This window comes from Streptomyces sp. NPDC050617 (assembly GCF_040654795.1).
Lineage (GTDB): Bacteria > Actinomycetota > Actinomycetes > Streptomycetales > Streptomycetaceae > Streptomyces.
In genome coordinates this window covers 1-114,117 of sequence record NZ_JBFAIS010000009.1, presented here as the reverse complement: position 1 = coordinate 114,117, position 114,117 = coordinate 1, and the positions used below count along the sequence as shown (strand labels likewise).

General features: G+C 72.2%; 97 protein-coding genes and 3 pseudogenes (1 of these 100 only partly in view). 58 read left to right on the top strand and 42 right to left on the bottom strand.

What is annotated here, in order from left to right; translation table 11 throughout:
• The 6 genes from AB0I49_RS14760 to AB0I49_RS14735 all read left to right on the top strand — a co-directional run.
• A protein-coding gene (locus tag AB0I49_RS14760) for an extracellular solute-binding protein (protein WP_363227319.1) crosses the window boundary here: on the top strand, positions 1–177 show its final stretch. 1,095 nt of this gene lie to the left of the window's left edge; the window shows 177 of its 1,272 coding nt (coding positions 1,096–1,272); its start codon lies beyond the left edge, outside the window; the stop codon is at positions 175–177.
• A 224-nt stretch (positions 178–401) separates the two neighbouring features.
• Entirely contained in the window at positions 402–1,394 is a 993-nt protein-coding gene (locus AB0I49_RS14755) for a sugar ABC transporter permease (RefSeq protein WP_363227318.1), read from the top strand.
• Entirely contained in the window at positions 1,391–2,221 is an 831-nt protein-coding gene (locus tag AB0I49_RS14750) for a carbohydrate ABC transporter permease (protein ID WP_363227317.1), read from the top strand. The genes AB0I49_RS14755 and AB0I49_RS14750 overlap by 4 nt, the downstream gene beginning before the upstream one ends.
• Before the next feature lie 9 nt (positions 2,222–2,230).
• Positions 2,231–3,766, top strand: a complete 1,536-nt coding sequence (locus AB0I49_RS14745) for a glycoside hydrolase family 3 protein (RefSeq protein ID WP_363227316.1) — start codon at positions 2,231–2,233, stop codon at positions 3,764–3,766.
• A 44-nt stretch (positions 3,767–3,810) separates the two neighbouring features.
• A complete protein-coding gene (locus AB0I49_RS14740; protein ID WP_363227315.1) occupies positions 3,811–4,881 on the top strand; it encodes an SIS domain-containing protein in 1,071 nt (356 codons plus the stop codon).
• 507 nt (positions 4,882–5,388) lie between these two features.
• On the top strand, positions 5,389–6,858 hold the full coding sequence (locus AB0I49_RS14735) for a PAS domain-containing sensor histidine kinase (protein WP_363227465.1): 1,470 nt from the start codon (positions 5,389–5,391) through the stop codon (positions 6,856–6,858).
• Positions 6,859–6,986: 128 nt separating this feature from the next.
• On the opposite strand, the gene AB0I49_RS14730 is transcribed toward AB0I49_RS14735, so the two are convergent.
• Together AB0I49_RS14730 and AB0I49_RS14725 are read right to left on the bottom strand one after the other, a co-directional pair.
• Complete coding sequence (locus AB0I49_RS14730; protein WP_004937597.1) at positions 6,987–7,244, bottom strand: WhiB family transcriptional regulator; 258 nt, start codon at positions 7,242–7,244, stop codon at positions 6,987–6,989.
• 322 nt (positions 7,245–7,566) lie between these two features.
• Entirely contained in the window at positions 7,567–8,535 is a 969-nt protein-coding gene (locus tag AB0I49_RS14725; protein ID WP_363227314.1) for a diacylglycerol kinase family protein, read from the bottom strand.
• Between the two features lie 232 nt (positions 8,536–8,767).
• Here AB0I49_RS14725 and AB0I49_RS14720 point away from each other — a divergent pair, with 232 nt between their 5' ends.
• Complete coding sequence (locus tag AB0I49_RS14720; protein WP_363227313.1) at positions 8,768–9,208, top strand: hypothetical protein; 441 nt, start codon at positions 8,768–8,770, stop codon at positions 9,206–9,208.
• A gap of 21 nt (positions 9,209–9,229) precedes the next feature.
• Here AB0I49_RS14720 and AB0I49_RS14715 read toward each other — a convergent pair whose 3' ends face one another.
• The 4 genes from AB0I49_RS14715 to AB0I49_RS14700 all read right to left on the bottom strand — a co-directional run bounded on the left by AB0I49_RS14715 (position 9,230) and on the right by AB0I49_RS14700 (position 11,670).
• Entirely contained in the window at positions 9,230–10,147 is a 918-nt protein-coding gene (locus tag AB0I49_RS14715) for an RNA polymerase sigma factor SigF (RefSeq protein ID WP_363227312.1), read from the bottom strand.
• Positions 10,148–10,163: 16 nt separating this feature from the next.
• Positions 10,164–10,577, bottom strand: a complete 414-nt coding sequence (locus AB0I49_RS14710) for an anti-sigma regulatory factor (RefSeq protein ID WP_116213824.1) — start codon at positions 10,575–10,577, stop codon at positions 10,164–10,166.
• 199 nt (positions 10,578–10,776) lie between these two features.
• Positions 10,777–11,322, bottom strand: a complete 546-nt coding sequence (locus tag AB0I49_RS14705; RefSeq protein ID WP_363227311.1) for a GNAT family N-acetyltransferase — start codon at positions 11,320–11,322, stop codon at positions 10,777–10,779.
• 87 nt (positions 11,323–11,409) lie between these two features.
• The gene (locus AB0I49_RS14700; RefSeq protein WP_363227310.1) at positions 11,410–11,670 is read right to left on the bottom strand and encodes a UBP-type zinc finger domain-containing protein; all 261 of its coding nucleotides are present in this window, start codon (positions 11,668–11,670) and stop codon (positions 11,410–11,412) included.
• Between the two features lie 102 nt (positions 11,671–11,772).
• Here AB0I49_RS14700 and AB0I49_RS14695 point away from each other — a divergent pair, with 102 nt between their 5' ends.
• Positions 11,773–13,374 carry a Na+/H+ antiporter gene (locus AB0I49_RS14695; protein WP_363227309.1) on the top strand — a complete coding sequence of 534 codons (1,602 nt, stop codon included), beginning with the start codon at positions 11,773–11,775 and terminating at the stop codon, positions 13,372–13,374.
• Positions 13,375–13,636: 262 nt separating this feature from the next.
• Here AB0I49_RS14695 and AB0I49_RS14690 read toward each other — a convergent pair whose 3' ends face one another.
• Complete coding sequence (locus tag AB0I49_RS14690) at positions 13,637–14,569, bottom strand: pyridoxal-phosphate dependent enzyme (RefSeq protein WP_363227308.1); 933 nt, start codon at positions 14,567–14,569, stop codon at positions 13,637–13,639.
• 116 nt (positions 14,570–14,685) lie between these two features.
• Positions 14,686–15,276 (bottom strand): N-acetylmuramoyl-L-alanine amidase, encoded by a 591-nt coding sequence (locus tag AB0I49_RS14685; protein WP_363227307.1) that lies wholly within the window; start codon positions 15,274–15,276, stop codon positions 14,686–14,688.
• Between the two features lie 163 nt (positions 15,277–15,439).
• On the opposite strand from AB0I49_RS14685, the gene AB0I49_RS14680 reads away from it, so the two are divergent.
• The 3 genes and pseudogenes from AB0I49_RS14680 to AB0I49_RS14670 all read left to right on the top strand — a co-directional run bounded on the left by AB0I49_RS14680 (position 15,440) and on the right by AB0I49_RS14670 (position 17,442).
• Positions 15,440–16,351 carry a glutaminase gene (locus tag AB0I49_RS14680; protein WP_363227306.1) on the top strand — a complete coding sequence of 304 codons (912 nt, stop codon included), beginning with the start codon at positions 15,440–15,442 and terminating at the stop codon, positions 16,349–16,351.
• 82 nt (positions 16,352–16,433) lie between these two features.
• Positions 16,434–16,646: a hypothetical protein gene (locus tag AB0I49_RS14675; RefSeq protein WP_363227305.1), complete on the top strand. Its 213-nt coding sequence runs from the start codon at positions 16,434–16,436 to the stop codon at positions 16,644–16,646.
• Positions 16,643–17,442, top strand: a pseudogene (locus AB0I49_RS14670) (helix-turn-helix domain-containing protein). Before AB0I49_RS14675 ends, AB0I49_RS14670 begins: the two are co-directional and overlap by 4 nt.
• Here the strand turns inward: AB0I49_RS14670 and AB0I49_RS14665 are convergent.
• The 3 genes and pseudogenes from AB0I49_RS14665 to tatA form a co-directional block, all read right to left on the bottom strand.
• Positions 17,376–17,774: a VOC family protein gene (locus AB0I49_RS14665; RefSeq protein WP_363227304.1), complete on the bottom strand. Its 399-nt coding sequence runs from the start codon at positions 17,772–17,774 to the stop codon at positions 17,376–17,378. The pseudogene AB0I49_RS14670 and the gene AB0I49_RS14665 overlap by 67 nt on opposite strands.
• Before the next feature lie 70 nt (positions 17,775–17,844).
• On the bottom strand, positions 17,845–18,783 hold the full coding sequence (locus AB0I49_RS14660) for a beta-ketoacyl-ACP synthase III (protein ID WP_363227303.1): 939 nt from the start codon (positions 18,781–18,783) through the stop codon (positions 17,845–17,847).
• A gap of 259 nt (positions 18,784–19,042) precedes the next feature.
• A pseudogene (gene tatA, locus AB0I49_RS14655) lies at positions 19,043–19,195 on the bottom strand (Sec-independent protein translocase subunit TatA); the annotation flags it as partial.
• Positions 19,196–19,348: 153 nt separating this feature from the next.
• Between tatA and AB0I49_RS14650 the strand changes: the two are divergent.
• A complete protein-coding gene (locus AB0I49_RS14650; RefSeq protein ID WP_363227302.1) occupies positions 19,349–20,893 on the top strand; it encodes an LCP family protein in 1,545 nt (514 codons plus the stop codon).
• 118 nt (positions 20,894–21,011) lie between these two features.
• Positions 21,012–22,394 carry a hypothetical protein gene (locus AB0I49_RS14645; RefSeq protein ID WP_363227301.1) on the top strand — a complete coding sequence of 461 codons (1,383 nt, stop codon included), beginning with the start codon at positions 21,012–21,014 and terminating at the stop codon, positions 22,392–22,394.
• Positions 22,395–22,654: 260 nt separating this feature from the next.
• Here AB0I49_RS14645 and AB0I49_RS14640 read toward each other — a convergent pair whose 3' ends face one another.
• Both AB0I49_RS14640 and AB0I49_RS14635 read right to left on the bottom strand, forming a co-directional pair.
• A complete protein-coding gene (locus AB0I49_RS14640) occupies positions 22,655–25,552 on the bottom strand; it encodes an HAD-IC family P-type ATPase (protein WP_363227464.1) in 2,898 nt (965 codons plus the stop codon).
• Between the two features lie 49 nt (positions 25,553–25,601).
• Positions 25,602–25,988, bottom strand: coding sequence for a metalloregulator ArsR/SmtB family transcription factor (locus AB0I49_RS14635; RefSeq protein WP_363227300.1), 387 nt, complete (start codon positions 25,986–25,988; stop codon positions 25,602–25,604).
• Between the two features lie 422 nt (positions 25,989–26,410).
• Between AB0I49_RS14635 and AB0I49_RS14630 the strand changes: the two genes are divergently transcribed.
• Positions 26,411–27,229 (top strand): RNA polymerase sigma factor SigF, encoded by an 819-nt coding sequence (locus AB0I49_RS14630; RefSeq protein WP_363227463.1) that lies wholly within the window; start codon positions 26,411–26,413, stop codon positions 27,227–27,229.
• Between the two features lie 145 nt (positions 27,230–27,374).
• On the opposite strand, the gene AB0I49_RS14625 is transcribed toward AB0I49_RS14630, so the two are convergent.
• Positions 27,375–27,767: a hypothetical protein gene (locus AB0I49_RS14625; RefSeq protein ID WP_363227299.1), complete on the bottom strand. Its 393-nt coding sequence runs from the start codon at positions 27,765–27,767 to the stop codon at positions 27,375–27,377.
• A gap of 172 nt (positions 27,768–27,939) precedes the next feature.
• Positions 27,940–28,857, bottom strand: a complete 918-nt coding sequence (locus AB0I49_RS14620; RefSeq protein WP_363227298.1) for a LysR family transcriptional regulator — start codon at positions 28,855–28,857, stop codon at positions 27,940–27,942.
• Between the two features lie 96 nt (positions 28,858–28,953).
• Between AB0I49_RS14620 and AB0I49_RS14615 the strand changes: the two genes are divergently transcribed.
• Positions 28,954–30,342, top strand: coding sequence for an aspartate aminotransferase family protein (locus tag AB0I49_RS14615; RefSeq protein WP_363227297.1), 1,389 nt, complete (start codon positions 28,954–28,956; stop codon positions 30,340–30,342).
• Positions 30,343–30,385: 43 nt separating this feature from the next.
• Here AB0I49_RS14615 and AB0I49_RS14610 read toward each other — a convergent pair whose 3' ends face one another.
• A complete protein-coding gene (locus AB0I49_RS14610; RefSeq protein ID WP_363227296.1) occupies positions 30,386–31,417 on the bottom strand; it encodes a medium chain dehydrogenase/reductase family protein in 1,032 nt (343 codons plus the stop codon).
• 194 nt (positions 31,418–31,611) lie between these two features.
• On the opposite strand from AB0I49_RS14610, the gene AB0I49_RS14605 reads away from it, so the two are divergent.
• Entirely contained in the window at positions 31,612–32,274 is a 663-nt protein-coding gene (locus AB0I49_RS14605) for a TetR/AcrR family transcriptional regulator (RefSeq protein ID WP_363227295.1), read from the top strand.
• A gap of 61 nt (positions 32,275–32,335) precedes the next feature.
• Here AB0I49_RS14605 and AB0I49_RS14600 read toward each other — a convergent pair whose 3' ends face one another.
• Complete coding sequence (locus AB0I49_RS14600) at positions 32,336–32,857, bottom strand: ATP-binding protein (RefSeq protein ID WP_363227294.1); 522 nt, start codon at positions 32,855–32,857, stop codon at positions 32,336–32,338.
• A gap of 190 nt (positions 32,858–33,047) precedes the next feature.
• On the opposite strand from AB0I49_RS14600, the gene AB0I49_RS14595 reads away from it, so the two are divergent.
• Together AB0I49_RS14595 and AB0I49_RS14590 are read left to right on the top strand one after the other, a co-directional pair.
• Positions 33,048–34,457: a carotenoid oxygenase family protein gene (locus tag AB0I49_RS14595; protein WP_363227293.1), complete on the top strand. Its 1,410-nt coding sequence runs from the start codon at positions 33,048–33,050 to the stop codon at positions 34,455–34,457.
• A 93-nt stretch (positions 34,458–34,550) separates the two neighbouring features.
• A complete protein-coding gene (locus AB0I49_RS14590; RefSeq protein ID WP_363227292.1) occupies positions 34,551–35,093 on the top strand; it encodes a GNAT family N-acetyltransferase in 543 nt (180 codons plus the stop codon).
• Here AB0I49_RS14590 and AB0I49_RS14585 read toward each other — a convergent pair.
• A complete protein-coding gene (locus AB0I49_RS14585; protein ID WP_363227462.1) occupies positions 35,000–36,601 on the bottom strand; it encodes an MFS transporter in 1,602 nt (533 codons plus the stop codon). The two genes, AB0I49_RS14590 and AB0I49_RS14585, sit on opposite strands and share 94 nt — an antisense overlap.
• 260 nt (positions 36,602–36,861) lie before the next feature.
• Here AB0I49_RS14585 and AB0I49_RS14580 point away from each other — a divergent pair, with 260 nt between their 5' ends.
• From AB0I49_RS14580 to AB0I49_RS14565, 4 genes are all read left to right on the top strand, one after another.
• Positions 36,862–37,437: a helix-turn-helix domain-containing protein gene (locus AB0I49_RS14580; protein WP_363227291.1), complete on the top strand. Its 576-nt coding sequence runs from the start codon at positions 36,862–36,864 to the stop codon at positions 37,435–37,437.
• 155 nt (positions 37,438–37,592) lie between these two features.
• Positions 37,593–38,294, top strand: coding sequence for an amino acid transporter (locus AB0I49_RS14575; protein WP_363227290.1), 702 nt, complete (start codon positions 37,593–37,595; stop codon positions 38,292–38,294).
• A 147-nt stretch (positions 38,295–38,441) separates the two neighbouring features.
• Positions 38,442–38,858, top strand: coding sequence for a YciI family protein (locus AB0I49_RS14570; RefSeq protein WP_363227289.1), 417 nt, complete (start codon positions 38,442–38,444; stop codon positions 38,856–38,858).
• Positions 38,859–38,903: 45 nt separating this feature from the next.
• The gene (locus AB0I49_RS14565; protein WP_363227461.1) at positions 38,904–40,151 is read left to right on the top strand and encodes a sigma-70 family RNA polymerase sigma factor; all 1,248 of its coding nucleotides are present in this window, start codon (positions 38,904–38,906) and stop codon (positions 40,149–40,151) included.
• On the opposite strand, the gene AB0I49_RS14560 is transcribed toward AB0I49_RS14565, so the two are convergent.
• Positions 40,120–41,130, bottom strand: coding sequence for an AsnC family transcriptional regulator (locus AB0I49_RS14560; protein WP_363227288.1), 1,011 nt, complete (start codon positions 41,128–41,130; stop codon positions 40,120–40,122). The two genes, AB0I49_RS14565 and AB0I49_RS14560, sit on opposite strands and share 32 nt — an antisense overlap.
• Before the next feature lie 112 nt (positions 41,131–41,242).
• On the opposite strand from AB0I49_RS14560, the gene AB0I49_RS14555 reads away from it, so the two are divergent.
• Positions 41,243–42,619, top strand: coding sequence for a carboxylesterase family protein (locus AB0I49_RS14555; RefSeq protein WP_363227287.1), 1,377 nt, complete (start codon positions 41,243–41,245; stop codon positions 42,617–42,619).
• 480 nt (positions 42,620–43,099) lie between these two features.
• Here AB0I49_RS14555 and AB0I49_RS14550 read toward each other — a convergent pair whose 3' ends face one another.
• Both AB0I49_RS14550 and AB0I49_RS14545 read right to left on the bottom strand, forming a co-directional pair.
• Positions 43,100–46,339, bottom strand: coding sequence for a BTAD domain-containing putative transcriptional regulator (locus AB0I49_RS14550; RefSeq protein ID WP_363227286.1), 3,240 nt, complete (start codon positions 46,337–46,339; stop codon positions 43,100–43,102).
• Between the two features lie 143 nt (positions 46,340–46,482).
• On the bottom strand, positions 46,483–46,854 hold the full coding sequence (locus AB0I49_RS14545; RefSeq protein ID WP_363227285.1) for a hypothetical protein: 372 nt from the start codon (positions 46,852–46,854) through the stop codon (positions 46,483–46,485).
• An 82-nt stretch (positions 46,855–46,936) separates the two neighbouring features.
• On the opposite strand from AB0I49_RS14545, the gene AB0I49_RS14540 reads away from it, so the two are divergent.
• Together AB0I49_RS14540 and AB0I49_RS14535 are read left to right on the top strand one after the other, a co-directional pair.
• Positions 46,937–47,083 (top strand): lasso RiPP family leader peptide-containing protein, encoded by a 147-nt coding sequence (locus AB0I49_RS14540; protein WP_363227284.1) that lies wholly within the window; start codon positions 46,937–46,939, stop codon positions 47,081–47,083.
• A gap of 347 nt (positions 47,084–47,430) precedes the next feature.
• Entirely contained in the window at positions 47,431–49,305 is a 1,875-nt protein-coding gene (locus AB0I49_RS14535; RefSeq protein WP_363227283.1) for an asparagine synthase-related protein, read from the top strand.
• Between the two features lie 9 nt (positions 49,306–49,314).
• Here the strand turns inward: AB0I49_RS14535 and AB0I49_RS14530 are convergent, their stop codons facing one another.
• From AB0I49_RS14530 to AB0I49_RS14520, 3 genes are all read right to left on the bottom strand, one after another.
• Positions 49,315–50,190 (bottom strand): GNAT family N-acetyltransferase, encoded by an 876-nt coding sequence (locus tag AB0I49_RS14530; protein WP_363227460.1) that lies wholly within the window; start codon positions 50,188–50,190, stop codon positions 49,315–49,317.
• 194 nt (positions 50,191–50,384) lie between these two features.
• Positions 50,385–51,836, bottom strand: a complete 1,452-nt coding sequence (locus AB0I49_RS14525) for an amino acid permease (protein ID WP_363227282.1) — start codon at positions 51,834–51,836, stop codon at positions 50,385–50,387.
• A gap of 266 nt (positions 51,837–52,102) precedes the next feature.
• Complete coding sequence (locus AB0I49_RS14520; protein ID WP_363227281.1) at positions 52,103–53,059, bottom strand: hypothetical protein; 957 nt, start codon at positions 53,057–53,059, stop codon at positions 52,103–52,105.
• Between the two features lie 316 nt (positions 53,060–53,375).
• Between AB0I49_RS14520 and AB0I49_RS14515 the strand changes: the two genes are divergently transcribed.
• Positions 53,376–54,146: a MerR family transcriptional regulator gene (locus AB0I49_RS14515; RefSeq protein ID WP_363227280.1), complete on the top strand. Its 771-nt coding sequence runs from the start codon at positions 53,376–53,378 to the stop codon at positions 54,144–54,146.
• 107 nt (positions 54,147–54,253) lie between these two features.
• Here the strand turns inward: AB0I49_RS14515 and AB0I49_RS14510 are convergent, their stop codons facing one another.
• Both AB0I49_RS14510 and AB0I49_RS14505 read right to left on the bottom strand, forming a co-directional pair.
• Positions 54,254–54,835 carry an HD domain-containing protein gene (locus tag AB0I49_RS14510; RefSeq protein WP_363227279.1) on the bottom strand — a complete coding sequence of 194 codons (582 nt, stop codon included), beginning with the start codon at positions 54,833–54,835 and terminating at the stop codon, positions 54,254–54,256.
• Positions 54,836–54,848: 13 nt separating this feature from the next.
• Positions 54,849–55,964, bottom strand: coding sequence for a helix-turn-helix transcriptional regulator (locus AB0I49_RS14505; RefSeq protein ID WP_363227278.1), 1,116 nt, complete (start codon positions 55,962–55,964; stop codon positions 54,849–54,851).
• Positions 55,965–56,229: 265 nt separating this feature from the next.
• Here AB0I49_RS14505 and tgmA point away from each other — a divergent pair, with 265 nt between their 5' ends.
• From tgmA to AB0I49_RS14490, 3 genes are read left to right on the top strand one after another with little or no spacing between them, the layout of a single operon-like run.
• Positions 56,230–56,469, top strand: a complete 240-nt coding sequence (gene tgmA / locus AB0I49_RS14500) for a putative ATP-grasp-modified RiPP (protein WP_363227277.1) — start codon at positions 56,230–56,232, stop codon at positions 56,467–56,469.
• Positions 56,466–57,443, top strand: a complete 978-nt coding sequence (gene tgmB / locus AB0I49_RS14495) for an ATP-grasp ribosomal peptide maturase (RefSeq protein WP_363227276.1) — start codon at positions 56,466–56,468, stop codon at positions 57,441–57,443. The genes tgmA and tgmB overlap by 4 nt, the downstream gene beginning before the upstream one ends.
• A complete protein-coding gene (locus tag AB0I49_RS14490; RefSeq protein WP_363227275.1) occupies positions 57,440–58,546 on the top strand; it encodes a protein-L-isoaspartate(D-aspartate) O-methyltransferase in 1,107 nt (368 codons plus the stop codon). Before tgmB ends, AB0I49_RS14490 begins: the two co-directional genes overlap by 4 nt.
• Positions 58,547–58,684: 138 nt before the next feature.
• Here AB0I49_RS14490 and sodN read toward each other — a convergent pair whose 3' ends face one another.
• Positions 58,685–59,080, bottom strand: a complete 396-nt coding sequence (gene sodN, locus AB0I49_RS14485; protein WP_363227274.1) for a superoxide dismutase, Ni — start codon at positions 59,078–59,080, stop codon at positions 58,685–58,687.
• Positions 59,081–59,315: 235 nt separating this feature from the next.
• Here sodN and sodX point away from each other — a divergent pair, with 235 nt between their 5' ends.
• Entirely contained in the window at positions 59,316–59,663 is a 348-nt protein-coding gene (gene sodX / locus AB0I49_RS14480) for a nickel-type superoxide dismutase maturation protease (RefSeq protein ID WP_363227459.1), read from the top strand.
• 113 nt (positions 59,664–59,776) lie between these two features.
• Here sodX and AB0I49_RS14475 read toward each other — a convergent pair.
• Positions 59,777–60,343: pseudogene (locus tag AB0I49_RS14475) on the bottom strand (CGNR zinc finger domain-containing protein); the annotation flags it as partial.
• A gap of 92 nt (positions 60,344–60,435) precedes the next feature.
• Between AB0I49_RS14475 and AB0I49_RS14470 the strand changes: the two are divergent.
• Positions 60,436–61,218 (top strand): class I SAM-dependent methyltransferase, encoded by a 783-nt coding sequence (locus AB0I49_RS14470; protein WP_363227273.1) that lies wholly within the window; start codon positions 60,436–60,438, stop codon positions 61,216–61,218.
• 73 nt (positions 61,219–61,291) lie between these two features.
• Here AB0I49_RS14470 and AB0I49_RS14465 read toward each other — a convergent pair whose 3' ends face one another.
• Genes AB0I49_RS14465 through AB0I49_RS14455 form a run of 3 tightly spaced genes read right to left on the bottom strand, consistent with a single transcriptional unit; the run spans position 61,292 to position 63,995 of the window.
• Positions 61,292–62,044 (bottom strand): amino acid ABC transporter ATP-binding protein, encoded by a 753-nt coding sequence (locus AB0I49_RS14465; protein ID WP_363227458.1) that lies wholly within the window; start codon positions 62,042–62,044, stop codon positions 61,292–61,294.
• A 5-nt stretch (positions 62,045–62,049) separates the two neighbouring features.
• Positions 62,050–62,997: an amino acid ABC transporter permease gene (locus AB0I49_RS14460; RefSeq protein ID WP_363227272.1), complete on the bottom strand. Its 948-nt coding sequence runs from the start codon at positions 62,995–62,997 to the stop codon at positions 62,050–62,052.
• A gap of 44 nt (positions 62,998–63,041) precedes the next feature.
• Positions 63,042–63,995 carry an ABC transporter substrate-binding protein gene (locus AB0I49_RS14455; RefSeq protein ID WP_363227271.1) on the bottom strand — a complete coding sequence of 318 codons (954 nt, stop codon included), beginning with the start codon at positions 63,993–63,995 and terminating at the stop codon, positions 63,042–63,044.
• A gap of 558 nt (positions 63,996–64,553) precedes the next feature.
• Here AB0I49_RS14455 and AB0I49_RS14450 point away from each other — a divergent pair.
• The 3 genes from AB0I49_RS14450 to proP all read left to right on the top strand — a co-directional run bounded on the left by AB0I49_RS14450 (position 64,554) and on the right by proP (position 68,921).
• A complete protein-coding gene (locus AB0I49_RS14450) occupies positions 64,554–65,804 on the top strand; it encodes an NADP-dependent malic enzyme (protein WP_363227270.1) in 1,251 nt (416 codons plus the stop codon).
• A 440-nt stretch (positions 65,805–66,244) separates the two neighbouring features.
• Entirely contained in the window at positions 66,245–67,210 is a 966-nt protein-coding gene (locus AB0I49_RS14445; protein ID WP_363227269.1) for a zinc-binding dehydrogenase, read from the top strand.
• A 259-nt stretch (positions 67,211–67,469) separates the two neighbouring features.
• Positions 67,470–68,921 (top strand): glycine betaine/L-proline transporter ProP, encoded by a 1,452-nt coding sequence (gene proP / locus AB0I49_RS14440; RefSeq protein ID WP_363227268.1) that lies wholly within the window; start codon positions 67,470–67,472, stop codon positions 68,919–68,921.
• A gap of 84 nt (positions 68,922–69,005) precedes the next feature.
• Here proP and AB0I49_RS14435 read toward each other — a convergent pair whose 3' ends face one another.
• From AB0I49_RS14435 to AB0I49_RS14425, 3 genes are all read right to left on the bottom strand, one after another.
• Complete coding sequence (locus AB0I49_RS14435) at positions 69,006–70,082, bottom strand: helix-turn-helix transcriptional regulator (RefSeq protein ID WP_363227267.1); 1,077 nt, start codon at positions 70,080–70,082, stop codon at positions 69,006–69,008.
• On the bottom strand, positions 70,082–70,978 hold the full coding sequence (locus tag AB0I49_RS14430) for a DUF4097 family beta strand repeat-containing protein (RefSeq protein WP_363227266.1): 897 nt from the start codon (positions 70,976–70,978) through the stop codon (positions 70,082–70,084). Before AB0I49_RS14430 ends, AB0I49_RS14435 begins: the two co-directional genes overlap by 1 nt.
• A 228-nt stretch (positions 70,979–71,206) precedes the next feature.
• The gene (locus AB0I49_RS14425) at positions 71,207–71,386 is read right to left on the bottom strand and encodes a DUF6104 family protein (RefSeq protein ID WP_251409023.1); all 180 of its coding nucleotides are present in this window, start codon (positions 71,384–71,386) and stop codon (positions 71,207–71,209) included.
• 228 nt (positions 71,387–71,614) lie between these two features.
• On the opposite strand from AB0I49_RS14425, the gene AB0I49_RS14420 reads away from it, so the two are divergent.
• The 8 genes from AB0I49_RS14420 to fxsT all read left to right on the top strand — a co-directional run bounded on the left by AB0I49_RS14420 (position 71,615) and on the right by fxsT (position 84,285).
• Entirely contained in the window at positions 71,615–71,980 is a 366-nt protein-coding gene (locus AB0I49_RS14420; RefSeq protein ID WP_363227265.1) for a CU044_2847 family protein, read from the top strand.
• 44 nt (positions 71,981–72,024) lie between these two features.
• Positions 72,025–74,040: a trypsin-like peptidase domain-containing protein gene (locus AB0I49_RS14415; RefSeq protein WP_363227264.1), complete on the top strand. Its 2,016-nt coding sequence runs from the start codon at positions 72,025–72,027 to the stop codon at positions 74,038–74,040.
• A 13-nt stretch (positions 74,041–74,053) separates the two neighbouring features.
• Positions 74,054–75,055: a MoxR family ATPase gene (locus AB0I49_RS14410; protein WP_363227263.1), complete on the top strand. Its 1,002-nt coding sequence runs from the start codon at positions 74,054–74,056 to the stop codon at positions 75,053–75,055.
• A gap of 14 nt (positions 75,056–75,069) precedes the next feature.
• Complete coding sequence (locus AB0I49_RS14405) at positions 75,070–78,321, top strand: SAV_2336 N-terminal domain-related protein (protein WP_363227262.1); 3,252 nt, start codon at positions 75,070–75,072, stop codon at positions 78,319–78,321.
• 65 nt (positions 78,322–78,386) lie between these two features.
• The gene (locus tag AB0I49_RS14400; RefSeq protein WP_363227261.1) at positions 78,387–78,590 is read left to right on the top strand and encodes an FXSXX-COOH protein; all 204 of its coding nucleotides are present in this window, start codon (positions 78,387–78,389) and stop codon (positions 78,588–78,590) included.
• Positions 78,591–78,673: 83 nt separating this feature from the next.
• The gene (locus AB0I49_RS14395) at positions 78,674–79,888 is read left to right on the top strand and encodes an FxsB family cyclophane-forming radical SAM/SPASM peptide maturase (protein WP_363227260.1); all 1,215 of its coding nucleotides are present in this window, start codon (positions 78,674–78,676) and stop codon (positions 79,886–79,888) included.
• Positions 79,888–81,177, top strand: coding sequence for an HEXXH motif-containing putative peptide modification protein (locus AB0I49_RS14390; RefSeq protein WP_363227259.1), 1,290 nt, complete (start codon positions 79,888–79,890; stop codon positions 81,175–81,177). Before AB0I49_RS14395 ends, AB0I49_RS14390 begins: the two co-directional genes overlap by 1 nt.
• 96 nt (positions 81,178–81,273) lie before the next feature.
• Positions 81,274–84,285 carry an FxSxx-COOH system tetratricopeptide repeat protein gene (gene fxsT / locus AB0I49_RS14385; protein WP_363227258.1) on the top strand — a complete coding sequence of 1,004 codons (3,012 nt, stop codon included), beginning with the start codon at positions 81,274–81,276 and terminating at the stop codon, positions 84,283–84,285.
• An 87-nt stretch (positions 84,286–84,372) separates the two neighbouring features.
• Here the strand turns inward: fxsT and AB0I49_RS14380 are convergent, their stop codons facing one another.
• Positions 84,373–84,741 (bottom strand): MerR family transcriptional regulator, encoded by a 369-nt coding sequence (locus tag AB0I49_RS14380; RefSeq protein ID WP_363227457.1) that lies wholly within the window; start codon positions 84,739–84,741, stop codon positions 84,373–84,375.
• Between the two features lie 161 nt (positions 84,742–84,902).
• Here AB0I49_RS14380 and AB0I49_RS14375 point away from each other — a divergent pair, with 161 nt between their 5' ends.
• Positions 84,903–85,844: a chlorophyllase gene (locus AB0I49_RS14375; protein ID WP_363227257.1), complete on the top strand. Its 942-nt coding sequence runs from the start codon at positions 84,903–84,905 to the stop codon at positions 85,842–85,844.
• Positions 85,845–85,932: 88 nt separating this feature from the next.
• Here AB0I49_RS14375 and AB0I49_RS14370 read toward each other — a convergent pair whose 3' ends face one another.
• The 4 genes from AB0I49_RS14370 to AB0I49_RS14355 form a co-directional block, all read right to left on the bottom strand.
• Positions 85,933–89,706 (bottom strand): multifunctional oxoglutarate decarboxylase/oxoglutarate dehydrogenase thiamine pyrophosphate-binding subunit/dihydrolipoyllysine-residue succinyltransferase subunit, encoded by a 3,774-nt coding sequence (locus AB0I49_RS14370; protein ID WP_363227256.1) that lies wholly within the window; start codon positions 89,704–89,706, stop codon positions 85,933–85,935.
• 249 nt (positions 89,707–89,955) lie between these two features.
• Positions 89,956–91,059: a HAMP domain-containing sensor histidine kinase gene (locus tag AB0I49_RS14365; RefSeq protein WP_363227255.1), complete on the bottom strand. Its 1,104-nt coding sequence runs from the start codon at positions 91,057–91,059 to the stop codon at positions 89,956–89,958.
• An 88-nt stretch (positions 91,060–91,147) separates the two neighbouring features.
• Complete coding sequence (locus AB0I49_RS14360; protein WP_363227254.1) at positions 91,148–91,885, bottom strand: response regulator transcription factor; 738 nt, start codon at positions 91,883–91,885, stop codon at positions 91,148–91,150.
• Positions 91,886–91,996: 111 nt separating this feature from the next.
• A complete protein-coding gene (locus AB0I49_RS14355; RefSeq protein ID WP_363227253.1) occupies positions 91,997–92,728 on the bottom strand; it encodes a spermidine synthase in 732 nt (243 codons plus the stop codon).
• Between the two features lie 234 nt (positions 92,729–92,962).
• Here AB0I49_RS14355 and AB0I49_RS14350 point away from each other — a divergent pair, with 234 nt between their 5' ends.
• The 6 genes from AB0I49_RS14350 (at position 92,963) to AB0I49_RS14325 (ending at position 97,715) form a co-directional block, all read left to right on the top strand.
• On the top strand, positions 92,963–93,694 hold the full coding sequence (locus tag AB0I49_RS14350) for a rhomboid-like protein (RefSeq protein ID WP_363227252.1): 732 nt from the start codon (positions 92,963–92,965) through the stop codon (positions 93,692–93,694).
• Between the two features lie 108 nt (positions 93,695–93,802).
• Entirely contained in the window at positions 93,803–94,684 is an 882-nt protein-coding gene (locus AB0I49_RS14345; protein ID WP_363227251.1) for a pentapeptide repeat-containing protein, read from the top strand.
• A gap of 168 nt (positions 94,685–94,852) precedes the next feature.
• Positions 94,853–95,167 (top strand): metalloregulator ArsR/SmtB family transcription factor, encoded by a 315-nt coding sequence (locus AB0I49_RS14340; RefSeq protein ID WP_363227250.1) that lies wholly within the window; start codon positions 94,853–94,855, stop codon positions 95,165–95,167.
• Positions 95,158–96,270 (top strand): ACR3 family arsenite efflux transporter, encoded by a 1,113-nt coding sequence (gene arsB / locus AB0I49_RS14335; protein WP_363227249.1) that lies wholly within the window; start codon positions 95,158–95,160, stop codon positions 96,268–96,270. The genes AB0I49_RS14340 and arsB overlap by 10 nt, the downstream gene beginning before the upstream one ends.
• Positions 96,271–96,407: 137 nt before the next feature.
• Positions 96,408–96,683, top strand: coding sequence for a hypothetical protein (locus AB0I49_RS14330; RefSeq protein WP_363227248.1), 276 nt, complete (start codon positions 96,408–96,410; stop codon positions 96,681–96,683).
• A 168-nt stretch (positions 96,684–96,851) separates the two neighbouring features.
• Positions 96,852–97,715, top strand: coding sequence for a maleylpyruvate isomerase family mycothiol-dependent enzyme (locus AB0I49_RS14325; protein ID WP_363227247.1), 864 nt, complete (start codon positions 96,852–96,854; stop codon positions 97,713–97,715).
• Between the two features lie 21 nt (positions 97,716–97,736).
• Here AB0I49_RS14325 and AB0I49_RS14320 read toward each other — a convergent pair whose 3' ends face one another.
• The gene (locus AB0I49_RS14320; protein ID WP_363227246.1) at positions 97,737–98,726 is read right to left on the bottom strand and encodes an NAD(P)-dependent alcohol dehydrogenase; all 990 of its coding nucleotides are present in this window, start codon (positions 98,724–98,726) and stop codon (positions 97,737–97,739) included.
• Positions 98,727–98,846: 120 nt separating this feature from the next.
• On the opposite strand from AB0I49_RS14320, the gene AB0I49_RS14315 reads away from it, so the two are divergent.
• From AB0I49_RS14315 to AB0I49_RS14305, 3 genes are all read left to right on the top strand, one after another.
• The gene (locus tag AB0I49_RS14315) at positions 98,847–99,782 is read left to right on the top strand and encodes an AraC family transcriptional regulator (protein ID WP_363227245.1); all 936 of its coding nucleotides are present in this window, start codon (positions 98,847–98,849) and stop codon (positions 99,780–99,782) included.
• Positions 99,783–99,906: 124 nt separating this feature from the next.
• Positions 99,907–102,342: an endopeptidase La gene (gene lon / locus AB0I49_RS14310; protein WP_363227244.1), complete on the top strand. Its 2,436-nt coding sequence runs from the start codon at positions 99,907–99,909 to the stop codon at positions 102,340–102,342.
• 278 nt (positions 102,343–102,620) lie between these two features.
• Positions 102,621–105,416, top strand: a complete 2,796-nt coding sequence (locus tag AB0I49_RS14305; RefSeq protein WP_363227243.1) for a M4 family metallopeptidase — start codon at positions 102,621–102,623, stop codon at positions 105,414–105,416.
• A gap of 135 nt (positions 105,417–105,551) precedes the next feature.
• On the opposite strand, the gene AB0I49_RS14300 is transcribed toward AB0I49_RS14305, so the two are convergent.
• Entirely contained in the window at positions 105,552–106,457 is a 906-nt protein-coding gene (locus AB0I49_RS14300; protein ID WP_363227242.1) for a lysozyme, read from the bottom strand.
• Positions 106,458–106,752: 295 nt separating this feature from the next.
• Here AB0I49_RS14300 and AB0I49_RS14295 point away from each other — a divergent pair, with 295 nt between their 5' ends.
• The gene (locus AB0I49_RS14295) at positions 106,753–107,208 is read left to right on the top strand and encodes a MarR family transcriptional regulator (protein ID WP_363227456.1); all 456 of its coding nucleotides are present in this window, start codon (positions 106,753–106,755) and stop codon (positions 107,206–107,208) included.
• Positions 107,209–107,251: 43 nt separating this feature from the next.
• Here the strand turns inward: AB0I49_RS14295 and AB0I49_RS14290 are convergent, their stop codons facing one another.
• Entirely contained in the window at positions 107,252–108,022 is a 771-nt protein-coding gene (locus AB0I49_RS14290) for a hypothetical protein (protein WP_363227241.1), read from the bottom strand.
• A gap of 524 nt (positions 108,023–108,546) precedes the next feature.
• Between AB0I49_RS14290 and AB0I49_RS14285 the strand changes: the two genes are divergently transcribed.
• From AB0I49_RS14285 to AB0I49_RS14265, 5 genes are read left to right on the top strand one after another with little or no spacing between them, the layout of a single operon-like run.
• Positions 108,547–111,336 (top strand): nitrate- and nitrite sensing domain-containing protein, encoded by a 2,790-nt coding sequence (locus AB0I49_RS14285; protein ID WP_363227240.1) that lies wholly within the window; start codon positions 108,547–108,549, stop codon positions 111,334–111,336.
• Positions 111,333–111,824: a roadblock/LC7 domain-containing protein gene (locus tag AB0I49_RS14280; RefSeq protein ID WP_363227239.1), complete on the top strand. Its 492-nt coding sequence runs from the start codon at positions 111,333–111,335 to the stop codon at positions 111,822–111,824. The genes AB0I49_RS14285 and AB0I49_RS14280 overlap by 4 nt, the downstream gene beginning before the upstream one ends.
• Positions 111,821–112,222, top strand: coding sequence for a DUF742 domain-containing protein (locus AB0I49_RS14275; protein ID WP_363227238.1), 402 nt, complete (start codon positions 111,821–111,823; stop codon positions 112,220–112,222). The genes AB0I49_RS14280 and AB0I49_RS14275 overlap by 4 nt, the downstream gene beginning before the upstream one ends.
• A gap of 7 nt (positions 112,223–112,229) precedes the next feature.
• Positions 112,230–112,832: an ATP/GTP-binding protein gene (locus AB0I49_RS14270; protein ID WP_363227455.1), complete on the top strand. Its 603-nt coding sequence runs from the start codon at positions 112,230–112,232 to the stop codon at positions 112,830–112,832.
• A gap of 13 nt (positions 112,833–112,845) precedes the next feature.
• Positions 112,846–114,084: a styrene monooxygenase/indole monooxygenase family protein gene (locus AB0I49_RS14265; protein ID WP_363227237.1), complete on the top strand. Its 1,239-nt coding sequence runs from the start codon at positions 112,846–112,848 to the stop codon at positions 114,082–114,084.
• Positions 114,085–114,117 lie beyond the last annotated feature (33 nt).

Below are 114,117 nucleotides of genomic sequence, written 5' to 3'. Positions count from 1 at the left end.
ACCCCCGCCGTCGCGGGCGGCGGCACCACCCCGCTGGTCCCCGAGTGGGCCGCGGTGGAGAACGAGCCGAACCCGATCAAGGCGTACATGACCGCCGTACTGAACGGCAAGTCCGCCGACGAGGCCGCCAAGCAGGTCGAGTCCGACATGAACAAGCGGCTCAGCCAGAAGCAGTGAGCCCGGCGGGCCCCGCGCCCGCACGTGAGATCCGTACGGACCGGCGCAGCCTCCCGGTCCGTACGGACTTCCGTCCGTAAGCACCCCTCTCCGGCCCCCGGCCGACGGCTCGCGCCCTCGGCCCCGGCCCTCCGGCCCCGGGTTTCGGCTTCCGGCTCCGGCCGGGTCCGTACGGGCCCCTGGTACGACCACGCACGGCGCGCTCGGCGCAGGAAGAAGAACCCATGTCCATCGAGTCGAAAGAGGTCCCCGCGGACCTCGTCGCCCCAGGGGCCGGGAGCGCCGGGCCACCACCGGGCAAGCGCGCCCGCGGCGCCGGACGGGGCGCGAGGGGCGGCGCGGCGCCGTACCTCCTGATCCTCCCCGCGGCGATCGTCACGGTGCTGCTGCTCGGCTGGCCGCTGATCAACAACGGCCTCATCTCGTTCCAGAACCTCAATCCGCGCCAGCTGATCCAGCACGTCACCGAGTGGACCGGGTTCGACAACTACGCCGACCAGCTGGGCAGTTCCGACTTCTGGGGCGTCACGCTCCGGACGGTCCTGTTCACCGCCGCCAACGTCTTCCTGATCATGGTGATCGGCTCGCTGATCGGGCTGCTCCTCGCCAAGCTCGGCAAGCGGATGCGCCTCCTGCTGATGCTCGGCCTCGCGCTCGCCTGGGCGATGCCCGTCATCGCCGCGACCACCGTCTTCCAGTGGCTCTTCGACGAGCGCTTCGGCGTCGTCAACTACGTCCTGGACCAGCTGGGCTGGCACTCGATGGCCCACTACAACTGGATCGGCGACCAGCTCTCGACGTTCTTCGTCATCATCGTGCTGATCGTCTGGCAGTCGGTGCCCTTCGTCGCCTTCAACCTCTACGCGGCGACGACCACCATCTCCAAGGAGCTGTACGAGGCCGCCTCGCTCGACGGCGCCGGCGCCTGGAAGAGCTTCACCTCGGTGACGTTCCCGATGCTGCGGCCCTTCTTCCTGGCCACGACGTTCCTGGAGATCATCTGGGTCTTCAAGGCGTTCCCGCAGGTCTACGCCATCAACCAGGGCGGCCCCGACCACCTCACCGAGACCCTGCCCGTCCACGCGTTCGTGGAGGGCATGGGCAGCCAGCACTTCGGGATGGGCGCCGCGATCTCCATCCTCACCATCCTGATCCTGCTGGCGCTGATGGCGTACTACTTCCGCATCGTCTTGAGGCAAGAGGAGGACGAGCTGTGAGGCGCTCACTTCTGGGCCGCGTCTGGCCGGGAGCGACCGCGGTCGTTCTCTTCATCGGGCTCGTGTTCCCCGTCTACTGGATGTTCGCCACTGCCTTCAAGCAGAACAACGACGTCATCAGCGAGGTCCCGGTCTGGTTCCCGACCAACCCGACCTTCGAGCACTTCTCCAAGGCCATGAACGCCGACGGCTTCTGGACGCTCGTCGGCAACTCCTTCACCGTCACCGTGCTCGCGGTCGTCTTCTCGCTGGTGATCGGCGTCTCCGCGTCCTTCGCGATCGCCCGGATGCGCTTCAAGGGGCGCAAGAGCACCATCCTGATCATGATGATGGCGCAGATGGCCCCCTGGGAGGTCATGGTCATCGCCGTCTACCTGGTCGTACGCGACGCGGACCTGCTCAACAGCCTGGTGCCGCTCACCGCCTTCTACACGATCATGGTGCTGCCCTTCACCATCCTGACGCTGCGCGGCTTCATCGCCGCCGTGCCCAAGGAGCTGGAGGAGTCCGCGATGGTCGACGGCTGCACCCGCCGGCAGGCGTTCGTGAAGGTCGTCTTCCCGCTGCTGGCCCCCGGCCTGATGTCCACCTCGCTGTTCGGCTTCATCACCGCCTGGAACGAGTTCCCGCTCGTCCTGATCCTCAGCAAGGACCCGTCGGCGCAGACCCTCCCGGTCTGGCTCACCGGATTCCGCACCACCTTCGGCGACGACTGGGGCGCCACCATGGCCGCCTCCTCGCTCTTCGCCGTCCCCATCCTCCTCGTCTTCCTGATCCTTCAGCGCAAGGCAGTCAGCGGACTCACCTCCGGTGCAGTGAAGGGATAACGCCCGCCCATGACGACGCTCGCCCGCGACACCGACACCCTGACCCGAGACGCGCTCACCGTTCTGCAACCCGGTTTCACCGGCACCGAGGCCCCCGAGTGGCTGCTGCGCAGAATCGGCGAGGGACTCGCCTCCGTCGCCCTGTTCGGCCGCAACGTCGCCACGCCCGAGCAGCTCGCCGCCCTCACCGCGCAGCTCCGCGCCGAGCGCCCCGACATCCTCGTCGCCATCGACGAGGAGGGCGGGGACGTCACCCGGCTGGAGGTCCGCACCGGCTCCTCGTTCCCCGGCAACTTCGCCCTCGGCGCCGTCGACGACCCGCAGCTCACCCGGGCCGTCGCCCGCGAGCTGGGCCGCCGGCTGGCCGAGTGCGGGGTCAACCTCAACTGGGCGCCGTCCGCCGACGTCAACTCCAATCCGGGCAATCCGGTCATCGGCGTACGGTCCTTCGGCGCCGACCCGCACCTCGTCGCCCGGCACACCGCCGCCTACGTCGAGGGCATGCAGTCCGCCGGCGTCGCCGCCTGCACCAAGCACTTCCCCGGCCATGGCGACACCGCCGTCGACTCGCACCACGACATGCCGCGCATCGGCGCCGACCTCGGCACCCTGTACGCCCGCGAGCTGACGCCCTTCCGGGCCGCCATCGCGGCCGGCACCAAGTCCGTGATGAGCGCCCACATCCTGCTGCCCGCGCTCGACCCCAGCCTGCCCGCCACCCTCAGCCCGACCACGCTGCACGGGCTGCTGCGCGCCCCCGAGAACGAGGGCGGCCTCGGCTTCGACGGGCTGATCGTCACCGACGGCATGGAGATGCACGCCATCGCCGGCACCTACGGCATCGAGCACGGCAGCGTGCTCGCCGTCGCCGCGGGCGCCGACGCCATCTGCGTCGGCGGCAACACGGCCGACGCGGAGACCGTGCTGCGGCTGCGCGACGCGCTGGTCGCGGCCGTACGCGCGGGCGAACTGTCCGAGGAGCGGCTCGCCGACGCCGCGGCGCGGGTGCGCGCCCTGGCGCACTGGACTTCGGAGGCGGGCGCGGTGGGGCAGGAGGGGACCGCGCCCGCCCCCGAGGTGGGACTCGTCGCCGCCCGCCGCGCGCTGCGGGTGACCGGCTCGTACGAACCGCTGACCGAGTCCGCGTACGTCGCCGCCTTCACCCCCGTCGCGAACATCGCCGTCGGCGACGAGACCCCCTGGGGCCCCGGCGCCGAGCTCGCGAAGCTCCTCCCGGGCACCGGGACCGGCACGTACGACGCCGAACTCGCCGCCGCGCAGGGGACGCCCGCAATGATCGCAAATGTGCTCGGCGCCGCCGCGGAACGTAGGATCGTCGCAGTGGTACGCGACGTCCACCGGCACCCCTGGATGGCCGACGCACTGGAAGCCCTGCTCGCCGCCCGGCCGGACACGGCCGTCGTCGAGATGGGCGTGCCCCAGGCGCCGCCGGCCGGAGCGCCGCACATCGCGACTCATGGGGCCGCCCGCGTCTGCGGACGGGCCGCCGCGGAGGTCATCACCGGCAAGGGCGCCGGGCGCTGAGCCCCGTGGTTCGTACGCAACACAGCCATTTGGAGGCACCCAGCATGTCCGCCACGACTCCCGGCGAACGCAGCGAGCAGCCGGGCCGGATCATGTCCGGTGAAATCGTCGAGCAGCCCGCCGTGCTGCGCCGCATCCTCGACGAGGGCGGGCCGAAGATCCGGGAGATCGCCGAGGCCGTCGCGGCGAAGAAGCCGCGGTTCGTGCTCCTCACGGCGCGCGGCACGTCCGACAACGCGGCGCTGTACGCCAAGTACCTGCTGGAGGTGCGGCTCGGCATTCCGTGCGGCCTCACCTCGATGTCCACCACGACGGCGTACGGGGCCCAGCCGGACCTCACGGACGTGCTGGTCATCACGGTCAGCCAGTCCGGCGGCTCGCCGGACCTGGTGGCCTCCACCAAGGCGGCCCGCGAGGCCGGCGCGATCACGCTGGCGGTCACCAACAACGCCGACTCGGCGCTGGCCGCGGTCTCCGAGTTCCACATCGATGTGCTGGCCGGCCCGGAGAAGGCGCTCCCCGCCACCAAGACGTACACCGCCGAGCTGCTGTCCCTCTACCTCTTCGTCGAGGGGCTGCGCGGCGGCGACGGCGCCGCCGCCGAGGCGCTGCCCGAGCTGGCCCGGCAGATCCTGGCGCGCGGCGCGGAGGTCAAGCAGCTCGCCGGCCGCTACCGCTTCGCGGAGCGCATGGTCCTGACCTCGCGCGGCTACGGCTACCCGACCGCCAAGGAGGCCGCGCTGAAGCTGATGGAGACCAGCTACATCCCGGCGCTCTCCTACTCCGGCGCGGACCTGCTGCACGGCCCGCTCGCGATGATCGACGCCATCTCGCCGGTCATCGCCATCGTCACCGACGGCAAGGGCGGCGAGGCGCTCCAGCCGGTCCTGGAGCGGCTCCGCGGTCGCGGCGCGGACCTCGTCGTCATCGGAAGCGAGGCCGAGGTCGCCAAGGCGTCCGCGGGCTTCGCCCTGCCGACGGACGGCGTCCCCGAGGAGCTCCAGCCGATCCTGGAGATCCTCCCGCTGCAGCTCCTGGCCTACGAGGTCACCATCGCCCGCGGTCAGGACCCGGACGCCCCGCGCGCCCTGGCGAAGGTCACCGAGACCCGCTGAGGCCGTACGCGCGTACGAATGGGCCCCTCACCCGCGATGGGTGGGGGGCCTGTGTGCCGAAGTGGACTCTCGCCGTCGTGAAAACACTTCGGGCCGCGGCGCCAGGACGGGACCCTCAACCCGACCGGCACCGCAGCCCGGAGCAGACGTCGGCCGACCGGTGGCGCGGAGTGTGCGGGCCCCGCGGCCGGAGAGGCCGACTGAGGTCCGGGACGCGGTCAGGGCAGAGAGCGCCACGGTCCTCGATCCGCCCTCCTGTGCGGGGAGAGCGGAGGCTTTACCACTCCATTGTGGACTAGACCATTCGCCGCTGTCTATGCGTAGGACGAAGTAATGAGGCCCCGGACACGGAAGAATTCCCCGCCCGGCGACCGCCGCGGCGACCGACCCGAAGGCCGTTCCGACGGCCCTCCCGAAGGCTCTCTCGAAGGCCCTTCCGACGGGCCGCCCTTACCGCCCGAAACGGGCTTTCGGGGGAACGCGGGTACGCTCACAGCCGTGCCTTCCATGAACGACCTGGTCCGCCAGCACACCGCCCTCGGCGACTCCGACCTGGAGTGGCTGCATCTGCTGGTCTCCGAGTGGCAGCTGCTCTCCGACCTCTCCTTCGCCGACCTCGTGCTGTGGGTGCCCACCCTCGACGGCACGCGGTACGTCTCCGTGGCCCAGATGCGGCCCAACACCGGCCCCACCTCGTACCAGGACGACATGGTCGGCCACCTGGTGCCGCGCGGCCGGCGGCCCATGCTGGACGCCGCGCTCGACGAGGGCCGGATCGTCCGCGAGGGCGACCCGGAGTGGCGCGAGGAGGTGCCCGTACGCGTCGAGTCCATCCCGGTCCGGCGCGAGGGCCGGGTGCTGGGCGTCATCGCCCGCAATACGAACCTGCTGACCGTGCGGACCCCGAGCCGGCTGGAGCTGACCTACCTCCAGAGCGCCTCCGACCTCGCCCAGATGATCGCCGCCGGGGCGTTCCCCTTCCCCGGCCAGCAGGTCGACATGGACGCCTCGCCGCGCGCCGGCGACGGCCTGATCCGCCTCGACGCCGACGGCATCGTGCAGTACGCGAGCCCCAACGCGCTCTCCGCGTACCACCGGCTCGGCCTCGCCGCCGACCTCGTGGGCCACCATCTGGGCGAGGCCACCGCCGAGTTGGCGCCCGCCCGCGGCCCCGTCGACGAGGGGCTCGCCAAGCTCGCCAGCGGCTGGGCGCCGCGTGAGTTCGAGGTCGAGGGCGACGACGGCGTCATTCAACTGCGCGCCATCCCGCTCAAACCGAAGGGCAACCACATCGGTTCGCTCGTACTGCTGCGCGACGTCACCGAACTGCGCCGTCGCGAACGTGAATTGATCACCAAGGACGCGACCATCCGGGAGATCCACCACCGGGTGAAGAACAACCTCCAGACGGTCGCCGCGCTGCTGCGCCTCCAGGCCCGCCGGATCGGCTCGGGGGAGGGGCGGGAGGCGCTGGAGGAGGCGGTCCGCCGGGTCGGCTCGATCGCGATCGTGCACGAGACGCTGTCGCAGAATCTGGACGAGCGGGTGGAGTTCGACGAGATCGCCGACCGGGTCCTGGCCATGGTCGCCGAGATCGCGCCGGGCAAGGTGACCGGCCGCCGCACCGGCCGCTTCGGCGTCCTCGACGCCGAGGTCGCCACCCCGCTGTCGATGGTGCTCACCGAGGTCCTGCAGAACGCGCTGGAGCACGGCTTCGGGCCGGGGGAGCAGGGCACGGTCGAGGTGCTGGCGGTGCGCGCCGCCGCGCGCGAGGAGTCCCGGCTGCGGGTCACCGTGCAGGACGACGGGTGCGGGCTGCCGCCGGGCTTCGACGCGCAGCGCGCCGGGAATCTGGGCCTCCAGATCGTACGGACCCTGGTGGAGGGCGAGTTGAGCGGGAAGTTCGACATGGTGCCCGCGCCGGAACGCGGCACGCGCGTCATCCTCGACATCCCGGTGCGCGGCGAGAAGCACTGAGCGCCGCCGCCGAAGGCGGTGGACAGCACTGAGCCCCGGACCGTGGATACGGTCCGGGGCTCCACAACTCACGTTGCTGTGCGCATCGGGGGTACTGCGCGCTGCGGCTCGGGGGCCGAGGGGCGTCGTCAGGCGGTAGCGTTACGCGCCCGGTTGCGGGCGGCGCGGCGCTTCATTGCGCGGCGCTCGTCCTCGCTGAGGCCACCCCAGACGCCGGAGTCCTGGCCGGACTCAAGCGCCCACTGCAGGCACTGCTCCATGACGGGGCAGCGGCGGCAGACGGCCTTGGCTTCCTCGATCTGCAGCAGCGCAGGACCGGTGTTGCCGATGGGGAAGAACAGCTCCGGGTCTTCCTCACGACAAACGGCGTTGTGACGCCAGTCCATGGCTGCTACCTCTCCTCGTATTGCGGTTACGTCGCTTGTGAATGTGAACGCTTTCACGAATCCCCCCGCGAATGAAGGGCCGACGCCACGTCGAAAGAACGCGTGTGGTCCTAGAAAAGAGGAGGGGGTTCGGGCTCTCATGGGGGCCGGTGATGAGCGGCCGTCCCGATCGCCATGAAGAGAGTCGCAAACCTCAGCGGCGGATACAACCCCTTCCGGAAAGTTTTTTTGGATTCCTCGGTGTCGGCTAGGTCACAGCCGTACTTCCAGGGGGTGGAACCCAGCCTAAACGTTCGAGTGGAAGGACTTTAGCCCCTACCACTCACACAATCACACGCAGTGCCCGGCGTACGCCTGTGAACGTCACGCTCGTTCGCAGTCCCAGGTGGTCGCCGTCCATCTGGAAGGGCAGTGGAACCTGGGAATGCAAGGTGAAGGCCGTCAAGTCGTGCAGCCCCACCACATGCTTCCCGCGGGGGCCGCGCTCCGGCGTTGACGTCATCAGCTGCGTCATGTGGCGGGCGGCCGTCGGGGTGGACAGCCGGGTGAAAGCGAGCAGGTCAAGGGCGGTGTCGAAGGACGCCTCGGGGCTCGCGTACACCGGCCGGTTGCCGAAATAGGTCCACGGCGAGGTGTTGCAGATTATCGACACGACGAGATCCTCGACCGGATCCTCGCCCGGCCGTTCGAGGGTGATCGTGCCGCGCCGGCGGTTCGCCTCGCCGAGGAATTGCCGCATCACCTGTCGTGCGTACAGGGCATGGGTCGAACGCTTGCCGCGCTCACGCTGCTGTTCCACCCGCCCGATCACTCCGGCGTCGAATCCCAGACCCGCGCAGAAAGTGAACCAGCGTTCCGGAACTCCCTCGTCCTCGGTGCCCGGAGTTCCCGTCGCGAGCCCGAGGCCCACCGTGCGCTCGGTGCCCTCGCGGAGCGCGTTCAGCAGCGCGCCGGTCGCCTCGACGACGTCGTTGGGCAGCCCCAGCGAGCGGGCGAAGACATTGGTGGAACCGCCGGGGACCACGGCGAGCCGCGGCAGGCCCGAGACGTCCGGGCCGCCGCTCAGCAGGCCGTTGACGACCTCGTTCACCGTGCCGTCGCCGCCGAGCGCCACGACCAGTCCGGTGTTGCCGTCCTCGGCGGCCCGGCGCGCGAGGTCGCGGGCGTGCCCCCGGTACTCGGTGGTCGCGACCTCCAGCTTCAGGTCGCTGGCGAGCGCGTGCACCAGGACATCGCGGGTGCGGGCACTGGTGGTGGTTGCCGACGGATTGACCACGAGAAGCGCGCGCATGGGCGCCAGACTACCTACGTGGGGGTATGTGTCCCGCTCCTGGCCCATCTCGCACCCTGTCTCCCGGCTCGTCCCCCCGCCGCCCCGGCCGCCCGCTCCCGGCCCGGTACGGACCCGGCCCCGCACCTCGTACGGAGCGTGATCCCGGCGCGTGATCCAGGACCTGTACGGAACCCGGCCCGGCGTACTCCCTGGAGGGCCGCTCACGGGCCCGGCGGGCTACCCTGCAGGGGTGAGTCCCAAGCAGAGCCCCAACGCCGCCCCAGCCCCCGCGCCGGCCGGTCCGCGACCGGCCCGGCTGACCGCGGCGGCGGCGCTCGCCGCCGTCGAGGGCGTGGCCCTCGTCGGCCTCGGCGTCTACATGCTGGTCATGGGGCTGGCGGGCGACCCCGACAGCCGGATGCAGGCGGAGACGGGCGGGCTGACCGTGCTCGTACTGGCCGCGCTGCCGCTGACCGCCGCCCGCGGACTGCTGCTGCGGCGGCGCTGGAGCCGCGGGCCCGCGATGATCACGCAGCTGCTGTCGCTGCCCGTCGCCTGGACGCTCATCAGCAACGGCGGCGCGCTGATCGCCGTCGGAGCGGCGCTCGCCGCCGTCGCCGTGGTCGTGCTGGCGCTGCTGGTCAACCCGACGGCCACCGAGGCACTGGGCATCGGCCCCCGCGACGCGTAGCCGGACCCGACGCTCCGCCTGTCACTCCTCCACGAGGAGCTTGTCGCGGAGCTGGGCGAGGGTCCGGGCCAGCAGCCGGGAGACGTGCATCTGCGAGATGCCCACCTCCTGCGCGATCTGCGACTGCGTCATATTGCCGAAGAAGCGGAGCAGCAGGATCTTCTTCTCGCGCGGTGGAAGGTCCTCCAGCAGCGGCTTGAGGGACTCGCGGTACTCGACGCCCTCCAGCGCCTCGTCCTCCGCCCCCAGGGTGTCCGCGACGGCCGGCGACTCGTCGTCGGTGTCCGGCACGTCCAGGGAGAGGGTGCTGTAGGCATTGGCCGACTCCAGCCCCTCCAGCACCTCCTCCTCGGAGATGCTCAGCCGCTCGGCGAGCTCGTGCACCGTGGGCGCGCGGCCGTGCTGCTGGGACAGCTCCGCCGTCGCCGTGGTGAGGGCCAGCCGCAGCTCCTGGAGCCTGCGCGGCACCCGCACCGCCCAGCCCTTGTCCCGGAAGTGCCGCTTGATCTCGCCGACGACCGTCGGCGTCGCGTACGTGGAGAACTCCACGCCGCGATCCGGGTCGAACCGGTCCACGGACTTGATCAGACCGATCGTGGCGACCTGGGTCAGGTCGTCCAGCGGCTCTCCCCGGTTGCGGAACCGCCGCGCCAGGTGCTCCACCAGCGGCAGGTGCAGCCGCACCAGGTGGTTGCGCAGCTCGGCCCGCTCGGGCGAGCCCACCGGAAGCTCCCGCAGTTCGAAGAAGAGCGCTCGCGCACCACTGCGATCATGGGGGTCGTGGTGCTGGTGCCACGTCTGGTGCTGGTGCTGATCCATGTGGTCCGCCCGCTCTGGTCGGTCGCCGGGCTGCTCCGGCTCCACGTCCGCCGGGTGCGGCCGGGCAGGCTGTTGCGGGATGCCCGGGGTGCGCACTCCCCGCGATGATGCAGTACTCACGGAGCCCCCTCTTTTGTCACGGCTGTCCGGGACCTGCGCCGCGCTTCTTGTGCAGGCTGATGCTGACCGTACGGTCGTCCGCGACCGTCGAGTCGACCTCGCCGGCCAGCGCGGAGAGCACCGTCCAGGCGAAGGTGTCGCGCTCGGGCGCGCGGCCGTCCGTGGTGGGCGCCGAGACGGTCACCCGAAGAGCGTCCCCGACCAGGCGGAAGACGCAGCTGAGAACACTGCCGGGAACGGCTTGTTGCAGCAGGATCGCGCACGCCTCGTCCACCGCGATGCGCAGATCCTCGATCTCGTCGAGAGTGAAATCCAAACGGGCTGCGAGGCCGGCTGTCGCCGTACGCAGTACCGACAGGTAGGCACCCGCAGCGGGCAGCCGGACTTCCACGAAGTCCTGAGTCCCGGGCTCGCCTGCGATCTGGGACACCCTCACCTCCAAGGTGGCACAAGCTTGTTGAGCTGTTACGAGCGCCGGTCCCACAGTCCTCGTGACGGAGGCTGAGAGGGCCGGCGCGGCACACGGTTCGCCCGCGACGCTATCGCGATCCGGGTCGTGGTGCCGCAGCCCCACGACTGTCACTCATGGTAAGCCCATGAGTACGGACAGTGGCTAGGGGTCTGCGGCCTCAAATCGAAAGAGAAGTCGTCCTGTTGGCGTTTCCGTCACTCTCCGCTACTGCCGCGAGAGCCTGAAGCGGCTCCCCGGACAACCGTTGTACGGTCCACCCGTCCATCGGCTCGGCGCCGATGGCCCGGTAGAAGTCGATCGACGGTTCGTTCCAATCCAGCACTGACCACTCGAAACGCTGATACCCACGCTCGACGCATATACGCGCGAGAGCCGCGAGAAGCGCCTTTCCGTGACCTTCACCGCGCGATTCCGGCCGCACATAGAGATCCTCAAGGTAGATACCGTGCGTGCCCGTCCACGTCGAATAGTTACGGAACCAGAGCGCGAAGCCGACCGGTTGGGCCGGAGCGCCGTCCGCGCCCGCGCCGTTTTCGTCGCTCTCCGCAATCAGAGCGAAGACCGCGGGGTGCTCCCCGAAGAGCGCTTCGCGCAGCTGCTCCTCACTCGCCCGCGCGTCCGCCAGAGCCCGTTCGTACGCGGCGAGTTCGCGGATCATCGCGTGAATGACGGGTACGTCGGCGGGGGCGGCGGCTCGGATCATGAGTGCATGCTAACCGGCCGGTCCGACAACGCGGTCGGCGCTGCCGGGGGAGGGCCGCGGAGGGGGCGGCGGAGGAAGGCTCCGGCCTCAGACGATCCGCTGGTCCGGGAAGCACCAGCGCCAGTTCTCACCCGGCTCGAAGCTGCGCATCACCGGGTGCCCGGTCTCCTCGTAGTGCCCCGTGGCATGCCGGAAGGGCGAGGAGTCGCAGCAGCCGACGTGCCCGCACTCCAGGCACAGCCGCAGCTGCACGGGGTGGCTGCCCGCCGCCAGGCACTCGCGGCAGGTGGCGCTCAGCGGCTGGGGCTCGGGGCGCGGCAGCTCGGGAACGTGGGGGCACTCACTCATGATGACCAGGTTAGATCGGGTAGGCGGGCGGCGGAGCCGCCCCGTGCGGGCCAGTACGAGAGGGAGCCGGAACAGCACATGATCAAGATGGGGGCATAGCCGATGGACGTCATGCCACTGCTGATGCTCGTCGCCGTCAGCGCGGCCGTCGCGGGCGTGGCCCGCCGGGGGCCCGTCCCCGCGCCGCTGCTGCTGGTCGCCGCCGGGCTCGCCGCCTCGTACGTACCGGGGGCGCCGGACTACACCCTCGACCCGGACATCGTGCTGCCGCTGCTGCTGCCGCCGCTCCTGCACACCGCGGCGCTCGACAGCTCGTACCTGGACCTGCGGGCCAACGTCCGGCCGGTCGCGCTGCTCTCGGTCGGCTATGTGCTCTTCGCGGCCCTCGCCGTCGGCTACGTCGCCTACCTCGTGGTGCCGGACCTGCCGCTCACCGTCGCCCTGGTGCTGGGCGCCGTGATCGCCCCGCCGGACGCGGTCGCCGCCACCGCCATCGCGCGCCGCCTGCGGCTGCCCTCCCGGATGACCACGATCCTCCAGGGCGAGTCCCTGGTGAACGACGCGACCGCGATCACCGCCTACAAGGTGGCGCTGGCCGCGGCGGTCGGGGAGGGGGCTACCTGGGGCGAGGGCTTCAAGGAGTTCGGGCTCGCGGCGGTCGGCGGCATCGGCGTCGGCCTCATCCTCATGGTGCCGCTGCACTGGCTGCGCAGGCGGCTGCGGGAACCCTTGCTCCAGAACACGCTCTCGCTGCTGATCCCCTTCGTCGCGTACGCGGCCGCCGAGCGCTTCGAGGCGTCCGGGGTGCTCGCCGTCGTGACGGTCGGGCTCTACCTGGGGCACCACGCCTGGCAGGTCGACTTCGCGACCAGGCTCCAGGAGGCCGCGGTCTGGAAGATGGTCGCCTTCGTCCTCGAATCGTCCGTCTTCGCGCTGATCGGGCTCCAGCTGCGGGTCGTGCTGAAGGGGCTCGGCGAATACGGGGTCGCCGAGGCCGTCTGGTACGCGGCGGCCGTCTTCGTGGCCGTCGTGGCGGCCCGCTTCGTCTGGGTCTTCCCCGCCACGTTCCTGCCGCGCTTCCTGTCTGCCCGCGTACGCGAACGCGAACCCGACACCAATTGGACGGCGCCGGTCATCGTGGGCTGGGCCGGGATGCGGGGGGTGGTCTCCCTGGCCATCGCCTTCTCCATCCCGCTGACCACGCACGAGGACACCGCGTTCCCGGCGCGCAACCTGGTGCTGTTCCTGACGTTCACCACGGTGATCGCGACGCTGGTCGTCCAGGGCCTCACCCTCCCCGCGCTGATCCGCCGACTGAAGCTGCCGGGCCGCGACGTGCAGGCCGAGACCCTCGCCGAGGCCCAGGCCCAGAACGAAGCCTCCACCGCCGCCGAGCGCCGCCTCGCCGAACTCCTCGCCGACGACCGCAACGCGCTCCCGCAGCCGCTGGCGGACCGTCTCCGCACGGTCATGGACCGCCGTCGCAACGCGGTGTGGGAGCGGCTCGGGACGGTGAACGAGACCACGGGGGAGTCGGCGGACGAGACGTACCGGCGGCTGGCCAGGGAGATGATCGGGGCGGAGCGGCGGGTCTTCGTGGAGCTGCGGGACGCCAGGCGCATCGATGACGAGATGCTGCGGACGCTGCTGAGGCGGCTGGACCTGGAGGAGGCCGCCGCTTATCGGGAGGAGGCCGCGGAATGACACGGGGCTTCGCCAAGGGGGCTCCGCCCTGGGGGTGCCGATTGTGGGGGCTGCGCCCCGGTGCCGTTCACGGGGCTCCGCCCCGGACCCCGGTCCTCAAACGCCGGACGGGCTGGGTGGGGCCGGGCTTGTCCTCAAGCGCCGGACGGGCTGGGTGGGCTGGGCTTGTCCTCAAGCGCCGGGCGGGCTGATTGCCATCAAGCGCCGGACGGGCTGGTGGGGCCGGGGCTGCCCTCAACCGCCGGACGGGCTGGGCTTGTGTTCAGAGGGGCGGGCGGGTGTCGTCGCCGTGGCCTGTGATGACGGCCGCGATCGTGGTGCCGTGGGGGAAGGCGTCCTCCTCGGCGAGGGTGGTCAGGCCGTAGAGGGCCTTGGCGACGTATACGCGGTCGAGGGGGAGGCCGTGGCGGGCGGTGAAGTCGTCGGCGAAGGCGTCGAGGCCCGCGGAGCGCCTGGCGTAGCCGCCGCAGTGGAAGCGCTCGTCGAGCCGCCAGTCGCCGCGGCGGGTGCCGAACGCCGCGCGCTGGAGGCTTTCGACCTCGTCGGCGAGGAAGCCGCCGCGGAGCACGGGAAAGCCGATGGCCGACCCGGCGCCCGCCAGCCCGGCGGCCAGGCCGGCGAGGGTGCCGCCCGTACCGCAGGCGACGCCGACGACGTCGGCGACGCCGCGCAGTTCCCGCCCCAGGGAGGCGCACCCGGCCGCGGCGGCGGCGTTGCTGCCGCCCTCGGGTATGACGAAGCACTCCTCGCCGGGGGCGGCCGTGCTCAGCAGTTCCGCCAGCACCTCGGGCTCGGCCTTGCGGCGGTACGTGCCGCGGCTGACGAACAGCAGCCGCATGCCGTCGGCGGCGCACCGGGCGAGGGAGGGGTTCAGCGGCCGGCCGGCGAGTTCGTCGCCGCGTACGACGCCGATGGTGGCGAGGCCCAGCAGGCGGCCGGCGGCGGCGGTGGCGCGCAGGTGGTTGGAGTAGGCGCCGCCGAAGGTGAGCAGCGTGCGGCGGCCGGCCTCGGAGGCCGCCCGCAGGTTGGGCGCCAGCTTGCGCCACTTGTTGCCCGGCAGGTCGGGATGGATCAGATCGTCGCGTTTCAGGAGCAGCCGCAGCCCTCGGCGCGCGAACCGCTCGTCCCGTACCTCCCGCACCGGCGACGGCAGCCGCGGCCGGAGGGCGCTCTCGATGTCCAGGGGCAGGCTCACCTGCCCATTCTGCCCGCGGAGGCCGTACGGGCGCGTGGCGGCCCTCGGCGGGGCCCGTGTGCGGCGGCCTTTCCCGGCCGCCGCACGGTGGCAGTGGGGCGGGTCGGTTCACGTCCTCATTTGAGGCGGTCGTGGACGCGGTCGCGGAGCGAGTCCATGGTGAAGCCCTTGGGGTCTATTTTTCCGGGCTGCCATTCGAGGTGGCCGATGACGGAGCGTTCGGTCCAGCCGTGGTGGCGGCAGATGGCGGCGGCGGCCTTGGCGATGGCGGTGAGCTGGGCCTCGGGCCAGGGGTCTTCGCCGTCGCCGAGGTTCTCGCACTCGAAGCCGTAGAAGTGGATGTTGCCGTCGGTGTTGGCCTCGTTGGCGGAGGGCAGGCGTTTTTCGGCGATGACGGCGCGCAGTACGTCGTCGTCACCGCGCCCGGCGTGGTTGGCGCGGCCGTAGCCGACCAGGTGGACGGTGCCGTCCTTGGCGATGACGCCGTGGCACAGCGGGCCCGGCAGATCGGGGTGGCCCTTACGGCAGAGGTCTACGGTGCGCTGGGTGCCCTTGGTGACAGTGTGGTGGATGACCACGCCGTTGACCGGGCCCCAGTCGCCGTGGGCGTTGCGGTTGTGCGTGCGCCAGTTTCCGACCTCCACGACGGTGATGCCCTCGTCCTTGAGGGCGTCGATGAATGCACTCGCGGACATGGGTGGGGCCATGGCCGCCTCCTTCCCGGTGGGGCGGACGCCGGTCGCGTACGCCCGTATGACCTGCTTGTACCGGAAAGTTCGCAGGTGGGCCAGGCGTTCGGATATCGTGCGAGCCGATCCGGCCGCGGTTGGATCAGTACGTCGACGCCATAGGGACAGGAAACTCGGGCCAGTGGATTACGAGGCCGTACTCGAAGAGGTCGCCGCGTTCGTCCGGCCGCTGGTCGGGCGCGGCCAGGTCGCCCGGTACATCCCGGCGCTCGCCTGCGTGGACGCGAACGCCTTCGGGATAGCGGTCGCCGACGTCGACGGGGGTGTGTACGGCGTCGGGGACTGGAAGACGCCGTTCTCCGTGCAGTCCATCTCGAAGGCGTTCAGCCTCGCCCTCGTCCTCGCCGAGGGCGGCGACATGATCTGGGAACGGGTCGGCACGGAACCGTCCGGAAATCCCTTCAACTCGCTGGTGCAACTCGAATACGAGAACGGCATCCCCCGCAACCCCTTCATCAACGCCGGCGCCCTCGTCGTCACCGACCGCCTCCAGACCCTGACCGGCGACGCCGGCGCCGCCACGCTGGAGCTGATGCGCGCCGAGAGCGGCAACCGCGACGTCGGCTTCGACCTGGAGGTCGCCGCCTCCGAGGGCGAGAACGGCGACCGCAACGCCGCCCTCGCCCACTTCATGGCGAGCTACGGGAACCTCGACAACGACGTCCCCACCGTCCTGGACCACTACTTCCGCCAGTGCTCCATCGAGATGAACTGCCGCGACCTCGCGCTCGCCGGCGGCTTCCTCGCCCGGCACGGGCTGCGCGCCGACGGCACCCGGCTGCTGCCGCGCCGCGAGGCCAAGCAGGTCAACGCGGTCATGCTGACCTGCGGCACGTACGACGCGGCCGGCGACTTCGCCTACCGCGTCGGCCTGCCCGGCAAGAGCGGCGTCGGCGGCGGCATCGTCGCCGTCGTCCCCGGCCACTGCACCATCTGCGTCTGGAGCCCCGCCCTGGACTCCCGCGGCAACTCCGTCGCCGGCGTCGCCGCCCTCGACCACTTCACCACCCTGACGGGGCTGTCGGTCTTCTGACGGGTGCGCCGACCGGTCCGCATGTGGTGGCGTGACCCCCGTCGCGAGAGCATCGTGGGACCTATGAGGAGGTGCCACCGTCATGGAACATGAGCTGCGCGCGGAGTACGAGGAGCCTGGCCGGCCGGACGCCGAGGTCAGGGTCTGGCACGTGGTGCGCGAGCACGGCACCACCGCGATGTGCGGCCGCGAACTCTCCCCGACCGCCGCCACCCGCCCGGCCGACGCGTGGGGCACCGGCGAGGTACGCATGTGCCACTCCTGCGGAGCGCTCTTCCTACGCGAAGTCCCATGAGCGCCCCCTACCGCGAACGCCCCTCCGGCGTCGTACCCGGAGCCGTGGTCTGGACGCGCACGGCCGACGAGGAGCCCGACCGGGTGCTGCCCGACGGGTGCGTGGACCTGCTCTGGATGAACGGGCGACTGGTCGTGGCCGGGCCCGACACCCGTGCCCATCTGCCCTCCCAGGCGCCCGGCGACCGCTGCGTCGGGCTGCGCTTCGCACCCGGTACGGGCCCGCCGCTGCTCGGCGTCCCCGCGCACGAGCTGCGCGACCGGCGCGTGCCGCTCGCGGCGCTGTGGCCCGGCCGCCAGGTGCGCGGGCTCACCGAGCAGCTCGCGGACGCGCCGCTGCCGGGGCGTGCGCTGGAGCGCCTCGCGCTGGCCCGTACGCGCCAGGCGACCGGCCCCGGCCCGTACGCCCCCGGCCCGTACGATCCGGTGGCCGCCCGGACCGTCGAGGCGATGCGCGCCGGGCGGTCCGTGGCGGCGCTGGCCGCCGACGTGGGGCGGGGGAGCGGCAGCTGCACCGGCGGTGCCTGGCCGCCTTCGGGTACGGGCCGAAGACGCTCGCCAGGGTGCTGCGCATGAACCGGGCGCTGGAGTCGGCGCGGGCCGGACGCCCGTACGCCGAGGTCGCCGCCGAGGCGGGCTACGCCGACCAGGCCCATCTCGCACGCGAGGTGAAGGCCCTGGCCGGGGTCCCGCTGGGCGCGCTGCTCGGCCCCCGGACGCCGTCCGGGGCTCAGCCGGCGGGCAGCGCGGCGAAGAGGTCCACCGCGTTGCCGTCGGGGTCGTGGACGATGGCGTAGCGCATGCCCCAGGGCGCGTCCCAGGGGGCTTTCTCTCCCGCGTACCCCGCGCCCACCAGCTCGCCGTAGACCTTGTCCACCTCCGCCGGGCCGTCGCAGGCGAAGGCGAGCGAGACCCGGCCGGGCCCCTGCGGCAGGTCGTACCCGGGCTGGAACGAGCGGATGGTCTCCAGCGCGTCCCACGCCATCCGCACCCCGCCGGGCAGCGCCGCCTCGACGTGCGGCTGCCCGTCGGCGTCGGCGGGGATGTCCAGGCCGAGCCTGCGGTAGAAGGCGAGGGAGGCGGGGAGGTCGGGGGTGACGAGGGAGACGAGGTCGAATCGCGGTGTCATGTCCGCACGGTAGGCACGGGGCCGCCGCCGGGTCTTGAACGAATCGGACCCCGCGCCGGACGGTCCCGTCCTACGGGCAGTGGATGACCTGGCCCGCGTATGAGAGGTTGCCGCCGAAGCCGAAGAGGAGGACGGGGGCGCCCGGGGGGATTTCGCCGCGTTCGACCAGTTTGGAGAGGGCGAGCGGGATGCTGGCCGCCGAGGTGTTGCCGGACTCGGTGACGTCGGTGGCGATCACGGCGTTGACGGCGCCGAGCTTGCGCGCGACCGGCTCGATGATGCGCAGGTTCGCCTGGTGGAGGACGACGCCCGCCAGGTCCGCCGGGGTGATTCCGGCCCGCTCGCAGACCGTGCGGGCGATGGGCGGGAGCTGCGTGGTGGCCCAGCGGTAGACGGACTGGCCCTCCTGCGCGAAGCGCGAGGGGGTGCCCTCGATGCGTACGGCGTGGCCCATCTCCGGGACCGAGCCCCAGACGACCGGGCCGATGCCGGGCTCCGCCGCCGTGGTGACCACGGCGGCGCCCGCGCCGTCGCCGACCAGGACGCAGGTGCTGCGGTCGCTCCAGTCCACGACGTCGGTGAACTTCTCGACCCCGATGACCAGCGCGTTGGCGGCGGCCCCGGCGCGCAGCGCGTGGTCGGCGGTGGCGAGGGCGTGCGTGAAGCCCGCGCAGACGACGTTGACGTCCATGGTGGCGGGCGCGGTCAGGCCGAGCCGGGCGGCGACGCGGGCGGCCGTGTTGGGGCTGCGGTCCACGGCGGTGCAGGTGGCGACGAGCACGAGGTCGATGTCGGACGCCGCGAGGCCGCTGTTCGCCAGCGCCTTGGCGGCGGCGTTGGCGGCCATCGCGTCGACCGTCTCGTCCGGCTCGGCGACCCGGCGGGTGCGGATGCCGACGCGGGTGCGGATCCATTCGTCGTCCGTGTCGACCATGGCCGCCAGGTCGTCGTTGGTCAGCACCCTGGCCGGCTGATAGTGGCCGAGGGCGAGTACGCGCGACCCGGTCATCGGCGGTTCCTCCTGCGGAGCTGCTGCTGGCTGGTTCCAGCCTGGGCGGTGGGGCGTGGGGCGGTTCGAGGCTCGTGGGGACGCGCGGGCGCAAGCCTCGAGGATCCCCCGGGCGCGCGACGGCGCCGCCGGGCACAAGCCTCGAACGTACAGGTCCCGACCGTTCAAGTCTCGTTCGTAGGAGCCCGGTGCGGGGGCGCGTGATCCACCAACGTTGGGCCGCCAGAACTGGCACAACCCGCAGGTCGGCCCGGTGTCAATCCTCCTTGAGGGCCTTGGTCTCGCTCTTGATGATGCGCAGGGACTTGCCCAGCGCGCGTGCGGTGTCCGGGAGCTTCTTCGAACCGAAGATCACGACGATCACCAGCACCAGGATGAGCAGGTGCCAGGGCTCAAGGGCATTACGCAGCACGGCGGCCCCACCTCTCTTCACTCGTCCCAACAGGGTCACTGCGCATCCCACATTACTTGCTAGATTGCGCAACTGAACAACCAATGCCCGCGGCAGTCCGTCTCATTTCCCGGAAGCCGTGTGAAAGAGGCACGTGAGCAAGGTGGTGCGTACATGACCGGGAATCGCGGGGCGCGTGGGGCTCGCGGAGCTCGTGGCAATAAGGGCAGCAGGGGCAGGCCCAAGAAGCGGAGGATGCGCCTCTTTCTGGTGATAGGGGTCTCGCTGGTGGTGCTGGCGACCGCCGGGGCCGGCTGGGTCTACTTCAAGCTCAACGGGAATATCAACACTTTCGCCGCCGACGGAATCGCCCGAGAACGCCCCAAGAGCAGCGCAGCCGGACAGAACGTGCTGATTATCGGATCCGATGCGCGTACCGGCGGAAATGACAAGCTCGGCGGCGGCGACAAGGACGACGTGGGGCGCTCGGATACGGCGTTCATGCTGCACATATACGGCGACGGCAAGCACGCCGTCGGGGTCTCCATACCCCGCGACAGCCTCGTGGACATACCGCCGTGCAAGCTGCCCGACGGCAGTTGGACCCACGAGCAGACCAACACGATGTTCAACGCGGCCTTCTCGGTGGGCCAGAGCCCCAAGGGCAACCCCGCCTGCACGCAGAACACCATCGAGAAGATGACCGGCATGCGCGTCGACCACACCGTCGTCGTCGACTTCGAGGGCTTCTCCTCGATGACCTCCGCCGTCGGCGGCGTCAAGGTGTGCGTGCCCAAGGACGTCTACGAGGGCGACCTCAACCCCAACCGCCACTCGCGCGGCGAGCAGATCTTCCCCAAGGGCGAGCAGACCGTCTCCGGCCAGAAGGCGCTGGACTACGTGCGCATCCGGCACGGCATCGGCGACGGCTCCGACATCGGCCGCATCAAGCGCCAACAGGCTTTCGTCTCCAGCCTGATCAAGAAGATCAAGGGGCAGGGGCTCAACCCGACGACCCTGCTGCCGCTCGCCGACGCGGCCACCAAGTCGCTGATCGTCGACCCCGGCCTCGGCTCGGCGGACAAGCTGCTCTCCTTCGCGATGTCCCTCAAGAACATCGACCTGCACAACATCAACTTCATCACCGTGCCCTGGCGCTACCAGGGCGCCCGGGTCGCGATCGTCCAGCCCGACGCCGACAACCTGTGGGCGACCCTGCGGGCGGACCGCACCCTCGACGGCGAGTACGCGGGCGGCAAGCAGGACGCCAAGAAGGACAAGAAGGACGGTGAGAAGGACGGCGGTTCGCCCTCCAAGGAGTCCGTCTCAGGCGACGGCGTGGCGGTCGCCGTCTACAACGGCACCACCGTCCCCGGACTCGGCGCCCGCGCCGCCGGCGAGCTGAAGGACCACAACTTCACCGTCACCCTCACCGACACCGCCAAGTCGCAGGCCCACACCGGCACCGTCGTCCAGTACGGCCCCGGCGCCGAGGCCCACGCGAAGACCGTGGCCGGTCTGTTCCCCGGCGCGCAGTTGCAGCAGGTCACCGCCCAGGGCGTGGCCGTGGTGGTCGGCAAGACGTACGCGACGTCCCGGTCGGACTCCGCCGGGGACCCCGCGGGCGGCGGCGACGCCACGCCCGACGCGCCCGGCAAGGTCAAGGCGAAGGGCCGCTCGGCGGACCAGGACCCCTGCGCCGATCTCTCGTACGGGTGATCGAGCCATGGGAACCGTCGACCCACGTGATCCGTTTCAAAGTAAACGGCGAGTAATTTCTGTATCGCACCCATATGTTTCGCACCATAGGTTTCGTACCGCACGGAGGAGAGCCCACATGCCCGCCACCCGTAGGGCGCTGCCCAGGCCGCTGCTGGCCCTGCTCGCCGCCCTGTTCGCGCTGGCCGGAGCGGGCATGTTCGCCCCGCCGGCCCACGCCGACTCCGCCTCCGGCCTCCCCAAGGTCGCCGAGGAGCTGCGCAAGAGCCCGGTCTACGTCGACCCGCGCGTCAAGGACCAGCTCCCCGAGGCCGACGCCGAGGCGCTCGCGAAGAAGATCAAGGACGCGGGCAAGCCGGTCTTCGTCGCGGTCCTGCCCGAGACCAGCGAGTTCCCGAAGAACAACAAACTGCTGCCCCGCCTGCGCAGCCTGACCGGCATCACCGGCGTCTACGCCGTCCACCTCGGCGACCGGTCCTTCAGCGCGGGCGCCGACCCCCGCGTGATGTCCCGGAACTCCGTGAACAACCTCTCCGACGCGGTACGCACCTCCTACGGCACCGACACCAAGGGCATGCTCAACCGCTTCGTCGACCAGGCCGACGACCAGGCCAAGGGCCACGCCCCGGAGTCCTGGAGCGGCGGCTCCGACTCCGACTCGGGGTCCGGCACGGCCGGGCTGGTCACCGGCGGCGCCATCGTCGTCGCGGGCGGCGCCGGCGCGTACGCCCTCTACCGCCGCAGCAAGAAGAAGCGCGAGGAGCGCGAGCGCGCCGAGCTGGAGGCGCTGCGCGTGGTGGTCGACGAGGACATCACCGCCTTCGGCGAAGAGCTGGACCGGCTCGACTTCACGCCCGGCGGCCCCGGCGCCGACGACGCGATGCGCGAGGACTACACCCACGCCCTCGACGCGTACGACACCGCCAAGACGCGGATGGGCGAGGCCACCAAGCCGCAGCACGTCCAGGGCGTCACGGAGGCCCTGGAGGACGGCCGGTTCGCGCTGGCCACGCTCGCCGCGCGGCGCGCCAAGAAGCCGCTGCCCGAGCGCCGGGTGCCGTGCTTCTTCGACCCGCGCCACGGCCCGTCCGTGCAGGACGTCGAGTGGGCCCCCGCGGGCGGCGCGCCCCGGACCGTACCGGCCTGCGCGGCGGACGCCGCCCGGCTGGCCGACGGCGAGGAGCCCATGTCCCGCACCGTCCAGACCGCGGACGGCCCGCAGCCGTACTGGAACGCCGGTCCGGCGTACGGGCCGTGGGCCGGCGGCTACTTCGGCGGCGGCATGCTCCCCGGCCTGCTCATGGGCACCATGCTCGGCTCGATGATGTCCAGCCCGGCCTACGCCGACTCCGGCTCCTTCGGCGGCGGCGACGGCGGCGGCGGTTTCGAGGGCGGCGACAACTCCGGCAGCGACTTCAACCCGGGCGACTTCGGCGGCGGCTTCGGCGGCGGCGACGGGGGCGGCTTCGGCGACAGCGGCGGGTTCGGCGGCGACTGGTGACGACCGGCTGGTGACGGCGGACTGGTGACGGCGGACTGGTGACGGCCGACTGGCGACGGCGGCGGGCGGCGTGCGCTCGGGGCGGGCTCTCAGCCCCGGCCCGCCGCCTACCGCGCCGCCGCCTCCCGCCTACCGCGCCGCCGCCCGCCGGGGCGCGAGGCTCGGCGGGCGGCCCCGCGCACGTACTGCCGGGCCGATGACGCGGCCGGCGCGTACGACACCGGCCGGTTCGCACGGGCGGCGCGCGGTCGCGCCGGGGGTCAGGCCCGCGCCGCCGCCCGCCGGTCGTACCGCGCCTTGGCGAGCGCCAGCACCGTCCCGTAGACGCTGAGCACCACCGCCATCAGCCCGTAGTACAGCGGCGACAGCGCCGTCATACCGAGTACGGGCGCGAGCGGCGACACCGGCAGGACGAGCGCGAGGACCGCGAGCGCGGCGGTCGCCGCCCGCACCGGGACGGAGGCGCGCCGTCCGCTGCGCAGCAGCAGGATGACCAGCGCCTGCGTCAGCAGGTTCTCCGTGAACCACCCGGCGTGGAACGCCTCCTGCCCCGCCCCCTCCGCCAGCGCGGGCACGGCCAGCGCCAGCACCGCGAAGGTGGCCAGGTCGGCGCAGGCGTTCAGCACGCCGAAGCCCGACACGAAGCGGGTCAGGGCGCGCGGGCGCAGCACCGTCGGCCGGCGGTGCGCGCCGGGCCCCGGGCGGTCGAAGGCGAGCGCGAGCTGCGCGGCGTCGAAGCACAGGTTCTGCACGAGCACCTGGGCCGGGAGCATCGGCAGGAACGGCAGCATCAGCCCGGCCGCGAGCATCGCTATGACGTTGCCGAAGTTCGAGGACAGCGTGATGCGCAGATACGTGGCGATGTTGACGGTCGAGCGGCGGCCCATGACGATCGCGCGGTCGAGCGCCGTCAGGTCCTTCGAGGCGAGGACGACGTCCGCCGCCTCCCGCGTCACGTCCACCGCGTCGCGCGGGCAGATCCCGACGTCGGCGGCGTGCAGCGCGGCCAGGTCGTTGACGCCGTCGCCGAGGAAACCGGTGGTGTGCCCGGCGGACCGCAGCGCCGCCACGACGCGCGCCTTGTGCTCCGGCGAGCAGCGCGCGAAGACGGTGGCGCCGGCGGCCAGCTCGGCGAGCTCCGCGTCGTCCGCCGCGTCGATACGGGCCGCCGTGACGACCTCGCCGGGCTCCAGGCCGAGGTCGCGGCAGGCGCGCGCCGCCGTCCCCGGGTGGTCGCCGGTGAGCACCTTGACGTCGACGCCGCGCCGGGCGAGGACGGCGAGCGCGTCGGCGGCCGTCGGCGCCGGGGTGTCGCGCAGGCAGACGAAGCCGATGAAGGTCAGATCGCGCTCGTCGGCGGTCGTGTACGGGCGGCTCCGCGCGGGCCGCTCCGCGAGCGCCACGGCCAGCACCCGCAGCCCGTCCGCCGCGCTCTCCTCGGCCAGCCGCAGCAGCCGAGCCCGCTCCCCGTCGTCGAGCGCCCGCGCCGCGCCGGGGCCGGGGCGCTCCGCGTCGGCGGCCCTGACGACCCGGAGCCCCGGCCCCGGACCGTCCCCCGGACCGTCCCCCGGACCATCGCCCGCCCGGAGCGCGTCGCCGTGCTCCGGACCGTACGGACGCTCGCCGCCGCCCTCGGCCCGGACCGCTCCGTCCGGGCGCGCCGCCCCTTCGAAGCCGTCCGCCTCCGGTTCCGGCAGACCGACGGCGCGTACGTCCGTACGCACGCTCTCCTCGCAGCCGATCGCGCGGCGGGAGCGGGCGGCGTCCCGATCCGCTCCGTCCCTGGCGGCGACCCGCGAGCAGCGCTCCAGGACGTCCTCGACGGCTCCTTTGACGACCAGCGTCACCTGCCCCGAACGGCCGCCGGGCGTGCGTACGACGGCGGTCGACAGGCGGCGGGCGGCGTCGAAGGGGAGGGCGTCGAGGCCGGTGGTGTCGTCGGCGGTGGAGCCCTGCTCCTCGTCGGCGTCGAGTATCGCCTCGTCGAGGGCGTCGGGAGCGGGCAGCTCGGCGAGGTGCAGCGTCCACAGGGCGTTGACGGCGGCCCAGTGGAGCACGTCCGGGTCGGGCGCGCCGTCGGCGCCCACGGCGCGGTCCACGGCGGGGCGGTCCTGGGTGAGGGTGCCCGTCTTGTCGATGCACAGGACGTCGGCCGCGCCCAGGTCGTGCAGGGCGGGCAGCCGCCGGACGATGACCTTCCCGCCCTGCGCGAGCCGGGCGGCGCCGCGCGCCAGCGCCGTCGTGACGATGACGGGCAGCATCTCCGGCGTGAGTCCCACCGCCACCGCGACGGCGAACGGCAGGGTCTCCATGCCGCGCCCCCGCACCAGCGCGTTGACCAGCAGCACCAGCGGGGCGGTGAGCAGCATGAACCGGATGAGGGTCCAGGAGATCCCGTTCACCGAGCGGTCGAAGGCGGTCGGCGGCCGGTGCCGCCGCCGGGTGTACGTACTGGAGAAGACCGTGTCCGAGCCGGTCGCGACGACGAGCGCGGTGCCGCTGCCGGAGGCGACGCTGCTGCCCTGGAAGCAGAGATGGGGCTGGTCGAAGGGGACGGCGTCGGCGGCCCGCGCGACCTCGGGCGGGGCGCCCGTACGCCCGGCGGCGTCCGGCGCGTGCTTGGCGACGGGCACGGACTCGCCCGTCAGCGCCGCCTGGTGCACGGTGAGCCCCGTCGCCCGCAGCAGCCGCACATCGGCGGGCACGAGGTCGCCGGGGCCGAGCCGGATCACATCGCCCGGCACCAGCTCGTCGACCGGCAGTTCACGGATGTGCGGCGCGGCGGCCTCGTCCTCGCGCCGCTGCACCGTCGCGGTGGTGGCGACCAGGCTGCGCAGCGCCGCCGCCGACCGGTCGGCCCGGTGCTCGCCGGTCGAGCGCAGCGCGCAGCTCACCGTGACCAGCACCGCGATCACCAGGGACGTGCCCCAGGACGCCGCGATCGCCGAGATCAGACCGAGGCACAGCAGGACGGCGGTGAACGGGTCGCGCAGGCTGCGCGCGAAGCGGCGGGGCCAGGAGGTGGGGCGCCGGCCCGGCACCGTGTTGCCGCCGTGCAGCGCGAGCCGCTCCGCGGCCTCCGATTCCAGCAGCCCGCGCGGCCCGCTCTCCAGCGCGCGCAGCGCCTGCAGTGTGCTGCCCGCGCCCCTGATCCGGATGGCTGCGGTCCGTGCGGTCGAGCTCGTGGAACCGGGGCCGGCGACGGCCTCAGGCACCCAGGCCACGCACGCGCCCGGACCTCGATCCGGCATCGGCATCGGCGTCGCGGGCCGCGAGCTGCCCGACCATCAACCGCACGATGGTCACCACATTGGGATCGTCCACGAGGTAGACCACCCGGCGGCCCTCGCGGCGCGAGCGCACCAGCCCCGCCAGCTTCAGCTTCGCCAGGTGCTGGCTCACGGCGGGCAGCGCGCCGCCGACCCGTTCGGCGAGGCCGCTGACGTCGCTCTCGCCCTGCGCCAGCGCCCACACGATGTGCAGCCGTGCCGAGGAGGCCAGCAGACCGAAGGCCGCGGCCGCCTCCGACAGGACGTGGGCGGGCGGGTCCTGCACGCCCTCCGTGTCCTCGGTTCTCCGGAAGCCTGCCGCCACTGTCGTTCTCCTGCCCCTGTCGGTCGGGGCGTCGACGCCGCCCCGAAGGAGTCATTCTAGGCGTCGGAAGGGCTTGCCGTCGTGGATCGGAAGGCTGTAGAGAGATCGGCCGGAAGTCGGACGGCTGTAGGGACGGGACGTCGGCCGGAAGCCGGACGGATGTGGGGACGGCGTTCGGAAGTCGGGCGGCGGCTGTGGTGACGGGGCGGCGGTCCGAAGGCTGTACGGGCAACTCGGCGCGGCCGCCGCGGGAATCGGGCGGTACCGAAAAGTAACGTTTGGGTCCGCGACCCCACTTGCCGCAGCCGTCGCGACAAGCCATGCATGGCGTCGGAGACTTCGGGTAGGCGCGCCTTCGCTGACACGAGAATGCCAGGGAGGGCGACGTGATTATCGCGGGCGAGACGGTCAGGGAAGTTGCGGTGGTGGGCGAACTGCCGTACATCGAGGAGCCCGCCGCGGTGGCGCCCCGCGACGCACGTGACTTGTCACGGCTGTTCTTCGACCGCCTCGCGGTGCTGGAGGAGGGCACGGCCGAGTACCAGTACGCGCGCAACACCCTTATCGAGATCAACCTGTCCCTTGTGAAGTTCGCCGCCGCCCGCTACCGCAACCGGGCCGACCAGATGGAGGACATCGTCCAGGTCGGCACGATCGGCCTGATCAAGGCCATCGACCGGTTCGACCTCAGCCGCGAGGTGGAGTTCACCACCTTCGCCGTGCCGTACATCCTGGGCGAGATCAAGCGCCACTTCCGGGACACGAGCTGGGCGGTCCACGTGCCGCGCAGGCTCCAGGAGCTGCGGGTGGACCTCGCCAAGGCCGCCGCCGAACTGGCGCAGCGCCTGGACCACACGCCGACCGCCGCGGAGCTGGCCGAGCACATGGGCCTGAGCGAGGAAGAGGTCATCGAGGGCATCGTCGCGAGCAACGGCTACACCGCCGGCTCCATCGACATGCCCGCCGACGACGCGCCCGAGCAGGCGGGCAACGCCCTCGCCGACCGGCTCGGCGAACTCGACCCGGGGCTGGAGGGCGTCGAGAACGTCACCGCGCTCAAGCCGCTCCTGGAGGGGCTCGGCGAACGCGACCGGCAGATCCTGCGGATGCGGTTCGGCGGCGAGATGACCCAGTCGGAGATCGGCGAGGAGCTGGGCATCTCCCAGATGCACGTCTCCCGGCTGCTCTCCCGCATCCTCTCCCGGCTCCGCGCGGGTCTGCTGGCCCAGCCGGCTTCGTAAGTCCGCAGGCCAGCAGGCCCGTAAGTCCGTAGGCCCGTAATGTGCCGCTGCCCTCCTCGCCGCTGTGGGTGAGGAGGGCAGCGGCGCGTGGATCAAGGCCGCGGCCCTGGAGCGGACGGACGGCGGCGTCGCCGTCGCGCCGTCGTCACCGCTGCCGCGCGCGCCGGGTACGGGCCGCGGCGCGGTGCACGGTGAAGATGAGCGCGCTCGACGCGCCGACGATCAGGGCGACGAATCCGGGGTGGATGTCCTTGGACAGGCTCTGCGCGCCGTCGGGCCGCACCAGCCACACCATCAGCGGGATCGCGAAGGCGGCGGCCACGAGGCCGGCAGCCCCGCGCACCGCCCGGTCGCGGACCCGGGCGAAGGCGGCGACCAGGGCGATGACCACCGGTACGGACGCGAGCAGGGCGAACTGCCCGACGACCATGATCGGGACCGCCCACGCGCTGATGGTCAGCGCCCTGGGAACGCGCGGGGTGCGCGGGGTGTGCGGGTCCGTGCCGGTGGTGGGCGCCAGGGACGTGGCTGACGACATGACGATCTCCTCGGGTGCGAGTGGCCGGTGTGCGGCAGGCAGATGGGGGGCCGAAGGCGTCGCGCCACCTGAGTGCTTAGCAGCTCTGCCTTTCGTTAGAAGTTATAACTTCGACGAATGGGCGTCGTCAAGAGTTTTCGTGAGAGGTTCTAACTGGAGTGTGCGGCGATAGCTAGCGGGGATCGGCCGGCAGACCGGCCGGCGGCTCGGAGGCGCGCAGCGCGTCCAGCACCACCCGCACCGCCGCGCGCGGCGGCGACCCGCGGCGGACGGCCGCCGTGATCGTGCGCGTGACCGGCGTCGCCAGCTCCCTGCTCGCCACGCGGTAGCGGCTGTGGTCGACGGCCAGGCCGGGCAGCAGCGCGATGGACAGCCCGGCCTCGACGTGCTGAAGGGCCATCATGTAGTTGCTGAACCGGCCCACCACCCGCGGCTCGAACCGCGCCTGCCGGCACAGCCGCAGCGCCAGGTTGGCCATGTACGACTGCGGAATGTCGAACGCCCACGGCTCGTCCGCGAAGGCCGCGACGTCCACCGCGCCGCCCCGCGCCGCGGGGTGCCCCGGCGGCAGCACCAGCCGGATCGGGTCCGTGGCCAGCGGCACGATGTCGAGGTCCGGCCCGAGCGGCAGCTCGTCGAAGTCCGTGGTGGTGATGACGATGTCCGCGTCGCCGCCGCGCAGCGCCGGGAGGCTCGCGTGCGGCTCCAGCTCCAGCAGCTCCACGTCGAGGTGCGGGTACGCGCGCGCCAGCCGGGTCACCGCCGGTACGGCCATCGTGTGGATCGCGCTCTGGAACGACGCGAGGCGCACCAGCCCCGCCGGTTCCTCGCCGAACCCGCGCAGCTCCGCCTCGACGCCGTCCATGTGGTCGAGGATCGCCCGCGCCCGCCGCGCCAGGATCAGCCCCGCCGGGGTCAGCCGCACCCGGCGCCCCGTACGTTCCAGCAGCTGCGTACGGGTCTCGGCCTCCAACACGGCGAGCTGCTGGGACACGCTCGACGGGCTCATGTTGGCGTCCTGGGCGACCGCGCGGACCGTACCCAGCGTGTCCAGCCGGCTCAGCAGCCGCAGCCTCCAGGGGTTCATCATCCGGTCATTGTCGTGCGGGCTGTACGGCCGAGCCGAACAGGACGGGCGGAATCGTGAGATGGACGCGCCGTTTCCACGCGCCCTACCGTCGGCGGCATGGCTGCTTCGACCCCCACCACGCCCCCCACCACGCCCCCCGCCACACCCGCTGTCCCGGTTCCCGCCCCCGTCGCGGACGCGCCCTCCGCCGCGGACTTCTGGGCCGACGCCGAGCGTCATCTCGTCCGCTACGGCGGCGAGTTCACCCGCGAGATCATCGACCGCGCCGCCGGGAGCTTCCTCTACACCGAGGACGGCCGGAAGCTCCTCGACTTCACCTCCGGCCAGATGAGCGCGGTGCTCGGCCACTCGCACCCGGAGATCGTGAAGACCGTTCAGCGCCAGGTGGCCTCCCTCGACCACCTCTTCAGCGGCATGCTCAGCCGCCCGGTGGTGGACCTCGCGCGGCGGCTGGCCGGCACGCTGCCCGCGCCGCTGGAGAAGGCGCTGCTGCTGACGACCGGCGCCGAGTCCAACGAGGCGGCGATCCGGATGGCCAAGCTGGTCACCGGCAAGCACGAGATCGTCTCGTTCGCGCGTTCCTGGCACGGCATGACGCAGGCCGCCGCCTCCGCCACGTACAGCGCGGGCCGCAAGGGCTACGGCCCGGCCGCGCCCGGCAACTTCGCGATACCCGCGCCGAACACGTACCGGCCCGACTTCACCGCGCCCGACGGCTCCCTGGACTGGCGCCGCCAGCTCGACTTCGCCTTCGACCTGATCGACGCCCAGTCGACCGGCAGCCTGGCCGCGTGCCTGGTCGAGCCGATCCTCAGCTCGGGCGGGATCATCGAGCCGCCGCCCGGCTACTTCGCGGCCCTGCACGAGAAGTGCCGGGAGCGTTCCATGCTGCTGATCCTCGACGAGGCGCAGACCGGCCTGTGCCGCACCGGGACCTGGTACGCCTTCGAACGCGACGGCATCGTCCCCGACATCCTCACGCTGTCCAAGACGCTCGGCGCCGGGCTGCCCCTCGCGGCCGTGATCACCAGCGCGGAGATCGAGCAGGAGGCGTACGGGCGCGGGTTCCTGTTCTTCACCACGCACGCCGCCGACCCGCTGGTGGCCGCCGTCGGCAACACCGTCCTCGACGTCCTGGAGAACGAGAAGCTCGATGAACGCGCCCGCTCCCTCGGTGCGTTCCTCCACCGGGGCCTGTCGGACATCGCCGGACGCCACGAGATCGTCGGCGACGTACGCGGCCGGGGGCTGCTGGCCGGGGTGGAGCTCGTCGTCGACCGCGGCACCAAGGAGGTCTCGCACGAGCTGGGCGCCCAGGTCACCCGGCGCTGCCTCGAACTCGGCCTGCACACCAACATCGTCCAGATCGCCGGCATGGGCGGGGTCCTGCGCATCGCTCCGCCGCTCACCGCCACCGAGGACGAGCTCTCGCTCGGCCTGGACATCCTGGACCAGGCGATCGGCGCGGCCCGCGCCGGGCTCTGAGCGGGTCCGCCTTTTTCCGTGTGCGGGGTTTCCGTGTACGGGGTTACGGGTTCAGGATGACCTTCCCCGCGACGGTTCCGGACTCGGCTAGCCGCAGCGCTTCGGCGACCCGGGCCAGCGGCAGTCGGGCGGCGATGCGGGGCGTGACGTCCCCGCGCTGGACGGCCGCGAAGACCTGGGCGAGGTCGGCGCCGATACGGGCGCGGAACCGGTTCTTCGCGTACCTGCGGCCGGCCCAGATGTTGAAGAAGCAGGCGCGGCGGCGGTTGGGCAGCGCGTTCCACAGCCACAACCGGCCGATCAGCATCAGGATCGGCCAGGAGCCGGAGCCCTCGTCGTCGCGGGTCGAGGCGCTGCCGTACGAGACGAGGGCGCCGCCGGGGGCGAGCAGCCTCCAGGAGGCGACCGCGCTCTCCGCGCCCACGTGGTCGAAGACGGCGTCCACCCCGCCGGGCGCGAGCAGCCGGACGCGGGTGGGCACGTCCTCGGTGCGGTAGTCGACGGGCACGACGCCCTGGGCGCGCAGGGCGTCGTGGTGGCGGGCGGAGGCGGTGCCGATCACCTTCGCCCCGGCGGCGAGGGCGAGCTGCACGAGGATGGTGCCGACGCCGCCGTTCGCGCCGTGCACCAGGACCGTCTGCCCGGCACGCACCCGCGCCTTGCGGTGCAGCAGCTGCCAGGCGGTGATGCCGTTGACGACGACGGTCTCGGCCTCCGCCGCGCCGATCCCCTCGGGTACGGGCACCACGTCGGCCGCGTCGACGACCGTGTGGCTGGCCCAGCCGCCGGTCTTGGTCATCGCGGCCACCCGCAGCCCGACCAGCCCCGCGTCCACCCCCTCGCCGGCCGTGAGCACCCGGCCGACCAGGTCGTAGCCGGGTACGAACGGGAACGGGGGCTGGTCGAAGTAGCGGCCCCGTCGCATCTGCTGCTCGGCGAAGGAGACCCCGGTCGCCTCCATCGCGATCGTGACCTGCCCCGGCCCCGCGCCGGGGATGTCCCCGTGCCGCAGTTCGAGCCCCTCGGGCTCGACCTTGCCCGGCAGGACGACCTCCACCAGTCCGCCTGCGTTCATGACGACCTCCACCGCGTTCCGGGTTGCCCACGTGCTGCGAGCAGTTATTGCTTGCATTAGAGGTTGTAACTCCGACGAGATGCGGCCGTCAAGGGGGTGCGTGATAGCTTCTAACTAATACTTGAGCCGATAAGCGGCTGATGGTGGCTGGTAGCGGCTCACGGCGAAACAGGGGCGGGAAGGCGGCGGCGGGCATGGTGGAGGCGGCGGAGAACGGCACGAAGACGAGCCCGCGCGAGCGCTACCGCGCCCGGGTGCGTTCGGAGATCAAGGAATGCGCGTGGCGGCAGATGGCCGAGGCGGGGACGTCCGCGCTCTCCTTCAACGCCGTCGCCAAGCAGATGGGCATGACCGGGCCCGCGCTCTACCGGTACTTCGCCAGCCGCGACGACCTGATCACCGAGCTGATCAGGGACGCGTACCGCAGCCTCGCCGACACCGTCCAGGCGGCGGTGGAGGCGGGCCCTGACCCCGTCGCGCTGGCCCACGCCATGCGCGCCTGGGCGCTGGCCGACCCGCAGCGGTACTTCCTCGTCTTCGGCACGCCCGTACCCGGCTATCACGCTCCCGGAGAGATCACGCAGATCGCGGACGAGGTGATGACGTGCATGCTCGCCGCCTTCGCCGCCCTCCCCGAGAGCGGCCCCGCGACGCCGTTCGAGACGCACCTGGAGAGCCACCGGGAGTGGGCCGAGGGGCACGCCTCGCCCGCGGCGCTCCGCCGGGTCCTGGCGTTCTGGACGCGCCTGCACGGAGCGGTGTCCCTGGAGCTCGCGGGCCACTTCACCGGGATGGGCTTCGACCCCGCCCTGCTGTTCGCGGCCGAGCTGGACGATCTGCTGGGGGGCGAGGGCTAGGGCGAGGGCGCGAGGGCAGAGGCAGGGGGGCGGTGACGGTCGGGCCGGAGGCCCGCAGCCGTCACTGATTCAGCGGCTGAACCGCCCGTTCCTCCGCATCGCGGAAGCCGTCGTCCCGAGAGCCGTCATCGCGACTGTTCTCCCGGAAGCCGTTCTCCCGGAAGCCGTCCTCTCGGAAACCGTCTTCCCGGAACCCGTCGGCCGGCTGCGGTATCCCCGTCCCCGCGGGCCGCAGCCACGTCGCCCGCACCGTCTTGCCCGCGGCGTGCGGATCCACTTCGAGACAGGTCGCCAGCCGCTGCACCATGTGCCAGCCGAGGCCGCCGCCCCCGCCGAGGTCCGGCGCGCGCGGTACGGGCTGGACGGTGCTGGAGTCGTCGATCTCCAGCACCAGCCGGCCCTGGCAGGCCCGCAGGCACAGCCGCCACCAGCCGGAAGTGTGCCGGATGGCGTTGGTGACCAGCTCCGAGACGACGAGCATCACCGCGTCCCGGTCCGCCCACGGGCAGTCGCTGGCCAGGAACTCCGCCGCGACGAGGCGGGCCCCAGCGGCGTCGGACTGCTGGGACTCCATGACCACCATGTGCCGCCGCCTCTTCTCTTCCGCCGAAAACTCGTTCAAGGGATTCTCACCCGAGGAACGCTTACCCAGCGATCAGCGGCTCATGAGCGCTCCGGAGGACGAGGGTATGCGCAGCGCGCACTCGACGGAACCGCGGATTCGCTGGACGGTGGAGGGAACGCGGGGGAAAGCTTCGGAGGAGGCGGTCACGATGGATCGTACGGACCATGGAAACCCGTATTTGAGCGGCCTGTACGCCCCGGTGGCCGAGGAGGTCACCGCCCGCGGGCTGCCGGTCACCGGGCGCCTCCCCGACGCGCTTAACGGCCGGTACCTCCGCAACGGGCCCAACCCGATGGACGTGGACGACCCGGCCGCCCACCACTGGTTCCTCGGCGAGGGCATGGTGCACGGCGTGCGGCTGCGCGGCGGCCGGGCCGAGTGGTACCGCAACCGCTGGGTCCGCAGCGACGCCGTCGCCCTGCGGCTCGGCGAGAAGCTGCCGCACGGCCCCCGCCACCTCGACATGGACGCGGCGGCCAACACGCACATCATCCGCTTCGCCGGCCGCTACCTCGCCACCGTCGAGAGCGGCCCGCTGCCGTACGAGCTCGACGGCGAGCTGAACACCATCGGCCCGCACGACTTCGGCGGCACCCTCCGGGGCGGCTTCGCCGCGCACACCGTCATCGACCCGGCCAACGGGGAACTGCACGCGGTGGCGTACTGCTGGGCGTACCCGTACGTGACGTACATCGTCGTCGGCGCCGACGGGCGGGTGCGGCGCTCCGTGGACATCCCCGTCGAGGGCCGCCCGATGATGCACGACTTCTCGCTCACCGGCTCCCACGTGCTCCTCTACGACCTGCCCGTCGTCTTCAGCCCCCAGTCGGCGGCCGAGGGCATGAGCTTCCCCTATGTCTGGGACCCCGAGCGGCAGCCCCGGCTGGGCGTGCTGCCGCGCGACGGCGACGCGGCGGACGTCCGCTGGTTCGAGATCGACCCCTGCTTCGTCTTCCACCCCATGAACGCCTACGAGGAGAACGGCCGCATCACCGTCCGCCTCGCCCGCTACGACCGGCTCTTCGGCAAGGGCAGCACGGGCCCCGACGAGTCCGTGCCGCTGCTGGAGCGGTGGACCGTCGACCTCGCCGCGGGGTCCGTGGCGTGCGAACGGCTCGACGACCGGCCGATGGAGTTCCCGCGCATCGACCCGCGCCGGCACACCGCGCCGCACCGGTACGGCTACGGAGTCCTGGCCCCGACGGAGGGCTACGGGGGCGGCGCCGCCCGCCTGCACCTCACCGGACAGGAGGCCCCGACCGGCGCCGGCCGGGTGGGCGCGGGGCTGGTCAAGTACGACCTGGAGCGCGGCACCAGCGAGATCCGCCGCAACGCGCCGGGAGAGGACTGCGGCGAGGCGGTCTTCGTGCCCGCGAGCCCGGACTCCGCCGAGGACGACGGCTGGCTCCTGTCGTATGTCTTCGATCCGGAGCGCGGCGCGAGCGATCTCGTCGTACTCTCCGCTCAGGACATCGCGGGCGACCCGGTGGCACGGGTGCACCTGCCGGTACGGGTGCCGATCGGCTTCCACGGCAACTGGCTGCCGGACGCGGGCTGACGCTCCGCGGACCGACGACGACGGCCGGGGGGCGGTGCCGGGCGCGGGCGAATCAGGGCATGGGCGGTTCAGGGCACGGCCGGGGAGGAACGCATGACCGAGGTGTACTTGCGGCGCCTGACGCGATGGCAGGCCGATCAGCAGCGGGAGGCCGTCGCGGACTTGTACGGGGCGGCGTACCGCGGGGTGACCGGCCAGGAGTTCCACGACCGGCGGGGGTTCCTCGACCGGTTCGAGGAAGACGTCAAGCGGCCCGGCTTCGACATGGTCATCGCCGGCGGCGCGGGCCTGGCCGGCTGCGTCTACGGCTTCCCGCCCGATCGCGACGGCGAGTTCTGGAAGGGCTTCCGAGGCGGCGTCTCGCACGAGATCGAGGAACTCACCGCGCTCGGCAGGGTCTTCGCCATCGCCGAACTCATGGTCCTCCCCGCGTTCCGCCGCAACGGCGTCGCCACCCGCCTTCAGGAGCAACTGCTCGCCCGCAGCACCGCCCAACTGGTGACCGTACTGGTCGAGCCGTCGAACATCCCGGCCCGTACGGCCTACCGATCCTGGGGATGGACGAAGTTCGGGGAGCTGTCGCCGGGAGGAAGGAGACCCGAACTGGAGGCGTGGAGACGCGATGTGGGTTCGTAGTCTCGGCATCCTGTGGCGGATTCGGATTCGGATTCGGATTCGGGTTCGGGTTCGGTGGCGGCGTAGCTGCTGGTGCCGATGCCCGTGCCGGTTCCGCCTCCGGCGACCGGCCCGGGTCCGCGCGTACGCCGCCGCAGGCCCGTGGCTGTGACGAGCGCGCCGATCACGGCCGCGACGACCGGTACGACCAGCGCCGCCCGCAGCCCCTCCAGCGCGGCGCCGGGGGCGTGGCCGGGGCCCGTGAAGGCGACGTCGACGGTGGAGGCCACCGAGAGCCCGAGCGCCGCGCCGAACTGCGTCGAGGTGTACAACAGGCCGCCCGCGAGCCCCTGTTCGGATCTCGGGACGCTTTCCGTGGCCGCGATGGTGAGAGGTCCGTAGCTCAGCGCGAAGGCGAGCCCGATCAGCAGGAAGGCCGGAGCCATCAGCGCGTACGACCAGTCCGCGCCGAGCGGGAGGAACAGCGCGTACGCCGCGATGGCGAGCACCAGCCCCCCGAGGATCACTCGCACATTCCCGAACCGCCGCACCAGCAGCGGCGTGAGCGTCGGCGCCAGCACGGCGTCGACGCCGAGCGGCAGCAGGGCCAGGCTCGTACGCATCGCCGACCAGCCGCGCTGCTCCTGGAGGTAGAGGACGGCGAGAAGCTGGAAGCCGAAGAACGAACCGACGAACATCATCGCGCCCAGATTCGCCCGGATCAGCGGACCCGACCGGAGCACCCCGAGCCGTACCAGCGGCGCCGCCGACCGCCTTTCGACGACCACGAACACCCCCAGCAGCGCGAGGCCCGCGGCGAACGCGCCGAGCGTGCGGCCCAGTTCCTCGGTGCCGTGCTCCAGCCGCACCACGGCGAAGACGATCAGGAGCATCGCCCCCGTCACGCTCACCGCGCCGGGCAGGTCGAAGCCCCGTACGGACCCCGGACCCGCGGGGCCCGGCCCGGTGCGGGGCTCGTGCGGGATGAGGCGCAGGGCGGCGAGGAGTATCGCGGCGGCGAAGGCGACAGGGGCGAAGAACACCCACCGCCAGCCGATCGACGTCAGCAGCCCGCCCACGACCAGCCCGAGCGAGAAGCCGCCCGCCGACGTCCCCGCGTAGATCAACAGCGCCTTGGCCCGGCGCGGGCCCTCGGGGAACATCGTGGTGATGATCGACAGCCCCGCGGGCACGGTGAAGGCGGCGGCCACACCCGTCACGAAGCGGGCCACGAGGAGCATCCAGCCGTCGCTCGCGAGGCCGCCCAGCCCGGAGAAGGCCAGGAACACGGTGAGCCAGAGCAGGAACATCCGCCGCCGCCCGAGCAGATCCGCCGTGCGCCCGCCGAGCAGGATGAAGCCGCCGTAGCCGAGTACGTACCCGCTCATCACCCACTGGAGGGAGCCGGTGGACAGGCCCAGATCGGCGCGGATGGACGGCAGGGCGACGTTCATCATCGCCAGGTCGGCACCCTCAAGGAAGATCGCGCCGCAGAGCACGAGCAGCACGGCGCGGGCGCGACCGCTGATGAGGGCGTCGCCGCCGGGTCCCCGTCCCGGTTCTGGTCCCGGTCCTGGGCCCGGTTCCGTCGAGTCGGGCGGTTCGGGGGAGGGGGTAGGCACGGGTCGGCTCCTCGGGATGGGTGGGGACCTCGGGGGCGGATGGGGGTTTTGGAGCGGGGCGGTTCGCCGGGGCAGGGCTGCGACGGCCGCGACGGGCCGAGGCGGAGCCTCCGAGGAAGTCGGTTCTCTCTTGTAACCAGCCCCATCCTGGGGAACCATGGCCCACTGTGGAAGAAGGCACTTCAAAGTCACCGACTGACCTCGCGGGTACCGAGAACGCACCTGCGGGTACCGAGGACGCACCTGCGGGTACCGAGGACGCCCTTGGGCAGTGCGGCGACCCTGGCGAACGCGGCGAACCCGACGGCTGCGGCGATCTTGACCAGTGCACCGACGAGGTCTGCGAGTGGGACGCCCGGCAGTGGGACACCAGGGAGGACTGCGAGGTCCGCCAGATCCTCGACCGCATCGCGGGCAAGTGGTCCCTGCTGGTCATCGCCCTCTTGGACCGCCGTTCGCTGCGCTTCACGGAGCTGCGCCGCGAGGTCGACGGCATCAGCCAGCGCATGTTGACGGTGACGCTGCGTCAACTGGAGCGCGACGGGCTCGTACGCCGCACCGTCCACCCCGTGGTGCCGCCGCGCGTGGACTACGCCCTCACGCCGCTCGGCGCGACCCTGCACGCCACCATCCAGTCCCTCGTCACCTGGACCGAGCGGCACCAGGCCGAGATCGCGTCGGCCCGCGCCGACTACGACGTACGCGCGGCCGCGGAACAGGCGGTCGCCGCCCACGGACGGTGAGCGACCGCGCCCTGGACGCACTCGCCCTGGAACGCACTGTCCCGCTCTCCCGCGACGCGACGCCGCGCAGGCGTCGCGGGGCATGTGTCCGGCCGCATCCGGGCCGGTACGGGCGAACCAGCGGCCAACGGCCGCTCGTACCCGAGGATGTCGGCATGACAGGTACCGACACACCATGGGGGCGCTGGGAACCCGCGCCCCTGCCCGAAGTGGCCGCCCTCTTCTCGGCCGGGACCGCGAGCTTGGCCGGGACCGCAGGCCCGGCCGGGGTCGCGGGCTCGTCCCGGCCCGTGCGCGGAGCGCCGTGGTGGATTGCCGGCGGGTACGCCGTCGAACTCGCCGTCGGCCGCGCCTTCCGGGACCACGGCGACATCGACGTCCTGCTGCTGCGCCGCGACCAGCTCGCGGCGCAGCGCGCGCTGCCCGGCTGGCAGTGGTGGGCCGCCGACCCGCCCGGCGCCCTCCGGCCCTGGGCGGCGGGCGAGATCCTGCCGGACCACGTCCACGACATCTGGTGCCGCCCCGGCCCCGCCGAGCCCTGGCGCATTCAGGTCATGCTCGACGAGAGCGACGGCACGGGCACGGAGTGGATCTCGCACCGCGACAGCCGGGTGCGCCGCCCCGTCGAGGCGCTCGGCGCGCTGACGCCCGAGTCCGTTCCGTATCTGGCGCCCGAGGTGCAGCTGTACTACAAGGCGAGGGACCCCCGCCCGAAGGACGAGGAGGATTTCGCCGCGGCGCTGCCGGTGCTCTCCCCGGGGGCCCGGCGCTGGCTGGTGGCGGCCCTGGACCGTACGTACGGGCGTCATCCCTGGTCACGGCGGGTGGCCGCGGCGGGCATCGAGCGAGTCCGGTGAGCCTTTCGGGTGGCGCGAAAAATCTCCGACGGCGAGGTGTCGAGAACGGCCCGCCCGCTCCGACGTCTCCTGTGAGAGGCGCCCACCGGGCGTCGGAACGAGGCGTCCGCCCGCCGGGCGTCCGCGCGAGAGGAAACGGTGAGGACGATGAAGTACCTGATCATGCTGCTCGGCAAGCAGTCCGACTACGACGCCATGAGCGGCTCCCCGGCCCCCGGCGAACCGGCGTGGACGGAGAAGGACACGCAGGCGATGTACGCCCACATGGGAGCGATCAACGACAACCTCGCCGAGTCGGGCGAGCTGATCGACGCGCAGGGCCTCACCGAGCCCTCCCAGGCCAAGCTCGTCACCGCGGCGAAGGACGGCACGCCCGTCGTCTCGGACGGGCCGTACGGGGAGGCCAAGGAGGTCCTCTGCGGGTACTGGGTGGTCGACGTCGAGAACATCGAGCGCGCCACCGAGATCGCGGCCCGCGCGTACGCCTGCCCCATGCCGGAGGGCGCGCCGAACTACCCGGTGGTGGTGCAGCCGATCGGAGAGGTGTGTGCGGACGAGATGTGAGGAGCGGCGACGGGATACCGGGGCCGGACCGTGAGCGGTGACGCCATGGGGGACGAGGACCTGCTGCGCAGCCTGGCGCCGCAGGTCCTCGGCGCGCTCGTACGGCGGTACGGGCACTTCGACGCCGCCGAGGACGCGGTGCAGGAGGCGCTGCTCGCCGCGGCCGTCCAGTGGCCCGAGCGGGGCAGGCCGGACAACCCGCGCGGCTGGCTGATCCGCGTCGCGTCCCGCCGGCTGACCGACGAGTTGCGCGCCGAAGAGGCCCGCCGCCGCCGGGAGGAGAACGCCGCCGCCCTGACGCCGCGCGACGAGTTCAGCGCGCCGCCGCCCGGCGAGGGGCGCGCGCCGTCCGAGGACGACACCCTGACCCTGCTGTTCCTGTGCTGCCACCCCGAACTCACCCCGGCCGCGCAGATCGCGTTGACGCTGCGCGCCGTAGCGGGCCTGACCACCGCGGAGATCGCGCGCGCCCATCTCGTACCCGAGGCGACGATGGCGCAGCGGATCAGCAGGGCGAAGAAGCGCGTCAAGTCGTCGGGGGTCCCCTTCGCCCAGCCGGACCACCCCGAGCGCGAAGAGCGCCTGGCCGCCGTCCTCCAGACCCTCTACCTGCTGTTCAACGAGGGGTACACCGCCACGTCGGGCAGCAGTCTGCAACGGGCCGAACTGTCCGGCGAGGCCATCCGGCTGACCCGCGCGGTCCGGCGGCTCCTGCCGGAGGACGGCGAGGTGGCCGCGCTGCTGGCCCTCATGCTGCTCACCGACGCCCGCCGCCCGGCCCGTACCGGCCCGGACGGCGACCTCGTACCGCTCGCCGAGCAGGACCGCGGGGCGTGGGACCGCGACGCCATCGACGAGGGAACCGCGCTGGTCGAGCGGGCACTTACGTCCCGCACGCCGGCCGGCCCGTACCAGCTCCAGGCGGCGATCGCCGCGCTCCACGACGAGGCGGAACGGTCCGAGGACACCGACTGGCCGCAGATCCTCGCCCTCTACCGGCTGCTCGAACGCGTCGCGCCCGGCCCCATGGTCACGCTCAACCACGCCGTCGCGCTGGCGATGGTCCACGGCCCGCGGGCCGGGCTCGGCCTCCTCGCGACCCTGGACGCCGACGCGCGGATGACCGAACACCACCGGCTCGACGCGGTACGGGCCCACCTGCTGGAGCGGGCGGGGGACAGGGAAGCGGCGCGGTCCGCCTACCAGTCGGCCGCGCGCCGCACCGCCAGCCTGCCGGAACGCCGTTACCTCCAGGCGCGCGCTACCAGGCTGAGTGCGGGGAACGCCGGATGATCCCGGTCCGCTTGACGGTCGCCAGGATCGGGACCGTCTCGATGCCGGTGATCAGTTCCAGCGCGCCGACCGCGGTGGTGAGGAAGGCGTAGAGCGCGTCGAGATCGGCGGCGGCCACCGCGACCAGCAGATTGGCCTGCCCGGTGGTGGCCGCCGCGAACCGCACCTGCGGATGGTCGCTCAGCGCCCGCGCGGTCGCCTCCAGCCCGCCGGGCGCCACCGTGATCCACAGCAGCGCCTCGGCGTGGACGCCCAGCAGCGCGAGATCCACCTCGGTGGCGGGCCGTACGGACCCGTCGCGTACGAGCGCGTCCAGGTGGCGCCGCGCGGTGAGCGCCGAGACGCCCGCGCGATGCCCCAACTCCCCGTACGTGGCCCGCCCGTCGGCGGCCAGCGCCTCGACGAGCGCGTCGTCGACTGCGGTTACGGGCGAGGGCTCCCTGGCGGCGGCGGTGGCGGGTTCGGCAGCGGGGCCGGGTTCGGGGGAGAGGAAGGCGAGCTGCTCGGAGGTCAGGAGCCCGGCCGTCCAGCGGAGCGACGCCGGGTAGACGCGCATCAGGCTGTGCGCGGTCCAGGAGTCCACGGCGGCGGTGGCGGGCAGATCGCGCAGCAGCAGCGCGTTACGGGCGTCGGGCCCCTCCAGGAACGTGATCGTGCAGATCTCGTCGCCGCCGCCCATGATGTCCACCCACACCGTGTCGCGCCGGCGCGCCAGCGTCGCGGCGACCGCCCGGATGCGCTGCGGGCGGCAGCGGATGCGCAGGGCCATCGGTACGAGCCCGGTGAACCGGGCCGGGCTCCGTACGGCGGTCGCCCGCAACGTGCCGTCGTGGAACAGCGGCGCGGCGCGGCGGACGACCGTGCGCTCGGAGACGCCCAGACACGCGCCCACGGTGCGCCAGGAGGCACGGGGCGAGGCGAGGAGGACGGCGGTGATCCGACGGTCCGTATCGTCGAGGGAGTGGCGCACATTCGGCATGCTAGGCCGTTTTGGTGTCCGGATTTCTTCTCCGCGACGGAGAATCATGGCCACAACCGGCGGAGAGCCCGTAGAACGATCACGAGACCGGTGCACAGGAGAGGTGACAGCCATGGCGGACAGCGCGGCGACGGACGTGGTGACGGACGCAGCGGTGACGGACGGGGAGCGACGACCGGTCGTGACCACGGACCGGGGCCGGGTGCGCGGGGTGACGGAGGGCCCGGTGGCGGCCTTCCGCGGCATCCCGTACGCGGCGTCACCGGTGGGGAAGCTGCGCTTCGCGCCGCCGCGGCCGCACGAGGGCTGGTCGGAGCCCCGCGACGCGGCGCGACCGGGCCCGTCCGTGCCGCAGAACGCTTCGCGGCTGGAGGCGGTGATGGGCAAGCGCACCCCGAACTGGGCGGAGGACGGCTGCCTCAACCTGAACGTATGGACCCCGGCGGGAGCGCTGCGCGACGCGGCCTCCGGCCGCCGCCCGGTCCTCGTGTGGTTCCACGGGGGCGGCTTCACGTCGGGGTCGGGAGGCTGGGACTGGTACGACGGCGGGAGGCTGGCGGCCCTGGGCGACATCGTGGTCGTGACGGCCAACTACCGTCTGGGACCGCTGGGTTACCTCCACCTGCCGGAGCCGGACTCCGACAACCTGGGCATGCGCGACCAGGCGGCGGTGCTGCGCTGGGTGCGCGCCAACGCCGAGGCGTTCGGCGGCGACCCGGAGGCGATCACGGTCGGCGGCCAGTCGGCGGGCGCGTACTCGTCCCTGGCCCTGGCGCTCGTACCGGAGACCCGCCCGCTGATCCGCGGCGTGATCGCCCAGAGCGGCCCGTGGGGCATGGAACCGCAGGACCCGGCCGAGGCGACCGACCACACGGCGGCGCTGGCCCGCCTCCTCGGCGTGGCCGGCGCCCCGAACCCCGGCGACGCCCTCCGCGACCTCCCGGTGGAACGCCTCCTCGCCGCCTACGCCCAACTCTCCGCCGACCTGGCCGTATCGGGCCACATCGACCCGCCCCTGTACCCGGTCCTGGGCGGCGCCGGAATGCCGTCGAGCCCGCTGCCGCAGGCGGTGGCCAACGGCGACCTGGGGGAGACCGGCCTGCTGATCGGCACGGTGAAGGACGAAATGACGGCCTTCGTAGGAGCCGGCCCCCACACCCAGCCCCTCACGGACAGCGTGATGCGCACCCCCGCCCTGGAAATCGCCGCGGCCCGCGCCGAACAGGGCACCCCGGCGTACGTCTACCAATTCGACCGCGAAGCACCGGGCGGCTCCGACCTGGGCGCCACCCACTGCGCCGAACTCCCCTTCCTCTTCGGCACTTTCGAAGCCTTCGCCGGCAGCCCCATGCTCGGCCACCCCACCCCGTCGGACCACACCCTCTCCACCACCTTCGCCTCCGCCCTCGCCGCCTTCGTATCCACGGGCTCCCCGAACGGCGAGGGACTGGAGCCCTGGGAGGCTCACGGGGTGAAGCGGTTCGGGTAGGGGTGAGTGAAGAGCGGGCCTCCGATGAATTGGCGGCCCGCTCTTCGTCTGTTGCTAAATGTCTTTTTCCGTCAGTGGCGGGGCGTGGTTGCCGCGACTTTCTGACGAGGGGCCGTTCCGTTGTGCGGACGGCATGCACACCTCGGGCGCCTGGGACCGGGGGTGACGGTCCTTGACTATGATGCGTATCAAACCTTTGTAAGGGGCACCTTTTTGAGGGTCGGCGTGAAGGGCCGAGGAGTGCTCGGAATGCAAGACCGGCGAGACGATCCGGTATTCAGCGGCCGGAGGGACGGAGGCTGCATCCACGTGTACCTTTTGCTCTCTTCTGGGCTGCGTCCTCGAGTAGGACAAGCAGGATGCTAAGCAGTCCTATCTCGGTGATGCAAACCACAGGGAAGAGGCGGTTCAAAGGTGGGGTGCAGAGCGGGTCAAGCGGTATCCGTCAGGGCTCCTGCCCTGTTGGCTCTCGTTCGAGGGCTAGGCCTCCGGGCCCTCCGCCTTGAACTCGCCGATCCGACGGTCCAGGCGCTCGCACTCGGACGGGTCCAGACCTTCGAAGCGACGCCGGGCTCGCTGCCACAGTGCCCGCGCGGCCTCGCGTCGGCCTGTCTGCGCCCGAACCTCGGCGAGCTCCGCACAGGCCCTGGCTTCGTCCTCAGGGGAGTGGATCTCGCATGCGATCTTCAGGGCGGCTGTCAGATGGTCGGCTGCCGCAGTTGCATGGCCGAGCCGGCGCTCTGCCGCTCCCAGGCCGCGGAGCGACTGTCCTTCTTCCAGGCCCGCGCCGATGCCGCGCGCCAATTCCAGGGCGTTTCGGTGATGATTCGCGGACTCTTCATACTGCCCGGATTCATATAGGGCGATACCGATCCCGATTACCGTGATGGTTTCGTTGCGACGGTCACCTAGATTGCGAAAGCAAATCAGGGCTGACTGGTATCGCTGCAAGGCTTCATTCAGCTCTTCCGGCAGTCGAAAAGCGTTCGCGAGGTTCAGCTGAGCCATCCCTTGCTCGGCTCGACTGCCGGACTTGCGGGCTATGGCGAGTGACTCCGTAAAGGATTGCCTCGCCGATTCCCGCTCTCCGATATGAAGCTGAACCTCCGCACTATTGTTGAGCGCCTGAAGTTGTCCGCGTTCGTCCTCTTCTGCGCGGAAAAGGGTCAGCGCCTCCTGGAAGTCCCGCAGCGCCTCCGACGGATTTCCCAGGTGCAGCTGGGCAATGCCCATATTGTTTCGGCTGCGAGCCTCGTTCCAGCGATCGCCTGAACCTACGCTGAGCTCCAGCGCCTCTTGTGCCACCGAGAGCATGGAAAGGGACTGGCCGCGATACCAGTGGAGTACGGCCAACTGCTGGAGCGCATCCGCCACCGTGCTGGTGTCGCCGACCGCGCGGGCCAGGGACAGGGCGCGCTCGCATGCTGCCGCCGCCTGCGCGTAACGTCCGGCGTGGGCTTGCGTGGTGGCGAGGTCCGCCAGGGCCCTGGCCTCCGCCTGCGGGACGCCGGCCGTGCGCCAGTGCTGCGCTGCGTGCTGGTGGATGTCCTCGCCCTCGGCCCAGTACCCGTCCGCGTCCAGAAAGGCAGCGAGTACGTGGCCGAACTGGGCGGCCTGGCAGGGATTTCCATGCGAGCGTGCGTACGCCTCTGCCGCTATCAAGGCGCCGTGCTCCACCGTCAGCCAAGATTTCGCCTCTGAAGGCCCTTCCCATGAGGGGAGTTGATCCGGAGTGAACTCGTGGCCAATGCCGAGCCTCGGACGTCGCGGATGGATCAGCCGGTCTGCTTCGTCGGCGGCGGCGAGGTAATAGGAGATCAGTCGTTTCCGCGCCAAGGACCGTTCCTCCGCCGGATCTTGGGCGGCGAGTGTAAGGGAGTATTCACTCAGAAGATCATGCGAGGTGAACCTGTCAGCCGTCGGTTCCTGGAGGAGATGCGCGTCGAGAAGGCTCTCCAGGACGCGCTCGGTCCGGTCGAGGGTCAGGCCCGTGAGGGCCGCGGCGGCGTACACGTCGAATGTCGGTCCGAGCCGGAGCCCGAGGAGGCGGAAAACCGTCCGCTCGTCAGTGGTCAGAGCGTTATAGGACAACTCGAACACTCGGGCTATGTCGGTATGCGCGTCCCGGATTTCATCGAGTCTGCCACGGCTGCGTGAAAGCCGCTGTATCAGATGGCGCGTGGTCCACGAGGGGCGAGAGATCAGCCGGCCTGCGGCGAGTTCGATCGCGAGCGGTAAATGGCCGCATAAGCGCACTATCTCAGCCACTTCCTCGTGGCGTGTGGTGCGCTCGGTTCCGACCAGTTCCGTGAACAGCGTGATGGCGTCGTCGTGCGGCATCAGGTCCAGGAAGACCGGACGCACACCCGGTACGCCCGCCAGGCGGCGACGGCTGGTGATGATGATCAGCGAGGATGAGCCGGCGGGTAGGAGCGGCCGGATCTGGGCGGGCCCGGCGGCATCGTCCAGGATGATCACCGCGCGTCGCGAACTCAGCAAGGTGCGCCAGCGGGAGGTGAGTTCGTCCAGGCTGCGTGGCGCCCCGGCCGACTCCACTCCGAAGAGCCGCAGGAGCGTGGTGAGGGCCGCGGCGGGCGTCAATGGCTGCCCGTTGGGGGAGTGGGCGCGTAGATCCAGATGAATCAGGCCCCCTGGATAGTGGGCGCTGAGTCGCCGCGCGGCATGCAGCGCCAGCAGGGACTTGCCGACCCCGGCCATGCCCGAAATGGCCTGCAATGCGATGACCGCGCCGCCTGAGCCGGGCGCGCCGCCGGCACGGAGTGCGCCGTTGGAGGAAGCCCCGGACGCCGAGTCCACGATGGTCCGTAACTCGGCCTCCCGGCCGACCAGTTCCGCGTGCGTCGGCAAGTTGGTGGGTGAGGGTGCGCCCCCAGTCTCAAACCCAGCCCCGCATTCCTTCCCGACGGCAGTCGTCGCGGCAGCCGGAGGCCGCGTCGGTGCGAGCAGCTCCCGCGCCGGGGCCTGGTTCAGGATGAGCTGATAGACGCGGCGGAGGGGTTCGCCGGGGTCGGTGCCGAGTTCCTCGCTGAGGCGCCGGCGGGTGGCTTCGTATGTGCGTAGGGCGTCTGCCTGGCGGCCGCAGCCGTAGTTGGCGGCCATGAGCATGCCAACCAAGGTCTCATCGGTGGGGTGTTGCTCCAGCAGCATCGACAAGTCGCCCACGAGGTCGGCGTAGCGGCCCATGCGCAACTCGACGGAGGCGCGGTTCAGGATGGCGGCGAGGTGGCGCTCCTCCAGGCTCGCGCGGATGCTGTCGGCCCACAAGCCCGTGAGACCGGCGAGCGGCTCGCCCCGCCACAGGCCCTCAGCCCGCTGGAAGAGGGCGAGGGCCCGGGTGTCGTCGCCGCTGTCGGCGACGGCGCGTGCCTGCGCCGTCAGTCGGCGGTAGCGGTGGCAGTCGACGGTGTCCGGGTCAATGTCGAGCGCGTACGCGTGGGCCTGCTGGACGAGGCGATCGCAGCCGTCGGCATCGCGGAACCGGCGCCTGAGTTTGCACGCATATGCGTGCAAACTCGCGCGCGGCTTGGCCGGTGGGCGATGGTCCCACAGCCGGTGGATGAGGGTGTCGAGCGGAACCGGCCGCCCCGCGTCGACCGCCAGGGCGGCGAGGAGCGTACGGCCCTTGGCAGAGCCCAAGCCGTCGTGGCGGCCAGATACCCGCAGGTCGACGGGGCCCAGGACGAGAACTTCGAAATCCACCAGCGTTCCCTTCGCCGGGTCCGCTCCGCTCTCCTTTTACCAAAGAATGGCACACCTTCAACAAAGGCAACCAGACACCACTACTTGATTCATTTTCTTGGCCGAAACGACCCGGGGCGGGGCTGTCGTCTGCCATCGGGACGTCAGCGAAGCCTGCCACTGGATGTCAGTGGTTCTGCCATGAGGTGTGTCAGTAGGTGCTGGTGTCGGCGTCGGTGCCGGTCGGTGAGGACGTCCAGGCGCGGGCTGAGGGTGGAGTGGTCGGGGGTCGAGCACCGCAGGGCGTACGGCCCGGCGAGGTGGGCGGGGATGATGTCGGCCGCGCACGGCGGGAGGGTGGTCTTGCCGGTGGTGTGGGCGTAGCTGGGGCTGTCGTTCGCCCGGAGCGCGCCGTCGCGTACCTCTTCGGGTGAGTTGATCTTTGCCTCGCCGGACGTGAGGGCGCTCAGTGTGCGTTCCGGCTGGTGTTGTGCCTCGCGCGCCGGTACCTCACACGGGTGGACTGGGTCGGGCATCTCTGGTCAGGCTCCGCGCGGCCTGCCCTACTGAATGAGAGGAGACGGAGATTCCGTTTCCCATCCGATGGAGGTGAGTGCCGTGCGTGAAACGCTGGTGAACATCGAACCCGAGGACGTCTACGAACCGCCGCAGCTGGCCGAGGTGGGCGAGTTCGCCGAAGCCACTCAGGGCGCCTCGTTCACGGGATGTCCCGAAGGTGTGTACAACCTCTATTACTGGTGCTGACCGGTTTCATAGGCGTCGGTCTCGACCATCTCGGTCCGAACCGGCACCCACCGCTGGACAGTTCGAGATCTTCTCCCGCCGCCTTGGCCTCCGGGCTGGGGCGGCGGGGGCGTCTTCGCTGTGTCCGCCTGCCTCGGTATTCAGACTCGTACGCCAAGAGAAGCCATGCCCCGACCCGATTCCAGCACAAGGGACGGGGCCCCAGCTTCGTCCGCCGCTACATGGCTGGGGTCACGGCGCTGCGGGGTCCAACCGGCGGGACGCGGGGGCGCTGTCAGGCCGTGGGTGTCCGTGGGGCGGGGCAGTGTGCGGGGGCCGGGCCGAGCGACAGGCATGAGGAGCTGAGTATGGCGAGTGGTACCTCGCGGAGCTGGTTCATCGTGGTTCCGGATCAGGAACTGCCGCCCGGTCTGCTGACCCGGTTGAGACCCCGAGTCGGCAGGGTGGTGCGCTACCCGTCGGGGCGGCCGTGGCTGGTGGGCGACTGGGCTCCGGAGCGGATGGTGGTGGCGTCGGCGGGCGAGCGGTTGCTGGCCGTGGCGGGTACGTCCTCGGCGACCGCCACAGACCTTCAAGCTCGCGTGAGGGACGTGAGCGCGGTCGCGGACGTGGAGGGCGCGCTGCGCGGCGTGCACGGCAGTTTCCATGTGATCGCGTCCCTGAACGGGCGTGGCTATGTGCGCGGGAGCGCCTCCGGGGCCTGTCGCGTTCACCGGGCCGTAGTCGATGGTGTGACGGTGTGCGCTGACCGGGCGCGCACGCTGGCCTGGCTCACCGACGCCGAGCCGGACACCGCCCAACTCGCCGCCCGCCTCGCCCCGGTCCTGCCGCACCCGCTGGCGGGCGCGGCGATGTGGAGCGGAGTGGAGACTGTCTCACCGGGTCACGCACTGCACCTGGAACCCGGGGGAAGCTGCCGTACCGTCGCGTGGTGGCAGGCGCCGGAGGCCGGACTGCCTCTGGCCGAGGCGGCGCTCGCGCTGCGTAAGGCGCTGTGCGACGCGGTCGCCCTGCGGGTACGCCCCGGACACGTGCTCGCCGCGGACCTGTCCGGCGGCATGGACTCCACCTCCCTGTGCTTCCTGGCCGCCGAGGCCGGCGCATCGCTGGTCACCGCGACCCTGCACTGGGAAGCACCGGGCAACGAGGACCAGCACTACGCCCGGTACGCGGCGGACCGCCTGCCCGACGTCGAGTCCCTGGTCTTTCCGTCCGCCGAACTGCCCTCCTGCTTCGCGGGCTTGGAGCGCCGCCGGGACCCCCAGGAGGAGCCTTCCCCCGCACTGCGGGACCGGGAGATCCAGCAGCACATCACCCGCGCGTTGCGTGCCCGGGGAGCGCCGTCGCGCCTCATGGGGCACGGAGGCGACCACGCCGTCGTGCCCCCCGCCTCCTACATCCATGCCCTGCTGCGCCGCGATCCCGCACTGGCGCTACGGCATACGGCCGGGTTCAAAGCGCAACGGCGCTGGCCGCTGGGCGCGACCGCCCGCGTGCTGCTGAGGGGCGGCTCCTATCCGGACTGGCTGAACACGGCGACGGGCAGGCTCCGCGAAGCCGCTGCTCCCCGTCCCACATGCGAGACCTGGGGGCCGCGGCCGACACTTCCACAGTGGGCGAGCACCCGGGCCGCCGACCAGTTCGCCACACTGCTGCGCTCCGCCGCCGAGCAGACGGCCCCGCTGGCCGCCGACTTCTCCCGACACGCCTGGATCCACCAGATGCGCGAGGCCGGAAGAATCGCCGGGCTCATCACCGACGACACCACGGCCGACGGACTGCCGGCGGACAGCCCCTTCTGCGACGACACGGTGCTGGACGCCTGCCTGTCCGTACGCTCCCACCAAGCGGGCCACCCCTGGTCCTACAAACCCCTGTTGGCCGCTGCGATGAGGGGCCTGGTGCCCGAGCACCTCCTGCTGCGCACCACCAAGGACCACTGCGAGATCGAGTGGTACCGCGGCATCAGAGAGCACCGGCGCCAACTCGCCGAATGGGCCGAGACGTCGCACCTGGTCGCCGCGGGCATCGCGGAGGAAGACGGGCTGCGACGCGCTCTGCTCAGCCCCGGCCTTCAGACCAGCGGCGGCGCCGAGTTGGAGAGAACCCTGGGCGTCGAGGCATGGCTGCGCGACGTGGCCGCCCACCCCGTACCCGCCTATCTCACCCTCCCCCCACGCCATCCGGACGAGGAGCCCCTCATCGACTCAGCTGCGCACTGACGTCGTCGTTCAGCCCAGTTCGAGGCTGGTGACGCCGTATGTGCGTGCGGCGTCTACCGACGGGGCGGGCCCGGCGTACATGCGCACGGTGTGCGAGCTGGGCGCCAGACCGCGTGCTACGGCGAGGTCGTGGGCGGCGCGCTGCGGCTCGGGCACGTCGAGAGCAACCGTTTCTCCCGGCCCGAGACCGGCGGTGAGGGTGTCGAAGAGCGCCTCGGCGGTCTCGCGGTCGTCGGCGAAGAGCGGGCCGATGCGGTGGCCGTCGCGGGCGGGACGGATCACTCCGTACCCGGCGATCCGCCCGTCGCGCAGGTGCACGTGTGCGGTATGGCCGTCGGCCGTCAGCCAGCGGGTGAGGAAACCGCGCCGGTCGGCGGGGAAGCACCGCCGGTCGTACGCGGCGATGGCGTCGAGGTGGTCCGGGGTGACGGGGGTGGTCGCGCCCGTGCCCGTACGGCCGGCGCCGCCGTCGCCCCCGCGTGGGCGGCCCACGAAGCGGATCGTGTCGTGTACGGCCTCGAACCCGGCCCGCTTGTACGTGGACTGCTGCGCCGGTACCGCGTCCAGGCCGACGGTCCGGGCGCCGGCGTGCGGGAAGGCGGCGCGCCAGGTGGCCAGGCCCAGGCCCTGCCCGCGGTGGTCGGGGTGGACCATGTAGTAGCCCAGGAACGCGTACTGGTCCGAGTAGTTGGCGACCGATATCGACGATACGGGCGGGGCGCCGGGCTCCAGGCGGCCTATGAAGAAGCCCGCGGGGTCGATCGGGTGGAAGGCGGCCGTGTCGTCGCGGCCGGGGTTCCACCCCTCCTCGGCGGCCCACTTCGCCACCTGGTGCCATTCGTCCAGCGACGCGGTACTGACGGTGAGTTCGCCGAGGGGGTGCATGTCTTCGGTGGTTCCCTTCACGTGATTGACGGGGTGTCAGGCATCTGGTCGCAGCCGACGCGGTCCGCGTCAGCACGACCCGGTCTCGTCCGGTGCGTTCGGGTCTGGTGCGGTCGGATCTGGTTCGATCCGGTCCGGGCCAGTCGAGTCCGGGCCAGTCGAGTCCGGTCCGGTCGAGCCCGGATCCGATCAGGTCAGATCAGGTCCATGGCGGCCACCTCGTCGGGGCTGCCGTAGCTCACCGGCCCCTGGAAGCGCCGGCGGGCGGTGGCGAACCACCAGACCGTGGCGATCAGCAGCACCGCCGCGAGCGCGATCGGCGCGTAGTTGAAGGAGGTGGGGGTGATCGGGGACGCCTGGGGGAGCATGAACAGCACATTGCTGATCACGATCCAGGTGACGGCGACGCCCGCGACGAGCTTGCCGTAACGGCCCAGATTCCAGGGGCCGGGCTGGAAGTCGTTCAGCCGCAGCCGAAGGAAAATCGGCACGCCGTAGGCGAGGAAGAGCCCCACGACATTGACGCTCACAATGGCCGTGAACGCGGTGTGCGACCACCAGCCCGGTATGACCAGCACCAGCGGGCAGGCGGCGGCGAGCCATACGGCCTTGACCGGTGTGCGTGTTCGGGGCGACACGGAATGCCACCACCGGGAGCCGGGCATCGCGCCGTCGCGGGAGAAGGCGAAGATCTGCCGGGTATTGCTGGTCATGTTGGCCAGCCCGCAGAAGAGCATCGCGCCGATGACGATCAGCAGCAGCAGCTTGGCGGTGCCCGTGCCGAGCGCGTCGATGAGAATCTGCACCGGCGGCGCGGTGGCGCTCGCTTCGTGCGCGTAATCGCGGATCGCGTAGATCAGCGCGAGCATGAGGATGAGCCCGGCGATGGCGGAGTAGGCGATCGCGCGCATGATGCCCTTGGGGGCGTTGACGGTGGCCTGCACCGTTTCCTCGGACATGTGGAAACTGCCGTCGAATCCCGTGAAGGTCCAGCTCGTGACGAGCAGGCCCAGCATTCCGCCGTACAACCCGCTGGTGAATCCCGTGTTGTTGGCGAAATGGGTCACGAACGAGGCGGGCTGGTGGTGCGTGGGGATCACGACGAGGGTGATCACGATGATCACCATGCCGACGAGCAGCCACCACACCGAGATCCGGTTCAGCACGGCGACCAGCTGCACGGTGTAGGTGTTGGCCAGCGCCTGGATCAGCAGGATGACGGCGGTGATGGCGACCGTGTGCTGGGCCGTCGCCTGGTAGGAGGGCCACTGCATCGAGATGAAGGCCTGGATGAAGGTGGCCGCGGCGAAGTTCGTGGCGGCCGTCCCGCCGACCTGCCCGACGAAGTTGAGCCAGCCCGTGTACCAGGACCAGGCGCCGCGGTGCCGCTTGGCGAGCTTGCCGGCGGAGAAGTACAGCGCGCCGCTGGTCGGATAGGCGGAGGCGATCTCGCCCATCGAGGCGCCGACGAACAGCACCATGACGGAGACGCCGATCCAGCCGAAGACGAGTATCGAGGGGCCGCCGGCGTTCATCCCGAAACCGAAGGAGGAGAAGATCCCGGAGATGATGTTGATGATGGTGAAGGATATCGCGAAGTTGTCGAAGGCCCGGAATCTCCGGGTGAGTTTTCGTGGATATCCCATGGCGTGCAGGGTGGCATCGTCGTCGAGTGCGTCGGCGGCCGGCTCGTGACGTGATGTCGAGCGGGATAGGGACGTGCGCTCGGGCACAACCGTGGCCTTTCTGAGGAGAGGAGTGGGGAGCGGATGAAATCTATGGAACGCCCGGGAGTGAGGTTCGTATCGCTATGGCGGACTTCTCTCTACGGCGGATATCCCGTGAACGGACCAATCCCGTGAACGAGTCGGAAAACGTTATGGGAAACATGGGCTCAACAATGGATGGATCGTCAGGAGGTGCTGGGCACGGGAAGTCCGCACGAACGTCTTGCCTTGGTCAGTTGCTCCTCCGGTTCGCCGAATGCGCTCCAGGGCATCCGGGATGCGTACGGGCCCATGGCGGTGAAGACTTCGCGGGCCTCGAATTCGCACTTCGCCATGTAGAGCGCGTGCGCGAGATATGCCAGGTCGAGTACGGGCGTGAAGGGGTATTCGGCGACCTGCGGAAACCAGGTGTGGTAAATGCCCATCGCGGTCGCCCGCCACTGCGCCTGCTCCCACGTGCGGTCGGCCAGCAGCGCGTTGCGGTCGTAGTCCTCGACCAGTGCCACCAGGGGCAGCAGGCGCAGCGCGGACGTCGCCGGGGCGCGCTGGCTCAGAAAGGAGGCGACGTCCCAGCGCGCGCTGGCGGACCCGCCGTGCCGGGTGAAGAAGTACGAGAGGAAGCGGTGGTGCGCCTCGCGGTTCCAGGGGTCGAGCCGCAGAATGTGCGCGAAGAGATACCAGGGGCCGGGCGGCGCGGTCAGCAGCCCTTGCGGAGCGGGGTCGCGCGCCTTCTGGAGCCGGGCCAGCGCGAGCTGTATCACCCATGGCGTGGGGTCTTCGGGGGCCATCTCGGCCGCTCGTTCGCAGGCCGTTTGCGCTATCCGTACGAGCGCCCCCTGGCGCCGGTCGTGGGCGTCGGCCATCCGCAGGGCGCGGAGCATCGCCACGCGCGCCCACAGCAGTGCCGCTTCCGCCCCCGGTTCCTCCGCTAACCACCGCTCGGCCAGATCCGAGTCCGCCGCCTCGGACGCGAGTACCAGAGAGCGGTGCGCCCGGAGGTCGAATTTTCCGCGTGCGTCCTTCAGCGCCTCGTGCGCACTCAGATACCGTCCTGTTCGCACATCCATACATGCCCGCGCCAACTGACGATCATCGGCCGCCGGACGCCACACGTACTGCCCTTCGAACGCGTCAACAGCCACGATCCCCTCCCGATCCCCACGACGGCACCAGTCATGCGTACGTCCCGTCCGTACTGAATTCAATCGGATCTATTACGCAAGATCCACCAGCAGCGGGCCATACCCTACTCATCGCTAAGGCGTATCGAAACTAGTCGCCTGGAATATCTGGTTCCACACCGTTTAGGGTTTCTTCCGCTTATCCGTACCCAGCGGGTTTGCCTATGCTTTTGGCATATGCCACCCCGTTGGGTGCCAGACTTGCGGTTGACGCAACGGCAACTTCTACGGTCGTCCGCAGGGCCGGAACGACCGGCCCGGCGATGGGAGGCAGGGCATGGCCTGGTCGATCGCGGACGTGGCCCGGATGTCCGGGGTGACGTCCCGGACGCTGCGGCACTACGACGAGATCGGCCTGCTGCCACCGGCGCGGACCGGGAGCAACGGGCACCGCTACTACGACGAGGCCGGTCTGCTGCGGCTGCAGCAGATCCTGCTGATGCGGGAGTTGGGCGTGGGGCTGCGCGAGATCCGCGCGGCCCTCGACAGTCCGGCCGACCGGGTGACCGTACTCCGCGAGCACCACCGCCGCCTGCTGGCGGAACGGGACCGGCTGGACACCCTCAGCCGCACCGTCGAGCGCACCATCGCCGAACTGGAGGAAGACAAGGACGACAACGGCATGATCAAGATCAACCGCCCCGAGAACCTCTTCGAGGGCTTCGAGCCCGCCGACTCCCACGACTACGACGCCGAGGTGCGCGAGCGCTGGCCGGCGGCGTGGGAGGAGTCCCGGCAGGCCGTCGGCGCGATGACGGACGCGGACAAGGAGCAGTGGCAGCGCGAGGTGACAGCCCAGCTGATCCGCCTCGCCGACCTCATGGCCACCGGCGCCCCCGCCGCCCACCCCGCCGTCCAGGCCGAAATGGAAACCCACTACCAGGGCATCTGCCGCTTCTGGACCCCGAACGCCGAGTCCTACAACGGCCTCGGCCAGACCTACGCCGAAGACCCCCGCATGCGCGCCAACTACGACAAGATCGCCCCCGGCCTGGCCGACTACCAGCGCGCGGCGATGGCGGTGTACGCGGAGGAGCGGCTGAGCTGACGGAGCCTTGGTGACCGGCCGGGCCGGGGGCGGGCCCCAACCTGCCCGCCAGCCCGAGCCCGGCCGGTCCGCCGGAACTCCGCCGGCGAACGGGGCGCGCCCCGGCGTCAGTTCCGCTTCTCCCCGAGTGCCGTGCGCAGCCAGTCCAGAGACCCGGTCGCCAGTACCGCGTCGGCGAGTGCGTTGGCCGACTTCGTGGTGAGCCGGCCGCGGCTGTTGTCGATCCACCGCTGTGCGTTCCCGTACCCCTGGGCCTTGTACTCGATGCCCTGGATCATGCACTCCAGCTTGTCGGCGTCCCGGGCACAGACCGCCTCGGGGGACTCCTTGCCCTCGTACTCGGCGACGAGTTCCCGTACGGTCGCGGCCAGGACCTCGGGCATGCCGGCCACTTGGTCGGCGGTGACCGCCTCCGGATCGGCCCCGGCGGCGTACTTCTTCCCGAGGTGGTTCACGTCACCGGTCCGCGTCTCCTGGGAGTCGTGCCACACCGCGAGGCAGGCGGCCCGCGCCGGGTCGGCGCCTTCGAGTCTCGCGATGACCGTCGCGAGCAGAGCGGTGCGCCAGGAGTGTTCCGCCACCGACTCCGGGTCGCGTACGCCGGCCATCCACCAACCGGTGCGCTTGGTCTGCTTCAGAGTCCCCGCCTCGTACAGGAAGCGCGCCACCGCGGACAGGTCGTCAGCCACCGTCGGACTCCTCTCACGCCTCGGCGAGGCGGATCGCGTACCGGATGCTCTCCAGCTCCCGGCGCCCGCGCGCCGACAACTCCCGGCCATCCAACATCACCGGCAGCCGGTCGCACAGGGCCCGTCCCGCCGCGCCGGAGCGCAACAGGCCGGGCCGGACCTGGAGCAGAGACCACACGGAGTGGATGTTGAGGTCGACGTAGCCGTGCTGCGGGGCCAGACCTTGTACGAGGTGGGCGAGAAGTCTGGCGCCCGGCCATGGCCCGAGGGCGCGGGCGGCGATGAAGCGGTCGCTCAACTCCCGATGGGCGGTCTCGCCCACCCAGTACGCCCAGTAGTTCAGGTTCGCCGCCTCGCCGGCGTCGTCGCCGAGCAGGGCGGTGTCGATGAAGTGGCTCATGCGGTCCCGGTCCCCTTGCCGGGCCGACACGGCGGCGACGGAACGGGAGTTGAGCCAGCGCGTGAGCCAGTCGCCCGGTCGTTCCGCGGCCTGCTGGTGAGCGAGCCACTCCGCGGTGTCGGGCCGGTCGTCGTACCCGGAGAGGTACAGGGCCTGGCGGCGGAGGAGGAACTGGTCTTCGCCGCGGGCCTGTTCCGCGGTCCGCCGCATCCGCGTGAAGAAGCGTGTCCGGTCGGACGCCGACAGCTCCGGCCCGGCCGGCGCGGGCCCGCGGCGCCTGCGGGGAGCGGCAGGCAGGTCACGGACGGGCTGGGGCGGAATGTGATCGAGGGGCCACGCGAGCATCTCGACGAGGTCGCGTTGCATGACCCAGGCCCCGAGCGGGCTGTCCTCGACCCTGGCCCCGTCGTCGAGGGCTCCGGCGAGCAGGACGTCAGCCTCCAGCGCACGGTCAAGGGCCTGCAGGATCGCGGGAGCGGCGCCGATACGCATCAGCCGGTGGCGGTGCGCGAGCATCTGCCCGACCGGTACGGCGGTCAGCGAGCGGCGGCCGGACTCCCATCCCGCGATCGTGTCCGCGGACACCCGCAACTGCTCGGCCGCTTCCTCCTGGGTGAGTCCCAGTTGCTCTCGTATGACCCGGATGACGTAGCCGGATACGACGCCCGCGCGAGGGCGTCCGGTCACCCCCTGACCGCCGGTCAGGGTTTGTCGCGAACTCGACCGCATGGACAGCCCCGTTTTCCGTGTGTTCGCAGCAGACCACTCGTACTCGTGGTCACTTCAAGCAGCAATCACGGCTCTCTACCGTATGTGTCACTGGACGAGCCTAGTAGGGAATCGTCACCGTGAGTGTCGACCTGTTCGCCCTGGGTGTGAAGGGAGTGCAGAGCGTCGGCACGGGCACATCCCGCACCAGATCCACTCCGGCTGTGCCCTCACGTGAGGACGAGGCGGAGACCAACCCGGCACCATCGACCAGCAGGAGGCAACCATGTCCACGGCAACGATCCCCGCGGCAGTCATCCCCTTCGGCGCTCGCGCCGAACGCACCCCGTACACCGTGTTCCTGGAGGCGGGATCGTTCGCCTATGACCCTGAACGTCAGGCAAACGTCATGACCGATGGCTCCGGGTCTCTGTGGAGCCGATCCGCCTCCCTGGCGGGGAGCTGCACGAACACGAACTGGGACAGCAGGAACGACGACACGTCCGACCCCTACGTGATGCGGTGACCCGGCGACTGTCCGGCGCCCCGGTGCTGGTCGTCACCAAGGAACTGGACCCCGCGGCGGACCTGGTGGTCGACGAACTGACGACCCGGGGCGTGCCGGTGATGCGTTTCGACATGGGCGACTTCCCGCGGGCCATGTCCCTGTCCGTCGAACACGGTGCGGCGCCCTGGGCGGGAGTTCTGGCCGACGCGTACCGCTCCGTACGGCTGGAGGAGGTGCGGGCCGTCTACTACAGGCGGCCCCGCCTTCCCGCCGTCTCCGGGGAGCTGCGCGAGCCCCACCACACGTGGGCGAACGAGCAGGCGCTGGCCGGGCTGCTCGGCATGGTCTACGCGCTCCCGGTGACGTGGGTCAACCGGCCGGACGTGGACGGCATCGCCTCCCACAAGCCGGGGCAGCTCCCGATCGCGGCGGCGCACGGGCTCCGCACGCCCCGGTCCCTGATCACCACCGACCCCGAGGCCGCCCGGAAGTTCTGCCAGGCGGTGGGCGGCCCGGTGATCTGCAAGCCGCTCATGGGCGGGCCGCTGGAGTATCCGGACGGCCGCCGCACCGGAGTGCCGACGACCCTGATCGACCCCGACACCATCGACGACTCCGTCTCCCTGACAGCGCATCTGTTCCAGGAATGGGTGCCCAAGTCCCACGAGGTGAGGCTGACCGTCGTGGGCACGGACGTGTTCGCGGCCGAGATCCACGCGGGCAGCGACACGGCACGGGTGGACTGGCGCACCGACTACGACGCGCTGGCCTACGACGTGTGCGAGGTGCCGGACGACGTACGGGCAGGTGTGCTGGGCTGGCTGGAGCACTTCCGGCTCGGCTTCGGGGCCTTCGACTTCGCCGTCACCCCGTGCGGCGACTGGGTGATGTTCGAGTGCAACCCCTCCGGGGAGTGGTCCTGGATCCAGAACAGGACGGGCCTGCCCATCGCCGGACACCTCGCCGGCCTACTCGCCGAGGAACGACCATGACGACGCATACCGACGAGCGCGCCGCGCGGCTGCGTACGGCGCTGGCCGACGCCCTGGAAGCCGGCGGTCAACTGACCGATCCCACCTGGCGGAAGGTGTTCGAGACCGTACCGCGCCATCCGTTCGTGCCGGAGTTCTGGACCCTGGCCGGCGGGCGGCAGCGGCATGTGACGTCCGCCGATCCCCAGTGGCTCGACCTTGTGTACACGGACGACGCACTGGCCACGCAGCTCACGGACGGTGTGGCCACGTCGTCGTCGACGGCGCCGGGCCTGATGCTCACCATGCTCCAGGCCCTGGACGTCGCCGACGGACACCGGGTGCTGGAGGTGGCCACCGGCACCGGCTACAACGCGGCTCTGCTGTCCGAACGGCTGGGTGGCGACCAGGTGGTCACGGCGGAGATCGACCCGTTGTTGTCCCGGCTGGCGGAATCGCGGTTGAGGCGCTGCGGGTACGCGTCGCTCGTCGTTGCCGCTGACGGCCGTCACGGATACCCGGCCCAGGCCCCGTACGACCGGCTGATCGCCACCTGCGGCTTCAGCGCCGTCCCGGCCGCCTGGCCGGCGCAGGTGCGGCCCGGGGGGCTGATCGTGTGCCCGCTCGGGTGGGGCACGGTGTGCCTGGTCGTCGGTGACCGCAGGCGCGCGGAGGGGCGGTTCCTGCCCGACGCCTCGTACTTCATGTCCGTACGGGACGCCGGCGCCACCGGCGCGCCCGCGCATCCCGGCAGCTCAGGTGCTAAGAGCGGCCGGCTCACCGGGCTGGACCCCGCCGCCGTCGCCGAGGACGACGCGTTCCGTTTTCTGCTGTCTTTGGCCGTGCCCGACACCGCTTCCGCGACGGAGCGCGGCGACGATGGCCGCGTAACGGCCGTGGAGCTGTGGAGCGGTGACGGAGCATGGGCGCGTGTGGAGGGCGAGGTCGTACGGCAGTCCGGGCCCCGTCTGCTGTGGGACGCGGCGGAGGCCGCACACGAGTGGTACGCCGCGCACGACCGCCCCGGCCGGGAGCGTTTCGGCGTGACCGTGACACCCGAAGGGCAGCACATCTGGCTCGACTCGCCCAGGCGGCCCGTGCGTGGCATTCCGGCCACGTACTAGGTCCGGGCGCCTGTCACCGGACAAACGAAGACCGCACCCGCCCCGTCGAGCACGCCGTTCACGGCGGCCCGCGGAGCGGGTGCGGTCCTGGGGGCCGTCCGGCCCGCGAGAACGCGGGTCGGACGGGCCAGGTGAAGGTCAGCCCTTCTTCGTCTCCCAGAAGATCTTGTCGATCTGGGCGATGTAGTCCAGCGCGTCCTGGCCGGTCTTCGGGTCCGTGGAGCCCTTCGCGGTGCTCAGGGCCTTGAGGGTGTCGTTGACCAGCTGGTGGAGCTCGGGGTACTTCTCGAAGTGCGGGGGCTTGAAGTAGTCGCTCCACAGCACCGAGACGTGGTGCTTGGCGAGTTCGGCGCGCTGCTCCTTGATGAGGGTGGCGCGGGCCCGGAAGTGGGGGTCCTCGTTGGCCTGGTACTTCTCCTGGACGGCCTTGACCGACTCGGCCTCGATGCGGGCCTGGGCCGGGTCGTAGACGCCGCAGGGGAGGTCGCAGTGGGCGCTGACCTTCACCTTTGGGGCGAACAGGCGGGAAAGCATGTGCTGTCCTTCCTCGTGATCGTCTTCTCAGGTGCGAGATTACTCGCTGTGGGAAGGCTTTTCTCGGGTGCCCCGGGGTGCTTAGGACAAAAGTCCAGTGTCAGTCTGGGACAGGCGGAGGACCGGACCGGGAGGTGCCGTGAATCAGGAGCGGGTGGACGAGCGCGGGCAGGAGCGGGATCGCGAGCGTCGGGGACTGCTGCGGATCGGGCTGGCGGAGGTGTACAACCCATCGATGGTGCCGACCCTGAACCCGGGCGACCACCTGGTGGTGCAGTACGGTGCGCCGGTCCGGCCCGGCGACGTGGTGCTGATGCGCCATCCGTTCCGGCAGGATCTGCTGATCGTCAAGCGCGCCGTCGAGCGGCGCGAGGGCGGCTGGTGGGTGCTGGGGGACAACCCCTATGTCGAGAACGACAGCCGGGAGTTCGGCGCCGTGCCGGATGAGTTCGTGGTCGCCCGCGCCGTGGTGCGGCTGCGCCGGCCGCCCGGCGCGGGTCAGCGTTCGGCGGCGGCGCTGCTCTCCTGGGCCGCCTCCGCGGTACGTCCCGTGCTGCGGCCGCGGTCCTCGTTCGCCCGGTAGGGGAGTGTCGCCGCCACTTCGGGGCGGGCCGCGGTGAGCGCGTCCGTACGGGGCTCCGGGTCCGCGGCCGGGCTCGTCCCCGTGTCCGTACGGGCATCCGTACGCGCCCGTTCCCGTTCCGCTTCCTCCTTCTTCCGCGCCCGGTACGCGGCCACGTTCGCGCGTGTCGCGCACCGGTCCGAGCAGTAGCGGCGGGAGCGGTTCGTCGACGTGTCCAGGTAGGCGTTGCGGCACGGCGCGGCCTGGCAGATGCCCAGGCGGTCGACGCCGTACTCGGTGAGGTGCACGGCCAGGCCCATGCACGCCGTCGCCGTGTACGTCGCGCTCGCGTTCACCGCGTGGTCCGCGATGTGCATGTGCCACTTGGGGCGGCCGTTGTCGTCGCGGAACTCGTGGCCGGAGATCTGCGGGCTGACCGGGAACTCGATCAGCAGCGCGTTGAGCAGGTCCACCGCCCGTACCTCGTCGTCCTCGTTCGCCGCCTCGAAGACGGCGCGCAGCCGCGCTCGTACGGACCGCAGCCGGGTGACGTCGGCGTCGGCGACGCGGCGGGCGGCCTGGGCGCCGTTGCCGAAGAGCTCGCGCACCGCGTCCGCGGAGGTGAGCGTGTCGGCCCCGCGCGCGGGCTCCTCGCTGTTCACCAGCCGCACGGCGTAGTCCGAGTAATAGGCCAGTTCCACTTGTGGTCCTTACGGGTGCGGTCTAGGGTCGGTCACGACGATCGGTAATGGTCGGTTCTCATTCGAGGGTATTACGAATCGGAGTGGTCGCGATGGCGCACACGGATACGTCCACGGCACAGCCCATACCCAGCGCGGACTGGACCGCATGGCAGGCCAGTTGGGATCGCCAGCAGGAGTGGTACATGCCGGACCGCGAGGAGCGGTTCCGCGTCATGCTCGACATGGTCGAGGCGCTCGTCGGCCCGAAGCCCCGCGTGCTGGACCTCGCCTGCGGCACCGGCAGCATCTCGGACCGGCTGCTGAAGCGGCTCCCCGAAGCCGTCAGCACCGGCGTCGACCTCGACCCCGCCCTGCTGACCATCGCGCGCGGCTCCTTCGACGGCGACGCGCGCGTCGAGTTCGTCACCGCGGACCTCAAGGACCCCGACTGGCCCGCCCGTCTCCCGTACGACAGCTACGACGCGGTGCTTACCGCGACCGCCCTGCACTGGCTGCACAGCGACCCCCTGCGCACCCTCTACGGGCAGATCGCGCACCTCGTCCGCGACGGCGGCGTCTTCATGAACGCCGACCACATGCCCGACGAGGCCACGCCCCGCATCAACGCGGCCGACCGCGCGCTGCGGCACGCCCGGCAGGAGCGGGCCAAGGCCGAGGGCGCGCTCGACTGGCGCGACTGGTGGGACGTCGCCGCCGCCGACCCGCTGCTCGCCGAGCCCACCGCCAAGCGGTTCGAGATCTACGGCGAGCACGCCGACGGCGACACCCCCTCGCCCGACTGGCACGCCCGTACCCTCCGCGAGGCCGGGTTCGGCGAGGCGCGGACGGTGTGGCGCTCGCCCTCGGACGCCCTGGTCCTCGGGCTGAAGTGACCTCGGGCGCGGCTGCCGCGAGGGGCGCCGGGCGATGTCCTCGTGGCAGCCGCCCGGCCGCCCGTACCGGCCCTTACAGCACCTTCGACAGGAACGACTTCGTCCGCTCGTGCCGCGGGTTCGTCAGCACCTCCCGCGGATTGCCCGCCTCGACCACCACCCCGTCGTCCATGAACACGACCGAGTCGCCGACCTCCCGCGCGAACCCCATCTCGTGCGTCACCACGATCATCGTCATGCCGTCCTCGGCCAGCGAGCGCATCACATCCAGCACATCGCCGACCAGCTCCGGGTCGAGCGCCGACGTCGGCTCGTCGAAGAGCATCAGCTTCGGCTCCATGGCCAGCGCCCGCGCGATGGCCACCCGCTGCTGCTGGCCGCCGGAGAGCTGCGCCGGGTAGTTCGCCGCCTTGTCGGCCAGCCCGACGCGGTCGAGCAGCCGCTCGGCCCGCTCCCGCGCCACCGCCTTGGCCTCCCGCTTCACCTGCACCGGGGCCTCCATGACGTTCTCGATCGCCGTCATGTGCGGAAACAGGTTGAAGCGCTGGAAGACCATGCCGATGTCGCGCCGCTTCTCGGCGACCTCGCGGTCCTTCAGCTCGTACAGCTTGTTGCCCTGCTGCCGGTAGCCGACCAGTTCGCCGTCGACCGACAGCCGGCCGGCGTTGACCTTCTCCAGGTGGTTGATGCACCGCAGGAAGGTGGACTTGCCGGAGCCGGACGGGCCGATCAGGCAGAACACCTCGCGGGGGGCGACCTCCAGGTCGATGCCCTTGAGGACGTGCGTCGGGCCGAAGGACTTGTGGACGCCCTCGGCCTTCACCATGGCGGTCATGCGGTCCTCCTCCGGGTGCCCAGCGAGAGCAGGTTGCTCCTGACCTTCTGCCACGGGGTCTGCGGCAGCTGGCGCAGGGAGCCGCGCGCGAAGCGCCGCTCCAGGTAGTACTGGCCGACGCTGAGCACGCTGGTCATCACCAGGTACCAGGCCGCCGCCAGGAAGAGCATCTCCACCGTCGCGCCGGACGTGCGGCCGACGTTGGACGCCGCTTGCAACAGGTCGTAGTACTGCACGGCGATCACCAGCGACGTGGTCTTGAGCATGTTGATGAACTCATTGCCCGTCGGCGGCACGATCACCCGCATCGCCTGCGGCAGGACGACCCGGCGCAGCGTCTTGGCGTGGCTCATGCCCAGCGCCTGCGACGCCTCGGTCTGCCCCTCATCCACCGACTGGATGCCGGCCCGGCAGATCTCGGCCATATAGGCCGCCTCGTTCAGGCCGAGCCCCAGCAGCGCGGCCAGGAACGGGGTCATGAAGGACGACCAGTAGTCCTTGTAGATCGGCCCGAGGTTGATGTACTCGAAGACCAGGCCCAGGTTGAACCAGACCAGCAGCTGCACATAGACCGGCGTACCGCGGAAGAACCAGATGTAGCCCCAGGCGATCGACGAGGTCACCGGGTTCTTCGACAGCCGCATCACGGCCAGGATGATGCCGAGGACCACGCCGACGACCATCGCGCAGATCGTGATCCAGATGGTGTTGCGGACGCCCTTGAGGATGTCGGCGTCGAAGAAGTAGTCCGGGACGGCGCCCCAGTTCAGCTTCCCCTTGGCGAAGGCGTTGACGAGCAGGACCAGGAGGGCGACCGCGATGAGGGCCGAGACCCAGCGCCCGTAGTGCCGTACGGGTACGGCCTTGATGGCCTCCGGCACGGCGGCGGGGGCGGGAGGAGGCGCGTCGCCCGGCTCCTCCGCCTTGTTGAGCTTGTCAGTCACGGGTGTTGCCTTTCAGCAGGACCTTTCGGCCGATCGACATGCCGTCAGGAACCGGCGCCGCCGTTGACCTTGGCCTCCTTGAGCGCACCGGCCTCGACGCCCCATTTGTCCAGGATTTTCTGGTACTCGCCGTTCTTGATGATCGCGTCGAGCGCGGCCTTGATCGCGTCCCGCAGCTGCGTCTGGTCCTTGCTGAGCGCCATGCCGTACGGGGCGGCCTGGATCTGGTCGCCGACCATCTCGAAGTCCTTGCCGCCGCCCGAGGTCTTCACGGCGTACGCGGCCACCGGGAAGTCGCTGGACCCCGCGTCCGCGCCGCCCCCGCGCAGCCGGGTCTGGGCCTGTACGTCATCGTCGAACGCCTCGATCTTGATCGGGTTCGAACCGCACTTCTTCGACTGCTCCTTGGCCTTGTCGTGCGAGACCGTGCCGCGCTGCACCACGATCTTCTTGCCGCACAGGTCGTCCCAGCCCTTGATGCCCTGCGTCTTGCCCTTGGGGGTGTAGATCGAGACGCCGGCCGAGAAGTAGTCGACGAAGTCGACGCCCTCGCCGACCTTCTTCTTGGTGTCGGGGTCGACGCCGGTCTGCCGGTCCTTGTTGTCCGTCATCGCCGACATCGCGACGTCGTAGCGCTTGGACCGCAGCCCGGCCAGCAGGGTGTCGAAGGTGGCGTTGTTGAACGTGAACTCGACGCCGAGCTGCTTGCCGACGGCCGCCGCGATGTCCGGGTCGAGGCCGACGGTCTGCCCTTCCTTCTTGAACTCGACCGGCGGGTACGCGATGTCGGAGCCGACCTTGACGACCCCGGCGTCCTGGATCTGCTTGGGCAGCTTGTCGTGCAGCGGGGCCTTGGACGACGACGCGCGGTCGCCGCCGGACTTCTTCGTCTGGTCGCCACAGCCTGTGAGCAGCAGGGCGCCGGCGACCGCGACCGCGCCGACAGCGGCCAAACGGCTCCTGGCGGCGGTCGGGCGCGGGGTGGTGCTTGCGGTCATTGCTGGTTCCTCCTGCGAGTGGGGGAGTAGCCGAACTGGTCGGAGCACACACCATCGGGCCTCGCGACCTCGTGTGATTTGGGCATCTTGCCATCTGGACCGCGCCGATCGGGGGGCCTGCGATGTCAAAATCGGATAACGGGCTATTCCCGTGCGGCGGCCGGGCGGTGCGGCCGTATGTCCCACTGCGCGGTACGGGGGCAAGGGGCCGCGCCCCGGGCAACTTGTCTCAAAATGCGGGATGCTCGCCGCGAATGGAGCGTTCTGTCTGCCTCGGGGCCCGGTTGTCCCGGCCCTGACCTCGGCCGTTGGGGAATTACGCGGCCGTCTGCGGCGTCGTCCACGTGACGAAAGCGACTCGTAACCGCTCCGGGTCTTGCGCTAGAAAGGTGGGCTACACCCCTCACCCGGGGCTCAGGGCGCGCGTGCGGCGCGCCCGGCGTCCGTACCAGCCCCCGCACGGCGGCCCATCCGCCGGCCGGGCCGCGGACGCGGTGCCCGCCCGCTCCGCAACCTGGGGCGGTAACCCTCGACGGACAGATGACAAAGGGGTCAGAAGTGGCAGCGGAGATTGTGAATCCTCGCAGCGACAGCAGCGACAGCAGTAACAGCACGAGCGATGGTGGCAGCAGCGCGGACACCGCCCGCGACGAGCCGTTCGACGCGGCCTTCGCGCTGCACCGCGGCGGCAAGATGGCGATCCAGGCGACGGTGCCGGTGCGCGACCGGGAGGACCTGTCGCTCGCCTACACGCCCGGCGTGGCCAAGGTGTGCAGCGCCATCGCCGAGAAGCCCGAACTCGTCCACGACTACACCTGGAAGTCCCAGGTCGTGGCCGTCGTGACGGACGGCAGCGCGGTGCTCGGACTCGGGGACATCGGCCCCGAGGCGTCCCTCCCCGTGATGGAGGGCAAGGCCATCCTCTTCAAGCAGTTCGGCGGCGTCGACGCGATCCCGATCGCGCTCGCCACCCAGGACGTGGACGAGATCGTCGAGACCGTGGTGCGGCTCGCGCCCTCCTTCGGCGGTGTGAACCTGGAGGACATCTCCGCGCCCCGCTGCTTCGAGATCGAACGCAGGCTCCAGGAGCGGCTCGACGTCCCGGTCTTCCACGACGACCAGCACGGCACCGCCGTCGTCACGCTGGCCGCCCTGCGCAACGCCGCGCGGCTGACGGGCCGTACGGTCGGTGAGCTGCGCGCGGTCATCTCCGGGGCGGGCGCGGCCGGGGTGGCCATCGCCAAGATCCTGACCGAGGCGGGCATCGGCGACGTCGCCGTCTGCGACCGCAAGGGCGTCGTCTCCGCCGACCGTACGGACCTCACCGAGGTCAAGCGCCAGGTCGCAGGCTTCACCAACAAGGCCGGCCTCCGGGGCTCCCTGGCCGACGCGCTCGACGGCGCGGACGTCTTCATCGGCGTCAGCGGCGGCACGGTGCCGGAGGAGGCGGTGGCGAAGATGGCGCCCGGCGCGTTCATCTTCGCGATGGCCAACCCGAACCCGGAGATCCACCCGGACGTCGCGCACAAGTGCGGGGCCGCCGTGGTCGCGACGGGCCGCAGCGACTACCCGAACCAGATCAACAACGTCCTCGCCTTCCCCGGCATCTTCGCGGGCGCCCTCCAGGTGCGCGCCTCCCGGATCACCGAGGGCATGAAGCTCGCGGCGGCCGAGGCGCTGGCCTCCGTCGTCGCCGACGACCTCAGCGCGGACTGCGTCATCCCGTCGCCCTTCGACGAGCGGGTCGCCCCGGCGGTCACGGCCGCCGTGGCCGCGGCGGCCCGAGCGGAGGGCGTCGCCCGCCGCTGACGGGTGTACTGGCCGTACGGGTTCGGGGGCCGTACGGGCGGGCGGACCGTGAGTGAGGGGGTACGGGCCGGGGTGCGGGTGCGCGCCCCGGCCCGTGGGGTTCAGTGGGTCTCATGGGCGTGCGGACACGCGGGGTGGGCCACGGGCCCGTAGCCGGACGCGCCCCCGGGCCTCACGGCCTACGGGCGTACGGGCCCGCGCCCGTACGGGTCCGCAGTCGTACGGGCCCCAGTCGTACGGGCCCGTGCCCGTACGGAGCCACAGTCGTACGGGCCCCCAGTCGTACGGGCCCACAGCCCCGCCCGTGTCCCCGTGTCCGTAACGCGGGCTATGGGGGCGGCGACCGCGCCCGCCGCGTAACGCCCTCCACGGGGGCGACCGGCCCGCCGCCCAGGCGATTGGCACTATCGCGGCGGCACCCGGCGTCCTAGGTTGGGATCATGTTCGCTGCCTATGCCGCCAAGATCGACCGTGACCAGCCGTTGAACGGCCTTCAGACGGGGGAGCGGCCCGACCCCGTCGCAGGACGGGAGGGGTGGACGGTCGTCGATGTGAAGGCCGCCTCCCTCAACCACCACGACCTGTGGTCGCTGCGCGGCGTGGGGCTGGGCGAGGAGTCGCTGCCCATGATCCTCGGCTGCGACGCGGCCGGGACCGACGCGGACGGCAACGAGGTCGTCGTCCACTCGGTGATCGGACAGACGGGCCACGGGGTGGGCCCCGACGAGCGGCGTTCGATCCTGACCGAGCGCTACCAGGGCACGTTCGCCGAGCGCGTGGCCGTACCGGCGTGGAACGTGCTGCCCAAGCCCCCGGAGCTGTCCTTCGAGGAGGCGGCCTGCCTGCCCACGGCGTGGCTGACCGCGTACCGGATGCTGTTCACGAACGCGGGCGTACGGCCGGGCGACAGCGTGCTCGTACAAGGCGCGGGCGGCGGCGTGGCGACGGCCGCGATCGTGCTGGGGGCGGCGGCCGGGCTGCGGATCTTCGCGACCAGCCGGGACGCGGCCAAGCGCGGGCGCGCGGTGGAGCTGGGCGCCGAGGGCGCGTACGAGCCGGGCGAGCGGCTGCCGCGCCGCGTGGACGCGGTGATCGAGACGGTCGGCGCCGCGACCTGGTCGCACTCGGTGAAGTCGCTCAGGCCGGGCGGCACCCTCGTCGTCTCGGGCGCGACCAGCGGCCCGAACCCGGAGGCCGCCGAGCTGAACCGGATCTTCTTCCTGGAGCTGAAGATCGTCGGCTCGACGATGGGCTCCAAGGAGGAGCTGGGCGAGCTGCTGAGCTTCTGCGCGGCCAAGGGCGTACGGCCGGTGATCGACTCGGTGCTGCCGCTGGACCGGGCGCGGGAGGGGTTCGAGAAGATGGCGGGCGGCGACCTCTTCGGGAAGGTCGTGCTCACGGTCTGAGGGCACGGGCGGTCCGTCGCGGGCGCGTGGCGGCTTACCGCCCGTAACCCCCACTACGGTCTGTTACCGTTCATTACGGGCCCACCCCGGTTGAATTGGGTAATCCACCATCAAATAGGGTGATCGGCCCTAGTGGTCGCAGCGACCAAGGGACTTCAGTCCTGCCCGAATGTGGCTTTCGTCCGTGAAAGTCACCGGGGATGAACCAGGTATCACTGGGTAGTTGCGCTAGGAACCTGTCCCCGACCGAAAGCCGCCCGTGCCTGCTCAGCAAGAACTCGAAGCCCCGGCCGTCACCCGGCACCGCCCCCTCGTCCGCGCCGCCGCGCGCCGCTCGAACCCGCCGCTGCGCCGCACCGACATCACGGTCACGGACGAGACGGCGGTCAAGCGGGCGGTCAAGGCCGCGGCGCTGGGCAACGCCATGGAGTGGTTCGACTTCGGGATCTACAGCTATCTCGCGGTCACCATCGGCAAGGTCTTCTTCCCCTCGGGCAACGACACGGCGCAGCTGCTGTCCTCGTTCGCGACGTTCGCGGCGGCGTTCCTGGTGCGCCCGCTGGGCGGCATGGTCTTCGGGCCGCTCGGGGACCGGATCGGGCGCAAGAAGGTGCTCTCGCTCACCATGATCATGATGGCGTCGAGCACGCTCGCCATCGGACTGATCCCCGGCTACCAGTCGATCCACTTCTGGGCGCCGGTCCTGCTGATCCTCTTCCGGATGCTCCAGGGCTTCTCGACGGGCGGCGAGTACGGCGGCGCGTCCACCTTCATCGCGGAGTACGCGCCGGACCGGCGCCGCGGCTTCTTCGGCAGCTTCCTGGAATTCGGCACCCTGATCGGCTACACGGCCGCCGCCGGGCTCATCACGATCCTGACCGTGACGCTCTCCGACTCCTCGATGGAGTCCTGGGGCTGGCGCGTCCCGTTCCTCGTCGCGGGCCCGATCGGCCTGGTCGGCCTGTACATGCGGCTCAAGCTGGACGAGACGCCCGCCTTCCAGAAGCTGGAGTCGGAAGGGGCGCTGGAGAAGCGGGAGAGCACCCCGTTCCGGCAGATACTGACGACGCAGTGGCGGCCGATGGTGCTGTGCATCGCGCTGGTCGCGGCGTTCAACGTCACCGACTACATGCTGCTGTCGTACATGCCCACCTACCTGTCGAACAGCATCGGCTACGACTCCACCGACGCCCTCGTGTCGATCATCATCGTGATGCTGGTGCTGATGGCCGCGATCACCTTCGTCGGACGCCTCTCCGACCGCATCGGCCGCAAACCGGTCATGATGGCCGGCTCGCTCGGCTTCCTGGTGCTCTCCGTGCCCTGCTTCCTGCTGATCAAGATGGGCACCGTCGTCTCGGTCTTCGCGGGCCTGCTGATCCTGGGCCTGTGCCTGCTGCCGTACGTCAGCGTGATGTCGTCCTCGCTGCCCGCGCTCTTCCCCACGGACGTGCGCTACGGCTCCCTGTCGATCGCCTTCAACATCTCCGTCTCCCTCTTCGGCGGCACCACCCCGCTCGTCGTCGAGGGCCTCGTCAGCGGCACCGGCAACGACATGATGCCCGCGTACTACACGATGCTCGCGGCGCTGGTGGGCGTCATCGCGGTCGTCACCATGAAGGAGACCGCCCGCCGCCCCCTGCCGGGCTCGCCCCCGTCCGTCTCCACCCCGGAAGAGGCCGCGGAGCTGGTGGCCGCCTCGCGCCCGTAACGCGACCGACCCGGACAACGGCTGCGGGCCCGTACGCATCACGCGTACGGGCCCGCAGCCGTCCCCTGTTCTCTCCCCCCCGGGTCAGCCCTTCGGCGTGCGCAGCAGGGCGTCGATGCGGGCCGCCGCCCGGGCCAGGTGGGCTCGGGACGCGGCCAGCTGGTCGCGCGTGACGCCGTGGTCGCGGGCCGCGTCGCGGATGTCGTCGCGGAAGCGGTCGAGGAGGCGGTCGAGGTCGCGGGGCGGGTTCTCGGAGGCGGCGTCGTCCGCCGTCGCCCACTCCGGGGCCGGAAGGTCCGGCTCCGCGGCGGCGTCCTTGTCCTTGTCCAGGTCCACGCGGTCGGTCTTCGCGCCGGCGCCGGCGCCGCGGTCAGGGGCGGGCTCGGAGCGGTCGGAGGAGTCCCACTGCTGCCCGGCCAGGGAGCCCAGTTCCTTCGCCAGCGCGCTGACGCCTTCGAGGATGCCGCTGGGCCAGTCGCCGTGGCGCGCGTGCTCGCGGACCTGCTCCTGTACGCGCTCCTTGATGCGCAGCACCTCGTCCCGCGCGTGGTCCTGGGCCTGCTTCGCCTGGCGGCGGGCCTGCTGCGCGTCCTGGCGGGCGCGGCGGCTCTCCTCCTTCGCGCGCCGGGCCTGCTCCTTCCACTCCTGCTTGGCCTGCTTGAACTCCTCCTTGGCCCGCTGCCACCCCTCCTTGTCGCCCCACGCCCCGTCAAAGAAGTCGGACGCCTCGGGGAAGCCCGTGCGGGCGGAGCCCGAGGCCTTCGAGGCTTTCGCGCGGGTCTCGCGCGCCGCCTCGCGCATCTCGCGGCGCAGGTCGTTCGCCGAGCCGCGCACGTCCTCGCGGATCTCCGCGGCGAGTTCGGACACCGACTCGCGGATCTCCAGCTCCAGATCGGCCAGTTCGCCCTGGCGGTCGGCCAGTTCGGCGCGGCCCGCGTCGGTGATGGAGTAGACCTTCCGGCCGCCCTCCGTGGCGTGCGTGACCAGGCCCTCGGCCTCCAGCTTGGCGAGGCGGGGGTAGACGGTGCCGGCGGACGGCGCGTACAGGCCCTGGAACCGCTCCTCCAGCAGCCGGATCACCTCGTAGCCGTGGCGCGGGGCCTCGTCCAGGAGCTTGAGGAGGTAGAGGCGGAGTCGCCCGTGGGCGAAGACGGGGGCCATCAGAGATCCTTCCGCTCGGTGGCTGCCTCGGTCGCGTCGGCGTCGGCGGCTGCACTGGCCGCGCTGTCCGCGTTGTCATCGGATGGCGGCCTGCGCAGCAGCGCCACCGAGCCGGAGACCGTGGTGACCTTGAGCCTGCCGCTGCCCGTTCCCAGCCGTCCGGTGATCCGCTTCGCGCCCCACTGGCCGCTGACCCGGAGGTCGTCGAAGGCGTTGGACACCGCGCCGCTGGCCGTATTGGCGTCGATCTCCGCGTCGGCCGCGTGCGGCAGCCGTATGGCCACCTCGCCCGAGACCGTCGTCAGGTCGACGCGCGCGTCCTTCGTGCCGGGGGAGAGGTCGACGACCATGTCGCCGCTGACGGAGTCGGCCTTCACGCTGCCGCCCCCGCTCTCGATCAGCGTCAGGTCCCCGTTGACCGAGTTGAAGCGCAGATCGCCCGAGAGCGCCTGCGCTTCGAGCCGCCCGGACACGGTGTCGGCGCGGACCTCCCCGGTCAGGCCGACGAGCGTGGTGTCGCCGGTCACGCCGCGTACGTCCGTACGGCCCGAGATACCCGACACGACCGCGCCGGCCTCGACGACGCCGACCCGCACGCGGGTGTCCGTCGGCACGGTCAGCGTCACATGCGCTTCGCGCCGGCCGCCGTTGGGCGCGAACCACTTGAGGAAGTACTTCCACGACAGGTCGTCGTACGTGACCGTGAGCTCGCCGCCCAGGTGGGTGACGGTCAGCGGCGGGCCGTCGATCGCCGACAGCTCCAGCCGCGCGGGCCCGCTGTCGGCCCCCACGACGTTGACCGTCCCGCCGACGAGGCGGACGTTCAGCGTGGTGACCGGCCCCTCGAAGGTGAGCTTCCGCGGTGCGTCGAGCGACCACTCCGATGGCGCTGGCATCCAGGGCCTCCCTGAGTCGATGGGCGACGCAACATATCGCGTCTCTGCGACACACGATATATCGCGGGCTGTGGATGTCAAGCGAGTCGGGCCCGCGTCCTGGGGTTCGGACGCGATATGGCTTGAGTCGGCGGTCGCGCGCCCCAGCCCCTCGCGCCCGGCCTCCATCAAGATCGGGCCAGCTCGTTCTCGTTCCGCGCCCGCGCCCCGCGGTCCGGCCCCGCCCGCCTACTCGTCGTCCTCGTCGTCCAGTCGCGCCAGCCACGTCGCCAGCCGCTCCACCGGCACCTCGAAGTCCGGGTTCAGGTCCACGAACTCGCGCAGCCGCTCGGCCACCCAGCCGAGGGACACGTCCTCCTCGCCACGCCGGTTCTCCAGCTCCTCGATGCCGCGGTCGGTGAAGTACAAGAGTCGCTCCGAATGGTTCCGGGATGTCCGGCGGGCCCGAGGGGCCGGCCGGGGGCGAAAAGGTCTCGCCGGGCCCCGCAGAGGAATGCGCGAGGCCCCGCCCCACCAGGATATTGGCCCCGTGGCCAGGGCCGCCCGGCGGGCGCGGGGGGTGCGCTTGACAGTGGCCGGGGATACCCTGATCGGACTCAACAGGTAGGTCGAGAGGCCCAGTTGACGGGGGACGGGATGGCTGACGCGATCAAGCGGGTGGTGCTGCCGGACGGCACGCCGGTCTGGGCGAGAATCTCGCTCGCCGAGGGGGCCGGCGGCAATTACACGCAGACGGGGTTCGGCGACGCCGTCGCCGCCCGGGTCGAAGGGCTGAACGAGCTGGTCAACGGCGTCGCGGGCTCGCTGCGCGAAGCCACCCGGCGGGCCCGGCCCGACGAGGTCGCCGTCGAGTTCGGGATCGAGCTGACGGGCGGGCCGGGCAAGGTGGTCTCGCTGCTCGCCGGCGGGGAGGCGAAAGTCGCGATCAATGTGACCCTTACCTGGAAGGGAGGCTCGCTGGCCGCGCCCGACGGCGCAACCGGGGGGAGCGACGGCGCGTGACGGTCTCCTGGAACGCTCTCGCGCGTCGTGTCCAACGGGCCACGGTGCGCATCCAATCGACTGCCGAGGGGTATGCCGAAGGGGGATCCCTCCCCGGCGTCCCCGGCGCCGACGCGCAGCCGGCGGCCTGGGGCAGCGGATTCTTCGTGGCGCCCGGCTGGGTGCTCACCTGCGCTCACGTACTGCGACGGGAGGAGGGGGGCATCGGGATGGGTGAGGGCGGCGCCGACGTCCGTGAGGTCGGGCTCGTCTTCGACGGACGCACCGCCGTCGGCGAGGTGCGGCACGCCCTGCACTGCCCCGAGGACGGCGTGGACATAGCGGTCATCCGCGCGTACGGCGCCGAGCCGCACGTCTTCCTGCCGCTCTCCGAGGACACCGGCGACCCCGGCGACCAGATCCTGTTCTTCGGCTACTCCCGCGAGACCGGGCCGCTGCGCCCCATCAGCGTCGTCGGCACCATCGGCGGCACCGTGGCCGGCACCCGCGGCGAGAGCGCCAACGAGCAGTACCTCCTCGACGGCCTCACGGTCCCCCGCGGCATCTCCGGCGGGCCCGTCTACCACCGGGCGCGCGCCGAGGTCATCGGCATCGTCACCCACCAGGCCAACGACCGGCGCGGCGGCCTCGCCTCCTCCCTCCTGCAACTGCGCGGCCTCTTCACCGAGGGCGCGGGCGACCTCTACCACCTGCTGTGGCAGGCCCACGACCACGCCCACTACACCCACCACTTCCACCCCGCGCAGACGGACGGCGCGCTGCGCGGCATGGAGAGCTGGACGACCGTACGGACGCGGGCCACGCCCGAGCCGTCGCGGTCCGAGGGCTCCCTCGGCCACGCCCGGCGCACCGAACTGCGCGGCCTGCTCGCGGCGATGGGGCGGCCCGAGCACCCGCGCAGCGTCATCGCCGCCGTCGAGGCGGTGCGCGGCGACTGGACCGAGCCCGACACCACCCCGCACCTGTGGCGCGACGGCCTGGACCTGCTGTACGACGTGCGCGGCCGGACCGCCCTGGAGGCGGCCCTCCTCTACAGCGTCGCCGTCGCCGAGCAGGACGCCCTGGAGGACCCGGAGCCGCGCCGCCGGCTGCTGGCCTGGTACACCGCCACCGCCCGCGAGGACGGGCTCCTCGACCGGCTCGACGGCCCCCGCGAGGCCCTGCGCGCCTGGGGCGCCGCCGTCCGCGACGAGCGCGCCGCCACCGGGCTCGTCCCCCTCGTACGGATGGAGGTCTACGAGCTGTACTACCGGGCGGACGCGGGCTGCTCGCGGGCCGTCCACTACGGCTGGACGCTGTCCGGCACCGACGGCGACGAGTTCGACACCGGCTTCCGCGACCAGGACGACAGCGGCGTCCTGCGCGAGGACCTCGCCGACCGGCTGCTCCGGCCGCTGGGCCACGCCTTCGACTGGTCCGACCGGCCGGGCCGCCCCGCGGCCCTCGAAGTCCGGCTGCCGATCGGCCTGTTCGACCTCCCGGTGGACCGATGGCCGGTCGTCGGACGCGATCCGCTCGGCGCGCAGCGCCCCGTGACCGTACGCTGGGCGGAGCGCCCGGGGCCCGGGGAGCCGGCGGCCGGGCGGCAGTCCGAGGACAGCCCGCGGCGCGCCCACGAGCGCCGCTGGAAGGGCATAGCGGACGGCCCCCTGCGGCTGTACGCGCTGCATGGCGAGGACGGCGAGCCGCGCTCCACGATCACGCTGTCCGAGCTGCGGGAGGCCGACCCCAAGGCGGTGCCCGCCCTGTTCTGCCCGGCCGAGGGGCCGGTCTCGGAGGAGATCCTGCTCCGCGTGGTGAGCGCCGGTCACGGCATCGCCGTATGGAACAGGGACGCCGCCTGGCGGTACGGATGGCGGGAGTTCGAACGGCGCCTCGGCGGGGCACTCGCCTCCGTGCCGCGGCCCGACGCGCTGCCGGCGGCCCTGCGCCGGCTCCGCGCCGGGGTGTACGAAGGGGACCGGGAGTCGTATTGGGCCAAGGACATGGCGCTGCTGTACGACCCGGCCCCGGCCACGGAAGCACCGTCCGAAGAGGAATACCTGTGGGAACCGCTGTGACGAGGAGCGAGACGTGAACGACTGGCTCATCTACCGGGGCACGGGCGAGCCGCACCGTCGCATCGACGAGCTCCCCGCCCCGCCGCCGTGGCGCGACTTCGACGGCGGGCCCGAACTGGAGCTCGCCGACGCCGCCGACAGCTCCTCCACGCGCCGGCTGGGACCCGTCGGGGAGGCCGAGCTGTTCCGCCCGGAGGGCGAGGAGCTGGAGCTGATCAACGCGGCGCTCTATCTGCGCAGGCCGCTGCTGGTCACCGGCGACCCCGGCACCGGAAAGTCCACGCTGGCCCACGCCGTCGCCCGCGAGCTGGGGCTGGGCCGGGTGCTGCGGTGGCCGATCGTGAGCCGGACGACCCTGACCGAGGGGCTGTACCAGTACGACGCCATAGCCCGCCTCCAGGACGTACAGCTCGGCGGCGGGCCCGACCACGCGGTGGACGCGGCGGCGCCCCGCGGTATCGGCGGCTATATCCGGCTCGGCCCGCTCGGCACCGCCATGCTGCCCTTCGGCAGGCCCCGCGTGCTGCTCGTCGACGAGCTCGACAAGAGCGACATCGACCTGCCCAACGACCTCCTGAACATCCTGGAGGAGGGCGAGTTCCCCATCCCCGAGCTGGAGCGCATCGCCGACCGGGAGCCCCAGGTCGACGTGCTCACCGACGACGGGCGGCGGGTGCGGATCACCGGCGGCCGGGTCAGCTGCCGGGCGTTCCCCTTCGTCGTCCTCACCAGCAACGGCGAGCGGGACTTCCCCGCGGCCCTGATGCGCCGCTGCATCCACCTGCCGCTCGGCCGCCCCGACAAGCACCGCCTCGCCGCCATGGTCCGCGCCCACTTCGGCGAGTCGGGCGTCGCCACCGGCCAGGAGCTCATCAACGAGTTCCTGACCCGCTCCGCCACCGAACTGGTCGCCGCCGACCAACTGCTCAACGCCATCTACCTGTCCAGTTACGCGACCAAGAGCACCGAGGACCTCGCCAAGACCCTCATGCGGCGGCTCGACCGGTCGAGGTGATGGATGTGCCTGCCGTGCCCGACGACCCCCTGGCCGACGTCATCGGCCTGCTGCGCGAGCACGGCCTCGACCCGTCGGCCGAGGAAGTCGCCGACGGTCTGTGGCTCGCCCACTACGCGACGCCCCCCGCCGACCCGGCCGCGCGAAAGCCGCGCACCGACACGCGGCCGCCCAAGGACCCGGCCGGAACCGAGGGCGGCGCGCGGCCGGGGGAGCCGCGCCCGCGCGAGGCGCTGCCGATCCCGGAGCCGGCGCCCGACGACTCCGACGAGCCGGACCCCGTCGCCATCCACGCCGTCGGCGGCGCGTCCGGACGGCGCGCCACGGGCGGCGTGCCCATCGCCGTGCCGGCCGCCCCCACCCTGCCCAGCCTCCTCAAACTCCAGCGCGCCCTGCGCCCGTTGCAGCGCTACCGCCCCTCCGCGCCCGCCGTCCGGCACACCCTCGACGAGAGCGCCACCGCGGAGCGCAGCGCCCGCGCCGGGATGGTGCTGCCCGTCTTCAAGGCCGTGGAGCGGCGCGAGACCAGCCTCGCCCTGCTCATCGACGCCTCCCCGTCGATGGCCGTGTGGGACCGCACGCTGGAGGAGGTCCGGCAGGTCTGCGAGCAGCTCGGCGCGTTCCGCGACGTCCAGGTGCACCGGCTGCACGAGGTGCCCGGCGGCAAGCCGCTGATCGGCACGGGGCCGCGCGGCCGCGAACGGCTGCGCGCCGCCGACCAGTTACGCGACCCCACCGGCCGCCGCCTCACCGTGCTCATCAGCGACTGCGTCGGCCCCCTGTGGCGCAGCGGGCAGGCGCACAAACTGCTGCACCGCTGGGGGCGGCAGGCCCCCGTCGCCGTCCTCCAGCCGCTCCCGCAGCGGCTGTGGGCGCGCACGCGGCTGCCCGTCGAGCCCGGCACCCTGCACCGCGACGAGGAGCCCGGCGCCCGGCTGCGGTTCGCGTCCGCGCGGCGCGGCCCGAGCTGGGACGGCGCCGCCGCCGACCCCGCCGCCGAGGGCGCGCTGCCCGTGCCCGTACTGCCGCCCACCGAGGCGGCGCTGGGCACCTGGGCGCGGCTGCTGTCCGGCACGGGGGCGGCCGCGGCCCCCGGCGCGGTCGGCTGGGTGCGGGCCGACCAGGACGCCGTCGCGACCGTAGAGGGCGGGCCGCCGCAGCGCTCCCCCCGCGAGATCGTGCGGCGCTTCCGCTCGACCGCCTCCCCGGCCGCCGTGAAGCTCGCCGTGTACCTGGCGGCGGCCCCCCTCACGCTGCCCGTCATGCAGCTCGTACAGCGCACGATGCTGCCCCACTCCGGGCCCGCGGAGATGGCGGAGGTGCTGTTCAGCGGCATGCTGCGGCAGCTGGAACCGGCGGACCCGGACGACGCCGAGCAGTGGTACGACTTCCACGACGGCGTCCGGAACGTCCTGCTGGGCCCGCTGCCGCGGGACGAGGCGACCCTCGTGCTCAAGCACTGCTCCGAGTACGTCGCGCAGCGCTTCGGCACCGGGGCCCGCAACTTCCCGGCCGTCGCGGCGGCGCAGCTCACCGGCGTGCGGCGGGCGGGCGAGACGCTCCTGTCGGCGCCGGAGGCCGCGCTGCCCGCCGCCGGCGCGCGCCGCCCCGAGGACCGGCTGCCCCGCCCTTTCGCGGAGGTCTCCTACCAGGTGCTCCAGCGCTATCTGCCGACCCGCGCCGCCGAGCCCGCCGCGCCGTCCCCCGCCGCGCCGCCCGGCGGGCGCGCCCAGGCCGTGCGCCGCGCCCGCGAGCAGCTCGGGCACTACGACGAGCAGGGCGCGGTCGAGTTCCTGCTGGAGGCCGCCCGGCTGCTGCGGTACGCCGCCGAGTCCGCGGCCGGCCCGAGCGCGGAGGCGGAGGTGCTCCTCGCCGAGGTGCTGCTGCGGCTGTGGGAGGACCAGGGCGACCCCGGCGTGCTGCGGGAGGCCCAGGGGCCCGCGGCGGCCGCCGCCGCGCGCCCCGACGCCGGGCCGCGCGCCCACCGGGTGTTCGGCAAGGTGCTGCACGCCAGCGCCCGCGAGCTGATCTCCGCGGACGAGTCCGGCGACGCCCTGCAACTGCTGCGCGCCGCCGAGCGGGAGCTGCGGCAGGCCGCCGCGCGCGACGGCGCCGTCGACCGGGCGGTCCTGGACGCCGCCCTCGAATGGTCCTGGGCGATGTGGGACCTGTGGCGGCAGACCGGCGAACACGGTTACCTGGAGCGGGTGGTGGAGGAGCTGACGGAGCTGGTCGGCGACCCCACGGCCGGCCGCGGCCGGCTGGGCCCGCTCAACCTCCAGCTGGGCCGCGCGCTCCTCGCCCTGGCCGGCGCCCAGTCCGCGCCCGCCGCCGCCGGCTTCCTCGCGCTCCAGGCGGTGGTGCCGCTGTCCACCGCCGCCGAGCTCCTCGAATCCGTCGAGGCCCACTTCCAGCTGTACGTACGGGCGCTGCTCGACCTCGCCGACGCGCTGCTGCTGGGCGGCGAGGCGGAGCACGAGCGGGTGCTCGCCGTCCTCGACCGCGCCCGGCAGCTGACCGAGGACACGCCCGTACAGGCCGAGGCGCTGACCCGTACCGCCCGCGTGCACCGCGAGCGGTACGCGGCCTCGGGCGAGGCCGGCGAGCTGGAGCGGGCCGTGCGGCTGTACGCGGGGGCGCGCAAGGCGCTGCGCGCCGGCGACGCCGCGTACGCCGACGTGCTGACCGACTGGGGCGAGACCGCGCTGGAGCTGGCCCGCGCCGCGCCCGGCCGGGCGGGCGCCTCCGCCGCCGTGCGCGTGCTGCGCGAGGCCCGCGCCGAGATGGTGCACGACGACCCGCGGCTGAACCGGACGCTGCTGCTGCTGGGCCGGGCGCTGCTCCAGCGGTACGCCGACGAGTGGGACGTCGTCGACCTGCGGGAGGGCGAGTTCATCCTCAGCCGGGCGGCGAGCGGCGCCCAGGACCCGATGCGGGCCGCCGCGGCCTGGTACGACCACGGGCGCGCCCAGGAGCTGCTGGGCCAGCCCGAGCGCGCGGCCGACAGCTACGAGTCGGCCGCCGACGCCGCCCTCCTCGCCCGCGACGACCTGTCCGGCGCGGCCCGCCGGGAGGCCATGCGGCTCGCCGCGAGCGCCCTGCACCGCGGCGGCGAGGCGCTGCTCGACGCCGGGCTCCCGGTGGCGGCGCAGCGCTCGTACCAGCGGGCGCTGTACTGGTGGGATCTGCTGCCGGGCGGGGACGGCGGGGAGCGCGCCGACACCGAGGAACGCCTCCGCCGGCTCGCAGAGGATCACCGGCCATGAGTTTCCGCGCGGGTGTGAATGGGCACATGTTCTCAGCTGGCCAACGCGCTTGTGAGGAGAGCAGGTTGACAGACGACGGCACCGACGCCCGTCCCATGGGGCAGGACGGCGAGGGAGTCGGGGAGGGGGCCCTGCCCGATCTCACGGGCATCGACCTCGACGCGCTGCGCTCCCTGGACAGCCCGGCCCTGTCGGCGGTGCTCGACGTGCTGGTGCGCCGCACGGTGGAGCCCACGAGCGTGCTCTGCGCCTTCTCCAACGCGTCCTGACCCGCCGCCGGTTCCGGCCGCCCGGGGAGAGGCGGCGACGAGAGAGACACAGGGACGAGAGACACACAGGGGGGAGGCCGACGATGGCGCATCCGCACGCGCCCTGGCCGTACGACCGGCTCGACGTGGCCGCGCTGCGCGCCCAAGGCGTGGCCCCCGTGCCGTTCCGCCAGTTCGTCCTCAAGGTGCACAGCCGCTGCAACCTCGCCTGCACCTACTGCTACATCTACGAGGGCCCCGACGGCAGTTGGCGCGACCGCCCCGCCACCGTCTCGGCCCGTACGGTCGAGCGGACCGCCGAGCGCATCGCCGAGCACGCCCGCGCCCACCGCCTGCCCGCCGTCGAAGCCGTCCTGCACGGCGGCGAACCCCTGCTCACCGGCGTCGAACCGCTGCTGCGCCACCGCGACGCGATCCGCGCCCGCCTCGACGCCGGCACCGAGCTCACCACGACCACCCAGACCAACGCCACCCTCCTCACCGCGGAGCGCGTCACCCGCCTCGCCGACGCCGGCGTCCGCGTCGGCGTCAGCCTCGACGGCGGACTGCCCCGCCACAACCGGGCCCGCGTCGACCACGCCGGACGCCCCTCCTTCGACGCCGTCGCCCGCGGGCTGAGCCTGCTCGCCGAGCGGCCCGACGCCTACGCCGGCATCCTGTGCACCGCCGACCCGGCCGCCGACCCGGACGAGCTCTACGACTCCCTCCTCGCCTTCCGCCCGCCCGCCCTCGACTTCCTCCTCCCGCATGCCAACTGGTCGGCGCCCCCGCCGCACGCCGACCCGGCCGGCCGCCGCACCGTCTACGGCGACTGGCTCGCCCGGCTCTTCGACCGCTGGTGGGACGCGGGCCCCGGCGCGCCGCGGGTCAGGCTCTTCGAGGAGGCCGTGCTGCTGCTCCTCGGCGCGCCCAGCGCCACCGAGGCCCTGGGCACCTCGCCCGTCGCGACCGTCGTCGTCGAGGCCGACGGCGCGATCGAGCAGATCGACTCCCTGAAGTCCGCGTACGAGGGCGCCGCCGCCACCGGCCTCGACGTCTTCCGGCACCCCTTCGACGCGGCCCTCGACCACCCCGGCATCGCCGCCCGCCAGCTCGGCGCCCGCGCCCTGTGCGACACCTGCCGCTCCTGCCCCGTCCAGCGGGTCTGCGGCGGCGGCAACTACGCCCACCGCTACCGCGCGGGCTCGGGCTTCCACCACCCGTCCGTGTACTGCGCCGACCTGCGGCGGCTCATCCGGCACGCGGCCCGCCGCCTCGAAGAGTCCGCCGGCCGGGCCCGGCACACCGCGGCGGCCTGATGTCCCACCGCATGCCCCCGCAGGTGCTGGCCGCCCTCGCCCGCACCCAGTGCCCGCCCGCCGCCGCCGAGCTGCTCACCGCCTCCCAGTACAGCAAGCGCCTGCTGCTGCTGCGGGCCCTCGCCGACGAGGCCGGCGCCGACCCGCGCTTCGACGCCCACTGGAGGCTGCTGGCCATGGCCGAACGCGCCGACCCCGACGCCGTCCGCCAGGTCGTCGGCTACCCCCTCGTCGGCGCCTGGGCCGCCCGCGCGCTCCGCCGCGTACACGGAGACGACACACCGTCAGGGACGCCCGCGTCAGGGGACGTCGGCCTCGCGGACGGCCTCGCGGCCGTCGCCGCCGCCGCGGCCGCCCGCGCCGGCGTGCCCTTCCGCGTCCGCCTGCCGCTGCGCCGCGGCGCGCTCGTCCTGCCCTCCGTCGGCGCGCTCACCCACCCCACCGCCCGCGACGTGCTGATCGAGGGCGGCCGGGGCGGCGCGCCCTGCCCGCCCGGCTTCCGCCGGCTGCCGCTCACCGCCCTGCCGCCTGCCGGGCCGCACGCCGCCCCCGTCCCCTTCGACGACCTCGACCCGCACCGCGCCCCCGACGGCGGTTCCGGCCCCGCCGTGGTCCCCACCGACCGCGCCACCGACGACGACCGGGCCCGCTGGCACACCCTGTGGCGGGACGCCATGGCGCTCCTGGAGCGCGCCGCGCCGGAGCGCGCCGCCGAACTCGCCGCGCTGCTCGGCTGCGTCGTGCCGCTGCGCACCCCGGCCGCCGGCCTGGTGGCCGCGACGATGCCGGACGCCTTCGGCGCGGCGTTCACCTCCCGGCCCACGACCGCCGTGGACCTCGCCGCCACCCTGGCGCACGAGATCCAGCACTCGAAGCTCGCCGCGGTCCTCGACCTCGTGCCGCTGCACCGGGCCGGGCCCGAGCCGCGCCACTGGGCGCCCTGGCGCCCCGACCCGCGCCCGTTCGGCGGCCTCCTCCAGGGCCTGTACGCGCACGTGGCCCTCGCCGACCTGTGGGGCCGCATCGCGGCCCTCCGCGGCCCGGAGGAGCGGACCGCCTGGGACGCCCACGCGCGCTGCTGGGCCCAGGCCGGCGCCGTCCTCCCCGGGCTCGTACAGGCGCCCGAACTCACCGCCGAGGGAAGGGAATTCGCGCAGGCCATGGCCGACGCGTACGCTCGGTTGCCCGCGTACCCCGGCGCGCTCGGCCCGCGGGCGCGAGCCGCCGCCGAGGTGGAGGCGGCGCGGCGCGTCCGGATAGGGCGGCGCATGGGCACGGCTCTGCGGTAAGAACAGAGAGAAACAACCGAGTGGGCGCCGGACACCCCCGCCGACTCGACTGTCGCTTCGCTCCGGAACGAGTTCAGACACGAGGGGAACGGTCGGATGGCCGCACAGCGAGGAGCCGGCGAGAGCGCCGGGTCACAGCAGTTCACCATCAGCTACGCGGGCTACAACCGGCCCTGGGCCGCGTGGATCAGCCACCGCCTGCAGCGCCTGGGCCACCGGCCGGTGCTCCGCCGCTGGGACGGCTCGGTGGACCAGTCCCTGGAGAGCACGCTGACGGACCTGCTCGACCAGCCCGGCAAGACCCTGCTGATCCTCAGCGACTGGTACTTCTCGCTCGGCCCGCGCACCGAGGACGAGTGGAACGCGGCGCTGCACGCCGTCGTCGAGCCGCACGCCGACCGGTTCGCCGCCGTGAGCGTGACGACCCGTCAACTGCCGAGCGGAACCGGGCTGCTGGCCCCCGCGGACCTGTGGCGCATCGGCGCCGAGGAGAGTGAACGACGGGTGCTGGGCCGACTGGGACTGCCGACCGACGGCCCGTACATCGAGGACGACCGGCCCGGCACCCCCCGCTTCCCCGACGACCCGCCCGAGGTCTGGGGCCCCGTACCGCGCCGCAACCCCCGCTTCACCGGCCGCGACACCCTGCTCAGCAACCTCCACGACTGGTTCGAGGACGCCCCCAGCGGGGCCGCCGTCTGCGCCCTGCACGGCATGTCCGGCGTCGGCAAGACCCAGCTCGGCTCCGAGTACGCGCACCGCTTCGCCTCCGACTACGACCTGGTCTGGTGGGTGCCCGCGCACACCCGCGCCGCCATGCGCGAGGGCCTCGCCGCCCTCGCGCCCGCCCTCGGCCTCGTCGACGCCGGCAGCGAGTACGGCGAGCGGATCCGCGCCGTCCACGAGGCGCTGCGCGTCGGCAGCCCGCACAGCCGCTGGCTCCTCGTCTTCGACGGCGCCGACGACCCCGCCGCCGTCGCCGACGCGGTGCCCTCCGGCCCCGGCCACGTACTGATCACCACCCGCAACCGCGACTGGGGCGGCCACGACGCCGAGCTGATGGACGTCCCCGTGTACGCGCGCGACGAGAGCGTCGCCTTCGTGCGCCGCCGCGCCGACCGGCTCAGCCCCGCCGAGGCCCACCTCCTCGCCGCCGCCCTCGACGACCTGCCGCTCCTCCTCGACCAGACCGCCGGGTGGCTCGGCCAGTCCGCGATGCCCGTCGAGGAGTACGTGGCCCTGGTCAGCGGCTCCGTCTCGGACTCCGAGGACGTCCTGCAGACCTCGCCGTCCTACCCCGAGGCGTTCCCCAAGGCGTGGGACATACTGCTCAACACCCTCCGCGAGAACATGCAGGAGGCCGTCGACCTGCTCCGGCTGTGCGTCTTCTTCGCGCCCGGCCCCGTGCCGCTGCGGCTGCTGCGCGAGATGGGCACGGGACGGCTGCCCGAGCGGCTCAGCTGGCTGACCAACGACACCCTCAAGTGGAACCGCGCGCTCAAGATCCTGATCCAGTACTCCGTCGTCCGCATCGAGTACCAGCAGGCCATCTCCGAGGACGCCGGCACCGGCGTCGAGACCGTGCAGATGCACCGCATGGTGCACGGCTTCGTCCGCGACACCATGTCCGACCGCGAACACACCACCCTCTCCCGCGTCGTGCAGGAGTCCCTGACCGCCGCCGACCCCGGCCGCTCCTCCGACAGCCGGCTCTGGTCCCGCTACGCCGAACTCGTGCCGCACCTCGAATCCTGCGGCGCCCTCGACAGCGAGGACCCCAAGGTCCAGCGGTTCGTCCTGAACTGCCTGCGCTACCTCTACCAGCGCGGCGAGTTCCGCACCGGACTGGAGCTGTGCGAGAAGGTCCGCGACGCCTGGAGCGCCCTCCTCGGCCCCGACCACGACCAGCTGATCATCCTCGCCCACCACCAGGCCAACATGTTGCGGATGCTCGGCCGCTACCGGGAGGCCGAGGAGCTCAGCCGGACCGCCGTCGACCAGCTCAACGCCCAGGACGACCCCGACGAGCTGGAACTCCTCAAGGCCATGAGCGGCCTCGCCGCCAACGTCATGGCCCGCGGCCGCTACCCGGAGGCGCAGGGCCTCCTGGAGACCGTCTGGGAGCGCTACCGCGAACTCCTCGGCGACGACGAGCCCCGCACCCTGAGCGCCCGCAACAACGTCAACGTCGTGCTGCGCCTCCTCGGCCGGTACCAGGAAGCCCTCGACCTCGACCGCGAGACGCTCGAAGCACACGAACGGGTCCTGCGCACCCTGCACCCCAGCACGCTGGGCAAGGCCCTCAACTACGCCTGGGGGCTGCGCCTCCTCGGCCGCTACACCGAGGCCACCTCCCGCCAGGAGCTCGGCGTCCGCCTGCACCTCCAGGTCCTCGGCCGCAACCACCCGCAGACCCTGATGGCCCAGCACAACCTGGCCATGTGCATGCGCCGCCAGGACAGCGACCTCTCCGCCGCCGAGACCCTGCTGTGCGCCACCCTGGAGCGCAGCGAGCGGGTCCTCGGCCGCGACAACCCCGGCTCGCTCCGCGTCGCCTGCGACTACGCCAGCCTGCTGCGCGCCGTCGGCACCGACCTCGACGACGCCCGCCGCCGCGCCGAGGACGTCGCCGGGCGGTACGCCGCCGTCATGGGCGAGGACCACCCCTTCACCATCGGCGCGTACGGCAACATCGCGCTCGCGCTGCGGGAGACGGGCGAGCGGCAGGAGGCGTTCGAGGCGGCCGAGCAGGCGCTGGCCCGGATGCGGGAGGCCATGGGCGAGGACCACCCCTGGACGCTGGGGTGCGCCCTCAACGCGGCGAGCTGCCGCAACCTCATCGGCCGCGTCGACGACGCGACCGAGCTCAGCCGCGACACCCTGGCCCGCGCCCGCCGCGCCCTCGGCGGCCAGCACCCGCTGACCCTCTCCTGCGAGGTGGGCCTCGCCGCCGACCTGCGCGGCCTCGGTCAGCGCGACGAGGCGGACAAGCTGGAGCACGACGCGCTCCAGCAGCTCTCCCGCACCCTCGGCGCCCAGCACCGCCACACGGTCGCGGCCCGCACCCGCATCCGCCCCTTCTGGGACTTCGAACCGCAGCCGGTGTAGCGGCTGCGAAGGTACGGCCGTACGACGCGTCTCGTACGGCCGTACCGCGCTGTCCGGGGGCCGCGGGCCCGATGTCTCCGCGGGGGCCTACCGGGCCCGGCAGTCCCGGCCCGTCTGGGATTTCTCGACGGCGGCGATCACGGCGCCCAGCCTGGCGCGGGCGCTCACCAGCTCGCCGATCCTGCCGTCGATGCGGTCCCCCTCCGCCGCGAGCCGCTCCAGCAGCTCCGGCGTGGCCTGACCGTCCACGACGTGCGGCAGCATCTCCCTGATCGACTTGCTGGGCACCGCGGCGGCGTACAACTGCTGGATCACCAGGACGCGGTGGACCGCGCTGTCCGGGTACCGCCGCTGGCCGCTGGGGCTGCGTTCCGAGGCGAGCAGGCCCTGCTCCTCGTAGTAGCGCAGCGCCCGCACGCTGACGCCGGTCCTGGCGGCGAGCTCGCCGATACGCATCATGTCCTCCGCCGTGGGCCCGACAACAGCACTTGCCTCTCACGCCAACGTCAGGTTTTAGCGTAACGCGCGACGGCACCGCCCCCGCCGCGACGGCGGAGGGCGGGACCGTGCCCGGCTGTCCGCCGGCCTCCCCTCGGACCCGCGAAGGAAGAACCCCCATGAACGCGACAGACACGCCTGCCACGCACGCGGCCGGCCCCGCCGCCGCCCCCGTCGTCTCGGTGAAACCGGTGGTGCTGGAGGCATCGGGCCGCGCCGAGGACCTGCGGGTGCGGATATCCGCGCCGACGACCGGGAGCGGGCTGCCGGTCATCCTCCTCTCGCACGGCTACGGCTCCTCGCTGGACGGCTACGGGCCGCTGGCCGACTACTGGGCCGCGCACGGCTTCGTGGTGATCCAGCCCACCCACCTCGACTCCCGGACCGTGGGGCTGCCCGAGGACGATCCCCGCAGGCCGGGGCTGTGGCGCCGCCGCGTCCAGGACATGAGGCTCGTCCTCGACCGGCTCGACGTGCTGGAGGCCGCGGTGCCCGGTCTCGGCGGACGCGTGGACCGCGGCCGGATAGCCGCGGCCGGGCACTCCTTCGGCGGCCAGACGACCGGCGTCCTGCTGGGCCTGCGGCTCCTCGACCCGGAGAGCGGGACGAAGGAGGACCTGTCCGACGCGCGGGTCACGGCGGGCGTGCTGCTCGCCACGGCCGGCCGGGGCGGCGCCGACCTGACCCCCTTCGCGGCCGAGAACCTGCCGTGGCTGAAGGCGCCGGACTTCGGATACCTGGCCAAGCCGGCCCTCGTCATCGCGGGGGACAAGGACGAACTGCCGATGTCCGTACGGGGACCGGAGTGGATGACGGACCCGTACCACCTGAGCCCGGGGCCCAAGAGCCTGCTCACCCTGTACGGGGCGGAGCACTCCCTCGGCGGCATCACCGGCTACGAGGTCCGGGAGACGACGGACGAGCACCACGAGCGCGTCGCCCTGATCCAGCGGACCACCCTGGCGTACCTGCGCCACGCCCTCGGCATCGACGACGCCGGCTGGACGGCGGCTCGCGAGGCGCTGTCCCAGCACCCCCTGGGGCGGCTCGAATCCAAGTAGCGGCCCCTTGAAGAACCGGAGACGCCGAGAGGCCCGGCCCCGCGCGATGCGGGGCCGGGCCTCTCGGACGTACTGGCGTCGACCGAGGTCAGATGTCGAAGACCTCGTTGACCAGGGCCACCTGCTCGGCCTGGTGGCGCTTGTTGGAGCCGACCGCCGGCGAGGAGCCGTGCGGGCGGGAGACCCGCCGCAGCCGCTCCGGGGCCGGGATGTCCGCGCCGACCGCCAGGTCGAGGTGGTCGATCAGGTTGAGCGCGACGAACGGCCACGCACCCTGGTTCGCCGGCTCCTCCTGGGCCCACACGAACTTCGCCGCGTTGGAGTACCGGGCGATCTCGGCCTGGAGCTCCTCACCCGGCAGCGGGTAGAGGCGCTCGATGCGGACGATGGCCGTGTCGGTCAGACCGCGCTTGGTCCGCTCCTCGACGAGGTCGTAGTAGACCTTGCCGGAGCAGAAGACGACCTTGCGGACGTCCTCGGCGTTCACCGAGTCGTCGCCGATCACCGGGCGGAAGCTGCCGGTGGTGAACTCCTCCGCCTTCGACGTCGCCGCCTTCAGACGCAGCATCGACTTCGGGGTGAAGACGACGAGCGGCTTGTGGTGCGGGTTGTGCACCTGCCAGCGCAGCAGGTGGAAGTAGTTCGACGGCAGGGTCGGCATGGCGACCGTCATGTTGTTCTGCGCGCAGAGCTGGAGGTAGCGCTCGATCCGGGCCGAGGAGTGGTCCGGGCCCTGGCCCTCGTAGCCGTGCGGCAGCAGCAGGGTGACCCCGGAGGTCTGGTTCCACTTCTGCTCGGCGGAGGAGATCAGCTCGTCGATGACGGTCTGCGCGCCGTTGGCGAAGTCGCCGAACTGCGCCTCCCACATGACCAGCGCGTCCGGGCGGGCCAGCGAGTAGCCGTACTCGAAGCCCATCGCCGCGTACTCGCTGAGCAGCGAGTCGTAGACGTTGTAACGGGCCTGGTCCTCGGAGAGGTAGAGCAGCGGCGTGTAGTCCTGGCCGGTCTCCCGGTCCACCAGCACCGCGTGGCGCTGGCCGAAGGTGCCGCGGCGGGAGTCCTGGCCGGCGAGCCGGACCGGGGTGCCCTCCATCAGCAGCGAGCCGATGGCCAGCGTCTCGCCGGTGCCCCAGTCGATCGTGCCGTCCTCGACCTGCGTCGCCCGGCGCTGCAGCTGCGGGAGCAGCCGCGGGTGCACGGTGACCCGGTCGGGGATGTTGACCTGGGACTCGGCGATCCGCTTGAGGACCTCCTGGGAGATCGCGGTCTTCACCGTGACCGGGAACTCCGCCTGCGGCGCCGGGACCTCGGCCGGGGCCGGGGCCGTGGTGGCCTCCCGGACCTCGGTGAAGACCTTCTCCAGCTGCCCCTGGAAGTCCTGGAGCGCCTGCTCGGCCTCTTCCAGGGTGATGTCGCCGCGACCGATGAGGGACTCGGTGTAGAGCTTGCGCACCGAGCGCTTCTTGTCGATCACGTGGTACATCAGCGGCTGCGTGAACTCCGGGTTGTCGGTCTCGTTGTGACCGCGGCGCCGGTAGCAGATCAGGTCGATGACGACGTCCTTGTTGAACGCCTGGCGGTACTCGAAGGCGAGCCGCGCGACGCGCACCACGGCCTCCGGGTCGTCGCCGTTCACGTGGAAGATCGGCGCCTCGATCATGCGGGCCACGTCGGTGGCGTACATGGAGGAGCGGGCCGACTCCGGCGCGGCGGTGAAGCCGACCTGGTTGTTGATGACGACGTGCACCGTGCCGCCGGTGCGGTAGCCGCGCAGCTGCGACATGTTCAGCGTCTCGGCCACCACGCCCTGGCCCGCGAAGGCCGCGTCGCCGTGCAGCAGGACGGGCAGGACCGTGAAGTCCGTGCCGCCCTTGCCGATGACGTCCTGCTTGGCGCGGGAGATGCCCTCGACCACCGGGTCGACGGTCTCCAGGTGCGAGGGGTTGGCGGCCAGCGAGACCTGGATCTGCTCGCCGTCCAGACCGGTGAAGGTGCCCTCGGCGCCCAGGTGGTACTTCACGTCGCCGGAGCCGTGCATCGACTTCGGGTCGAGGTTGCCCTCGAACTCGCGGAAGATCTGCGCGTACGACTTGCCGACGATGTTGGCGAGGACGTTGAGCCGGCCGCGGTGGGCCATGCCGATGACGACCTCGTCCAGGCGCGACTCGGCGGCCGAGTCGATGACCGCGTCGAGCAGCGGGATGACGGACTCGCCGCCCTCCAGCGAGAACCGCTTCTGGCCGACGTACTTGGTCTGCAGGAACGTCTCGAACGCCTCGGCGGAGTTCAGCCGGCGCAGGATGCGCAGCTGCTCATCGCGCTCGGGCTTGGAGTGACCGCGCTCCACGCGGTCCTGGATCCACTTGCGCTCCTTGGGGTCCTGGATGTGCATGAACTCGATGCCGGTGGTGCGGCAGTACGAGTCGCGGAGCACGCCCAGGATGTCGCGCAGCTTCATCATCGACTTGCCGGCGAAGCCGCCGACGGCGAACTCGCGCTCCAGGTCCCACAGCGTCAGCCCGTGCTCGATGATGTCGAGGTCCGGGTGCTTGCGCTGGCGGTACTCCAGCGGGTCGGTGTCGGCCATGACGTGGCCGCGGACCCGGTAGGAGTGGATCAGGTCGAAGACGCGCGCGGCCTTGGTGACGTCGTTCTCGTGCGAGACGTCGATGTCGCGGAGCCAGCGGACCGGCTCGTACGGGATGCGCAGCGCCTTGAAGATCTCGTCGAAGAACTCGTTCTCGCCGAGCAGCAGCTGGTTCATGATCCGCAGGAACTCGCCGGAGGCGGCGCCCTGGATCACCCGGTGGTCGTACGTCGAGGTCAGCGTCATGACCTTGGAGACGCCCAGCTTGTTCAGGGCGTCCTGGGAGGTGCCCTGGAACTCGGCGGGGTAGTCCATCGCGCCGACGCCGAGGATCAGGCCCTGGCCGGGCATCAGGCGCGGCACGGAGTGCACGGTGCCGATGCCGCCGGGGTTGGTCAGCGACGCGGTGACGCCGGTGAAGTCGTCCATCGTCAGCTTGTTCGCGCGGGCGCGGCGGACGATGTCCTCGTACGCCTGCCAGAACTCGAAGAAGTTGAGCGTCTCCGCCTTCTTGATCCCCGCGACCACGAGCTGGCGGTCGCCGTTGGGCTTGACCAGGTCGATGGCGAGACCGAGGTTGACGTGCTCGGGCTTGACGAGGGTCGGCTTGCCGTCCTTCTCCGCGAAGGAGTGGTTCATCGACGGCATCAGCTTCAGCGCCTGCACCATGGCGTAGCCGATGAGGTGCGTGAAGGAGACCTTGCCACCGCGCGCGCGCTTGAGGTGGTTGTTGATCACGATGCGGTTGTCGAAGAGCAGCTTCACCGGGACGGCGCGCACGGACGTGGCCGTGGGCAGCTCCAGCGAGGCGTTCATGTTCTTCGCGACCGCCGCGGCGGGACCGCGCAGCGGGACGTACTCGGTGCCCTCGGGCGGAGCGGCCGCGGGCTTCGCGGCGGGCTTCGCCGGGGCCGGCGCGGGCTTGGCGGCCTGGCTCGGGGCGGCGGCCGGAGCTGCCGGGGCCGCGGGAGCGGCCTGGGCGGGCTGCGGAGCGGCCTTCGCCGGCTGGGCCTGCGCGGCGGCCGGCGGGGCGGTGGTGGGGGCCGGAGTGTCGGCTCCCGTGACGCCCTGCGGCGGCTGGGCCGCCGGGGCGCCCGGCTTGTAGTCGGCGAAGAAGTCCCACCAGGCTCGGTCGACCGAGTTCGGGTCCTGGAGGTACTGCTGGTAGATCTCGTCGACGAGCCACTCATTGGGGCCGAAGACATCGGCTGGACTCTTGCCCGGCCCGTTCTCTTCGGTCGAGATGCTCGAGGTGTTGGGGGACTGTGGCGACACGGCGGCAACCGCCCTCTTCCGCTTCCTAAGGTGGTGGACAGCGGGAATAAAGGCTACGCCTCTTGGGACCTTGCTTGCAGGCCACACGGGCCAGTCGTCGCGCAAGTCACATTGTTGGGTTGGTTTCGTGGCATGACTTGGCGGGAAACACACCGAGTTTCGCTGTCCTTGAGGTCCCCAAGGCTCTCCGAGGGTTCGGGTGATAGCGCCCACAACCCTCGAATGTGTGCTTCCGACGTCGACCCTACGTCAACTCGTCTGTCGAGGCGTTCCCGGAAGAGTGACTTGTATGCGGCACCCACGGGGGGATTCGGCCACACCGATCCGGCCACCGTGCAGATCGACCGCCCAGCGCGCGATCGCCAGCCCCAGCCCCGTCCCGCCGTCGGTGGCCGGACCCTGCTGACCCGAGCCGCCCCGGTTGAAGCGCTCGAAGACCCGGTGCCGCTCGGACTCGGGGATGCCGGGCCCCTCGTCGATGACCTCCAGCGCCAGCGTCTCCTCGCCCTCCCCGCGCCGGGCGCGGACCGTGACCCGGCCGCGCTGCGGACTGTGCTTGACCGCGTTGTCGACCAGATTGGCCACGACCTGGTGCAGCCGCTCCACATCCGCGTACGCGGTCAGCTCCGGCGGGGATACGTCCAGGTGGAGATGGACGTCCTTGCGGGTGTGCGGCGCGGAACCGCTGCCGTTGGCCATGCTGGCCTCCTTCAGCACGCCCGCCAGATACGGCCAGACCTCGAAGCGCCGCGAGTGCAGCGGCACGACGCCGTTGTCCAGCCGGGACAGGTCCAGCAGCTGCTCCACGAGCCGGCCCAGGCGCTGCGTCTGGCGCAGCGCGATCCGCATCGTCTCCGGATCCGCCTCCGAGACGCCGTCGACGACGTTCTCCAGCACCGCCCGCAGCCCCGCGATCGGGGTGCGCAGCTCGTGCGAGACGTTGGCGACCAGCTCCTTGCGGTGGGTGTCCACCGCCTCCAGATCGGCGGCCATGTGGTTGAAGGCGGTGGCCAGGTCGCCGAACTCGTCGCGCCGGTCGGCCCGTACCCGCCGGGTGTAGTCGCCGTGCGCCATGGCCCCGGTGACCTCGGTCATCTCGTCCAGCGGCGCGGTCAGCCCCTGCGCCACGAACTGGGTGATCAGCAGCGAGGCGATGATCGAGAAGACGGTGATGATGCGCAACTCGGTCGCGGAGTGGATCGCGACGAAGACCAGCAGGGTGGTGATGGTCACCGACCCGATGACGAGCGCGCCGAGCGCGGCCTTCACCGAGCGGTACGGATCGAGGGGGCGCAGCGCCTCCCAGACCCGGCCCCAGGTCCCCGCGCGCTGGTCCCGTTCGGTCCCGGTCACGGGCCGCCACCGCCGCTCGCGCCGCCGCCGGGCCCTCGCGCGTACGTGCCGCGGCCCGGCCCGCCGCCCCGTATGCGGCTGCGGCCCGTCATGCGGCCGGGGTCTCCAGCGCGTAGCCCACCCCGTGGACCGTGCGGATGCGCTCGGCCCCGATCTTCCGGCGCAGCGCCTTGATGTGGCTGTCCACGGTCCGGGTCCCGGAGGCGTCGGCCCAGTCCCACACCTCCGCCAGCAGCTGCTCGCGGGAGAGCACCGCGCGGGGCGTGTTGGCGAGGCAGACCAGCAGGTCGAACTCGGTCGGCGTCAGATGCACGTCGCTGCCGCGCACCCGCACCCGGCGCTGCGCGTGGTCGATCTCCAGCTCGCCCAGGCGCAGGATGCCGCTGCGCGGCGTGTGCGCGGCCATCGCCGCCCGCTCCACCCGGCGCAGCAGCACATGCACCCGCGCCGCCAGCTCCCGCATCGAGAACGGCTTGGTCATGTAGTCGTCCGCGCCGACCCCGAGCCCCACCAGCATGTCGGTCTCGTCGTCGCGCGCGGTCAGCATCAGGACCGGCACCGGCCGCTGCGCCTGGACCCGGCGGCAGACCTCCAGCCCGTCGAAGCCGGGCAGCATGATGTCCAGCACGAGGGCGTCCGGCTGCCACGCCTCGGCCGTCTCCACGGCCGCCGGCCCGTCGCCCGCGGTCTGCACCTGGAACCCCTCGGCGCGCAGCCGTGCCGCGATGGCGTCGACTATCGTCTGGTCGTCCTCGACGACCAGCACCCTGCGCTGTGCGCCCGGAGTGGCCGCGGCGCCGTTCGGGCTGATGTGTGTCTGCTCCATGCGCCCCGCCCTTAGCGTCTTTCCGTGCCCGGTCGTGCTTGGTCACGCCTGGCTCGTGCGTGCCTGGTCGCCTCTACGCAAAGCAGAGTACGGGCAGGTGGCGGGGGACGGCTACGCGCCCCGAACCGCCAGGTGGACCACGTCCGGTACGCCTCGGGCAACTGCGATCTCTTCCGTCCGTACACCCGTGAACCCGGCATTCCGGAGCGCCTCGTCGAAGGCCGGGGAGGGCTGCGCGGACCAGACGGCGAGCACGCCGCCGGGGTTCAGCCGGGCGCGGCAGGCGGCGAGTCCGGCGGGGGAGTAGAGCCCGCCGTTCTCCTCGGTGACGGTCCACTCCGGGCCGTTGTCGATGTCCAGGCAGAGCGCGTCGTAGGCGTGCGGGGCGGTGCGCACGTACGCGACGAGGTCCGTGTGCAGGATCTCGGTCCGGGGGTCGGCCAGCGCCCCGGCGGAGACCGCGGCGAGCGGCCCGGCCAGGTGCCAGTCGATGACGGCCTGCTCGCGCTCGACGACCGCTATCCGGCCCCAGCGCGGCTCGGCGGCGGCCCGCGCGAGGGAGAAGCCGACGCCGAGGCCGCCGATCAGCAGGGCGGGGGCCGGCCGCTCGGGCGGCAGCGCGGTGAGGGCCGCGTCGACGAGCAGGCGCTCGGAGCGGCCGTCGGAGGTGTCCATCAGGAAGCAGCCGTTGGCGATGATCTCGTAGACGGCGTCCCCGGTCGCCCCGGGGCCCTTGGACGCCGCGCCGCCCGCCGGGCGCCGCCGGAGCACCACCTCCCCGTACGGACCTTCGCGGCGCTCCAGGGTGACGGGGGCGTCGGCGGTGTCGTACTGCGGTGACATGGTGCGGGACCTCCGGGCGGCTCGGCGGTGAACGCGGTGGTGAACGACGGGGAAGCTCGGGGGAAAGGTGTGGAGACGGGACGCCTCGTACCCATTTTCGGTTGCCCATTGTGACAGGAGTCACTGACAGGGCTTGATTGCCGGGTCGACCCTGCACCTTAATCTTCTGAGACCGACCAGGTTCTGAGCGCGACCGAGGGACACGGCCGCCCGGAGGGAAGGGGTCCGACCGCCGTGACCTTGGTGGACGCTGCCGACGCGCCCGTTGTCACCCCGTCGGAGGTCGCGCGCCCGCCCGCGCCGGTATGGCTGAGACGAGCCCTGGGGGCGCGGCCCTGGCGGATCCTGCCGACCCCGCTCGGCACCCCGTTCACCTTCGGCTACGCCCTCGTCCTGATCGCCACCGCCGCGTACGCCGACTACGGCGACCAGGAGACCGTGGGCCGGCTGCTCCGCGACTCCAGCACCGACGTCGCGCACCTCTCGGACCGGCCGCTGCTCGTCCTCGTCGCGAGCGCGCTGTGGGTCGCGGGCGGGCTCCAGTCGGCGTACGGGCTCGCCTTCCTCTTCATCCTCACGGCCCTCGAACGCCGCGTCGGCGGCCCGCGCACCATCGGCGTCTTCCTCCTCGGCCACGTCGTCGCGACCCTCGCCACGGAGCTCCCGGTCGCCTGGGGCGTCGCCATGGGCGAGCTGCCCACGGCCTCCCTGCACCGCCTCGACTACGGGATCAGCTTCGGCCTGATGGCCTGTACGGGCGCGCTCGCCGGGCTGCTGCCGCCCTGGGCGCGGTGGACGCTGCTGGGGTCGGCGGGGCTGCTGTGCGCCCGCGACCTGCTGGAGTACCTCGACCCGCTCTCCGCCTGGGGCCATCCGCTGGCCGGCCTGGTCGGGGTCGCCTGCTGGCCGCTCGTACGGCGGCAGATGCGGGAACGGGCGGCGGCGCGGGCGATGACGCGGCTCTGAGGAGCCGTCGGCTTCGGCACGGGCCTTCCCGGCGCGCGGGCGCGGGCTGAGAGAATGGGGGTCCGCCCCGCCGGGCGGCGACCGCCTCGCACCAGGAGCCCACGCACGTTGTCCGACGACGACCGCGCCCAGCCGACCACCGGCACCGCCGGCCCGACCGACGCGTCCGGCGCCGCCGAGGGCGCCGACGCGCTCGGCCTGCGCTCCGACTGCGCGAGCTGCTTCGGGCTGTGCTGCGTCGCGCTGCCCTTCGCGGCCTCGGCGGACTTCGCGATCGACAAGCCCGCCGGGAAGCCCTGCCGCAACCTCCGGACGGACTTCCGCTGCGGCATCCACGCCGACCTGCGGCAGCGCGGCTTCTCCGGCTGCACCGTCTTCGACTGCTTCGGCGCGGGCCAGAAGGTCTCCCAGGTCACCTTCGGCGGCCGGGACTGGCGGCAGGCGCCGGAGACCGCGCGCCCGATGTTCGACGTGTTCCCCGTCATGCGGCAGCTCCACGAACTCCTGTGGTACCTCGCCGAGGCGCTCTCCCTCCCGCAGGCCCGCTCCCTCCACGGCGAGCTGCGCGCCGCCGTGCGCCGGACCGAGCGGCTGACCGGCGGCAGCGCCGAGGAGCTGGCGGAGCTGGACGTGGCGGCGCACCGGGGCGAGGTCAACGAACTGCTGCTGCGCGCGAGCGAGCTGGTACGGGCCGGTGTCGCGGGGCGCAAGAAGAAGAACCACCGGGGCGCCGACCTCATCGGGGCCCGGCTCCGCGGCGCGAACCTGCGGGGCGCGAACCTGCGCGGCGCGTACCTCATCGCCGCCGACCTCAAGGGGGCGGACCTGCGCTCGGCCGACCTGATCGGCGCCGACCTCCGCGACGCGGAGCTCGGCGGCGCGGACCTCACCGGCAGCATCTTCCTCACCCAGGCCCAGCTCAACGCGGCCAAGGGCGACGCCGCCACCAGGCTCCCCGAGGCCCTGACGCGGCCGGGGCACTGGAGCTGACGCGCTCGGCGGCCGGCGATGCGACCGGCGGCGCGGGGGCGGCCGGCGGCCGTGCGGACGTGGGCGCTGCCGGGTGCGCGGGTGGTGGTGCGGGCGGTGGCGCCTTCGGCGCGGGCCGGATGACGTGCGGGGATGCGGACGGGCCGGTCGGCGTGTCAACATCAGTGCATGCTGACATCAGTCGAGGCTGATCTGCTCCAGGTCCTCTCCTCCCCGCTCAGGCTCCGGATCGTGACGCTGCTCGCCCGCGAGACGCTGTGCACCACGCACCTGGTGGAGGAGACCGGCGCACGCCAGACCAACCTCTCCAACCACCTCAAGGTGCTGCGCGAGGCCGGCGTCGTGGACACCGAGCCGTGCGGCAACTTCACGTACTACCGGCTGCGGCCGCAGGTCGTCGAGGCGCTGGCCGGCTCGTTCGCGGAGCTGGCCGCCGCCGCGCGCGAGACCGCGGCCGCCGACCGCAGGAGGCCGTGCCTGTGACCCGCGCCGACCCCGCCGCGACCGCTCCAGGACGTACGGACGCGCCGCCCGCGTCCCCCGTCGCCGCGCGGCTCTCCACGCTCGACCGCTTCCTCGCGGTCTGGATCCTGCTGGCCATGGGGCTCGGGCTCGGCCTGGGGCGGCTGGTCCCCGGCCTGAACGACGCCCTCGCGGCGGTCGAGATCGGCGGCGTCTCGCTGCCGATCGCCGTCGGCCTGCTGGTCATGATGTACCCGGTCCTCGCGAAGGTCCGCTACGACCGGCTCGACGCGGTCACCGGCGACAAGAGGCTGATGGTCTCCTCGCTCGTGGTCAACTGGCTGCTCGGGCCCGCCGTGATGTTCGCGCTCGCCTGGATCTTCCTGCCGGACCTGCCCGAGTACCGCACCGGCCTGATCATCGTCGGCCTCGCCCGGTGCATCGCGATGGTCATCATCTGGAACGACCTGGCCTGCGGCGACCGCGAGGCCGCCGCCGTGCTCGTCGCCCTGAACTCCGTCTTCCAGGTCGTCGCCTTCGGCCTGCTCGGCTGGTTCTACCTCGACCTGCTGCCCGGCTGGCTCGGCCTCGGCGACGGCCACCGCCTGGACATCTCCATGGGGAAGATCGCCCTGAACGTCGTCGTCTTCCTCGGCGTCCCGCTGGTCGCCGGGTTCCTCACCCGCCGCCTCGGGGAGCGGAGGCTGGGCCGGGAGCGGTACGAGGCGAAGGTGCTGCCGAGGATCGGCCCCTGGGCGCTGTACGGGCTGCTGTTCACCATCGTCGTCCTCTTCGCCCTCCAGGGGCGGACGATCACCTCGCAGCCGCTGGACGTCGCCCGCATCGCGCTGCCGCTGCTCGCCTACTTCGCGCTCATGTGGTTCGGCACGTTCGCTCTCGGCAAGGGGCTCGGCCTGCCGTACGACCGCACGGCGACCCTCGCGTTCACCGCTGCGGGCAACAACTTCGAACTCGCCATCGCGGTCGCCATCGCGACCTTCGGCGTCACCTCCGGCCAGGCCCTCTCCGGGGTCGTCGGCCCGCTCATCGAGGTGCCGGTGCTGATCGCGCTGGTCTATGTGTCGCTGGCCTGGCGGCGGAAGTTCGGCGCCGGGGCGGGGTGAGGCGCGCGCCCGGCGGAGGGCGCGACGGGCGGTCCGGGCCGTTCGCCGGGGCGCCCGCCGCGCGCCGGCGGCCGTACGCCGGCGGTATCCGCCGCCGACGGGTTGCCGGATGCGGCCGGGCTCCGTAACGATGCCCTATGAGCCTGACGACGGAAGGCCGCGCCCCGGGCCCGGTGCGCTTCTATCTCGCCTGCGACCGCGGGGGCTGCACGGAGCGGGTCACCTTCGACCTGGTGATCGCCGAACCACCGCCGGACGAGGAGCTGGATCTCACCAACTTCCTGCTCCACGAGGCCAAGCAGGCGGTTCCGCACATCGCCGAGCTGGGCTGGATCTTCATCCAGGGCGGCGAGGGCTACTGGTGCCCGGCCTGCTCGACGCCGTCCCGCGGGCCCGCCGCCGGGGCCTCCTGAGGCGGCGCGCGCACCGCCTGCTCGTACGGATCGCGCGTACCGCCTGCTCGTACGGACCGTACGCAGCGCCTGCTCGTACGGATCGCGCGTACCGCCTGCTCGTTCGGACCGCGTGTGCCGCGGGAGCACCGGTCCGCGTCCGCCCCCGAGTTGCGGCAGGCTATGGCCATGGATTCCCGACTCGACGACGCCCCCGGCCACTCCTGGCTCGGCCCCCCGATCGACGCCCGCGCCCTCTTCGCCCCGGAGCACGCCGCGCTGATCGCCACGCTGCGCGGCCTCGCACCCGCCGACTGGCGCGAGGAGGCGGTGCCCGGCTGGACCGTACGCGATCTCGCCGCGCACCTCCTGGGCGACTGCTATGGACGCCTCTCCCGCGACCGCGACGGCCACCGGGACGGCCCCGCCTTCGCGGCGGGCGAGACGCTGGAAACGTTCATCCACCGCATCAACCAGGAATGGGTGGACGCGCTGTCCCGGGTGAGCCCGGCGGCGCTCACCGACACCCTGGAACTGATCGGCGGGCAGACCGCCCGGTTCTTCGAGGACGCCGACCCCGGATCGCCGTCGCTGGGGGTGTCCTGGGCGGGCGCCGACCCGGCGCCGATGTGGCTGGACAGCGCCCGCGACTTCACCGAGTTCTGGACGCACCGCCAGCAGATCCGGCACGCCGTGGGCCAGGGCACCGACGCCGATCCGCGGTTCCTGTCCGTGGTCCTGGACACCTTCATGCGGGCGCTGCCGCATACGCTGCGCGGGGTCGAGGCGCCGGCCGGGACGCGGGTGCGGGTGAGCGTGGCCGGACCGGCGGGCGGGAGGTGGACCGCGACCGCCATGGACGGCGGCGCGTGGTCCCTGGCCCCCTCGGTCGGCCCCCAACAGCCCGCGGCCACGCTCCACTTGGACGCGGAGACGGCCTGGCGCCTGTGCACGCGCGGCGTCCAGCCCGCCGAGGCCCTGGCCCGCGCCCGTATCGACGGCGATCGCGAACTGGCCGAGGCCGCCTGCCGGATCGTGTCCGTCATCCACTGACAGCCGGTTCCGCGGGGCGACTCAGCGGCCGATGACGACCTTCCCCATGCCCGCCCCCTTCTCGAAGTAGGAGAACGCCTCCGGCGCGGCGGCGAACGGGAAGACGCGGTCGATGACGGGCCGCAGCCGGTGCCGACCGATGACCCGGTTCATCCGCTCGAAGTCGCTCCGGCTGCCGACGACGACGGTCCGCAGCGCCGCGCCGCGCCGGAAGAACCGCGTCAGGTCCATGCCGCCGCCCGACGCGAGATTGCCGACGAGGGAGATCCGGCCGCCGTCGGCGAGGGCGTCGACGGACTGGGCGATGGTTCCGGCCCCGCCGATCTCCACGACGAGATCGACGCCGCGCCCGTCGGCGAGCGCCCGTACCCGTGCGCCCCACTCGGGCGTACGGGCGTAGTCGACGACGTCGGACGCGCCGAGGGCCTTCAGGCGCCGGGCCTTCTCCGCGCTGGACGTCGTGGCCAGCACGCGCGCCCCGGCCAGGCGGGCGAATTGGAGGGCGAAGACGGACACCCCGCCCGAGCCCTGGACGAGCAGCGTGTCGCCCGGTCCGATACCGCTGACGGCCGACCACGCCGTGAGCGCGGCGCACGGGAGGGTGGCCGCTTCCTCGTAGGAGAGGTGGTCGGGCACGCCGACCACGCTCTGCTCGTCGACGGCGATGTACTCGGTGAGCCACCCGTCGCGCTGCACGCCGTACAGCTCGCCCCAGCCGGGGAACGGCCCGTAGAGCCAGTCCGGGTGGAAGCTGCTCATGACGCGGTCCCCGGCCCGGAACCGCGAGACGCCGTCGCCGACCGCCGCCACGACGCCCGCGCCGTCGGAGACCGGTACGCGCCCCGGCGGCACCGGGGCCGAGTACGTTCCGCTGACGATGAGCCGGTCCCGCGCGTTGAGCGCGGCGGCCTTCACCCGTACGAGCAACTGCCCGGCGGCCGGGACGGGCACGGGCCGCTCCACGGGGACGACCGGGACGCCGGGGTCGCCGCTCACCTCGAACGCGCGCATGGACTCTTCTCCGGCTGCACCGGCGGCTGTAGCTCTCACGCCTTCACGCTAGGACCGGACGACTGGACGGAAAGTATCATCGAGTCCAGGATTTGGTGCCGATCGTCCAGGAGGTGGGGAGTGGACCCGATCGACGACCTCCTCGCCACGATGAAGATCGAGGACGCCCGGTACGTACGGATAGCGGCCCGCGCCCCCTGGGGCATCTCGTTCCCTCCCCGGCACCTCGCCCGTCTGGTGCTCGTCTCCAGCGGCTCGTGCCTGCTGACCGCGGACGTCCTCGACGGCCCGCGGCGGCTGACGGCCGATGACTGCTTCCTGGTGCGCGCGGGCGTCGGCTTCACGCTCCAGGACGAGCCCGGCAGGCCCGTCGTCGACTGCGAGGACGTCCTCGCCCGCGCGCCCGGAGCGACGGCGCGGGCCGGGGGCGACGGCGAGCTGACCGAGATCGTCTCCAGCCGGTTCGCCTTCGACGCGGTGGCGGCCGAGCCGCTGTTCACCCTCCTGCCGCCGCTGTTCCGGCTCAGTCTGGACGACACGGCCGCCCATCTGCTGCGCGCCACGTTCGACCTCATCGCGGGGGAGGGCGCGACCGGCCGGATCGGCGCGGGCTTCGTCATGAGCCGGCTGTCCGACGTGCTGTTCGTGCAGGCGCTGCGGGCCTGCTGCGCGGAGTTCGGCGGCGGCGCGGTCGGCTGGCTCGCCGCCCTGCGCGATCCGCGCCTCGCCCAGGTCATGCGGGAGGTGCACGAGGACCTCGCCCACCCCTGGACGGTCGACGTCCTCGCCCGCAAGGCGGGCATGTCCCGCTCGGCCTTCGCCGCCCTCTTCAAGGAGAAGGCGGGCGACACCCCGCTCGGCTACCTCACGGCCTGGCGCATGTACCGCGTGAAGACCCTGCTCCGCGAGACCCCGCTGAGCGTCCAGGAGATCGCCGTCAGAGTCGGCTACGACACCGGCAGCGCCCTGAGCCGCGCCTTCCTCCGCCGGGAGGGCATGGCCCCGGGCGCCTGGCGCCGACTGAAGGGCCGCCCCTCGCGACCCGCGGAAGCCTGAGCCGTTCCCGCGGCGTCCGCGGCCCGATCGCGTGATCGCTCACAGCGAACATCCGCCGGGGAACAACAGGCGCCTCATATGCATTGAGTCCATACAGCTCAACTTGCATGCCGAAGGGAAGATCATGGCTTCGACGTCCACACCGCTCACCCTCCCTGTGCTGCCGCTCGACGACGAGGTCGTGCTGCCCGGCATGGTGGTGCCGCTCGACCTCTCCGACAACGACGTACGCGCCGCCGTGGAGGCGGCGCAGGCCGCAGCGCGGTCCAGCGGCTCCGGCGGCGGGAAGCCGAAGGTGCTGCTGGTGCCGCGGGTCGACGGGACGTATGCCGCCGTCGGCACGCTCGGCACCGTCGAGCAGGTCGGACGGCTCTCCGACGGGGACCCCGGCGCGCTGATCCGCGGTGTCCACCGCGTGCGGATCGGGGCCGGGACCACCGGGCCCGGAGCCGCGCTCTGGGTGGAGGGCGTCCAGGTGGAGGAGAGCTCGCCCGACGCGCCCGTGCCCGGCGCCGTCGCCGAGCTGATGAAGGAGTACAAGGCCCTCGCCACCAGCTGGCTGCGCAAGCGCGGCGCCTGGCAGGTCGTGGACCGGGTGCAGCAGATCGACGATGTGTCCCAGCTCGCCGACAACTCCGGATATTCCCCGTTCCTGACCGTCCAGCAGCGCGTCGAGCTGCTGGAGACCGCCGACCCGGTGGCCCGGCTGCGGCTCGCCGTGTCCTGGCTCAGCGATCACCTCGCCGAGCAGGACGTCGCCGAGTCCATCGCGAAGGACGTCCAGGAGGGCGTCGACAAGCAGCAGCGCGAGTTCCTGCTCCGCCGCCAGCTGGAGGCTGTGCGCAAGGAACTCTCCGAACTCAACGGCGAATCCCAGTCGGATGCGGCCGAAGGGGACGACTACCGGGCCCGTGTCGAGGCCGCCGACCTGCCCGAGGACGTCCGCAAGGCCGCCCTCAAGGAGGTCGACAAGCTGGAGCGCTCCTCCGACCAGAGCCCCGAGGGCTCCTGGATCCGCACCTGGCTGGACACCGTCCTCGAACTGCCGTGGAACGAGCGCACGGAGGACGCGTACGACATCGCCGGGGCCAAAGGCGTCCTGGACGCCGACCACGCCGGGCTGGAGGACGTCAAGGAGCGCATCACCGAGTACCTGGCCGTCCGCAAGCGCCGCGCCGACCGGGGCCTCGGGCTCGTCGGCGGGCGGCGCGGCGGCGCGGTCCTCGCGCTCGTCGGGCCTCCGGGCGTCGGAAAGACCAGTTTGGGTGAGAGTGTCGCCCGCGCCATGGGGCGCAAGTTCGTGCGCGTCGCCCTCGGCGGCGTCCGCGACGAGGCCGAGATCCGCGGCCACCGCCGTACGTACGTGGGCGCGCTGCCCGGCCGGATCGTACGGGCCGTCAAGGAAGCCGGGTCCATGAACCCCGTCATCCTGCTCGACGAGATCGACAAGGTCGGCTCCGACTTCCGGGGCGACCCGGCCGCCGCCCTCCTCGAAGTCCTCGACCCGGCGCAGAACCACACCTTCCGCGACCACTACCTGGAGGTCGAACTCGACCTGTCCGACGTCGTCTTCCTCGCCACCGCCAACGTCCTCGAAGCCATCCCGGAGGCCCTGCTCGACCGCATGGAGCTGGTCCGCCTCGACGGCTACACCGAGGACGAGAAGGTCACCATCGCCCGCGACCACCTCCTCAAGCGCCAGCTGGAGCGCGCGGGGCTGGGTGACGACGAGGTCGTCCTGGAGGACGAGGCGCTGCGCAAGCTCGCCGGCGAGTACACCCGCGAGGCGGGCGTACGGAACCTGGAGCGGTCCGTCGCGCGGCTGCTGCGCAAGGTCGCGGCCCAGCACGAACTCGGCGAGCGGGAGCTGCCGTTCACCGTCGGCGCGGACGACCTGCGCGGCCTGATCGGACGGCCGCACCACACCCCCGAGTCCGCCCAGGACCCGGCCGAGCGGCGCACCGCCGTGCCCGGCGTGGTCACCGGCCTCGCCGTGACCGGCGCGGGCGGCGACGTCCTGTACGTCGAGGCGTCGCTCGCCGACGCCGAGTCGGGCGCGGCGGGGCTGACCCTGACCGGGCAGCTCGGCGACGTCATGAAGGAGTCCGCGCAGATCGCGCTCTCCTTCCTGCGCTCGCACGGAGCCGAACTGGAGCTGCCCGTCGGCGACTTGAAGGAGCGCGGCGTCCACCTGCACGTGCCGGCCGGGGCCGTGCCGAAGGACGGGCCGAGCGCGGGCGTCACCATGACCACCGCGCTGGCCTCGCTGCTCTCCGGCCGCCAGGTCCGCCCGGACGTGGCCATGACCGGCGAGGTGTCGCTCACCGGCCGGGTCCTGCCCATCGGCGGCGTCAAGCAGAAGCTGCTCGCCGCGCACCGGGCCGGCATCACCACGGTGATCATCCCCAAGCGCAACGAGCCGGACCTCGACGACGTACCCGCCGAGATCCTCGACCGGCTCGACGTGCACCCGGTCTCGGACGTCCGCCAGGTCCTGGAGCTCGCGCTCCAGCCCGCCGCGGCCGCCGCGACGGGTACGGAGGTCCCGGTCGCGGCGTGACGGACGCGACCGGGCCACCCGCCGGAACCGGCCTCTCACCCACGCGGGGGAGGGGCCGGTTCCGGCGGTGCCGCGCGCTCACTGACTCCGAGTCGGCACATCTGTCCGATAACAGACCACAACCCACCCCACCCCATTGATAGTCCGACACATCACAGGTTGCATGGCGCTGCCCAGAGATGTTCCGGCGGTCAGGCACGTACGGGAGGGGAACCTTGCGTAAGTCCAGAGCACGTACAGGAAGATCGAGAGCCGGCGGGCCCGGCGGCATATCGGGAGTGGCGGCGCTCATCGGCGCCGCCGCTCTCGTCGTCACCGCGGCCCCCGCCCAGGCCGCCGCACCGCGGCAGGCGCCCGGGACAGAGGTGATCCCCGGTACGGGCACCGAGACCCCAGCGCTGGTGTCCGGGCTCCACGAGGCCGCCGACGGCACGGGGAGCGCGGCCGACGCGGCGCGCACCCACCTCGCCGGCAAGGAGAGCCGCTACAAGATCGCGGACCCGCGCCGCGACCTCGCGCCCGCCCAGTCGGTGCGCAGCGGCGCGGACGAAACCGTACGGCTTCAGCAGAAGCACCGCGGCGTGGACGTGCTCGGCGGCCAGTACGTCGTGCGCATGGAGCACCGCGACGGCAAGCGGACCGTCACCGGCACCTCCGGCAAGTACTTCACCGGGCTGAAGGTCGGCACGCAGGCGACCGTCTCCGAGGAGACCGCGATCCAGCGGGCCGTCACGGCGACCGCCCGCCAGCTCGGCGGCGCCCGGCTCGACAAGGGCGACATCGCACCGGGCAAGGGCGTGCGGACCGCGTCGGCCAAGGCGCTGACGGGCGCGTCGCACGGGCTCGTCGTGCTGCCCAAGGGGGAGGGGCTGCTCGCGCACCACGTCACCGTGCGCGGCACGGACCCGGCCACCGGCGAGCCGGTCCAGCGCGAGGTCTACGTCGACGCGAAGGCCGGGTTCCCGCTCCTCCAGTACAGCAGCATCAAGACGTTCGGTGCGCCGGGGGCCAAGGCCGTCGCGGCGCCCAAGGCGGCCGGTGCGCGAGGAAGCGGCGGCAAGGGCGAGGCCGTAGCCGCGGACGACTTCCCCGGCACCACCGGCTCGGGCGTCAAGTACGACGGCGCCGCCGTGCCGCTCCAGCTCTACAAGGACGCCTCCCGCAACGAGTACACGATGGTCGACTACTCGCGGATGTGGGGGACCAGCAAGAACCTGATCTCCACCTGGGACGCGCGCGGCAAGGACGTCGGCGAGACGTCCGGGAAATGGCCCTCCGGCATCAAGGAGTTCGGCTCTCCGACGCCCGCCTTCGACAAGGACGCCACCGAGGCCGGCGCCGTCGACGCGCACTGGGCGGCGGGGAAGGTCTACGACTACTACAAGAAGGCGCACGGCCGCGACAGCCTCGACGGGCGCGGCGGCACCATCAACTCCCTGGTCGGAGTGACCGAGTTCGGCCTCCCGTACATCAACGCCTTCTGGGACGGCACCAAGATGGTGTACGGCCAGGGCGACGATGAGTACCGGACGCTCTCCGCCGACCTCGACGTGGTCGGGCACGAGATGACCCACGGCGTCGTCGAGAACAGCGCGAACCTCGTCTACGCGGGGCAGTCCGGCGCGCTCAACGAGGGCATAGCCGACTACTTCGGCAACGCCATCGACGTGGACGCGGCCGGCATGGCGATGGACGACCCGGACGCGGGGCTGCTGGGCGAGCACCTCTGCCGCACCAAGACCCCGCGCGAGTGCGCCTTCCGCGACCTCAACGACGGGCACACCACGTCCAAGAACTTCCTGGGCGTCGGCTTCGGCACCGACAACGGCGGCGTCCACCTCAACTCGACGATCTTCTCCGGCGCGCTGTGGGACATCCGCGAGGACCTCGGCCGGGTGCTCGCCGACAAGATCGTGTACAAGGCGCTGACCGCGTACATGACGCCGCTCGACGGCTTCACCGAGGGCCGCAACGCGGTGCTCGCCGCCGCCAAGGACCTCAAGGTCTCGGGCAAGCAGCTGAACACCGTCAAGCGGTCGTTCAACGCCCACGGCATCGTGCCCGGCTGGGAGAACGCGCTCGGCGTCGACTCCGACCAGCTCCTCGGCAAGCTCAACACCGCCGGTACGGGCGTGGGCGCGGGCGGCGGCTGGTGGACCACGTCGAAGTCGAACGACGACGGTTCCGAGCCGTACTCGGTCTACGCGGGCCGCACCGACGGCACGGGCCACCCCAAGCTCATCAGCCCCAACGACGGCCGCTTCCACGTCTACCCGGCGACCGACGGCAAGACCGTGGCCTGGGTGGCCTACGGCACGACCAGCCTGGACGTCCTCTCCCGGCCGCTGGCGGGCGGCCCGATCAAGAAGCTCTACTCCAGCACCACCGACGTCTCCGGCCTGCGGATCGAGGGCGGCGTGGTGGCCTTCGAGTCGATGGACCGGTTCGGCGGCCGGCACGTGGGCTACCTGAAGCCCGGCGACCGGGAGCCGACCTGGGTGGACGGCGGCAAGTACCAGCTGAGCACGGCGCTGCCGTCGCTCCACGGCACGAAGATCGCGTACGCCAAGCTCTACCCGGCGGCGGGCACGTACAAGCTGGGCACCGAGGTGCTCGACGTCAAGACCGGGAAGACCACGCTGATGGGGCAGCTCGGCGAGCCCGAGGGCATCGGCCAGACCGGCGTCAACGGCTCCGGCGTCTACTGGCTGGTGGACGAGGTGGCCACGGACGAGGGACAGATGGCGGTGCGCCGCGCGAACCCGGACGGCACGGGGGCGGCCGACATCAGCAAGGAGACCGGCCCGGGCGCGCTCTTCCCCTTCGACCTGACGGTCTCCGAGGAGGCGGTGACGGTCGACGCGGCGCTGCCCGACACGGAGTACCGCAATGAGTCGCTGCCGAAGCTGTGGCAGTTCTCGCTGGACGGCAAGGCGAAGAACCGGGTCTCCTGCAACCGCGGCGAGCAGAGTTCGCCCGTGGCGGCCGGCGGCAAGCAGGTGGTGTGGATCGACGGCACCACCGGCTACACCGATCTCGTCACGCGCACCCGCCCGGCGGGTCTGTGCGGCTGACGCGACCGCCTGATGTGAGCGACTGAGCGAGCGAGCGGGCCCCCGGCACCGATGCCCGGGGGCCCGCCCTTGTGCGTACGGACGCGTCCGCCCGTCCGCACGTCCATGGGGCGCTCGGCCCGGTCCGCGGTGCCGTCAGCCGTTGGCCAGGGCCTTGAGCCGGTCGTACGCGCCGTTGAACACGCTGTGGTCGCCGACGGTCGGGCCCGTCGAGGTGTACTGCCACATCGTGTAGAAGCCCCACCCGGCGGGGAGTTCGCCGACCGAGGAGCCGTAGCGCGGGATCCACAGCGGGTTGGCGGCGCCGAAGCCGGCGTAGTTGCCGGTGCACGCCTTCCACCAGCTGGTCGAGGTGTAGATCACCGGATCGCGGCCGGTCTTCGCGTGGTAGGCCGCGAAGAAGTCGCGGACCCAGTCGACCATCGCGCTCGCGCTCTTGCCGTAGCAGGCCGCGCCGTACGGGTTGTACTCCATGTCGAGCGCGCCGGGCAGCGTCTTGCCGTCCCGCGACCAGCCGCCGCCGTGGGCGAGGAAGTGGGCGGCCTGGGCCGCTCCGGAGGAGGTGTCGGGGGTGGCGAAGTGGTACGCGCCGCGGATCATGCCGACGTTGTACGAGCCGTTGTACTGCTGCGCGAAGTACGGGTTGGTGTAGCTCGTGGACTCGGTCGCCTTCACGTAGGCCCAGCGGACGCCGCTGTTCCACAGGGTCTGCCAGTCGACGTTCCCGTTGTGGCTGGAGACGTCCACGCCCTCGACGGAGGCGCTGAGGCGGGGGCGCGGGGCGTGGCCCTGGCCGGCGCGTGCGTGGGGTTCGTGGTCGGGGAGGGTCGAGCCCATCCAGTCGCGGTCCGGGTGCGCGGGTTCGGAGCGGTCCGAGGGGGCGGCGCGGTCCGCCGGCCCGGCGCGGTCCGCGGCCGTCGCGGGCGGCGCCAGGAGGGAGAGGAGGAGGGCGAGGGCGGAGCAGAGGAAGACGAGTGCGGAGGGGCGGCCGGCCGGCGCGGGGAGTCCGCGGCGGGCCGGAGCGGATCTGTGCTCGGGCATGCGTGCCTCCGAGGGACTCAGTGGGGGATGTCCTCATACATCATGACTTATTCCCGCCGTTTGACGGTGGAGAAACCACTAATTGGAGTGGCCATGACATGTCAGACGCTACGTGCGCGGCAGGGGGCGGCGATAGAGGGGCCGGGTGCTGCCGTTGGTCTAATCCTGCGAAATACTGGTCAAGCTGCGGCGATACGACCGCGGTGAGCGGAAAGTTTCAGACCTGAACAGCTGGAAAGGCGCTGACGTGCACAACACCGGGACCCCGCCGCCCGCGGAGGGCGGCGACCGCACCGTGGCCGGAAGCACCAGCGACCGCGCGTTCCTCGCCCTGGAGCGCGAGTTGGCGGTCTTCCTGCGCCGGGCCCGCGCCTCCTCCGGCGAGATGGCCCGCGCGGTCCACCCCGAACTGGAGGCCGCGGCCTACGGGCTCCTGGTCCGGCTGGAGGAGTGCGGCCCGCAGCGCGCCACCGACCTCGCCGCCTACTTCGGCGTCGGCAAGGCCACCATGAGCCGCCAACTGCGCGCCCTCGACGAGCTGGGCCTCGTCACCCGTGCCCCCGACCCGGCCGACGGCCGCGCCTCGCTCCTCTCCCTCACCGAGGAGGGCCGCGCCCGCTTCACGCGCGTACGCGACGCGCGCCGCGCGCAGTACGTGCACAGGCTCGCCGACTGGGACCGCACGGAGATCGCCGAACTGGCCCGGCTGCTCCACCAGTTCAATGCCCGCGCGGAGGACCGGGAGGACTGAGCCGCCGCGCTCCCGCCCCGAGCTCTCAGGGCCCTCGGGGCCCTCAGGGTTCGATGAAGGCGGCGGCCGCGTCGTCGTGGCGCTTCCAGCGCCGGAACGCCTCGCCGTCCCGGTCGGCGTCCTCCACCGCCCGCACCCGGTCGATCAGCCCCTCCGGCCCCTCCTTGCGCAGCACCGCCAGGCAGTCCTGCCAGCTCCCCTCGCCGAACATCTCCACCCAGCGCGACGCCCCGTCGGTGAGCGCGGCCAGGGACCGTACGTCCGTACGCGGCGTGGCCCCGGTGACCGCGCGGGCGACCACGGCGGGGTCGGCCGCCGCGGTGAAGAAGCCGCCCTCCGCGTTGCGCTGGTCGTCCGTCACCGGACCGAGTGCGGCCAGCGCCTCGATGCGGTCGTCGAGGACCGGGGTCACCGAGCCGTCGGCGCGCTCGATCAGCAGCGCGGAATCGGACAGAACCAGATGTTCGAGGCGTTCCGCGTCCCAGCGGGCCGCGACGACGGTTGCCTGCGGGGTGCGGACGTGAGAAAGGTCACAGGTGTCGCGGTGGGCTCCGGCGGTCCGCTCGATGGCCTCGGCGAGGCACTGGGAGAGCGTCAGTTCCCGGCGCGAGGCGCTTAGTTCGATGAGCGCGCCGCCGAGCCGGGCCGTGAACCAGGGGACGCCGTGCGCGCAGCCGGTGCTGCTCGCGGGCGGGGTGACGCCGTCCAGCAGCACCACTGCTCCACCGTGTCCACCCGCGGGCAGCGCCACCGACACGAAGTCCTCATTGGGACGTTGGGGATCTCCGGGCCGGGTGGCGAGTTCGATGCGCATCCGGCCAGTCTGCCCGAGGGGGCGCGACGACGCGCGGCGCGGGGCGCGCGGGGGCCGGGGGCGGCGGGCGCCCAGGCCGGGAGCGGCGCCCGCCGGGCGGCAGGAGGACCGGCGAGGCCGGCGGCCGGGGCGCCGGAGAAGGCTCTGAGCTGCGGGCGGACATCTTTTCAGGCCCCCCGGAGGTTTTCCAGCCGGCCCCCTTGCCGGGGCCGCACAGCCCCCGCACAGAAGTTGAGGGTCACCGTCTGTCTGATGTTCACTCCTTGGAGTGGCTGGGCGGGCGATGAGCACCCGCCCCCGATCCGGGCTGAAAGGGTCAAAAGTCGAAATCGGCACCAGGGGTGGTCCGGGCCGTTGACCGAACCGTCGTCACCTCCTGGCACCACATAGGGACAGGCGAGCGAAGATTGTGAGCACCGGTGCGGAAAAAGCGGCCTCGGGGCGGTACACACGAGCAGCAGACGACGGTCGCGCGACGGCGCACTACGCGCGTACGTAACCGACTGGTCGTCGCCGTCGCGATCGTGTCCGTCGCCGTACTCGGAGCGGGCGTCCCCGGCATACTCGGCGCGGCCGACGACCTCCACGACACCCAGCACCTCGTCGACCTCGCCCAGGCCAACAGAGGCGCCGTAGCCCTCGCGCACTCGCTGGCCGACGAGCGCGACGCCATGACCGAGTTCGTCGCCGCGGGCCGCGCCACGGCCGCCGGCGGCGTCACCGAGAGCCAGCGCGCCCGCGTGGACCGCCAGGTCGCCGAGTACCGCGGCCAGGCCCCCGCGTCCGTACGCGCCCTGCTCGACGCCCTCCCCAAGACCCGCCAGCAGGCCCTGACCGGCCCCGGCAAGGCGGCCGACACCTACACCGCCTACACCGACGCGGTCCAGGCGCTGCACGGCGTCGCCGACACCCTCGCGCACCAGCTCCCGGCCCGCGCCGGCACCGGCTCCGCCGCCGCCCTGCCGCCGCTCGGCCGGGCCGTCGAGGAGGCGTCCGCCACCCGCGGCCTGCTGCTCGGCGCGCTCGCCTCGCGCGGCTCCACGCAGAACGGGCTGACCGCCGCCGCCCAGCGCACGGACATCCGCGAGAAGGCCGCGCTCGCCGACTTCGAGCAGCTCGCGCCGCCCGCCGCCCGCGACTCCTACCAAGCCACCGTCAACGGCCCCGACGTCACCGCGGCCGACGACTACCTCACCCGCCTCACCGCCCGCTCCGAACTCTCCACGGCCGACCGCGACCTCTCCAAGAGCGCCGTCGAATCCGCCCTCACCGCCCGCATCGACCGGATGCGCGGCGTCGAATCGGCGCTCGCGAGCGGCGAGATCACCCGGCTGGAGAAGCTCCGCGACGACGACGTCACCGCCCTGGAGCTGGACGCGGCGCTGCTCGTCCTCTGCTTCCTCGTCGCCGCCGGCGCCTTCGCCCAGGCCGCCCGCTCCATGACCCGGCCGCTCGCCGCCCTGCGCCTCGGGGCCCGGCGCGTCGCCGCCGACCCGGCGGGCGAGCAGCCGGTGGTCTTCAAGGGGCGCGACGACGAGTTCGCCGAGGTCGTACGGTCCGTCAACACGCTGCACGAGGCCGCCGCGAGCCAGCGGGAGCGCATCACCCAGCTGGAGGGCGAGCGGTCCCGGCTGATCGGCGCCCGCCAGGCGCTCGCCGACGAACGCGAGGCGCTCCAGGCCCAGCAGGCGCGGCTGCGCGAGCGGATCGCCGCCCTCACCGGCACCGTGCACGGCACGTACGTCAACCTCTCGCTGCGCACCCTCGGCCTGGTGGAGCGTCAGCTCGGCGTCATCGAGACCATGGAGGCGAACGAGCAGGACCCGGAGCGGCTGGAGACGCTCTTCAAGCTCGACCACCTCGCCACCCGCATGCGCCGCCACAGCGAGAACCTGCTGGTTCTGGCCGGTGCGGAGCACGGCTCCGGGCACTCCGGCAGCGTGCCGCTGCTGGACGTCGTGCGCGCTTCCATCAGCGAGATCGAGAAGTACGAGCGGGTGCAGATCCAGGCCCTGCCGCCGCACGCGCAGGTCGCCGGCTTCGCCGCGGACGACACCAGTCACCTGGTCGCGGAGCTGCTGGAGAACGCGACGGCCTTCTCGCCGCCCGACGCGCAGGTGCAGCTCTCCGGCTGGCTGCTGGAGAGCGGCGACGTGATGCTCTCCGTACAGGACGAGGGCATCGGCATGCCGGGCGAGCGGCTGGCCGCCGTCAACGCCCTGCTGGCCGCGCCCGACCCGCAGGAGGCGCACACCGCGGACGGCGAGCAGACGCTCGGGCTCGGGCTCTACGTGGTGGCGCAGCTCGCCTCGCGGCACGGCGTGCGGGTGCAGCTGCGGGCGCAGCAGCAGGGCGGCATGACCGCCGTCGTCGTCCTGCCGAAGGCGCTGCTGCCCACCGGCCCCTCCGGGCCGGCCCCGGCCCCGGTCGTGCCGGGGGGCGCCGGGGCCCCCGCGTTCCAGCTGCCCGGCTCAATAGCGGAGGCGAACTCCAACGCGCTGCCGGGCAACACGTCCCGCACCGGCGGGACCCCGGACCCGGACGGTCCGGCACCGGACCCGACGCCTTCGGCGCAGCCCGCGCCGCCCGCCGAACCGACGACGGTGCCGCGGCAGAACACCGGCCCGCAGCGCCGCCCCGCACCGGACCCGGGCGCGGCGGAGCCCCCGCCCCAGGACCCCGACACGCCCGCCCCCGCCCCCGCGGAGCGCAAGGCCGACCCCGACCCCCTCATCGAGGCGGCCGAGCGCACGATCCAGCTCGCCGCCGTCCCCGACCCCCAGCAGCCGCCGACCGGACGACACGCCCGGCGGACCGACGAGCCCCCCTCCGGCGCGGAAACCACCCCACCGGACGCGTCCGGGCGGCCCGTACGAGCCGTGCCGGACGGGCCCTTCGGAGTCGTGCCGCCGCCCGTGACCGGCCAGGTCGCGAGCGCGTACACGCCCGGACCCGACGAACACGCGAGGCCAACGGCCGACCAGCCGCACCCCGCCGGGACGGCCCGGCGGCGCCCCGCCGACAGCGGTGCCGCCGACCCGGCCGCCGACGACGCGGATTCGCGCACCACGGACAAGGGGCTGCCCAAGCGCACCCCGAGGACCGTGACCATGCAGGACTCCGCACCACGTCAGGGCCGGGGAGTCGACGCGGAGGCGCTCCGGCGCCAACTCGGCGGCTTCCAGCAGGGAGCGCGGGAGGGCCGCCGGGACGCCGAGGCCGAGATCACGGCGGGGATCAAGATGCGGAACACTGACCATCAGCAAGCGGGGGCGCTGGATGAGGCTGGCACTGCCGAGGAGGCACGCGATTGAATGCGCCGAGTACGTACGGGCTGAGCACCGAGGCCCGTAACCTGCACTGGCTGCTGGACAACCTGGTCGAAGAGGTGCCGGGCGTACGGTCGGTGGCCGTCGTCTCCTCGGACGGCCTGATGCTGCTCTCCTCCGATCCGGAGCAGAACGCCGCGGGCGCCGGCCCGCTGACGCCCGAGGGGCCGCGGGGCTCCAGCGCCGACCTGGCCACCATCGTCTCCGGGCTCGGCAGCCTGACGACGGGCGCGGCCAAGCTGATGGAGGCCGGCATCGTCAAACAGACGATGGTGGCCATGGACGAGGGAAGCCTGTTCGTCATGGCGATCAGCGACGGTTCGCTGCTCGGCGTGCAGGCCGCCCCCGACAGCGACATGAGCGTCGTCGCCTACCACATGGCGCTCTTCGTCGGCCGGGCAGGTCATGTTCTCACCCCTGAACTCCGCAGCGAGCTGCGGAAGTCAATGGAGCCAAGGCAGGCAGAACAGTGACATCCGCACACCGATTGCCCGTCCGCGGGTCGGACAGGAAACCCGCGCGGGTGCGCCCGTACTCGCTCACCGGCGGACGGACCCGCTTCGGACATGTGCTGCTCGTCGAGACCTTCGTGGCGTCGCTGGACGCCCCCGAGGAGCGGCGGGAGCTCGAATCCGGCGGCCTGGGCTCGCGGGTCATGCCCGAGATGCGGGCCATCGTCGAGCTGTGCCGCCGGATGCGCTCGGTCGCCGAGATCTCCGCGCTGCTCAAGATGCCGCTCGGCGTCGTGCGCGTGCTCATCAGCGACCTGGCCGACCAGGGAAAGATCCGCGTATACGGCACCGGGCACGGCACCGGCCAGCCCGACCGCGCGCTGTTGGAAAGGGTGTTGAGTGGACTTCGCAGACTCTGACACGGTGATGGCCTCGCCGGCCGCCGAGGAGGGGTTGCAGAGCTGGCAGACGGACCGTACCCGGGCGCCCGTCGCCACGAAGATAGTCGTGGCGGGCGGCTTCGGCGTCGGCAAGACGACGTTCGTGGGCACGGTCTCGGAGATCACCCCGCTGCGGACCGAGGCCGTGATGACCACGGCCAGCGAGGACGTCGACGACCTCGCGGCGACGCCGGAGAAGACCACGACCACGGTCGCCATGGACTTCGGCCGCATCACGCTCGACAACGACCTGGTGCTCTACCTGTTCGGCACGCCCGGCCAGAAGCGCTACTGGTTCATGTGGGACGACCTGGTGCGCGGCGCGATCGGGGCGGTGGTCATGGCCGACACCCGGCGGCTGGAGGACTGCTTCCCGGCGCTCGACTACTTCGAGAGCTGCGGGCTGCCGTACATCGTCGCGGTCAACCACTTCGAGGGCACGACCCGTTACGAGGAGGAGGACGTGCGTGACGCGCTGTCCGTGCCTCCGCGCGTACCTGTTGTGATCATGGATGCGCGCAAACGCATCACGGTGATCGAGTCTCTGCTGGCCATGGTCGGCCACGCCTACGACGTCACCCCCGAATAAGAGCTGGAGAACCATGCGGAAGATACTCGTCGTAGGAGCCGGGCAGTCCGGCCTCCAACTGGCCCTCGGTCTGCAGTCGCAGGGCTACGAGGTCACCTTGATGTCCAACCGCACGGCCGACGAGGTCCGCGCCGGCCGGGTCATGTCCACCCAGTGCATGTTCCACACCGCGCTCCAGCACGAGCGCGACCTCCAGATCAACTTCTGGGAGAGCCAGGCCCCCCGCATCAAGGGCCTCGGCGTCTCCGTCGCGGCCCCCGACTCCTCGCGCGCCGTCGACTGGGTCGGCATGCTGGACGGGTACGCGCAGTCGGTCGACCAGCGGGTGAAGATGGCCGGCTGGATGGAGACCTTCGCGCAGCGCGGCGGGCAGCTCGTCATCCACGGCGCGGCAGTGTCCGACCTCGACTTCTTCGCCCGCCGCTACGACCTGGTGCTGGTCTCCGCCGGCAAGGGCGAGCTGGTGTCGATGTTCGGCCGGGACGCGGCGCGCTCGCCGTACGCGACGCCGCAGCGCGCGCTGGCCGTCGCCTATGTGCACGGCATGGGGCCGCGCCCCGAGCACCCCGGCTTCGACGCGGTCCGCTGCAACCTGGTGCCCGGCGTCGGCGAGCTGTTCGTCATGCCGACGCTCACCAACTCCGGCCGCGCCGACATCCTCTTCTGGGAGGGCGTGCCGGGCGGCCCCCTCGACGTCTTCCAGGGCATAAAGGACCCCGACGAACACCTCGCGGTGACCTTGGAGCTGCTGGAGCGGTACCTGCCCTGGGAGTACGCGCGGGCCACCAAGGTCGAGCTGACCGACGCCAACGGCACGCTGGCCGGGCGCTACGCCCCGACCGTGCGCCACCCCATCGGGCGGCTGCCCAGCGGCGGCCTGGTCCTCGGCGTCGGGGACGTGGTCGTGGCCAACGACCCGATCACCGGGCAGGGCTCCAACTCGGCGTCCAAGTGCGCGGCCTCGTACCTCGACTCGATCGTCGAGCGGGGTGAGGAGCCCTTCGACGAGCAGTGGATGCAGGCCACGTTCGACCGCTACTGGCAGACGGCGCGGCACGTCACCAAGTGGACCAACGCGATGCTGGCCCCGCCGCCGGAGCACGTCCTGAACATCATCGGCGCGGCCGGGCAGTTCCAGCCGATAGCGGACCGTTTCGCCAACGGCTTCAACGACCCGTCGGACTTCGAGAACTTCTTCTACGACCCGGCGAAGGCGGAGGAGTACCTGGGCGAGGTCGCGGCGCGGGTCTGAGGAATGAGAGGGGTGCGGCCGTTTTGCGGCCGC

Excerpts from the sequence above, each read along its gene's own strand:
- AB0I49_RS14755 (WP_363227318.1), top strand. The coding sequence starts at position 402 with ATGTCCATCGAGTCGAAAGAGGTCCCCGCGGACCTCGTCGCCCCAGGG.
- AB0I49_RS14745 (WP_363227316.1), top strand. The coding sequence starts at position 2,231 with ATGACGACGCTCGCCCGCGACACCGACACCCTGACCCGAGACGCGCTC.
- AB0I49_RS14740 (WP_363227315.1), top strand. The coding sequence starts at position 3,811 with ATGTCCGCCACGACTCCCGGCGAACGCAGCGAGCAGCCGGGCCGGATC.
- AB0I49_RS14735 (WP_363227465.1), top strand. The coding sequence starts at position 5,389 with ATGAACGACCTGGTCCGCCAGCACACCGCCCTCGGCGACTCCGACCTG.
- AB0I49_RS14730 (WP_004937597.1), bottom strand. The coding sequence starts at position 7,244 with ATGGACTGGCGTCACAACGCCGTTTGTCGTGAGGAAGACCCGGAGCTG.
- AB0I49_RS14725 (WP_363227314.1), bottom strand. The coding sequence starts at position 8,535 with ATGCGCGCGCTTCTCGTGGTCAATCCGTCGGCAACCACCACCAGTGCC.
- AB0I49_RS14705 (WP_363227311.1), bottom strand. The coding sequence starts at position 11,322 with ATGATCCGAGCCGCCGCCCCCGCCGACGTACCCGTCATTCACGCGATG.
- AB0I49_RS14700 (WP_363227310.1), bottom strand. The coding sequence starts at position 11,670 with ATGAGTGAGTGCCCCCACGTTCCCGAGCTGCCGCGCCCCGAGCCCCAG.
- AB0I49_RS14695 (WP_363227309.1), top strand. The coding sequence starts at position 11,773 with ATGGACGTCATGCCACTGCTGATGCTCGTCGCCGTCAGCGCGGCCGTC.
- AB0I49_RS14685 (WP_363227307.1), bottom strand. The coding sequence starts at position 15,276 with ATGGCCCCACCCATGTCCGCGAGTGCATTCATCGACGCCCTCAAGGAC.
- AB0I49_RS14675 (WP_363227305.1), top strand. The coding sequence starts at position 16,434 with ATGGAACATGAGCTGCGCGCGGAGTACGAGGAGCCTGGCCGGCCGGAC.
- AB0I49_RS14665 (WP_363227304.1), bottom strand. The coding sequence starts at position 17,774 with ATGACACCGCGATTCGACCTCGTCTCCCTCGTCACCCCCGACCTCCCC.
- AB0I49_RS14660 (WP_363227303.1), bottom strand. The coding sequence starts at position 18,783 with ATGACCGGGTCGCGCGTACTCGCCCTCGGCCACTATCAGCCGGCCAGG.
- AB0I49_RS14650 (WP_363227302.1), top strand. The coding sequence starts at position 19,349 with ATGACCGGGAATCGCGGGGCGCGTGGGGCTCGCGGAGCTCGTGGCAAT.
- AB0I49_RS14645 (WP_363227301.1), top strand. The coding sequence starts at position 21,012 with ATGCCCGCCACCCGTAGGGCGCTGCCCAGGCCGCTGCTGGCCCTGCTC.
- AB0I49_RS14625 (WP_363227299.1), bottom strand. The coding sequence starts at position 27,767 with ATGTCGTCAGCCACGTCCCTGGCGCCCACCACCGGCACGGACCCGCAC.
- AB0I49_RS14620 (WP_363227298.1), bottom strand. The coding sequence starts at position 28,857 with ATGATGAACCCCTGGAGGCTGCGGCTGCTGAGCCGGCTGGACACGCTG.
- AB0I49_RS14615 (WP_363227297.1), top strand. The coding sequence starts at position 28,954 with ATGGCTGCTTCGACCCCCACCACGCCCCCCACCACGCCCCCCGCCACA.
- AB0I49_RS14610 (WP_363227296.1), bottom strand. The coding sequence starts at position 31,417 with ATGAACGCAGGCGGACTGGTGGAGGTCGTCCTGCCGGGCAAGGTCGAG.
- AB0I49_RS14605 (WP_363227295.1), top strand. The coding sequence starts at position 31,612 with ATGGTGGAGGCGGCGGAGAACGGCACGAAGACGAGCCCGCGCGAGCGC.
- AB0I49_RS14600 (WP_363227294.1), bottom strand. The coding sequence starts at position 32,857 with ATGGTGGTCATGGAGTCCCAGCAGTCCGACGCCGCTGGGGCCCGCCTC.
- AB0I49_RS14595 (WP_363227293.1), top strand. The coding sequence starts at position 33,048 with ATGGATCGTACGGACCATGGAAACCCGTATTTGAGCGGCCTGTACGCC.
- AB0I49_RS14590 (WP_363227292.1), top strand. The coding sequence starts at position 34,551 with ATGACCGAGGTGTACTTGCGGCGCCTGACGCGATGGCAGGCCGATCAG.
- AB0I49_RS14575 (WP_363227290.1), top strand. The coding sequence starts at position 37,593 with ATGACAGGTACCGACACACCATGGGGGCGCTGGGAACCCGCGCCCCTG.
- AB0I49_RS14570 (WP_363227289.1), top strand. The coding sequence starts at position 38,442 with ATGAAGTACCTGATCATGCTGCTCGGCAAGCAGTCCGACTACGACGCC.
- AB0I49_RS14565 (WP_363227461.1), top strand. The coding sequence starts at position 38,904 with ATGGGGGACGAGGACCTGCTGCGCAGCCTGGCGCCGCAGGTCCTCGGC.
- AB0I49_RS14560 (WP_363227288.1), bottom strand. The coding sequence starts at position 41,130 with ATGCCGAATGTGCGCCACTCCCTCGACGATACGGACCGTCGGATCACC.
- AB0I49_RS14555 (WP_363227287.1), top strand. The coding sequence starts at position 41,243 with ATGGCGGACAGCGCGGCGACGGACGTGGTGACGGACGCAGCGGTGACG.
- AB0I49_RS14545 (WP_363227285.1), bottom strand. The coding sequence starts at position 46,854 with ATGCCCGACCCAGTCCACCCGTGTGAGGTACCGGCGCGCGAGGCACAA.
- AB0I49_RS14535 (WP_363227283.1), top strand. The coding sequence starts at position 47,431 with ATGGCGAGTGGTACCTCGCGGAGCTGGTTCATCGTGGTTCCGGATCAG.
- AB0I49_RS14530 (WP_363227460.1), bottom strand. The coding sequence starts at position 50,190 with ATGCACCCCCTCGGCGAACTCACCGTCAGTACCGCGTCGCTGGACGAA.
- AB0I49_RS14525 (WP_363227282.1), bottom strand. The coding sequence starts at position 51,836 with ATGGGATATCCACGAAAACTCACCCGGAGATTCCGGGCCTTCGACAAC.
- AB0I49_RS14515 (WP_363227280.1), top strand. The coding sequence starts at position 53,376 with ATGGCCTGGTCGATCGCGGACGTGGCCCGGATGTCCGGGGTGACGTCC.
- AB0I49_RS14505 (WP_363227278.1), bottom strand. The coding sequence starts at position 55,964 with ATGCGGTCGAGTTCGCGACAAACCCTGACCGGCGGTCAGGGGGTGACC.
- tgmA (WP_363227277.1), top strand. The coding sequence starts at position 56,230 with ATGTCCACGGCAACGATCCCCGCGGCAGTCATCCCCTTCGGCGCTCGC.
- AB0I49_RS14490 (WP_363227275.1), top strand. The coding sequence starts at position 57,440 with ATGACGACGCATACCGACGAGCGCGCCGCGCGGCTGCGTACGGCGCTG.
- sodN (WP_363227274.1), bottom strand. The coding sequence starts at position 59,080 with ATGCTTTCCCGCCTGTTCGCCCCAAAGGTGAAGGTCAGCGCCCACTGC.
- sodX (WP_363227459.1), top strand. The coding sequence starts at position 59,316 with ATGGTGCCGACCCTGAACCCGGGCGACCACCTGGTGGTGCAGTACGGT.
- AB0I49_RS14470 (WP_363227273.1), top strand. The coding sequence starts at position 60,436 with ATGGCGCACACGGATACGTCCACGGCACAGCCCATACCCAGCGCGGAC.
- AB0I49_RS14465 (WP_363227458.1), bottom strand. The coding sequence starts at position 62,044 with ATGGTGAAGGCCGAGGGCGTCCACAAGTCCTTCGGCCCGACGCACGTC.
- AB0I49_RS14455 (WP_363227271.1), bottom strand. The coding sequence starts at position 63,995 with ATGACCGCAAGCACCACCCCGCGCCCGACCGCCGCCAGGAGCCGTTTG.
- AB0I49_RS14445 (WP_363227269.1), top strand. The coding sequence starts at position 66,245 with ATGTTCGCTGCCTATGCCGCCAAGATCGACCGTGACCAGCCGTTGAAC.
- AB0I49_RS14435 (WP_363227267.1), bottom strand. The coding sequence starts at position 70,082 with ATGGCCCCCGTCTTCGCCCACGGGCGACTCCGCCTCTACCTCCTCAAG.
- AB0I49_RS14430 (WP_363227266.1), bottom strand. The coding sequence starts at position 70,978 with ATGCCAGCGCCATCGGAGTGGTCGCTCGACGCACCGCGGAAGCTCACC.
- AB0I49_RS14420 (WP_363227265.1), top strand. The coding sequence starts at position 71,615 with ATGGCTGACGCGATCAAGCGGGTGGTGCTGCCGGACGGCACGCCGGTC.
- AB0I49_RS14395 (WP_363227260.1), top strand. The coding sequence starts at position 78,674 with ATGGCGCATCCGCACGCGCCCTGGCCGTACGACCGGCTCGACGTGGCC.
- AB0I49_RS14390 (WP_363227259.1), top strand. The coding sequence starts at position 79,888 with ATGTCCCACCGCATGCCCCCGCAGGTGCTGGCCGCCCTCGCCCGCACC.
- fxsT (WP_363227258.1), top strand. The coding sequence starts at position 81,274 with ATGGCCGCACAGCGAGGAGCCGGCGAGAGCGCCGGGTCACAGCAGTTC.
- AB0I49_RS14380 (WP_363227457.1), bottom strand. The coding sequence starts at position 84,741 with ATGCGTATCGGCGAGCTCGCCGCCAGGACCGGCGTCAGCGTGCGGGCG.
- AB0I49_RS14375 (WP_363227257.1), top strand. The coding sequence starts at position 84,903 with ATGAACGCGACAGACACGCCTGCCACGCACGCGGCCGGCCCCGCCGCC.
- AB0I49_RS14360 (WP_363227254.1), bottom strand. The coding sequence starts at position 91,885 with ATGGAGCAGACACACATCAGCCCGAACGGCGCCGCGGCCACTCCGGGC.
- AB0I49_RS14355 (WP_363227253.1), bottom strand. The coding sequence starts at position 92,728 with ATGTCACCGCAGTACGACACCGCCGACGCCCCCGTCACCCTGGAGCGC.
- AB0I49_RS14340 (WP_363227250.1), top strand. The coding sequence starts at position 94,853 with ATGCTGACATCAGTCGAGGCTGATCTGCTCCAGGTCCTCTCCTCCCCG.
- AB0I49_RS14330 (WP_363227248.1), top strand. The coding sequence starts at position 96,408 with ATGAGCCTGACGACGGAAGGCCGCGCCCCGGGCCCGGTGCGCTTCTAT.
- AB0I49_RS14325 (WP_363227247.1), top strand. The coding sequence starts at position 96,852 with ATGGATTCCCGACTCGACGACGCCCCCGGCCACTCCTGGCTCGGCCCC.
- AB0I49_RS14320 (WP_363227246.1), bottom strand. The coding sequence starts at position 98,726 with ATGCGCGCGTTCGAGGTGAGCGGCGACCCCGGCGTCCCGGTCGTCCCC.
- lon (WP_363227244.1), top strand. The coding sequence starts at position 99,907 with ATGGCTTCGACGTCCACACCGCTCACCCTCCCTGTGCTGCCGCTCGAC.
- AB0I49_RS14300 (WP_363227242.1), bottom strand. The coding sequence starts at position 106,457 with ATGCCCGAGCACAGATCCGCTCCGGCCCGCCGCGGACTCCCCGCGCCG.
- AB0I49_RS14290 (WP_363227241.1), bottom strand. The coding sequence starts at position 108,022 with ATGCGCATCGAACTCGCCACCCGGCCCGGAGATCCCCAACGTCCCAAT.
- AB0I49_RS14270 (WP_363227455.1), top strand. The coding sequence starts at position 112,230 with ATGGCCTCGCCGGCCGCCGAGGAGGGGTTGCAGAGCTGGCAGACGGAC.
- AB0I49_RS14265 (WP_363227237.1), top strand. The coding sequence starts at position 112,846 with ATGCGGAAGATACTCGTCGTAGGAGCCGGGCAGTCCGGCCTCCAACTG.